The sequence below is a fragment of the Paenibacillus methanolicus genome (assembly GCF_008124765.1).
GTDB lineage: Bacteria > Bacillota > Bacilli > Paenibacillales > Paenibacillaceae > Paenibacillus_Z > Paenibacillus_Z methanolicus.
Genome location: NZ_VNHS01000001.1, coordinates 519,042 through 634,384, shown reverse-complemented (window position 1 = coordinate 634,384; position 115,343 = coordinate 519,042). Strand labels below are relative to the sequence as shown.

At 57.5% G+C, this 115,343-nt stretch carries 57 protein-coding genes (1 of these 57 only partly in view); 8 read left to right on the top strand and 49 right to left on the bottom strand.

Going from position 1 to position 115,343, the window contains the following annotated elements:
• Positions 1-152 precede the first annotated feature (152 nt).
• Positions 153-440, bottom strand: coding sequence for a hypothetical protein (locus BCM02_RS02205; RefSeq protein WP_148927407.1), 288 nt, complete (start codon positions 438-440; stop codon positions 153-155).
• Between the two features lie 423 nt (positions 441-863).
• Entirely contained in the window at positions 864-1,865 is a 1,002-nt protein-coding gene (locus BCM02_RS02200; protein WP_148927406.1) for a hydroxyacid dehydrogenase, read from the bottom strand.
• Between the two features lie 87 nt (positions 1,866-1,952).
• Here BCM02_RS02200 and BCM02_RS02195 point away from each other — a divergent pair, with 87 nt between their 5' ends.
• Positions 1,953-3,131, top strand: a complete 1,179-nt coding sequence (locus BCM02_RS02195) for a CdaR family transcriptional regulator (RefSeq protein ID WP_148927405.1) — start codon at positions 1,953-1,955, stop codon at positions 3,129-3,131.
• On the opposite strand, the gene BCM02_RS02190 is transcribed toward BCM02_RS02195, so the two are convergent.
• Positions 3,122-4,606, bottom strand: a complete 1,485-nt coding sequence (locus BCM02_RS02190; protein WP_148927404.1) for an aldehyde dehydrogenase family protein — start codon at positions 4,604-4,606, stop codon at positions 3,122-3,124. The genes BCM02_RS02195 and BCM02_RS02190 overlap by 10 nt on opposite strands.
• The gene (locus BCM02_RS02185; RefSeq protein WP_425466137.1) at positions 4,603-5,793 is read right to left on the bottom strand and encodes an LL-diaminopimelate aminotransferase; all 1,191 of its coding nucleotides are present in this window, start codon (positions 5,791-5,793) and stop codon (positions 4,603-4,605) included. Before BCM02_RS02185 ends, BCM02_RS02190 begins: the two co-directional genes overlap by 4 nt.
• A 215-nt stretch (positions 5,794-6,008) precedes the next feature.
• On the opposite strand from BCM02_RS02185, the gene alr reads away from it, so the two are divergent.
• Positions 6,009-7,175 (top strand): alanine racemase, encoded by a 1,167-nt coding sequence (alr, locus tag BCM02_RS02180; protein ID WP_148927403.1) that lies wholly within the window; start codon positions 6,009-6,011, stop codon positions 7,173-7,175.
• 111 nt (positions 7,176-7,286) lie between these two features.
• On the opposite strand, the gene BCM02_RS02175 is transcribed toward alr, so the two are convergent.
• From BCM02_RS02175 to hepB (BCM02_RS02135), 9 genes are all read right to left on the bottom strand, one after another.
• Positions 7,287-11,780 (bottom strand): DUF4962 domain-containing protein, encoded by a 4,494-nt coding sequence (locus tag BCM02_RS02175; protein WP_148927402.1) that lies wholly within the window; start codon positions 11,778-11,780, stop codon positions 7,287-7,289.
• 138 nt (positions 11,781-11,918) lie between these two features.
• The gene (locus BCM02_RS02170; RefSeq protein WP_187433972.1) at positions 11,919-17,657 is read right to left on the bottom strand and encodes a DUF4962 domain-containing protein; all 5,739 of its coding nucleotides are present in this window, start codon (positions 17,655-17,657) and stop codon (positions 11,919-11,921) included.
• A 367-nt stretch (positions 17,658-18,024) separates the two neighbouring features.
• The gene (locus tag BCM02_RS02165; protein WP_148927400.1) at positions 18,025-18,891 is read right to left on the bottom strand and encodes a carbohydrate ABC transporter permease; all 867 of its coding nucleotides are present in this window, start codon (positions 18,889-18,891) and stop codon (positions 18,025-18,027) included.
• A gap of 15 nt (positions 18,892-18,906) precedes the next feature.
• Complete coding sequence (locus BCM02_RS02160) at positions 18,907-19,815, bottom strand: ABC transporter permease (RefSeq protein WP_148927399.1); 909 nt, start codon at positions 19,813-19,815, stop codon at positions 18,907-18,909.
• Positions 19,816-19,893: 78 nt separating this feature from the next.
• Entirely contained in the window at positions 19,894-21,456 is a 1,563-nt protein-coding gene (locus BCM02_RS02155) for an extracellular solute-binding protein (protein WP_148927398.1), read from the bottom strand.
• 236 nt (positions 21,457-21,692) lie between these two features.
• Entirely contained in the window at positions 21,693-23,747 is a 2,055-nt protein-coding gene (locus BCM02_RS02150; protein WP_187433971.1) for a helix-turn-helix domain-containing protein, read from the bottom strand.
• A 276-nt stretch (positions 23,748-24,023) separates the two neighbouring features.
• Positions 24,024-25,049 carry a M14 family zinc carboxypeptidase gene (locus BCM02_RS02145; RefSeq protein WP_246183209.1) on the bottom strand — a complete coding sequence of 342 codons (1,026 nt, stop codon included), beginning with the start codon at positions 25,047-25,049 and terminating at the stop codon, positions 24,024-24,026.
• 263 nt (positions 25,050-25,312) lie between these two features.
• Positions 25,313-30,073 (bottom strand): heparin/heparin-sulfate lyase HepB, encoded by a 4,761-nt coding sequence (hepB, locus tag BCM02_RS02140; RefSeq protein WP_148927395.1) that lies wholly within the window; start codon positions 30,071-30,073, stop codon positions 25,313-25,315.
• Positions 30,074-30,314: 241 nt separating this feature from the next.
• Positions 30,315-35,450 carry a heparin/heparin-sulfate lyase HepB gene (gene hepB, locus BCM02_RS02135; protein ID WP_187433970.1) on the bottom strand — a complete coding sequence of 1,712 codons (5,136 nt, stop codon included), beginning with the start codon at positions 35,448-35,450 and terminating at the stop codon, positions 30,315-30,317.
• A gap of 355 nt (positions 35,451-35,805) precedes the next feature.
• Here hepB (BCM02_RS02135) and BCM02_RS02130 point away from each other — a divergent pair, with 355 nt between their 5' ends.
• Both BCM02_RS02130 and BCM02_RS02125 read left to right on the top strand, forming a co-directional pair.
• Complete coding sequence (locus BCM02_RS02130) at positions 35,806-36,687, top strand: hypothetical protein (RefSeq protein WP_148927393.1); 882 nt, start codon at positions 35,806-35,808, stop codon at positions 36,685-36,687.
• 30 nt (positions 36,688-36,717) lie between these two features.
• A complete protein-coding gene (locus tag BCM02_RS02125; protein WP_148927392.1) occupies positions 36,718-37,632 on the top strand; it encodes a GGDEF domain-containing protein in 915 nt (304 codons plus the stop codon).
• A gap of 214 nt (positions 37,633-37,846) precedes the next feature.
• On the opposite strand, the gene BCM02_RS02120 is transcribed toward BCM02_RS02125, so the two are convergent.
• The 10 genes from BCM02_RS02120 to BCM02_RS02075 all read right to left on the bottom strand — a co-directional run bounded on the left by BCM02_RS02120 (position 37,847) and on the right by BCM02_RS02075 (position 72,994).
• A complete protein-coding gene (locus tag BCM02_RS02120; protein WP_148927391.1) occupies positions 37,847-48,475 on the bottom strand; it encodes a non-ribosomal peptide synthetase in 10,629 nt (3,542 codons plus the stop codon).
• A gap of 51 nt (positions 48,476-48,526) precedes the next feature.
• A complete protein-coding gene (locus BCM02_RS02115) occupies positions 48,527-50,152 on the bottom strand; it encodes a type II CAAX endopeptidase family protein (protein ID WP_148927390.1) in 1,626 nt (541 codons plus the stop codon).
• Positions 50,149-51,483 (bottom strand): ACP S-malonyltransferase, encoded by a 1,335-nt coding sequence (fabD, locus tag BCM02_RS02110; RefSeq protein WP_187433969.1) that lies wholly within the window; start codon positions 51,481-51,483, stop codon positions 50,149-50,151. Before fabD ends, BCM02_RS02115 begins: the two co-directional genes overlap by 4 nt.
• Complete coding sequence (locus BCM02_RS02105) at positions 51,480-60,578, bottom strand: non-ribosomal peptide synthetase (RefSeq protein WP_148927388.1); 9,099 nt, start codon at positions 60,576-60,578, stop codon at positions 51,480-51,482. Before BCM02_RS02105 ends, fabD begins: the two co-directional genes overlap by 4 nt.
• Positions 60,579-60,623: 45 nt before the next feature.
• On the bottom strand, positions 60,624-61,361 hold the full coding sequence (locus BCM02_RS02100; RefSeq protein ID WP_148927387.1) for a thioesterase II family protein: 738 nt from the start codon (positions 61,359-61,361) through the stop codon (positions 60,624-60,626).
• Between the two features lie 344 nt (positions 61,362-61,705).
• Positions 61,706-65,158 carry a non-ribosomal peptide synthetase gene (locus BCM02_RS02095; protein WP_148927386.1) on the bottom strand — a complete coding sequence of 1,151 codons (3,453 nt, stop codon included), beginning with the start codon at positions 65,156-65,158 and terminating at the stop codon, positions 61,706-61,708.
• A gap of 50 nt (positions 65,159-65,208) precedes the next feature.
• Positions 65,209-66,276 (bottom strand): hypothetical protein, encoded by a 1,068-nt coding sequence (locus tag BCM02_RS02090; RefSeq protein ID WP_148927385.1) that lies wholly within the window; start codon positions 66,274-66,276, stop codon positions 65,209-65,211.
• A gap of 27 nt (positions 66,277-66,303) precedes the next feature.
• On the bottom strand, positions 66,304-70,182 hold the full coding sequence (locus tag BCM02_RS02085; RefSeq protein WP_148927384.1) for a non-ribosomal peptide synthetase: 3,879 nt from the start codon (positions 70,180-70,182) through the stop codon (positions 66,304-66,306).
• A 409-nt stretch (positions 70,183-70,591) separates the two neighbouring features.
• Positions 70,592-71,608: an ABC transporter substrate-binding protein gene (locus BCM02_RS02080; RefSeq protein ID WP_246183151.1), complete on the bottom strand. Its 1,017-nt coding sequence runs from the start codon at positions 71,606-71,608 to the stop codon at positions 70,592-70,594.
• Positions 71,609-71,647: 39 nt separating this feature from the next.
• Complete coding sequence (locus BCM02_RS02075) at positions 71,648-72,994, bottom strand: LLM class flavin-dependent oxidoreductase (RefSeq protein ID WP_148927383.1); 1,347 nt, start codon at positions 72,992-72,994, stop codon at positions 71,648-71,650.
• Positions 72,995-73,268: 274 nt separating this feature from the next.
• On the opposite strand from BCM02_RS02075, the gene BCM02_RS02070 reads away from it, so the two are divergent.
• Positions 73,269-73,517, top strand: a complete 249-nt coding sequence (locus BCM02_RS02070; RefSeq protein ID WP_246183150.1) for a DUF3231 family protein — start codon at positions 73,269-73,271, stop codon at positions 73,515-73,517.
• 199 nt (positions 73,518-73,716) lie between these two features.
• Positions 73,717-75,714 (top strand): methyl-accepting chemotaxis protein, encoded by a 1,998-nt coding sequence (locus BCM02_RS02065; protein ID WP_148927382.1) that lies wholly within the window; start codon positions 73,717-73,719, stop codon positions 75,712-75,714.
• Between the two features lie 146 nt (positions 75,715-75,860).
• Here the strand turns inward: BCM02_RS02065 and BCM02_RS02060 are convergent, their stop codons facing one another.
• From BCM02_RS02060 to BCM02_RS02015, 11 genes are all read right to left on the bottom strand, one after another.
• Positions 75,861-82,988 carry a DUF4962 domain-containing protein gene (locus BCM02_RS02060; RefSeq protein ID WP_187433968.1) on the bottom strand — a complete coding sequence of 2,376 codons (7,128 nt, stop codon included), beginning with the start codon at positions 82,986-82,988 and terminating at the stop codon, positions 75,861-75,863.
• Positions 82,989-83,363: 375 nt separating this feature from the next.
• Positions 83,364-83,693, bottom strand: coding sequence for a hypothetical protein (locus BCM02_RS02055; protein ID WP_148927380.1), 330 nt, complete (start codon positions 83,691-83,693; stop codon positions 83,364-83,366).
• Between the two features lie 487 nt (positions 83,694-84,180).
• A complete protein-coding gene (locus BCM02_RS02050) occupies positions 84,181-84,510 on the bottom strand; it encodes a luciferase domain-containing protein (protein ID WP_425466136.1) in 330 nt (109 codons plus the stop codon).
• 4 nt (positions 84,511-84,514) lie between these two features.
• Positions 84,515-85,903, bottom strand: coding sequence for an MFS transporter (locus BCM02_RS02045; protein WP_148927379.1), 1,389 nt, complete (start codon positions 85,901-85,903; stop codon positions 84,515-84,517).
• 63 nt (positions 85,904-85,966) lie between these two features.
• On the bottom strand, positions 85,967-86,548 hold the full coding sequence (locus BCM02_RS02040) for a TetR/AcrR family transcriptional regulator (protein ID WP_148927378.1): 582 nt from the start codon (positions 86,546-86,548) through the stop codon (positions 85,967-85,969).
• 168 nt (positions 86,549-86,716) lie between these two features.
• Complete coding sequence (locus BCM02_RS35110) at positions 86,717-86,884, bottom strand: hypothetical protein (RefSeq protein WP_187433967.1); 168 nt, start codon at positions 86,882-86,884, stop codon at positions 86,717-86,719.
• Between the two features lie 265 nt (positions 86,885-87,149).
• On the bottom strand, positions 87,150-88,304 hold the full coding sequence (locus BCM02_RS02035) for a phosphotransferase enzyme family protein (RefSeq protein WP_187433966.1): 1,155 nt from the start codon (positions 88,302-88,304) through the stop codon (positions 87,150-87,152).
• Between the two features lie 183 nt (positions 88,305-88,487).
• Positions 88,488-89,759, bottom strand: a complete 1,272-nt coding sequence (locus BCM02_RS02030) for an FAD-binding protein (protein ID WP_148927377.1) — start codon at positions 89,757-89,759, stop codon at positions 88,488-88,490.
• 204 nt (positions 89,760-89,963) lie between these two features.
• The gene (locus BCM02_RS02025; RefSeq protein ID WP_148927376.1) at positions 89,964-90,866 is read right to left on the bottom strand and encodes a carbohydrate ABC transporter permease; all 903 of its coding nucleotides are present in this window, start codon (positions 90,864-90,866) and stop codon (positions 89,964-89,966) included.
• 21 nt (positions 90,867-90,887) lie between these two features.
• Positions 90,888-91,745 carry an ABC transporter permease gene (locus BCM02_RS02020; protein ID WP_246183208.1) on the bottom strand — a complete coding sequence of 286 codons (858 nt, stop codon included), beginning with the start codon at positions 91,743-91,745 and terminating at the stop codon, positions 90,888-90,890.
• A gap of 213 nt (positions 91,746-91,958) precedes the next feature.
• Positions 91,959-93,605 carry a type 2 periplasmic-binding domain-containing protein gene (locus BCM02_RS02015; RefSeq protein ID WP_148927374.1) on the bottom strand — a complete coding sequence of 549 codons (1,647 nt, stop codon included), beginning with the start codon at positions 93,603-93,605 and terminating at the stop codon, positions 91,959-91,961.
• Positions 93,606-94,006: 401 nt separating this feature from the next.
• Here BCM02_RS02015 and BCM02_RS02010 point away from each other — a divergent pair, with 401 nt between their 5' ends.
• Entirely contained in the window at positions 94,007-95,515 is a 1,509-nt protein-coding gene (locus BCM02_RS02010) for a stalk domain-containing protein (RefSeq protein ID WP_148927373.1), read from the top strand.
• Between the two features lie 106 nt (positions 95,516-95,621).
• On the opposite strand, the gene BCM02_RS02005 is transcribed toward BCM02_RS02010, so the two are convergent.
• From BCM02_RS02005 to BCM02_RS01955, 11 genes are all read right to left on the bottom strand, one after another.
• Positions 95,622-96,995 (bottom strand): ABC transporter substrate-binding protein, encoded by a 1,374-nt coding sequence (locus BCM02_RS02005; RefSeq protein ID WP_148927372.1) that lies wholly within the window; start codon positions 96,993-96,995, stop codon positions 95,622-95,624.
• A 27-nt stretch (positions 96,996-97,022) separates the two neighbouring features.
• Positions 97,023-98,879, bottom strand: coding sequence for a sensor histidine kinase (locus BCM02_RS02000; protein WP_148927371.1), 1,857 nt, complete (start codon positions 98,877-98,879; stop codon positions 97,023-97,025).
• Between the two features lie 15 nt (positions 98,880-98,894).
• Positions 98,895-100,499 carry a response regulator transcription factor gene (locus tag BCM02_RS01995; protein WP_187433965.1) on the bottom strand — a complete coding sequence of 535 codons (1,605 nt, stop codon included), beginning with the start codon at positions 100,497-100,499 and terminating at the stop codon, positions 98,895-98,897.
• A gap of 220 nt (positions 100,500-100,719) precedes the next feature.
• Positions 100,720-102,351 carry a glycoside hydrolase family 13 protein gene (locus BCM02_RS01990; RefSeq protein WP_148927931.1) on the bottom strand — a complete coding sequence of 544 codons (1,632 nt, stop codon included), beginning with the start codon at positions 102,349-102,351 and terminating at the stop codon, positions 100,720-100,722.
• Positions 102,352-102,464: 113 nt separating this feature from the next.
• The gene (locus BCM02_RS01985; protein ID WP_148927369.1) at positions 102,465-104,984 is read right to left on the bottom strand and encodes a hypothetical protein; all 2,520 of its coding nucleotides are present in this window, start codon (positions 104,982-104,984) and stop codon (positions 102,465-102,467) included.
• Positions 104,985-105,144: 160 nt separating this feature from the next.
• Complete coding sequence (locus tag BCM02_RS01980) at positions 105,145-105,324, bottom strand: hypothetical protein (RefSeq protein WP_148927368.1); 180 nt, start codon at positions 105,322-105,324, stop codon at positions 105,145-105,147.
• Between the two features lie 158 nt (positions 105,325-105,482).
• Entirely contained in the window at positions 105,483-106,196 is a 714-nt protein-coding gene (locus tag BCM02_RS01975) for an SMI1/KNR4 family protein (protein ID WP_246183149.1), read from the bottom strand.
• Positions 106,197-106,394: 198 nt separating this feature from the next.
• Positions 106,395-106,766 (bottom strand): iron chaperone, encoded by a 372-nt coding sequence (locus BCM02_RS01970; RefSeq protein ID WP_148927366.1) that lies wholly within the window; start codon positions 106,764-106,766, stop codon positions 106,395-106,397.
• Between the two features lie 62 nt (positions 106,767-106,828).
• A complete protein-coding gene (locus BCM02_RS01965) occupies positions 106,829-109,084 on the bottom strand; it encodes an ATP-binding cassette domain-containing protein (protein ID WP_148927365.1) in 2,256 nt (751 codons plus the stop codon).
• Between the two features lie 269 nt (positions 109,085-109,353).
• On the bottom strand, positions 109,354-110,046 hold the full coding sequence (locus BCM02_RS01960; RefSeq protein ID WP_148927364.1) for an ankyrin repeat domain-containing protein: 693 nt from the start codon (positions 110,044-110,046) through the stop codon (positions 109,354-109,356).
• A gap of 197 nt (positions 110,047-110,243) precedes the next feature.
• Positions 110,244-110,765 carry a DinB family protein gene (locus tag BCM02_RS01955; RefSeq protein WP_148927363.1) on the bottom strand — a complete coding sequence of 174 codons (522 nt, stop codon included), beginning with the start codon at positions 110,763-110,765 and terminating at the stop codon, positions 110,244-110,246.
• Positions 110,766-110,974: 209 nt separating this feature from the next.
• Between BCM02_RS01955 and BCM02_RS01950 the strand changes: the two genes are divergently transcribed.
• Entirely contained in the window at positions 110,975-111,874 is a 900-nt protein-coding gene (locus tag BCM02_RS01950) for an aldo/keto reductase (protein ID WP_148927362.1), read from the top strand.
• Between the two features lie 108 nt (positions 111,875-111,982).
• On the opposite strand, the gene BCM02_RS01945 is transcribed toward BCM02_RS01950, so the two are convergent.
• The 4 genes from BCM02_RS01945 to BCM02_RS01930 all read right to left on the bottom strand — a co-directional run.
• Positions 111,983-112,216: a hypothetical protein gene (locus tag BCM02_RS01945; RefSeq protein ID WP_148927361.1), complete on the bottom strand. Its 234-nt coding sequence runs from the start codon at positions 112,214-112,216 to the stop codon at positions 111,983-111,985.
• 168 nt (positions 112,217-112,384) lie between these two features.
• Complete coding sequence (locus tag BCM02_RS01940; RefSeq protein ID WP_148927360.1) at positions 112,385-113,434, bottom strand: glycoside hydrolase family 88/105 protein; 1,050 nt, start codon at positions 113,432-113,434, stop codon at positions 112,385-112,387.
• Between the two features lie 9 nt (positions 113,435-113,443).
• Entirely contained in the window at positions 113,444-115,135 is a 1,692-nt protein-coding gene (locus BCM02_RS01935; protein ID WP_148927359.1) for a hypothetical protein, read from the bottom strand.
• Between the two features lie 31 nt (positions 115,136-115,166).
• On the bottom strand, positions 115,167-115,343 hold the 3' end of the coding sequence (locus BCM02_RS01930; RefSeq protein WP_148927358.1) for an extracellular solute-binding protein. Its footprint extends 1,461 nt past the window's final position; only the last 177 of its 1,638 coding nucleotides appear in the window; its start codon lies off the right edge, out of view; it ends in the stop codon at positions 115,167-115,169.

Below are 115,343 nucleotides of genomic sequence, written 5' to 3'. Positions count from 1 at the left end.
TCATACGGTTACAAAAGATGCGTTGTCCTTCGCAAACGGTTGATGTGACACCGATTGCTTCCTCAGCGCACATAAGTTTTGTCATTTTTCAGCAAAAAAAAGTTGACCATCTTCATCACTAGATGGTCAACTCGACTTCACTCCGCTATTCCCTACTTACCGCTATACTGCTTATTCGCCGCTTCAAGCATCGACGCCCAACTTGCAAAATCAGTTTCCCTGACCACATGCCGGTCAAAAAGCTCGTCATGGATGTTTCTAATCTCGTCGTGCGTCGTGGCTTGGAAGTTACCCTTCTCAAGGAATTCCGCAAAACTGTTAAATTTCGAATGCTTCTTCATAAACGATTCATTGAACAATTTGTCCAGCTCAATCACGTTCTCGTCTTCCTGAACCGTTTTTTGGCCTTGCAACTCCAACAATAGATCATCGAACGACATGGGTTTATGCTTTCTCAGAATACCACTCCTAATTCATTATTTTGGTTACCAACCTGCTTGCCTGCCTTGTGGAATCATGATGCTGGCAATGAGCCACGGATCAAAATCAGCGTCCTCGCCATCTACATAGGTATCATAGACATCAAGACGCATCTTACTCCTTAATCGGTAATCCTTATACCGGTTAACTATATCATAATCCGACTTGCCTATCCTGTTCAATTTGATTTCCGGCAAATTAGATGCGAATGGAAAGGACCGGACAACAAAAAAGCCGATCATTATGACCGGCTTCTGCCTAGCTCCTGAACGAACGACCTTCCCGCTGCGACCACCCGGTCTACGGTCGCGTCTGCGATGTCCACGGCCAAACCTCATCGATCGTCGGGCTCTGAGCCAATTCCTGGACGACATCGGATCCGGTCATGCCGGTTCCCCTTTCCAGCCGTTCAGCGCTTCCGGGTTGCCGATATACTCGGGCCGTTCTCCCTGCAGCACGCGAATCACGTTACGCGCCACCGTCGTCGAGGTTATCGCGTTGCATTCAACGGTTGTTCCCCCCACGTGAGGCGTGACGATTACATTCGGCAAAGACAGGAGCGGATGATCGCGGGCTGGCGGCTCCGGATCGAACACGTCCAGTCCCGCGCCGGCGATTCTTCCATCGCGCAAGGCCTCATATAGGTGCTCCTGTTGGACGACCGCGCCGCGAGCCGTGTTAATGAGGTACGCCGACGGCTTCATCAGCGCGAACAACCTTCGATCGATGGAATGTCGGGTCTGATCGTTCAGCGGAATATGCAGGGATATGAAATCGGACTGCGCGAAAATCTCCTCCAGACAGGTCGTCAGCACGACTCCCAGCTCGCGCGCGACACCGTGCTTGGCCGGTTCAATCTCCCGAACCCAAGCGGTCACGTCCATTTCGAAGCCGTGCTTTAACCGTTTGGCCGTTTCCTGCGCGATGTGACCGAAGCCGACCAAGCCGGCTTTTTTTCCTTTGAGCTCATAGGTCGGCATGCGGGTTCGGGACGAGTAGTCGCCTTTGCTCATTTCATCATGGAAGCGGATCACGTTCTTGCTCAGCGCCAGGATCAGCATCACGGCGTGCTCTGCGGTCGATACTTTGCTGACGGAAGGCGCATGGAGAACCGGAATTCCTTTGGCCGTCGCATACGCGACATCGATGTTATCGAGCCCTACGCCCGCGCCGGAGATCACTTTCAGGTTCGGTGCCGCGTCGATCACCTCGCGCGTAATCCGCGCCGGGGCTCTTAGCACGATCCCCTCCACATCCTTCGCCAGCAGGCAGAGATGCGGAATATCGTATTGATCGGTTCGCGTGACGTCAGCCCCTTCCCGAAGGGCGATTTCGCCTTGCTCGTGATACATCGATAGAACTTGCAACACTTTCGGTTTGCCCATTCTCGAAGCTCCTTTCCTCGACTGCCGCGATGGCAAACATGCTATAATGGGCTCCATACCCCCGTCAGGCGAAGGAGCGATACGTGCATGATTCTCGAGCATATTGCCCAAACGATCGTCGACAACACGAGCGACATTATCGGCTACCCCATCATCATCACGGACGAGAAAGGCAGCATCATCGGCTCGACGGACCGCAGCCGACTGGGCAGCCTCCATATTGCCACGATCGACGTCCTGCGCCGAAACCAGCCCGTCTCCTACGGAGAGGAGGATGTCAAAGGGCTGGACAACGTATTGCCCGGCATCGCGACGCCAATCGTCGTCAACGACAAGGTCATCGGCGTCCTCGGCATTGCCGGCATTCCGGATACCGTCCGCAAATACGTGCAGCTGGTGAAAAGCCATGTCGAATTGATGTTTCATGAATCGTTCAAAAAGGAAACGACGGTGCTCGAGTCCAAAGCGCTGGATACGCTCGTTCAATATTTGCTGTACGCCAACCGGCATGACGAAGCCGATCCGATGCTCGAATACGGCAAAATGCTCGGCTACCGGTTCGATCTGGATCGCATCTGCGTCATCATCGAGATGGATTTGCTTTCCCTGCATGTACCGGGACTGGACAAACATTCGCTGCCATATTTTCAACGAGAATTGATCGAGCAGGTGAAGCATCTATTCGTCGACCATCGGCAAGATATCTTCTCGCTGCTGAACCTCGAACGGTTTATCGTGCTCAAAGCCGTTCTCCCGCATGAGCGGGAAACGATCGTGCAGAAGCTGGAGAATCGGATGCATCGGCTCAATCATTTTACGCAGGAGAAGCATCAAGCCGGCGCGTCCGTTGCGATCGGGAACGTCAAGAACGGCGTGAACGGGATCAAGGAATCGTACGAGAATGCCGTCCGAACCTTACAAGCCGGCAAACGGAGCCAGCTTCCCGCCAAGTTCTATAACTACAACGATTGGGATCTGACATTAGAGCTATTAACGAAAGAACTAACCCCGTACATCATCGACAAACTCGCCGGCCAGCTGGGCGGGCTCCGGAATCACGGCAGCTACGAGACGTTGGCTTCTACGTTCCTGTCCTATTGCAAATGCAACATGAACGTGAGCGAGACGGCACGCACGTTATTCATTCACCGGAATACGCTGCTGTACCGGCTGGATAAAATCTCGGAGCTGACCGGCCTCGATCTCTCGACCTTCGAACATTGCCTGCTTCTGTATGTTGCCATCCACAATGGCCGTCATCCGTAATTGTCGATCTGGGCCCGCTGCAGCTTCCCGCTGTAATCCACGTAGATGGACTTCCATTCCGTATACACGTCGAGCGAGGCGACGCCGGAGTCCCGGTGCCCGTTGCCGGTTCCTTTGGTCCCGCCGAAGGGCAGATGAATTTCGGCGCCGCTCGTTCCGGCGTTCACATAGACGAGCCCCGTATCCAAATCCCGCATTGCCCGGTAGGCTTGGTTAACGTCGCGCGTATAGATGGCGCTGGACAGACCGAATTCCACTTGATTGTTGACCTCGATCGCCTCTTCCAGGCTTCGGACCGTTAGGATCGATGCGACCGGCCCGAAAATTTCTTCGCCCGCGATCCGCATATCCGGCGTAACGTCCGTAAGCAGCGTCGGCGTATAGAAATGCCCTTCCGCCAGACCGCTCTCCGTCGCGATCCGCCCGCCGCAAATCAACTTCGCCCCTTCCTCCAAGCCAAGCCGCACATAGCCGTCGATTCGCGTAAGCGAAGCGCGGTTAATGACCGGACCGACGTGAACGGACGGATCGAGCCCGCTGCCCAGCTTTAATTGCGCGATTCTCTCCAGCAGCCTGACTTCCAGCTCCTCCTTGATCGCTTCATGCGCGATGACGCGGCTGCATGCCGTGCAACGTTGGCCGCTGGTGCCGTACGCGCTCCACAAGATGCCGTCCACGGCCAGCTCGAGATCGGCATCGTCCATCACGATCACGGCGTTCTTGCCGCCCATCTCGAGCGACGTCCGCTTGAGCAGCGCGCCCGCCCGTTCATTGATCCGCTTGCCCACCTCGTTCGAGCCCGTGAAGGAAATCAAGTCGATGCCGGGATGCTCTAACATCGCGGCGCCGACGACGCTGCCGGATCCGTGGACGAGATTGACCAAGCCTTTCGTCAGCCCGGCCTCTTCATAGATCTTGACGAATTCGGCCGCAATCATCGGCGTCTCCGAAGCCGGCTTCCAGACGACGGCATTGCCGGCTACAAGGGCGGGCAGCGACTTCCATGACGCGATCGCGATCGGGAAGTTCCATGGGGTGATCAACCCGGCAACCCCTATCGGCACCCGGACGCTCATGGCGAATTTATCGCGAAGCTCGGACGGAACGGTATCGCCGAACAGCCGGCGCCCTTCCCCGGCCATGTAATACGCCATATCGATCGCTTCCTGGACTTCGCCTCTCGCTTCCGCTATGACTTTGCCCATCTCGCGCGTCAGAATTTGGGCCAGCTCTTCTTTTCGCTCCTTCAGCAATCGCGCCACGTTATAGAGAACGTCCGCCCGTTCGGGGGCCGGCACAAGCCGCCACGACTTCTGTGCTTCGGTGGCCGCTTGAACGGCAAGATCGACTTCCTCGGCCGTTGACTGGGTTACTTCCCCGAGCGTTTCTCCCGTCGCCGGATTGATAACGGGCACGAATTTCCCGGATGACGACGCCTTCCATTCGCCATGGATGTAATTCACGATCTGTTTCATTGGACTCCTCCATCGAGTTGCAATTTTTGTTTGATTCTGCTCATGGCGTCTTCCAGCCGCTCATTCGGCACCGACACGGATAGGCGAACGTACCCGTCTCCCTCCGGACCGAAGGCGCTCCCCGGCGTCAGGATGACGCCGGTCTGCTCCAGGACGCGCGAGACGAACTCGGCCGACGTATATCCGGTTGGAACGGGAGCCCAGATGAAGAAGCTGCCTCTAGGCAACTGCGCCTTGACCCCGATTGAGGCTAATCCGTCCAGCACGACGTTCATCCGTTCCCGATAAATCCGATTGTGTTCGGCGATGGAGCGTTGGTCGCCGTTCAACGCGAAGGCGGCCGCTTTCTGGATGGGCGTGAATTGGCCGGTATCCGTATTGTTCTTGATCGTGGCCAAGGCCTTTAAGATGTGCCGGTTGCCGACGACGTAGCCGATGCGCCAGCCCGTCATATTGTAGGTTTTGGATAACGACCCGAATTCGACCGCGATCTCCTTGGCTCCTTCGGCTTGCAGGATGCTGGGCGCTTGATACCCGTCGAAAGTTACCATGTTGTAAGCCGAATCGTGCGCGATCGGAATCTCATGCTTCCGCGCGTAGGATACGGCCCGCCCGAAGAAGTCGGGATCGACCGTCGCCGACGTCGGATTGCCGGGATAATTCAGGAACATCAACCGGGCGCGCTCCGCCGTGTCGCTCGGAATCGAATCGAACCTCGGCTCGAATCGATTGGCTTCCGTCAGCGGCATGCCATAGGCGCGCCCGCCCGCAATCGCCGTCGCGACCCGATACACCGGGTAGCTCGGATCGGGAATAAGCACCACGTCGCCGGGGTCGATTAAGGCCGGAATCAGATGAGCGATCCCTTCTTTCGATCCGATCAGCATAAGCACCTCGGTGTCCGGATCAAGATCAACGTCATACTGCCGCTTATAGAAACCCGCCACCGCCTGCCGGAATTCCGCGCATCCGATGAAGTTCGGGTATTTCATGTTGGCAGGGTTGCGCATCTCCTCGATCAGCTTCTCGACAATGTGCCGCGGGGTCGGGAGATCCGGGTCGCCGATGCCCAAATCGATGACATCGATGCCGGATCGGACCAGCTGCTCCTTCTTCGTGTTCAATTCCGCGAATACGTACGGAGGGATTTGCGCTACGCGGTTGGATTGATAAAGCACGTCCGTCATCACCTCTTTTCTTCCCTAAACGTACCTTTTTTGGACAACGGGAAACGATGGAAGAATTGCACAAAAATCGGCCGTTAATCGGGCCTAAATTCCGTATTCTTTTGACATTCCCTCGCGGACGCCAAGCGGTGTTAAACTATATCAAGGTACACGCTTACTACAATTGGAAGATTCGGAACCAGGCGTAATTGAAAGCCGGTTTAGGAGATGACTGTATGACGGCTTACCGTTACCGAGAGACCTGGGCGGAGATCTCGTTGGATGCAATCGATCATAACGTTCGCTTGTTCAAACAGAAGCTGAATCCAGCCGTGCGCCTCATGGCGGTCGTGAAAGCCGACGGATATGGGCATGGCGCCATTCAAGCGGCGATAACGGCGATCGAAGCCGGGGCCGATTATTTGGGCGTGGCGTTCGCGGACGAAGCGATTCAACTTCGACGCGCAGGCATACAGACTCCCGTCCTTATCCTGGGCTACACGCCACAGCATGCGATGGAAGCGGCGATTCGGCATCAGCTGACCATCACCGTCTCGACAAGCGATATGTTGGCGGACGTCGCAAGCCGCGCCGTGGCTCTCGGACTTCAAGCTCGCGTTCACCTGAAGGTCGACACGGGCATGTCCCGATTAGGTTTCACGCCGGAAGAAGTGCTGCCTGCGTGCCTCGCAAGCTTAAGCTCGCGAGTTGCGATCGAGGGCATCTTCACGCATTTCGCCGATGCGGACAACCCGGATCCGGCTTTTACGCACGAACAATTCGACGCGTTCGTCTCCTTGCTCCAACGGTTATCCGAGAGCGGCGTCCATATTCCGATCAAGCATTGCTCCAACAGCGCCGCGGCGATGAAGTTTCCCGACATGCATATGGACATGGCGCGAATCGGAATCGCGTTGTACGGCCTGACCCCTTTGGCGGGAGATGTTCATCCGGACTATCCGTTCCGGGAAGCGATGCAATTGAAAACCAACGTTGCCGTCGTGAAGTCCGTGCTTAGCAATACGCCCGTCAGCTACGGGCTTACCTATCGAACGGATAAGAATAGTCTGGTTGCGACCCTCCCGGTCGGGTATGCCGACGGATTGTCGCGCCAGCTGTCCAATAACGGATTCGCGCTGGTCCGCGGGCAGCGGGTCCCGATCATCGGCAGAGTTTGCATGGACCAAACGATGATCGACGTCACCTCCTTCCCCGACCTGAAGGCAGGAGAAACGGTCACGCTGTTCGGGATGTCGGCGGGTGAACGGATCTCGATCCACGAAGTCGCATTCCATATGGGGACGATCCCATATGAGGTCGTGTGCCTCATCGGCAAGCGGGTGCCGAGAGTATACGTACGCCATGGCGAGATCGTGGCCACGACGAATCCATTACTAGAATAAGCTGCGGAGTGCAAAAGAGCCGCGCCCTCTTCCCCCATGTAACCGGGAGTTGAAGGCGTGGCTCTTGGCGTCTGCTGTCAAACCATAAACCCGTTTATTCCCGCACTCGGATCAAGGCGCGGTTTGCAATTCGAGCATGCCTCCGGAGGCTCCGTCCAAGATGACCCAGGGAGATCCGCTCAACGTCTTCCTCCCCGACGCGGCCCCCTCTTTGTCGAAAATGAGTCCAGGCGGGGCGCTAATGATGGTATAGGTGCCAGCCGGAATGCTTGTTAATTGACCATAACTAGCCGTCCCGCCGGCATAGGTGCCATGAGCCGGCAAGGAGTGCTCCCCAATAATTTGTCCGTCTACTTTGACGGTTAGAGTCACGTTCTCGCTAGGTTTGGGCCCCGGCGCCGAAACGTTGCTCAACCAGAAATGGCGGCCCGATTCCGTGTTGATGGTCATCGCGTTTGCGCTTTTGCTCCAATGCACGCCTCGTTTGATCATGCCGTCCGTCTCATTCATGTCAACTGCCGTGTATGTCTCGTCAATGAGAGTCGTCGCGCTTGTGTTGATGGTAACCTGCAGCCGAGCGGCATCGCCGGAGATGGAGACTTCCGATGCGTTCAGCGCGACGGTCGCGGGAACATTCGCCGATGATTCAATCAGCGCGACCCCGTCCTTCTCGAGCCGGACGCCGTCCAAGAGCATGACGCTGTTCCCGCGCACGGCGGCGGCCATGCCGTCGAACTTGAAGTTGTCGTTCACCTTAACGAGGCCGCTTCCCGCCAAGCGGACATAGACCATGGTTCCATCCGCGAACGACAGACGCTGATAGTACGGCTGATTGTTCGCATCCAAGTGAGTCTGCGTCGTAATGACCCCCGGCGCCGGCGCGTCCCGATACGGCTGGTACGTGGAGATGATCGTCTGCGACGTCGCCGAAGGAAACGTAAACTTGGCGTGCTTCTGCAATGGTTTAGGCGTGGCAAAATTCGGCGTTATCGGCGTGCCCGAAGCGGTCTCGAAATTGACGGTGGTCGTCGCGTTCAGGATGGCCGGGTATTGAATCCGGGCCTTCATCTTCGCGTTATTCTTCTCGATCGTCGCCTCCTGCCCGTTTATCGTCAAATTCGAATCGGCATGAAGCAAGTATTCAAACGAGGCGCTGGACGCCGCTTTGGCATCGAGCTTGTCGATCATGACGAAGGCGTTCGGCTTGACGTAAATAATCCCTCTTCTGGCCAAGTCCAAGCCCGGCAGATTGGCATCCTGATTGTACGCCGCCGTCGCGTCGCCTACCGTCCCGTCGAACGCTCCGATCGACGCGAATCCGGCAATGCGTCCGGTCGCTTTGAGGTCGTCTGTCTTCTGTCCCATGCTGACGCCCGTGGCGCTCGACTTATAGGTAATCGCATTATGGGCCAATGTCGTCCGGTAATAATTATTGTGATACGGACTTGCATAGTCGTCGTAATAGCCGGCATCGATCGCCAGTTTCTCGCCGAACGCATTGATCGTGAAGCCGTTCTGATCGGCGTGGCTATGATTGTAGCTGCCGTATGGACTGGATTTGAAGGTCAACGATATTCGGTCGGGATCGTACAGGCTGGAGTGCATGGCGACCCACCCGACATCCTTCTGCCAGCGGGCCGGAGGCAGCGCGAACGGCGGCAGCTTGCCGACGGTAGTCGTGCCGTACGGGTAAGCGAACAGCCGGTATGGATCCACTTGAACCCGCGCCGCCGAGGCGTACCACTGGGCAATCGGATTGGCGTACATCTCCGCTTGGCGCCTCAGCAGACTGACGGTCTCGCCTTTCATCGGCTCTTCGGCGCTGTCCCCGAAATTGCCGGCGGGCGACCCGATCGGCCAGAAATACGGAACCATATTCTGTTCGTTAATCGAGAATGCCTTCTTATACAAGTCCACGCCGGTCGCGGCTTTCAAGACATCCGCCACCCGTTTGTCCGCCAAGTGCGAGACTCCCCAATACCCCGTACCTGAAGCCCAGCCTCCCTGCTCGCCTCCGATAGGCGGGTACATATTGATGCGGACGGGGACCGCCTTCCTGAACCATTCTTTCGCGGCATCGTGCATCGAGACGCCGTTGACGATGGCCGTCTCGTGCATCATCGCCGTCGCGATGATCGCCACGTAGCCGGCGGCCGTCCCCCCGTGGGAATTATAGGGACTCTTGTACAGGGACGAGTCATCCAGAATATCGCCGTAGAGCGTCTGGGTCCTCGTGTGGATGGCCGTAAGCAGCTCTTGTCTTTCGGCTGCCGTGAAGTTCCCCGTTGCGTTCAACCAGTCGTACGCGACGGCCGCGGCCAGTACGATTTCGCGGAACGAACGATCGTCATTCTGATAGCTCGTCGCCCCGTTCGGATCCCAGCCGATGATGTTCATCAGGCGCGTCTTCGTGAATTCGAGGTATTGCGGTTCGCCCGTAATCAAATACATCAACGAACCGGCTATAATCGTCGTGCTTTCCCCGGAGGTGGCATCCCACGTATCCGAAGTCGGATCGGAAGGGAGAGGATGATTATTATTCGGATTGGAATCGGTGTTTCTCGCGATCATGTCGTCTATTCTTGCTTTGACGAAATCGAATATCGGCATGCCTACGTTATCTTTTTTTGCTTTAAATGCTTGCAGCGTGCCCGGCGTGGTCAAGATTCGAGGGCGTGCGCTCGGCACGGCATGGATCATCGTTTCGATATCGGGCACCGTGAACGCGTGCGCGTTCGATTTGATGCTGAACTGCCGGACGTCGCTCCAAGCCGAGCCTTGCGTTGCATGGTAGCGCACGCGCCAGTAATACGCGGTGCCTGCGGTCAAGGTTCTCGGCAGGTTATATACATTGACGGGGATGTTCGCGTGTTCATAGATAATCGAGTCCTTGTCGAAGGAGGCGTTCGTTGCGATCTGGAGCTCGTATCGGTCGGCTCCGTCAACGTACGTCCAGGAGAAGTCCGGCGGATTTTGTTCGGCGGACGATTGATCTGCAGGTCTGAACGGCATCGTTTTATCCCCGGCAGCGGTGATCGGCCATCCGAACCGCAGCTCGGCCGAATCGAACACCGCGTCGGCAGAAGCGCCCTCGACGGACAGAACCACTCTCACCGTCTCGGCATAATTCGGCGGTTTCAAGGTTGCCTTCAACGTCTGCCATTGTGGAGCGGCATTCGCCTGCGCGGTAACCGAATTTTCGATGGGGTAACCTGCCGCATTCAAATATTGGAGCGTCAACGTCGCTTTCCCGCTCGTTACCTTGGTCTTTACCTCGGCGGTATAGGTGGCGCCAGAGTAACTGCCATTGATTGCGAGAAGCTTGTGTTTGACGGGAATACTGTGCAGCTGCACCGACGACTGCGCGATTCGGACCGCTTTGGTTCCATGGTCGATCGGATGCGGAGCGGTTACCCAGGCGGTGCCGCTCGCCGGCGTGCCGGAGACGCTCCAGCCTTCGGGCCATGTTCCCGTCCCCTCTTCGAAGCTGGGATTGTACAGCAGCCCGCTGCGCGTGACGGATACTTCGTCGACGTAAGCGGTCGTCTTCCATCCGTCCGAATTGTCGGTGTCTCGCCCGTATATCTCCAGGACGAGGGTCGACGCATCCGGATCCACCGGCGTGTGCGAGAACGCAATCGTCTGCCAGCCGGCGGCCGCGGTCCGAAATCCGTATGACTGCTCATATTGACCGCTGCCGTTAGAAGAGCGGGCCAGTACCATGACGTTCCCTTCCGCAACCTTCACTTTCGCCTTAATGTCGAACGTTTCGCCCGGCCGAATGGATATAGGCGGGGCTTTCAAGCCGACATCGCCGTAAGGTTCGCCGCCGCTGTTGTCGACGATCATCACGCTTCCGCTGCCTGCGCTTACGTTAGCTGGTACATAACTCATCGATACGGAAGAGGGCGCGACGTTGTTCAAGGGAACCCAGCCGATCGGGAAGCCGTTCGACGGCGTTGGAATAAGTTCGAAGCCGCCATTATGGACCAGATCGCCCGACAGCTTCAACGAGACTTCATCGATCGTAGCTTGCGTAGGCGCCGTCGTGGATCGCTCGTACACCAAGATGACTGCGGTCGCGCTGTGGCTTTCCGGAGGCGTAAACGTAATCGATACGGTCTGCCAGCCCGCATCCAGCGTGGAATCGGCTACATATAGCTGGGTACTTGGGTTGTGATCCGAGTCATAGGTTCGAACCATCATGCGAACTTGGCCTTGACTGACGTAGGCTCTTACTTCGGCCGTATACGTGTCGCCATATCGAATCGCGATCGGATCCGACTTCACGCCGACTTCGCAGCTTGATTGCGTTCCGCCATTGCAGCTTCCTGCCGTGTCGGTGATCTTTAAGGCTCTCCCTCCATGGGTAGTTTGGGATGTATCCACCGTCATGGAAGCTTGGGTTCCATTAATGGCGGTCCAGTTCGAAGGGAAACCGTTAGTTAGCGATTCGAAGCTGCCGTTCGCAACCATTTCCTCGCCTAGCGGATAATTGGCCGCTTGCGCGTCCCGCGTCGAGAAGTTTAAGGGCAGCAAGCCGAATCCAAGCGTCAGGCCGAGAAGCAGGACAACGATTTTGCGACTGAATACCGCATTACCCATCGTTAACCTCTTTCCGGGAGCGTCTCCCTGTTATTCTTCCATTCTGGGCCAGTTCTCGTTCCGGTATTCCTCATCACCTTGGCGACATAGCCCGCCTGATGTCAGGCGGGCTGCTTCTCTGCGCAAAGCTGCAAGGCCTCAGTTCACGGTTACGGTCATCTCTTGGCTTTCGGTGACGCCGGCTGCGTTGATCAGTTCGGCTTTATAGCGATACGTGCCTGCCGCCTTCCCCGTTATCGGCGTGCTCGCCGATTGGGCGTTGGGAGAGTTCGCGGTTAAGGACTGGGTGTCGATCAACGCCTCATTCTCGTACAGCTTGTAAGTCGTGCCGTTCGTGCCCCACCACATGTTCATCGTCACGGTGTAATCCCCGTTCGTATCCCAGTTATCGTGGGAGAGCTCCGGCTTGCCGGAAGTCGAGTCCTTGACGGTGACCGTGACCGGCGTGCAGGCGGTGGCCCCTCGCCCGTTCCGAAGCTCGCACGTATACACGTAGGTGCCGTTCGGCTTGCCCGATACGGTCGTCGCCGCGCTCTGCGCGGCAGGCGATCCGTCGGCAAGCCGCTTCGTATCGATGGCCGCGCCGTTCTCGTACAGTGTGTAACTCGTGCCGTTCTGGCCCCACCACAAGTTCATCGTGATCGTATAGTTGCCGTCATGAAGTCCATTCGCATGACCGCTGTTGCTGGACAGCACCGCTTCTCCAGGGACGGCGGCAGCGCTCGGCGCAAGCGCGTCCGTGGCGGCTTGCAAGCTCGCCGCAGCCGTATCCGTCTGATCTTGCGTAGCGGCGCCATCCTCATTCACCGTAGTCGCTTGCGCCAATGCCGATTGCAGCGCCGTCCATGATTCCGTCGTAAAGTCTTCCTCATGCAGCGCCTGTGCGGCGGCGATCTTGGCGGCAAGCGCCGTCTTGTCTGCTGGTTCGCTTCCTTCCGATTCGACCAATCCGACCCAGTCCAGATTCATCGGGCCGAGCACGTTCCACATCGTGACCGTAGCCGAGCCTTGTGCAAGGGATGTTCCGGTCTTGATTCGCAGCGCTTTCCAATATTGCGGCTCCGTCCCCCAGTTATACGTCTTCGGCGCTTCAGCCGTATACATATCTCCGCCGAGCTGGATGAGCCGCGTCGTCTGATCTTCGCCAGTCAGGTCCCATCCGGCCACGTACTTCACGACCAGATCGTATTGCCCGGATTGGGGCACATCGAGTTTCCATGTAATCGATTGGCCTTTCTGATTCCATGCCGCGACGCCGGTGCCGTTGGACAGGAACGGCCGACTCGTATACACGTCGAACTTCCCGCCGGCCGTGGATTCGAAGAACTCCGCCTCCTTGAAGGAAGCTAGGCCGTCCTTCACCGCATCGTAATCGTCCACCGCCTCCGTATCGGTACGTTCGCCCGAACCTGCCGTGCGCAACCGGAGCGTGCCGCCCGAACCTTCCATAATGATCATCGGCGAAGCGTCCAGGAACATCGAAGGTTTGGGCGTGCCGAACTTCTGGAATACGAGCCCTTCCGACGCTTCCAGAATTTCATACAACCCCGCCGGCACTTGAGGAAGCTGACCCCAAGCCGCTATTCCCCCATCATAGGAACCGTGCGCCTTCAATGTAACCGGCGTGCTGACGCCATCGAGCTCGACATTCAGCGTAATCGGCGGCTGCTGGGTTGGCGGACTCCCTCCGCGAAGATGGAAGCGGTGGTCGCCGCGCCCCGCCCGAACGGTTAGGAGCTGGCCGTTCTTCTCCACGTGAAGGCCGTTTTCGTTCAAGGCTTGCTGCACATCCCCTCCTAACGGAACCGGATTGTAATGCTGGTCATGGAGCACGGCATCGTTAGGCACGTACACCTGGACGTTCATGTTCGTCCCGCTTGAAACCGTGAGTTCCTTATCGTCGATGACGATCGTGGCCGGCACGTCGGACTGGAAGCGCGTGACGCCGTCCTTGACGAGCTTCGTCCCGCCGACCAGCATGAGGCTGTCGGCCTTCGACGTGACGGCGATCCCGTCGAATTCGAATCCGTCCGCCATCACCGTGCCGCCATCGGATAGACGCACATAAACATGAGTGCCGTCGGCAAAGAGCAAATGCTGATACGTGCCGTGGTTCGTCGATTCGACGATTCCCAGCGGCTGCGTGCCTGCGCGGTAAGGCTCGAACGTCGAGACGATCGTCGTCTCTTGCGTCTTGGGGAACGTGAACGTCGCGTGCCGCTGAAGCGGCTTGCTCGCCCAGCTGCCCGACGGCATTACGACTTCGCCTTGCGCCGTCAAATACTGATCGGTCGAGCTCGCTTCTTGGACCGCCGGATAATGGAACTTCACGTCCATGGCCGCGCCGTTCTGCGTAATCGAAGCGCCTTGCTTGTCGTCATCGAGCGCCAAATTCGACATCGCGTGAAGCCGGAATTCGAACTCGGAGCCGCCCGCGGCCTTCGCCTTCAAATTGTCGACGACGACGAACGCGTTCGGCTTGACGTAGATGATGCTGCGCTTCGCTTGCGCAAGGCCCGGATAATCGGCATTGTTATACGTGTTGTACGCTTGCGTCGCGTCTCCTACCGTGGCATCGAATGACTTGCCCGACACGAATCCGGTAATTCGTCCGGATGCCGTCATATCGAGAATTTTTTGGCCTTTATTGCCGTCGTAGGTGATCGCGTTATGCGCTAACGTCGTTCTCGTGAAGCCTTTGTCGTGATTGCTCATATAGCTGTCGTATTGTCCGGCGTCGATCGCCAATTGTTCGCCGTACGCGTTAATGACGAAGCTGTTCTGGTCCGCATGGCTGTGATTATAGCTGCCGTACGGGCTGGACTTGAAATATAGCGATACCCGCTCCGGATCATAGAGACTGGAGTGCATCGCCACCCAATCCGTGTCCTTCTGCCATTTGGCCGTCGGCATGTCGACCGGCGGTCTGCCTTCCAGCGTCGGATCGCCGTAGGCGAAGCCGAACAAGTAGGAGAGTTCGCGGCCGGAGCTGCCGGAATCGGCATACCATTTGGTCACCGGATTCTGATAGATTTGCGCTTCCCGCTGCGCGTGCGTGACGGTCGCCGGCATCATCGGGTCGTGTATGCCGTCTCCGAAGACGCCGTTCGGCTGACCGTTCGGCAGGAAATACGGACCGAAGGTCTGGGCATTGCGAGCGTACGCCTTGTCGTACATGTTGAGTCCCGAGGCGGCAAGGAGCACGTCGGCGAACAATTTGTCCGCGAGGTGAGATACCTGCCAGTAGTTGGTGCCGGAAGCCCATCCGCCCTCTTCGCCCGCGACCGGCGGGAAGATGTTGATCCGGGCCGGCACCGATTTCTCGAACCAATCTCTGGCCATAACGGATATCGGGACCCCGTTCACGACCGTATCGTCATGCAGCAGCGCGACGGCGATGGTTCCCACGTAGCCGGTCGCCGTCCACCCGTGTGAATTCCAAGGGTTCTTATACAGCGAGGAAGCGCCGAGGATGTCCTCCGCCAGCGTCTGCGTGCGCCTTGCGATCATCGATATAATGTCGGATTTATCCTCCTCGGCAATGAGCGGATAAATCCAGTCGTACGCGATCGCTCCCTTGTACGCGATTTCCCGGAAGGCCTGATCGACTTGCCTGTAATTGGTCGCGCCTTCGGGGTCCCAAGTCATGACATTGAGGAGCCGATTCTTTGCGAAATTCCCGTAGACTTCGTCTTCTGTTATGAGATAGACGAATGCGGCCTTCAGCATCATGTCGGTCTCTTTGCGGACGTATTGAGTGACCCCGCTCGTTGCCGCCACGAAAGCCGCATCCTGCAAATTATAATAATCCCGCGGATAATTCAGTTCCGGCTCTGCCGGCAGCCGAGCGGCCAAGTCGACGTCGTGCTTCGCTTGATCGAAGATCGGTTTCCCCAATCCGTCCTTGTACCCGCGGAAATCCTCCAACTCTTCCGCATTGGTCAATACCCGGGGGTGGGTCGACGATACGTTGGCGAACAGATCGTCCGGCTCCGGCACGAGGAAAGGAACCGCGTCCGGCGTCAATCGGAATTGGCGGCTGTCGCTCCAGTCCGACCAGCCGGCGGCAATATGGAACCGTACGCGCCAGACATACGAGTCGCCCGGATCCAGGGCGGTCGGCAAATTGTGCAGGTTGACCGTCAGATCGTTCTTGGCATATACGGGCATTGCGAAATTGCCGTCCGAAGCCGCCGCAATCTGGAATTCGTATTTATCGGCTCCGGCGATATAAGGCCAAGCGAAATCCGGCGCGTTCTGGCTCGAGACCGCCTGATGGGCGGGGCGGAAATGCATGTACGTGCCGGGAACGAGATTCGTCGGCCACTGCAGCGAGCCTTGCGGCTCCTCGGTCGCCGGTCCGTCGGACGAACGCAGCTCTGCCGAATCGAAGACGATCGTCGATTGATCCGCCTCGGACGACCAGAGCATCACGCGCGCGAGAGCCGTTCCGGCAGGAGCGGAACCTTCAGCGATCAGCTTCTGCCAACCTGCCGCGGCCGGCGCGCTCGCGTCAACCTGGCCCAGCAAGCCGAAATTCGCGTCATAATATTGCAGGGAAAGTCTGGCCGTGCCCGTCGCGATGTTCGCCTGTACGGCGGCCTTATACTGGCTCGCGCCTGAATGGGGGACCAGCTTGCTGCGAATTCCAAGCGATTGCTGATTGCTCGTATCCGTCAATCGAACCGCCTTGGCGCCGTGGATGTACGTATCGGTGACGGAAACGACGCTGCCCGCTTGCGATTGATAGACGCTCCAGTTCTCGGGCAGACCGGAAGCCGTCCGCTCGAAGCTTGCGTTGGCCAGCAGTTCGGTGCTTCGCATGCTCACCGCATCGACGTAAGCCGTGGTCGGCGCCGTCGCCGTGTTGTCGTAAACATAGATGACCGCATGACGGCTGTAAGCTTCCGAAGGCGTGAACGAGATGGATAGCGTCTGCCATCCGGACGTCGTCCCCAGCTCGACGGCCTTCTGTTCGAACTGTCCAGAGGAATTGAAAGCGCGGAATAACAGGAACACCTTGCCTTCCTCTACCTTCGCCTTCAGGTTGACCGTGTAGGTCTCGCCATAACGGATCGGAATTTCCGGCGTCTTGACGCCGACTTCCCGGTTGCCTCCGGTTCCGTCATCCCGAATTTTCAGGCTTCGGCTCTCCTCATATACCGTTGCCGTATTCAAGGAGAGATTGACGGCTTGACTCGCTATCGTAGGAATCCAGACGGCGGGCAGTCCGCCTTGTTCCTCTTCGAATCCGCCATTGGCGATCCATTCGACCGGCGGCTGCGATGCCGTATCTTCGCTTGTCATCGAGAGCGCATCCAAGTATGCCGTTGTCGGCGATTCGCCGCTTCGCTCGTACACGTACACGATGATGTGACGGCTATAATCGGAAAGCGGCGTAACGGTGACCGACAGCTCCTGCCATCCGGCCGCGGCGACGGCCGTTGCGTTCTTCTGCTGATAGCCGCCCGAGGCATTGAAGTAGCGCACTAACAGGTAGACGTTTCCTTGCGAGACGTTGGCTTTCAAAGTTACCTTATACGTCTCGCCGAACCGGATCGGAATCTCGCCCGACTTGACGCCGACTTCCCGGCTTCCGCCGACGCCGTCGTCGTGCAGTTTCAGGCTTCTGCTTCCTACGAACACGGTCGACGTATCGGACGTGATGTTAGGCGCCTGCGCGGCAACGGTCGGCACCCAGCCCGCGGGTAATCCGTTCTGCACCTCCTCGAATCCGCCATTCGGAATGAGTTCGGGCCCTAACGTCGCTTGCGCGGCATCGGCGGCGGCAGAAGGCGCTGCTTGAGCGAACAAGCTTGCGACCATGATGACAAGCAGCATAATGGACAATCGCTTTTTCACGGAAGAAAATTGCAATCCATTCACCTCTTTCTGGATTCTCGACCGAGACATTTCCTAAACCTGGCATGTTCCCTACTCTTCTCGACTATACGCTCTCCATTCTGTCCCGCTGATCCCTTGACCGACAATTGATTGCGCTTTCATAAACTTGATCGGATCGTACCGTCAACCGATCACCCCCTTCGCTTCCATGATAGAGAGCGTTCGACCGCACCGTAAATAACCGGAAATCGTGCGCTTTGCGACTTTTCCGAGTTACCTTGGAAAAAGACTAATTTCTCGGCTTGCGCCTATATAACAAAAAAAGCCCCGACCAGCGGAGCTTTCATTCAGCATTCGGCGTCTTGCCGGATATAGCATTCGGACTGCTGCCTCATCCCCATTACCCCTTGACCGAACCGATCAGAACGCCGTTCACGAAATGCTTCTGGATAAACGGATAGATCACGAGGATGGGAAGCGTACTGACTAGAATGACCGCGTATTTGAGCGATTCCAGCACGACGCCTTCTCCATCGGCGCCTGCCGCGTCAATAGCTTCGCCAACTTGACCCACCATCACGATGCTGCGGACGATCAGCTGAAGCGGATACAAGCTCTCGTCTCTTAAGTAGAGCAGCGCCGTGAAGAAGTTGTTCCAGATGGCGACCGCGTAGAACAAGCCGATCGTCATCAGAACCGCCTTCGATAACGGAAGGATGATGCTGAAGAACATCCGGTAATCGGACGCGCCGTCGATTTTGCTGGATTCCTCGACTTCTCTGGGTATCCCTTGAAAAAAGGTGCGCATGACGATCAAATACACGCTCGTAATCATATTCGGGATGACCATCGCCCATATCGAATTCATAAAGCCGTAGCTGCGTACAACGAGATAAGTCGGGATCATGCCGCCGCTAAAGAACATCGTGAACACGATCATCATCATGATCGTTTTGCCGAATACCAAATTGCTCCTCGACAAGGAATACGCCGCCATCGCGGTAGTCGCCAAGGAAATCGCAGTCCCCAGCACGACATATAGAATCGTATTCCGATAGCCGGTGAATAACCGATCGTCTTTGAACACCTCTTTGTACACCTCGAATTGCAGTCCCTTCGGCCAGAAGCTGACCTCGTTGCGGACGACGAACTCCGAAGCGCTCAGCGAGACGGCCGCCATATGAATGAAAGGAAACAGCGCGGAGAACGCGACGATTGCGAGAATGACGACGTTCACGATATTGAAGATGCTGATACGCTTAACCATTCCACGAGCTCCCCTTTACCATAGACTCGTATCGCCAAGCTTGCGACTGATGACATTGGCGGAATAGACGAATATCAGGCCGATAATGCCCATGAACAGGTCGATCGCCGTCGCGTAGCTGAAATTCGCCGACGTGATCCCCATCCGGTAGACGTAAGTCGAGATGATGTCCGCGGTTTCGTAAGTAGCCGCATTCGATAGCAGAAACACTTTATCGAAGCCGAGCTCCATGATCTTGCCGATCTGCAATATAAACAAGATCACGATCGCGGGCATAATGCCCGGAATGGAAACGTGCCACATCTGCCGCCAACGATTAGCCCCATCCATTCGGGCAGCCTCGTACAATTGCGGATCAATGGAGGTCAGCGCCGCCAAATAAAGAATCGAGCCCCAGCCGATTTCCTGCCACACTTCCGAGCTGACGTAGATCGTTCGGAACCAGTCGGCCTTCTGCAAGAAATTAATCGGCTCGAAGCCCATATCCTGAATGATCTGGTTCACGAACCCGGTGCTGGGCGACAAGATCATCACCAGAATGCCCGCCACGACGACGGGGGACAAAAAATGCGGCATATAGCTGACGGTTTGTACAAAACGTTTATAACGCTTCATTTTGAGCTCGTTCAGCAAGAGGGCCAATATAATCGGCGCGGGGAAACCGAATATGATTTTATATAAGCCGAGCAGAAACGTATTTCGGATGATGTTGAACGCATCCGGATTATCGAAGAACATTTTGTAATAACGGAGCCCGACCCATTCGCTCTTCCATATGCCCGAGAACAGGTTGTAATCCTTGAAGGATACGATAATGCCGAACATCGGCACGTAGCGGAACAGAATGTAGAAAATCAGCGCGGGCGCAAGCAGCACCAGGAACGCCCGGTCTCGCCTAATTTTGCGGAATATGGAAGTATTCATCGCGCATCCCCTTTCATCGAGCGTAGTGGAAAGGGGCCGTCGGTCGACTAGACGACGGCCCCTTCCGATGGTCATTCTTTATTTCTTCACGCGATCATCTGCGGTTTGGTACGTTTCCAAGATTTGCGGAAGTCCGTACTGATTAAGCGAGGATACGAACGCATCCCATTCCGCAAGCGGCGTTTCGCCCATGATGAATTTGCTGACGGAAGTCGAATAATGCTTGAACAGCTGATCCGTTTGAGTCACGATCGTAGCCGACTCTTCTTTCGTCAAGTTCGGGAGGGAAGGCGCGAGCGGATAGCTATACTTCTGCGATTCGATGTAAGGCTCCTTCTCGTCTTCCTTCACAAGCGCGATCCAGGCATCGAAGTCCAGCAATCCGTAGGCGCCATGCGTGCCGATGCCGACTTCCCGGCGAAGATCGTTCGCCTCCTTGAAGATCGGGAGGAACTTCTTCTTGCCGTTCTCGATCGTGTACGTTTCCCCTTCTCTCCCCCAGCTCTGAACTTCTTTGCCTTTCGGGGAGTACATATAGTCGAGGAAGCGCAGCACGGCGTCCAGATTTTTGGTATTCGACGATACGGCGAAGCCGAAATCTTCGGTCGCTTTCGGCAAGTACGCCTTGTCGCCCGCGCCAAGCGGCGGTGCCATGAACTTCAATTTGCCTTCCGTCAGCTGATTATTGATGATTTCGATCTGTCCGACGTACTGGACGCTGATGAACGATTTGTTCGTCGTCATGAACTGCGTCCACGATTTATAGTCCATCGACAGCCAGTCGGGCGGGAACAATCCGTCTGAATAGAGTTTGTTGAGCTGCGTGACCATCGTCTTGAAACTCGGATCGTTCGCGCCGTATCTGAACTTGCCCGTACTCGGATCTCTGAAATATTCGGGATAGATGCCGAACGACGGGCCGAACGTATTGAGCGTGCCGATGCCATGCCGGAATACGAACGGATAGCTGTCCGGGTACAGCTCCTTCAGCTTCTTGGATACCGTATACAGCTCATCCCACGTGGTAGGCGGCTTCAGGTCGTGCTTCTGGAAAATATCTTCGCGGTAGAACCAGACCAATTGGTTGCCGGCGCCGCCGCCCGAGTTGATCAGGTTGTAGATTTTGCCGTCGGGCTGGGTGACGCGAGTCAGAAATTCGGGATTACTATCCAAGAACGCCTTCACATTCGGCATTTTGTCCATATGCTGGGACAAATCGAGGAATGCGCCTTGCGGGCCGAATTTGGCGACCTCCCCCGGATAGACGTGCATGATGTCCGGCATTTCGCCGGATGCGACGGCCAGCGCCAACGATTCGGGAGAAGCGAACGTCTGTTGTTCAACCGTAATGTTCGTCTCTTCCTGCAGCCATTTCCACACGGCCCAGTCCGGCTTCGGCGGCCATCCGGTGGAGTATTCCGTAATGATGCTGATCTTGCTCGGAGCCGGCTTCTCCGGCGTGGCCGGCGTTGTCACCGCAGGCGTCGTAGAGCCTGTGTCGTTCGGCGTATTCGCAGGATCCGTCGTCGTGCCGTTACCGCCATTTCCGCCATTTCCGCCGCTGCATGCCGCGAGCAGGGTCGCAGCCAAAGCCAGGATGAACATTACGCTGGAATATCGTTTTCTCATGGTCGTGTTCATGTGATCCCCCTTTTCGATTCGTTGAAGAAGTGTTTGCGCTTTCAAACTGCCGATTCAGATTGTTCTGCCGGCCGATCGATCGCCCCCTTCGCCCTTATCATAGGGAGAATTCGATCGAATCGTAAATAACCGGAAATCATGGGATTTGCGACTTTTCTCAGCTATCTAAAAAAAAGACCAGTTTCGCGATATCGGCTTAGGTATTAGAAAAAAGCCCCGCAATACGGGGCTTCCGGTCAGGCGTCGGCGCTTTGCTTTCGGCGGAATTCGCTTGGCGTCACGCCCATATATTTCTTGAACATGCGGTTGAAGGAGGTAATGTTTCGATACCCGACGGCCTCCGCAACGTCATGAATTTTGAGCGTATTGTCGCCCAGCAGGGTCGTGGCTTTCATGATCCGGGTTTCATTAATATAGTCCACGAAGTTCATCCCGGATTTCTCCTTGAAGTAGGCGGACAAATAACCGCTGCTCAAATTCAAGTGTTCGGCCAGCATGTCGAGATAAATTTCCTCCGACAAATGCCGATTGACGTAGTCGACGACGGCGGACGTGATCGGATCGCGCAGCTGCTTCCTGCTACGGAATCCCTCCGCCGCTTGGGCGGTCCAATCAATCAGCAGCCGTTCGAGATCAGCGGCCGTTACGCACTGCTGCATCTTCTTGTCCGCCTGGTGAAAGATCTCCTGCAGCCGGCCGGGCGCGATCACGATCGGGGACGCCTCGTTCTTGATCTTGCCGATCACGTTCCTGCCGAACTCCAGCCATGCCGCTGCCGTGAGCTCTTTCCCTTGCCGCTTGGCAAATACCTTTCGAATCAGATTCGTCAGCTGCGGTTCGTTCCCCTCGCGCAGATTGACCTGAAACTCCCTCCATTGATCGAGATCCATATCGATCGCGATCGATCCTTCCGCGGGTTCCGTTAACAATTGGGTACGATCCGACATGACGCGCCCGCCGATCAAGTCCGTCACCTCTTGGAAGGCGGCGGCGATCCGATCGGAATGCTCGTAAGCATGGGATACGGCGATCGTCACGTTGCCGAACGCTTTGTCCTGCTCGAATACCTTCTCGAACCGGGCAAGCTGATCGATGATCACTTCCCTTCGATCCGTATGAACGAGACTGATAATCTGGTTCGCCTCGATCGCGAACGTCATGGAATCGGGGAACGCTTTGCCGAGCCGTTCCTCCATGTACACCCTCATATAGCTCAGCCACGTCTGAAAGGAACCGCGCGCCGCGTCTTCCTCCCTCCTGCTCATGACATGGAACAAGACGAGTACGAACGGCTTATCCGCCAAAGCGTAGGGACGCATATCGGAGTGACTGCGAATCGCCTTCAACTCCTGTAGAATCGACAGCTGCTTGTCGGTCTTGTTCTTGTCTTGAATTTGATGCCGGATAATATTGAATTCGCGGATGGAAGATCGGAAGCCTCCTCCGGCGGACTCTCCCCGGATCGAACCGATGACCTTCTGTATCGGTCGGTTGATGCCGGCCGCAAACATCCAAGAGATGATAATCGCCGCGGCGATCGAAACCGCGGTCGCGCCGATCAGCGTCTTGTTCAAGCGGCTTTGCGAAGCAATCCGTTCGACGGGAACGCGTTTCACATAGGTGAATCCGCTATACTTGCCCGCCACCTGGAAAAAGTAGGTGCCATTCGACTTATACTCGGAACTGGCGTCCATGCGCAGTTCGGCCGGATTGATCGGCGGCTCTTGTCCCGCGCTCTGGAACAACGTTTGACCGCGTTCGTCCCGGATCATAAAATCCCCGCTCGCCGTTTGGTGAAAGGTTTCGTGCATTTTGTCCGCGTCCAGATAGACGATCATGAGCATATCGCTGTTTTCCCTTGCTTTGAATACGACGGGTATGAGGTGCTCGTAGATGGTTTGATTCGAGAACATCCGATTGCGAAATACGGCGGCAGGCATGACGCGGAAATTGTAGTTCTGTTCGAATTGGCCGCGCCAGAAGTCGAGTCCGTAGGCTTCATTCTCGTAGAACACGTTAAACATCGCCTGCGGCGTGGTGCTCGTTCCTTTCTCCAACACGAAATCGCCGCGCGACGGGAACAAGGCGATGTTGTGGATGAACAAGGACGTGTTCGACGCATACGAGCTCAGCTCCAGCTGAAGATCGGGAAATTCGCGATAGTTCGGCGCGCTGCTAAGCGCCTGTACGTTCTCGCTGTAAAAAAACATGAGCATCTGCCGCTTGATCAAATCGAAATGCTTCTCATAGCTGTCCATCGTATGGTTGAGCATGAGGGTATTGTATTTCACGATCTCATTCCGGACGTTCTGTTTGGATACGGAGAAGGAATACAGGGTGAGGGCGCCCATGAGTACAATAATGCACAAAAATCCCGCGAGGAGGCGCAGAAATAAAGAGGAGGATCGTTCTTTGAAAGAAAGGTTCGGAAGACTCATGCGCATAGTTTGTCCGCCTTTTCCCATGATAGTTCCATTAAAACAATATGTCCAAGTTCTGTAAAGATGTATGGCAGAATTAAAATAGTCCGTCAAAGTAACGGACTATTGCTGCATGCCATATTTACGCTATTCGCGCGCGTTCTCGTCTTCCAAATAAAATCGAAACATCTGCTCGAACAGCGCTATATGACTATCGAGGATGTCGTCCGGCGACAGTTTCGTGCCCGGCCCGTCGATGCCCATATTGGATTCGAACGTCATGCTCATGCCGCCGCACGCATGATGAATCGCCGAGGACAGATTGATCGACTTCACCGGGTACTTCCCCTGATCGTCGACAACCTGGTCGACCTCCGAGAACGGCAGTCCGAGCTTGGCATAGGCTTGACCCAGTCGATGGTTGAACGCTTGCTGCTTCTGCATGATGTATTTCGGCAGATAGAAGATCTGGACGAAATGAATCGGGGTGTCGGCTCCTCCGTGCAAATTGATCGAGAAATCGACGGCTTCTTGGTCCGCCAGCTCCAGCAGCGCGCTCGTCTCCCGCGCCATCGGCGCGAAGAAATTATCATGCATGATATTGACGCCGTCGTCGTTAAAGTAGCTGCCCAGAAAGCCGGACGCCTTCTTGATTGGATGCACCGCCTTGCAGTCCGGCCACTTGCACAGCGTGCCGTCCTTCCACGAGCCCTGCATATAATACACGAACTCGTCGTACGGCACATCGATCAGCGAATCGATCGGCAGCCGCGCCCGTCCGTCCGGATTCATGCAAGGCACGAGCAGCAGCCGGAAGCGGTGCGCATTCTCGTACAGATAATCGTGCCTTCTTCCCCGGTAGTCCGTTCCCGTTTCGATGATCCGGATCAAGTTCGTCATCGCGGCAATCCCTTCCAGCTCGCCGCCGTGAATGCCGCCGACGAGCAGCAGAACCGGCTTCGAATCTTTCGTCTTGCGCGCGTAATGCTCCGGATTGCCCGCGCCGCATGCGGAGCCGTAGTTCGCCTTTCGGCCGAAATCCTCTTTATCCCCGTATTCGACGACGTGAATGTCTCTTCCGCCTGCCGATTTGGCCAGCAGCCGAACCTTACCCTTCGCGACGCCGGACAGACACGCCTCGATATCGGTCAGCCTGCTTTTCCAAAAATCCATATACGTCACCGCGGTCAACCTCCCTTATCTGGCTGTCTACATCTTATGCGCGCATGGACGAGATGAAAATCAACGATTTTGCATATCCTGCACGATCTTTTCGTTTCCTTAAAAAACGCCCATGTTCTAAAAAATCGACCAGAACCTAATCTCGGCGACGTTACCTGGCGGTGTTGCTAGGAATGGAGCGGCTGCCGCCCGGGCAAACCGCTCCATGATGGGAGAGCGAGATGAGAAAATTCGTCTGATCTTGCTTCTAGCCGCTATTGTTTCTCCAGCACGACGTCGTCGAAATACACTTTGCTGGTCTGCGTATCGCCGGTTAATACCCGGACGCCGACGTACGCGGTATCAGCAGGAGCTTGACCGGTTACGACCACGTCATTCCACTGACCGGCAATGGTCGAAACAGACTTGCGAATTTCCCCGCCCTCGACGGTCTGATTGGCGCTGTTGTAGAAAACCAGAACAAGTTCGCCAAAGGTACCCGACTCCAGATAGGATTTGGCCGAGGCACGGTAATATTCACCTGGCGATGCAGCGATGCGCCGGGAGCTTACGCCGTATCTGCCGTGGGGATCGCCGGTCGTCTTCGTATCGTGGAGCAGGATGCTGCTGCTTCCCGAATACTGTTGATCCCCGGACTTCACGGCGGCATTCGCTTCGACATACTGCGTCCAGCCGTAGAGATCGCTATCCGTGCTCTCGAATCCCGGGTTGGTAAGTGTAGCCCGCTCAAGCGACGCATCGTCGAAATACACGCTGCCGGTCTGCGAATCGCCGCTAATCAGCCGTATGCCGACATATTTCGTTCCGGCGGGAGCTTTACCGGTTACGGTCACGTCATTCCACCGCCCCCCGATTTTCGGAACGGACGCCGGAATTTCATCCAGCGTCTGGTTGACGCCTTTATAGAAGACGAGCACAAGCGTGCCTGCTCCGGACTCCCAATACGATTTGACCGAGGCGCGGTACACTTCTCCTTCCGATGCGGGCACGATTTGGGAATTCACGCCATATATGCCGTGCGGATCCCCGGTGCTCTTCGTATCATGGAGCCACACGCTTTGGTTGCCCGACTGAGCCTGAACCATGGACGCTTCGGCTGCATTCGCTTCGACATACTGCGTCCAACCGTCCAGTCCGCTCTCGAATCCCGGATTGGCTATCGGAGTCGGGACATTCAGCATGCGCGTCAGCGTATACGTTCCCGGCGCGCCGGTGAAAGATAGCACACCGCCTTCTTCGCTAACCGTTCCATAGCTCTCAACGCCGTTGCGGGATATTTTCCATGAGCCGGCTTGCAAATCCGCCACTACGTATTCCATATTCGTCATGCTACCGGTGGTCGTCACGTTCACGGTTCCGGACAGACGCTTCCCCGACTTGCTGAACAGCACCGCGCGATTGGTTAGCTGCACGCCTACCATGCCCGAAGCGGCCGGCTGCGTCCCTACCGTGACGGAGGCTTCCAGCTGCTGTGCCTGTAGAGGCACCCCGTTACCGTCCATCACTTGAAGCACATTCAGGAATACGTCTTCCTTCTGGTTCACGCCGGGCGACACTTGGATTCGCCATGCGCCCTGTTCTTCGGACGAGTTCGCATATTTAGGCGCGCTCGTATAGTTCGTGCCGAATACGTCGAACTCATGGCCGGGCCCTCCCACCGCGACGATTTCCTCGTTGTTCGGCAGATTGGCAGGCAGCAAGGTTTGGTTGACGAGCTTGCCGGTATCGCCTCGATCCGTCCGCCGAATCGTCGTCGTATTGGTCGAATGATCGACGACTGGCGCTTCGATGCTGTGCAGGAGCCAATATTTCTCGAAGCTCGGATCCGCCGCGACGACACGGTCGAAGACGATCATGGCTGCCGGATTGGTGCCGTTCTTCAGATTCAGAAACATCATCGACCGTTGATGCTGCTCGACCTTGGCGGTGTACGCGGGCGATAAGTCCCCTTTGATATACGTGTAGTTCGGCGTGATCGGATCGGGGCCGACGGCGCGTCCCTGCACTTCCGCGAACTTGTAGTTGCCGCCGAACATGTCTTGCAGCGTTTGAGCATCGGTGCCGGCTCGTTTCGGGCCGGTATCGCGCCAGCGCTGTCCGCCGTCGTTGCCCTCCTGGCGTTCGTTCGGATCGTAGACGAGCATCGCATTATGCGCGATCGTTCGTTTATGGTAGTTCACATCGTGCGAGCTTCCGTAATCTCCCCCGGATCCTTCGTACAGACCGGAGTCGATGGCAAGCCCGCCCTTGTAATAGAGCTGGAAGCTGCCGAAATCCAGATGCTCGTGATTGCCGAATCGGCGGTTGCCGATCTTCATCTCGGCGATGACCGTGGAGGAATTATGGTTGATGCCCTTAATATCGTCCCATCCGGTTCGCGCGATCATGGACGCCTCCGGATCGTTGAAGTAGTGACTGAGCGGGAGATCGTTCGGCGATTTCTTCGCAAGGTTATCCTTCAGGAATAAAATTTCGTAAATGGGCTGTTTGCCGGGTACGTAGGTTTCGAAGAACTCGTGGTTGATATAGGGATCGTCGAATAACGCGGAAGCCAGCATGTAGGTGGTCTGGTCCTTCCATACGGTGTTAAGCGGATTATACACCGAATTATACATGTCGCCGTCCCGCAGCCGCTGACCGTCGGGCCGGCGCGAATAGATCGACTTGAGCAGCACGCCGCTTTGGTTCGCATTGAACGGATTGTTCAAGCCCATCTTCGTGAACAGCATCGTCATCCACAGCTCGTTATTGTAGCGGGCTCCCGTATAGGACTCGCCTTGGTGGTGCGATTCCGATTCGTAGAAGTAGTTGCGTACCGGGATGACCTTATTGAAAATCATCGGGACGACGCGATTGTAGAGGTCGGGGTACTCGTCATAGACGGCGATGGCCGCGCCGAGCAAGTAGCGGAACAATTGGCCTTCCGCCCCGTGGCCCGTTCCGAGCGATTCGTCGTTGAATACTTTGGGGCTCAGCGGATCCGAAATGTATCGCATCTCCATGTCCTCGGCGAATTGAATAATGGCGTTATAGAGCTGACCCTTTTGATCTGCGTCCAACAAGCCATGGCACCAATCGTACACCAGCGCCATCGTCTCCAGCAATGATCCGGTCTGAGCGTTATTGTTCGTTGCGGGATACCGGGCCGAGCTCGCGATATGGAGCGCCATCGCGACGGCCTTCTCGCCATTTGCATGCGCCTGGTCCGGATCGAGCAGGTAGGCGAATGCGTTCGCATTGGCCTGGTTCAGCACGGAGTCGATCACATTGCCGCTGTTAGCCGGAACGGCAGGCAGCGTCCCCATATCGGATGATCCCATGCCGAGGTCGATAAGCTTCCAATTCGTATTATCCTGGGATACCTCGATATCGAACAAATAGACGCGTTCCGTGTCTTTGTAGAAGATGATATCAAGCGAATGGATGTTCTTGATGGTCTGTAGATCGAGCTTAAAGGTCCCCACATGATCCGTAATGGTCCCTCTAATATCCGTATTGCAGGAATACGTACTCAAAATATTATCGACGGCATTCCCCGGAGCAGTGTCGGCGCAGTTGCTGCTGTTGGTCGCCGTGACGGTAGATGTGATCGGTTCGCGTACTCCGCTTGCTCCATTCATGAAAACGTCGATTTCGGAGATGGATATGCCCTTTTGTTTCGCGTTCGTCATGCCAATATTGCCGCGTCCGACGAGACGGATGTAGCGGGCTTGCTCGACGGCGGGGAAGGTAAAGGTCCGGACTTGGTTGGCTGATAACGACAGTTCGCTGCGCGCCGTGTAGCCTGGATGATCCAGCTGGTTGTCGAACGTTTCAAAGCTTTTTTCGAAAAACGCCGACGACCGCTTGGCATTGATCGTCGGAATGTCAACTCCTTGCACGAACAGCCGCGGATGATCTGTGGGCGGCTTCGGCACGTTACCCGCATCGAATGCCGGAGGCGCGATCGGAAGCTGTACATTCGCATCGGTCACCGATTCGTCATACACGTACACCGGCTCGCGCGTCGTCACGTATCCGGGCTTCTCCACCTTGACGAAATAGCGATCGGATGGCGCCACGGCGGGGAACGAGTAGCTTCCCTTGACATCAGTCGTCGCGTTGGCTGCCAGCTGGTCCGTCGCCTCATGATCGACCTCCAGGAATAGTCCGACCGTAGCTCCTGCTATCGGCTGACCGTTGGTTAGGCCCGTTACCGTACCTGAAATCGCTCGCACCGGGTAGCCGGGGTCCTCCGCCAGCGCGAAGTTCACCGTCGAATCTTCGCCCTCGACCACTTGAACGGTTGCGGATTGGCTAACGTAGCCATTGCGGCTCGCGCGGACGATATAGGAGCCGGATTGCAGGATCGCAAGTTTGAACGCGCCGTCTTTGTCCGCGTAGGCAGAAGACAGATAGCTCATGTCCGAAGCGCGATACAGACTCAGTTTGGCCCATCCTAGCGGATCGTTCGTAGACTGCAGCGTCACATGACCGCCGACGACGTTCGACTTCTCCAGCGCCGCATCGTCGAAATATACGTTGCCGGTCTGTGAACCGCCGCTCACGAGCAGAATGCCGACATACACCGTATCGGGGGGCGCTTGGTACGTAACGGTCACGTTATTCCATTGGTTAGCGTCGCCCGTGATATCCTTGCGTTCTTCATGAATGGTTTTATTAATGCTGTTGTAGAAGGCAAGAATAAGCGCGCCGGCTGCGCCCGGCCCCAAGTACGATGCAACCGAGGCCCGATAAATATTTCCTGGCGAGGCGGCCACGCGTTTAGAGCTTCTGCCGTAAACTCCGGATGAAAGATTGTCTTCGAGCTGCAAGCTTTTGCTTTCCGAGTGAGCCATAGTAGAAGATTTCGCGATATCGACGGTACCATACTGCGACCAATCCGTCAGACCGGATTCAAATCCGGGATTCGCTAACGCCACGGGAACCGCCGCTTCCGCCGCTGGCAGGTTGGCTTGCGGCAACAAGCCCGCTAGGAGCAGGAGCACCAACAACCATTTGATCGATTTGCTCATTCTTGTCCTCCTCTTCGATTGGCATTCGATTGAAGCAGAACAGAGCCGAACCTCCTTTCCGATTAATGAAGCGCACGCGCTTCGCCAATATTATCCTGCTGCCCCATCCGGAATCATAGAGGAGCGCGATGACATGCATACCGGACTTTTTTTACTCCCGCCTGCCCAGCGATATCCGGAGCCGACTCGCGCTTACGCCCGAAAGCCGTCACGCGGTACATTCGCGCGACGGCTTCAAGATTCACTTCACGGTAACCGTAATTTCTTCGCTTTCGGTCGTACCGGAAGCGTTGATCAGTTCGGCTTTGTATCGATACGCGCCTGCCGCCTTACCCGAGATCGCGGTGCTTGCCGATAGCGCGCCGGGAGAATTGGCGGTTAAGGACTGCGTGTCGATCAATACGTCATTCTCGTACAGCTTGTAGGCGGTGCCGTTCGTGCCCCACCACAGGTTCATCGTAACGGCGTACTCCCCGTTCTGATCCCAGTTATCGTGTGAAAGCACCGGCTTGCCGGGATTCGCATCCTTGACGACGACCGTCACGGGATCGCACGCGGTCGCGCCTCGCGCATTCCGCAGCTCGCACGTGTACACATATGTGCCGTTCAGCTTGCCCGTCACGGTCGTTTGCACGCTCTGCGCGTTCGGCGACCCGTCCGACAGCCGCTTCGTATCGATGGCCGTGCCGTTCTCGTACAGCGTGTAGCTCGTGCCGTTCTGGCCCCACCATAGGTTCATCGTAACCGTATAGTTGCCATCATGCAGGCCGCTCGAATGCCCGCTGTTGGTGGACAGCACCCCTTTTCCAGGTACCTTAGCGGCTCGCGGCACAAGCGCGTCTAGCGCGGCTTGCAAGCTTGCGGCAGCTGTGTCTACCTGATCCTGCGTTGCGGCGGCGTTATCGTTCACCGCTATCGCTTGCGTCAATGCCGTTCGCAGATCCGACCAAGATGCCGCCGTGTAGTCTTCTTCATAGAGAGACTGGGCGGAAGCGATGATGTCCGCGAGCGGCGTCAATGTACCTGAGGCGATCGTAAACGTGACCGATTGGCTGGATGTGTTGCCGGCCAGGTCGAACCCGGTTACCGTGACCGTATGCGGGCCGAAAGGCAGCGTGCGAAGCGGGATCACGTCCGTCGGCTGAAGCGGCTCGCCGTCGAGCGTAAGCGCCGTCTTGGACGAGTCGACGCCAGAGCCGTTATTCTCGTCTAGGACGGTGAACTGCACCTGCAGGCTATCCGTAGCGGCATACGTCTGATTCGCGGGAGCGGTTATAGCGACGACCGGAGCCGAAGCATCTACTTTGAACGAGACGGACTTGGCCGTCTCCCTATTGGCAGCACGGTCCGTTGAACGATAGTGCAAGGTGTAGTCGCCGCTTGAATCGAATGTCAGCGGAGTTGAATACGGCTGCCACTGGATGCCGCCGTCCAAGCTGTATTCCGTTCCGCCAATGCCGGAAGCGTTGTCGACCGCGCTCAGGCGGATGCCGACCGGCTGCGCGTACCAGCCCGATGGACCGGCCGGCTGCTCCGGCGTCAGCGACGCGGAAGTGACGGGCGCTTCGTTATCGACGGGTTGGTCGGACGTGAGCGTATACGTCGTTCCGGCAGGACCGGTGAAGGTCAGCACATTGCCTTCTTCGGTGACGCTGCCGTACTGAACGCCGCCGTCATGCTCGATTTTCCAGATGCCCGGTTTCAGGTCGGTTACGGCATATTCGATTGCATCCGTTCCCTCGTCGATCTCGAACGTGACGGTTCCGGACAAGCGCTTGCCCGTCTTGCTGAACAGGACCGCGCGATCGGCCAACTGCACGCCGACCATGGCAGAGGCGTCCAGCTTCTGAACCGGCAGAGGTTGACCATTGCCATCCATCACTTGCAGCACATTCAGGAACAAATCTTCCTTCTCGGAAGCGCGAGGCGACAGTTGGATACGCCATGCACCCTGTTCTTCGGACGAGTTCTCGTTCTTCGGCGTGCTTGGGTAGTTGGTGCCAAACACGTCGAACTCTTTGCCAGGTCCCCCTACCGGTACAATATCCGCATTGTCGGGCAACGGCAGCAAGGTTTGGTTGACGAGCTTGCCGGTATCGCCTCTGTCCGTTCGCCGAATCGTCGTCGTTTTGGTCGCTTGGTCGATGACCGGCTCTTCGATGCTGTGCAGGAGCCAATATTTCTTGAAGCTCGGATCCGATGCGACGACGCGGTCGAAGACGATCATGGCCGCAGGGTTAGCGCTGTCCTTCAAGTTCAAAAACACCATCGACCGTTGATACTGCTCCACCTTAGCAGAGTAAGCCGGCGATAAGTCGCCCTTAATATACGTATAATTCGGCGTGATCGGGTCGGGACCGAAGGCGTGCCCCTGCACTTCCCCGAATTTATAATTGCTGCCGAAAACGTCTTGCAGCGTCTGCGCGTCGAACCCTGCACGCCCTGGACCGGTGTCGCGCCAGCGCTGCCCGCCGTCGTTGCCGGTGGGCCGCTCGTTCGGATCATAGACGAGCATCGCATTATGCGCGATCGTTCGTTTATGGTAATTATAATCATGCAAGCTGCCGTAAGCTCCGCCGGATCCCTCGTACACACCGGAATCGATGGCTAGCCCGCCCTTGTAATAGAGCTGGAAGCTGCCGAAGTCCAGATGCTCGTGGTTGCCGAAGCGGCGGTTGCCGATCTTCATCTCGGCGATGACCGTGGCGGATTGATGGGTAACGTCCGAGACGTCGTCCCAACCGGTGCGCGCGATCATCGATGCCTCCGGATCGTTAAAGTAGTGACTAAGCGGCAGCTCGCTCGGCGGACTGGCCTGCGAAGCGAGATTATCGTCCAGGAATAAGATTTCGTAGATCGGCAGCTTGCCGGGCACGTAGTTTTCGACGAAGTCGTTCGTGATGTACGGATCGTCGTATAACGCGGAAGCCAGCATGTAGGTCGTCTGGTCCGACCACACGGTATCCAGCGGATTATAGACGGAATTGTACATGTCGCCGTCCCGCAGCCGCTGCCCGTCGGGCCGGCGCGAATAGATCGACTTGAGCAGCACGCCGCTTTGATTCGCGTTGAACGGATTATTCAAGCCCATCTTCGTATATAGCATCGACATCCAAAGTTCGTTGTTGTATCGTGCCCCCGTATAAGACTCGCCTTGATGGTGCGAATCCGAACCGTAGAAGTAGTCGCGCACCGGTACGACCGTGTTGAAGATGACCGGCGCGACGCGATTATAGATGTCCGGGTACTCGTCATAGACGGCGATGGCCGCGCCCAGCAAGTACCGGAACAATTGCCCTTCCGCGCCATGGCCGGTTCCGAGCGATTCGTCGCCGAATAGACGCGTGCCCGACGGGTAGTATCGCATCTCCATGTCGTATGCGAATCGAAGAATGGCATCTTTGAACTGCTTCTGTTGATCTTCCGTCAATAGCTTGTGGCACCAATCGTAGATCAACGCCATCGTCTCCAGCAAGGAGCCGGTTTGCGCGTTGTTGTTCGTTGCGGGATATTGAGCCGAGCTCGCGATATTAAGCGCCATCGCGATAGCCTTCTCGCCCTTATCACGAGATTGCTCCGGATCGAGCAGGTAGGCGAAAGCGTTCGCATTCGCCTGGAGCAGCACGGAGCCGATGACGTTGCTGCTTCCGGCCGGAACGGTCGGCAATTTCCCTAGATCCGACGAACCCATGCCAAGGTCGACGGATTTCCAAGTCTTGTTATCCTGAGACGCCTGAATATCGAATAAATAAACGCGAGTCGTATCCAAGTAGAAGATCATGTCAAGCGAATGGACGTCCATCACGGAGCCTAGGTCGAGCGTAAGGGTCCCGCCGATGGCCAAATTGCAGTAATACGTATTCACGTCCTTGTCGACGGCATACCCTGGCGGATATCCGTCGCAATGACCGCTGCTGGTTGCCGTGACGGCCGACGTAACCGGCTCGCGGACACCGCTCGGGCCGTTCTTGTAGACGTTGACTTCCCGGATCGACAAGGCGTTCGAGCCGGTGTTGCCGAGTCCGACGAGTCGGATGTAGCGCGCTGGCTCGACGGCGGGGAAGGTGAAGGTCTGGGATTGGTTCTCCGTCACCACCATCGAGCTGCGCGCCGAGTAGCCCGAAGAATCCCGCTGCTTGTCGAGCTGCTCGAAGAGCGGCTGGAAGAATGGCAAGGAACGCTTCTCCCGGATCATTCGAACGTCCTCGCCGCGAACGAACAGACGCGGATGACCTGCTGGAGGCTTCGGTACGGTTGCCGCGTCGTAGACGGCAGGCGCGGTCGGGAGCTGCACATTGGCGTCCGTCGCCTCATCGTCGTACACGTACACCGGTTCGCGCGTCGTTACATAGCCTGACTTCGTCACTTTAACGAAATAGCGATCGGATGGCGCCGCCGCCGGGAAGGAATAGTTTCCATCTGCGTCGGTCGTGACGCTAGCCGTCAATTGGGAAGCCGCTTCGTGGTCGACTTCAAGGAAGAGACCGACCTGAGCCCCTGCGACCGGTTGCCCGTTCGCAAGCTCCGTCACCGTCCCCGATATCGATCTCCGGGGATAGGCAGCGTCTGTCGACAACGCGAAGTTCACGATCGTACTCGCGCCGTCCGCCACTTGTACGGCGGCCGACTGCGTTACATAGCCATTCCGGCTCGCGCGGACGACATAGTCGCCAGGCTGGATGTTCGATAGCGTGAACGCACCGTCCTTATCCGCATATACGGAAGTCCGAATAGCGGTAAAGTTCGTATCTTCGGCGTCATATAGATTCAGCTTTACCCCCGGTAGAGGCGCGCCGGTATCCTGCAGGCTCACCTTGCCCGACAACGTCGGCAGCCTCTCCAGCTTTGCTTCGTCGAAATAGGTTTTTCCGGTCTGGCTCAACCCGCTGATTAGCCGTATGCCGACATGGGTGGTACCGGCCGGAGCGGGCTTGCCGGTAACGGTGACCTCGTTCCATTTGCCGGAACCGCCGGTTACGGGCTTCCCGGCTTCGTCTAACGTCCCGCTCGGGCCGTAATAGACCAGAATAAGCGTCCCGGCGGCGCTGCCCTCCAGGAACGCGTTGGCCGAGGCGCGATACACTTGCCCGGGAGAAGCGGGCAGGCGTTGGGAGTTCGCGCCGAAATAACCGTTATTACGAGTGTCGTCCAGCAATAGGCTCTTGCTTCCTTTATTAGCGCGAGTATCCGACACGGACGCGGGATTTGCCGATACGTATTGCGACCACCCCGTTAAATCGCCGCTTTCAAACCCGGAGTTGACGAGCTGTATCTCGACGGCCGCTTGCGCTGCCGGCGCGTTTCCAAACTGAAATATAGATGCCGCGAGCACAAAAAACGCCAGCGCGCCTTTGACCCATTTGCTCCGTTTGCTCAACTTTGACACCCTCCTGTACGATTGGGATTCGTTTAAAGCAGGATGCTCCCCCCCTTTCCCGACAGATGCATGCAAGGTTTCTCAACTATTATCTATCTGCCGTCTCCCAAAACATAGGGGGGTAATTTGACATGCATATCGGACTTTTTTTACTTTTATTGAACCACCATTCGAGCGGGCCATCTCCAGAAGTAAAGGTTATTCCCCATGCAGCTCGCTCAGCCGCCTGGAGAATAACCTTTTTTACGTTCGTCGTTAACTTTTCCGTTGTGCCTCAACAACCGCGGCATTTTTTCCCAACTTTATGGGCAACCTTTGAAGTAAACCATCCTTATAGGAGCGGAGGAAAACGCGCATGCCAAACGCGATGCCGTATTGGATGTTGAGCGGAATCGTTCTGATTATTCTGCTTGGCGTGTGGCGGCATACCCGCCAGAAGGCGCTATTCCCGCAGCTGCTCATCTTCTCCGGACAAATTTACTTTTTTGAATACGTCATCATGGTCCTCTTCAACAGCTATGAATATCGGCCGCACTTCGTTAGCGCTCCAGCCTATCAGGATAGCGTGATGGGGGCTGTCGTTTCGAATTTGTTGTCCGTTCCGATCATGGGAGCCGTTGTCGTGATCTATCGTCTCCGTTTGAGATGGATCCTCCTGATTGCGCTCGGATTCGCCATTATTGAACGGATTTTCGTATATTTGGACGTGTACGAGCAGCACTGGTGGAACGAGGGATATACGTTCGTCAGCCTACTGGTTTTCTTCGAGCTCGCGAAGCGCTGGGTGGACAACATGAAGAAGGGCTCTCGTCTCGTCGTCTACGTATCGCTGCTAACTTTTTCATTTAGTTTGGCGGCTACGATGATGTTCCTATTATCGCTGGCAGGCGTGCGCTTGTTCCATGCGGGCGTATTCGCGGATCCTTATCGGGACGACGTGCTTGTCGCCACGGCCGATGCGTTCGCTAAAGCGCTGCTCATGACCATTCTGCTCATCGTGACCGAGAAGCCTTCGTGGCGGTACGGTTCGATCGTGCTCTTAACGGGTCTCCAGCTGCTGCTGCTATCTACAGGAACCCTGCGCGTATATATCTCGCTGCCGCTATACGTTGCTATCTATATCGGGTGCTGCGCGACCGTAATTGCCATCGCATCCGTCTTTTACAAGAGCCTGAAGAGAGATGCGTGCGGATGGAACGACGAAACACGGTTAAAGGCGGTGGTCAATTCACGGTGATAAAATGGGGTATGAATAGTTGAGGTGACAATGATGATTACAAACGGTGGCAACCGCATTCAACCCGACGTTTTCAGGCGTATGATCGAAACCATGCGTCACGGGGTTATTTTGACTGACGAAAATCGAAGATTCATCTATGTGAACGCCGCATTCACGGCAATCACGGGTTATACGCTTGATGAGTTGTCGGGCCAGACGCCGAGCATCCTTCGTTCCGGCCAACATGACGAATCCTTCTATCGTCAACTGTGGCATGAAGTTCATACGAAGGGTTATTGGCAGGGAGAAATATGGAACCGACGGAAAAACGGCGAGCTCTTGGCTGAATGGCAAAATATTTACGCTTTACTGGACGAGAACGGGGCTGTGCAGCACTACGCAGCGATTTTCACCGATATCTCGGAGAATAAGCGGTTGGAATCATCGTTGAAACAAGACGTCTACATCGATAGTCTCACCGGTGTCTATAACCGCAGGTATTTCAATGAACGAATCGAGCAGAAAATGAACGAATTCGCGCGCAGAAACCAGTCCATCGCCTTAATGATGGTCGATATCGATTATTTCAAACGATACAACGATCGCTACGGTCATATCCAAGGCGACAAATGTCTCATTCAAGTAGCATCCGCCCTAGCGGCCTGTCTTCGAAAAGGAGAGCGACTTGCTCGATTCGGCGGCGAAGAGTTTGTACTATTCCTGCCTGGACTAGACGAACAAGGCTTGCTGGCCGCGACAAACCGTTTTTTGAACAGCGCTCGGCAGCTGGAACTCCCCCACGAAGATTCTCCGATACTGGATACGGTCACGGTGAGCGTAGGGGCTGCATTAATGACGCCTGATCAATCTTTATCCGTGACGGCTCTTCTAGAGCGAGCTGATCAAGCGCTATATCGGGCGAAAGAAGAAGGTAGAAATCGTGCCATCACGGTAATCGCGTGAACGAATACCATCTTCTGCCGAAGGGATTCAACGCACCCTAATCTTTTTCTTTTTCAGAAGGCATTTGTCCGTCTGTCGGAATCCGACTTATCGCGGATGCGCGCTTGCCGCGGAACTCGTAATCGTCGCTGCTAAAAGGCCGCCGTTGCGCGATGTTGACCGTTACAAAACAAAAAAAGCCGCAAGGATGCGACTTTTTAGCCAATTCCTACGATTAGAACGAAAAATCCTCCGCAAACAACCCTGCCACATCTACGTCTTCTTTGGCAGCCATCGGAGCGGGCGCGAGCTTCGCAACGACCGGAACTACGCTCGGAAGAGTTCCCGTCAGCGCTCCAAGAGTTGCCTGCGGTTCTGCCGCTGCATGCTCCAGCATCTCCAAGACGTTCTCGGCCATACGGGCGATCATCTCCTCCGGAAACAATCGGCTGCGGTACTCGAAGACAAGATCCAGTCCGCCGCCGCGTTCCGCCGCTTCCAGCACCAAATCCAGCTTCGCCCCGGTGAAGCGATAATCCAGCGTTTCCCATGACAAATCGCCGCTTCGCGCCGGAGGGATGTCCATATTTTGCATCACGAACATCGTGTCGAATAACGGATGGCGAGTCGGGTCCGGGCGAATCCGTCCCCGATCATCCAGCAGCTCGATCATCTCTTCCGTCGTCAGTCCCGCATGATCGAACGCCTGAAGCATGCTCTCTTTCACTTCGGATAACCAGTCGGCGAAAGCGAGCGCCGGACGCGGACGGTTGCGAATGGCCAACGTCTGAAGCAGCAGGCCGGCCGTTCTGGCCAAATCCGGATGCGAACGCCCGGCCGTCGGTACGCCGGTGACGACATCTCCCGTTGCGCACCAATGTCCGAGAAGCGCTTGGTAGGCGGCGAACAACGCCATGGATAGCGTTGCGCCCGCATCTTGCGCCAAGCGTATCAATGCTTCGTAACGCTCGCCGGTTAGGGTAAAGCGATGCCGACCGACTTCGGCTCTAGTGGACGGATCGGCCAGCGCCTCGCGTCCCTTCGGCGTCGGCCAGGCAAGCGCCGGAACGGCTTCCTCGAACCGGTTCAACCAATAGGCTCGCTTGCGCTCCCGCTCCTCGGCCGTCAATGAGCGAGCAAGCCATTCACTGTAGTCGGTTATTTGCGCCCGAACAGGCGGCAGTACGCGATCTTCATACAGGCTGATCAGCTCCGACAGCAGCAGCGCGATCGACGTCCCGTCCGATACGGCGTGATGAATGTCGAACAGGAGCAAATGCCTGTCCTCCCCGCGAGGAACGACGCACACTCGGAATAACGGACCATTGGCGGTATCGAACGGCTTCAGCCAACGCAGCGCGGCATCGGCTTCGTTCTCGCTCGTATCGCTGCCGAAAAAGTCCGCAGGCGCGATCATTTCTAAAGGCGTATCGATTCGCTCATGGACGACTTGCGAGATCACGCCTTCGGCTTGCGCGAACGTGAGACGAAGCGCCTCATGCCGTTCGATCAGCTTGCCAAGCGCCGCGCTCAGCTTGTCCGTGTCGAGCCTGCCCCTTAGCTCGAGCGCAGTCGGGATATGGTAGAGCAGCGATTCAGGCGAGCGATTATCATCCAGCAGCATCTGGACCTGCGCCGATGTAGCCGGATAATACGGCTTTGGTTCGGCGCGCGGAATCGACGCGGGCGCGGCCTCCATACTGCCCGCTTGCATGTAGGCGGAGAGTTCGCGAACGGTCGGGTGCTGGAATACGGCCTTCAACGGCAGCCGAATGCCGAATTGGCTCTGGATCGCCGCAGTTAGCGCGGCCGCCTTCAGCGAATGGCCGCCGAGCTCGAAGAAGTTGTCTTCGGCGCCGACCCGCTCGCGATCGAGCAACGCTGCCCACAGTACAGCCAGCTTCGCTTCCTTCTTCGTTCGCGGCGCCACATATGCCGTTCCCGGCGACGGTTCGAGCTCCGGCTCCGGCAGCGACTTCCGGTCCGCTTTGCCGCTCGCCGTTAGCGGCATCGCTTCAAGCTGCACGAATGCTTCGGGGATCATGTACGACGGCAGTCGCTCTCCGCAATGCTTGCGCAGCTCGCTCGCGGAGCACGCACGATCCGCGACCGCGTAGCCGACCAATCGCTGCCCGCCGCGTCCATCGTCCCGCACCGTTACGACCGCTTCCGATATCGCTTCGTGCAGCAGCAACGTCCGTTCGATCTCTCCCAGCTCGATCCGGTAGCCTCTGATTTTCACCTGGTCGTCGATCCGGCCCAAATATTGCAGCTGACCGTCCGTCATCCAACGCGCCAAATCGCCCGTCCGGTATATGACTTCACCCGGCGCGTAAGGATGCGGCACGAATTTCTCCGCCGTCAGACCCGGGCGGTTCACATAACCCGCCGCCACCTGCACCCCCGCGATGCACAGCTCGCCCGGCACGCCGATCGGCTGCGCAAGTCCCCCTTCTCCGATGACATACAGCGACGTATTGTCGATCGGGCGGCCGATCGGCACGAAGTCCAGCTCGCTCTCCGCCTCGCATTCATGCACGGTGACATCGACCGTCGCTTCCGTCGGGCCATATAGGTTGATGAGTTTGGCGTCCGTGAGACCGAGCGAACGGAACAGCGCATAGAAGCGATCGACATGCGACCGATGGAGCGCCTCCCCGCTCGCGAACACGCGCTTCAGCGTTCCCAGACGCTCTCGCAGCTCCGCAGGCGGCTCATGCTGCATCGCTTCAAGGAACGCCGCCAGCATCGACGGCACGAAGTGCATCGTCGTGATGCCGTGCTTCGCGATCGCTTCCGCGATTGCCGCGGGATCCTTCTCCGCGTCCGGCGGCAGGAACGCGACGCTAGCGCCCGCCTGCATCCACCAGAACAGCTCCCAGACCGAGACGTCGAAGCTGTATGGCGTCTTTTGCAAGATGACGTCTCCCGCTCCGAGCGGATACGCCCGCTGCATCCAATTCAATCGATTCACGACCGACCGATGGCGAATCATGACGCCTTTGGGCCGTCCCGTCGAGCCGGAGGTGTAGAGGATGTACGCCAGTCCTTCCGGTTTCGCTAAACCAGCTTCCACGGACGATGGCGTCAAGCTCGCGGCTTCCCGCAGACGCGCATCATCAAGATCGATTCGCTGCGCGTCCGGTGCCGCTTGCTCCGCCAGAGGCAGCCATTCCCGCTGCGCGCAGACGACGCACAGACCGTAATCTTCCGCCATGTAACGCAGCCGATCCGCGGGGAACGACGGCGGCAGCGGCACGTAAGCCCCGCCCGCCATTAGGATGCCGAGCATTCCGGCGAGCATCGCCGACGAGCGCTCGGCCATCAAGCCGACAGGCTCCTCAGGCGACAAGCCGCCTTCCAGCAGCGCCAGCGCGACTTGCTTCGCTCTTGCATCCAGTTCTCGATAGGTCAGCGACTCGCCGTCGTCGAATACCGCCGCGATCCGATCCGGCGTTCGCTCCGCTTGAACGCGGTATATATCCGGCACCGTCAGCTCATCCGGGAATGGCGCTTGCGTGGCGTTGAACTTCTCGACGACGACCTCGCGCTCCTCATCGGTCATCAGGTCGATATCCGCCAGCTTCGCGCCCGGGTCGCGAACGACGCCGTTCATAATCGTCAGGAATGCGTCCGCCCAATGCCGCATCGTTTCCGTAAGGAAAATGCCGGTAGCATACTGAACCGTCAACGTCAGCCCATCCTCTTCCTCGATCGCCGATAAGCCAATGTCGAACTGGGACACGCCGAAATCGAAAGGAACCGGTTCGACGCGCATCGCTGCCGCCGACAAATCGCCGTGCGCCATGTTCAGCATCGAGAACATCGCGTCGTACAACGGGCTGCGGCTCGTATCCCGAGCCATTCCTAGCCGGTCCACCAGCTCCTCGAACGGCGCATCCTGCCGGTCGAGCGCCTGGAGCACCTCTTCCTTCACCGACGCGAGCAGCTGTCCGAACGTCTGCCCAGGTTCGACCGTTAACCGCATCGGCAGCGGATTGACGAACACGCCGACCATCCGCTCCGTCTCGGGAAGCGACCGGCCCGCGACCGGCGTTCCGATCACAAGCTCGGTCTGACGGGACAATCGCATGAGCCAAGCGGCGTATGCCGCAAGCAGCACCATGAACGGGGTTGCGCCGGCCTGCTGCGCCAACCGCGCGATTGCGTGTGCCTGTTCCTTGCCCAGCTTGATGACAAGCTGGGCCCCTTGCTGGCTTCTGACAGCGGGCCGCGTACGGTCGACAGGCAGCTCCAACTTCGGGATGGATCCTTCGAATCGCCGCAGCCAGCCGTCGAGCGCCTCCTCATAGCCGCCGGACCCCTGCACCTCCCGCTGCCAAGCCGCATAATCCTTGTAGTGCAGCTTCAGAGGCGGCAGTTCCCGTCCCGCATATAGCGCCATGAAATCGTCCAACAGCACATTAACCGACACGCCGTCCGCCACGATATGATGAATGTCGAACACGAGCGTCTGCTCGCGATCCGACGCCGAGAACAGCCCTGCGCGGAACAACGGCCCGCGGTCCAGGTCGAACGGCCGTACGAAAGCGCGAATCGCTTCTCGTAACGGCTCATCGCCGGACGTCTCCCGTTCCTCGATATCGACAACGGCCTCCGAATAAATAAGTTGATGCGGCTCGCCGTTCCGCATGGCAAAACAAGTCCGGAGCGCCTCGTGGCGTTCCGCTAACTGCCTGAACGCCATGCGCAGCCGGCTCCGATCGAGCGCCCCGTCAAGACGCAGCACGGTCGGTATGTTATACGCCGTGCTGGCCGGATCGAATTGCTGCAAGAAGTACATCCGCCGCTGGGCCGACGATACGACGTACGACTCGGCTTCGGGAGCTGTCCGGATCTTAGCGGCCTCGCCGGAGCTTGCCGACGTCTCGCGCGAATTCGCCACCAGCTCGGCCATCTGCTTCAACCGCGCATGCTCGAATAGATCCATCATGGACAGCCGAACGCCGAATGTCCGGACGACGCGCGAGACGAGCGATGCGGCCTGCAATGAATTGCCTCCGCAATCGAAGAAATGGTCATTGCGGCTATACGGTCCGCCGTTCAGCAGCTTCGCCCACAGTTCGGCGAGTCCGGCTTCCGTTTCGTTGACGGGAGGCTCGTAAGGAAGCTTCGCGTGACCGCCGGCATTCGAAGCCTCCAAACTAGGAATGGACGCGATAGCGGCAGCATCGGCGTAGCGCAGCGGCAGCGCGTACGCTCGATGCAGCAGCAGCGCCTCATACTCGTACGGCACGACCCAATCGTAAGGCTGTTCGCTGAACGGGTTATCCTCATCCGCATTGATAGCTGCGCGAACAGCTTCGTCTAACGTAGATTCGGGCGCAGCCGAACGCTTCGCCGCTGCAAGCGCCGTTCCCTGCCGCTGACCGCCGTTCGCAGCCGCCGTTTCGCTATATGCCTCGTCCGCGCCAAGCCGCACGCCTTCGGAGAACTCGATATGCGCCGGCACGTCAGGTACATCGGACAGCAAAATATAGCATGACGCGGCAAATCCGTCCGCCGAACTCAAGTTTTCGATAGCATCCTCACCGTTCATCGGTGCTCCGAATGACTTCCATCCTGCTTCCGTTAGAAACCGCTCGAACGGTATATTTTTGGCGGTTGGCCTGAATGCGGCGCGAAGTTCGGTACACCCGTTCTCAATCGCGATCCGCTTCAGCCCTGCGGATACCGCTTGCTCCACCCCGCGTCCCAATACGCGGCAGCTGAGCAGAAACTGGCGCAGCACGAGCGCTTCCCCTTGTATATCCGCAGCCACTAAGCCGATCCGTCCATACTCGCCATAACGGTCAGCCGCCTCGACCATCCATACGCGCGAACTGTCTGTCTGCAAGTAGCCGCGAATATCCGCTTCCGTTCGCCGGATGCCGTTCAGATTGAACTGGTTCGTTCGCGCCGTCAGCTGCGCCGCCCGCTCCATCTCTTCCGTTTCAATCGGACGCATGCCGACTTTCAGCTCCAGACTTTGCAAGTACTTCTCCAACGTCTCGCCGGCGTTCGCCGCCGACCGGCGCTTACGCTCGGCATCGTAACCTGTCGCCCGCATCCGGTCTTCCTCCGTGACGCGCAGTCGGTCCCACGCCCACACATGCTCCAGGAACGCCGGGATTTCGCGCTCTTCCGGCAGCTTAAGCGTCAGCACCTCCGGGCATGCGGACATCATAGCCAGACATTCCGCCGCGTTGTCGTCGACGAACAGGAAGCTGTCTAGACCCAGGTTCAGCTCCTCCGCCAGCTCGCGAATGTTAGCCGATTTTGGCTGCCAGTTGACCCGCCACGCCGCAAAATGTTCTTTGCGAAGCACCATATCCGGATGCTGATCGAAAGCCTCCCACAAATCAGCTTCGTTGTTCTTGCTGCACAGCGCCAGCAAATGTCCCTCGCTCCGCTTCCGCAGCAGAAGCCGCTGGAAGGCGGCGAACGGCGGGGATACCGCGAGTCCCGACGCGCCGTCCTCCCCGATCACGCCGCGCCATAACGTATGGTCGGCGTCGACGACGATGACCTTGAACGGATGGCCATGCCACCCGACCAGCGCGCGGGCAACCTCCGTTCCGATCGCGGCAAAGTACGAATCCGTATACGGAATCCTTCCCTCCTCGAACGCCACCGGGTCTTCGATGTCGCGCACCCGGTAGCGGACGGCCGAATTCGCCATATCCAACAGGCGAACGTCGGGCGAGGCCGCCGCGAGCGTTAGCACCCGGCCGTACCACGCTTGAGCCGCCTCCTGCTCCATGCCGCGCAGCGGGCCGTTCCGATCGAAAGGCATGATAGCCACGAGCTGCGGCCCTTGGTCCAACCGATTGCCAAGCAGCGTAAACAACCGCTCGAAATCGTCTTCCAGAAGCGTCAGTCCCTCCTCCGGCTCAATTCCGGCCGCGAGCCAGTCTTCCGGGCGAACAAGCACGACGGTCGCGCCGCCGGCTGGCCGCTGCTCCGTATTCGCATCTGCCAGCAGCTGCTGGAAAATCTGGTTATACGGCGCGAACGTCACCTCCGGCGCATAACCAAACGAGGAGAGCCAATGCTGCAGCGGCTTGGCAATCGGCTCCGCCGTGAACGTCGACGCCACGCGAACGGCCAGTCGGCGCATCGGATCGGCAGCCGTCTCGTCGTTGAACTGCCGCCTGCTCTCCAGCTCGGCCGCTTCCTCCGATTCGAACAGCTCGATGCGGTTCAGCGGCGTATCGGCCGCTGTCGGCGCGAGCGAAGCTAGGTGGCAATAATGCCCCGCCATCCGTGCAACGGTCTCCTCCCTGAACAATGTCGAGTCGTATTCGATTACGCCGCGCAGCGTACCGTCGGCGCCGGGGAACAGATCCAGCTTGACATCCAAGGCGGACGAATGCCGTTCAAGCGGATATTCGGAGAACGTCAGCCCTCCGGCCTCGAACCGCTCGCTACCGGCTGCATGATTGTGATACACGAGCATCGCGTCGTACAACGGATTGCGCGACCGATTCGCTCCCGCGTCCACAGCCGCCGCCATTTCGTCGTACGGGAATTCGCCATGGGCATAAGCTTCGGCCGTTTTCCTCCCGACTTCTTCCATAAGCTCGGCCAACGTCATCTCTTCGCGCGCGCGGATGCGCACCGGTAGGAAGTTAATAAACAAGCCGATCGTACGCCGGAATTCCGCCTGCTCCCTTCCGTTGACGAGCGAGCCTATGATCAGATCGTCCTGCCCGGTATACCGGTTCAGCAATAGCGCATAGAGCGAGAACAGCACCGTATGCAGCGATGCCTGCCGCCGTTTGGCCAATTCGCGCAGCGACTCCGCCGTTTCCGCCTCCATCGTAAAACGATACGTCTTTCCTTGCCCCGTTCTCGTCTTCGGACGCGGGCGATCGAGCGGCAGCCGAAGCTGCGGAAGCGTACCCGCGAGCGCTTCCTCCAGCCAATAGGCGCGCTGTCTCAGCATGGAGGAAGAATCCGCTTGTTCCCGCTGCCAGTTGACATAGTCCCGGTAATCCGCCGCTGCAGAAGGAAGCGCACGGCCGCTATACAAGACGGTCAACTCTTGCAGAAGCAAGGCAAGTGAAGCGCCGTCCGCGATAAGATGATGCGTATCCAGCAGCATCAGATGCCGTTCCGGAGACGCCGTCGCAATGCCAACGCGGAACAGCGGGAGCCGGGACACGTCGAACGGCCGGATGAAAGCCGCCGCGCAGTCGGCCCAATCGGCTTCGGCTGCCGACTGAGTCTGCTCCACATCCACGACCGGATGCGGATGCACCAACTGCACCGGCTCGCCTTCGTCCGACCATCCGAACGTGGTGCGCAAGCTCTCATGCCGAGTAGCTAAGCGGATAAAGGCGGCGCGCAGCCGCTCCGCGTCCATCGGGCCGTCAATGACATAAGCGAGCGGCATATGAAAGCGAAGATCGGCATCCGATTGCTGGCTCGCCAGAAATAGGCGCAGTTGAGATCGCGATAACGGATGCTCGATTCCGGCAGCCACGCTCGCGCTTTCCGACGCGCTGCCCGCATTCGACTCAGCTGTCGTCTCCTCCGCTTCAGCGTCGTTTATAGCCGCGCTCGACGCGGCCGAAGCCAACCGATTGCTTTCATCAAGATGTGCGGACAGCGTTTCGATCGTCGGATAGCCAAGCAGTTCGGCGACCTGAATTTGACGGCCTAGCCGACCGGATAACCGCTCGGCGATTTGCAGCGCCAGGATCGAGTCTCCGCCCAGCTCGTAATAATGGTCGCGAACGCCGATCTCGGCAAAGCCCAGCACGCGTGCCCATGCGTCGGCGACAAGGCGTTCGGTAGCCGAGTAATTGACGGAAGAACGGCCGGTCAAACGTACGGGAGCCCGCTCCGGTTCGCCCGCTGCGGAGGGGGCCGAATGGTCAGATGCATAATCGGCGTCCGCCCAATCCAGCGGCAAGAGGTAGTCGCCATCCCCTGCCGACTCCTCCACCCAGCAGCGCGTCCGTTCGAACGGATACGCCGGAAGATGGACGCGTCGGCAATCCGATTCCCGGTACAACGGCTCCCAATCCCAGCTTACGCCAGACGCATAAGCCCGGCAGAGCTGCTCGGACGTAAGCGCCATCATGTCTTCCTCCGTATAAGCCGCCGCTTCCGCGCCATCCGGCCGTCCGATCCATACGCCGGGCGCCATGCTTCTGCATGCGAACTCGCCTTCGCCGGACGCCTGCGCGGCGGCTAGCGCCTCGGCAAGCGAGCGGAGCTTATCCGCCAGTTCGCCTATGGAATCGGCGGCGATCGCGGCGCGATAGTCATAATGCCCTCTGCCCGTATTCGCGGTGTAGCACAAGTCGCGCAGCCGAATACGACCCGGATCTTCTTCCTCTAACAAGCGAACATAGCGTTCCGCCAGACGCCGTAAAGCCGCCTCGCTCTTCGCTGACAGCGTCAGCACCCGAAGCGAGTCTCCACCCGCGCCTTCCGGCTCCTCTACTAGCGAATGCTCGGCTGCCGGCGCTTCTTCCAGTACCGCATGCACGTTCGTCCCGCTCATCCCGAACGAGCTGATTCCCGCCCGGCGCGGCTGACCGTCCTGCCGATGCCATTCGCGCGGCAAGTCGTTGACGTACACCGGCGAATCGGCGAACGGAATCGCTTGATTCGGTTCGCGAAAATGCAGCATCGGAGGAAGCGTGCCGCGATGAAGCGACAATGCGGTTTTGATGAGACCGATAATTCCCGCCGCCGTATCCAGATGGCCGAAATTCGTCTTGACGGAGCCGACCGCGCAGAACTGCCTGCGATCCGTGTACCGGCGGAAAGCTTGCGTCATGCCGGCAATTTCGATCGGGTCGCCCAGCCGCGTGCCGGTGCCGTGCGCTTCGATATACCCGACCGTCTCGGGGTCGATGGCCGCGTCTTGCCAAGCCCGCGCGATGACTTCCTCTTGCGCGAGCACGTTCGGCGCCGTAATGCCGACCGAGGCGCCGTCCTGGTTCGCCGCGCTGCCTTTGATAACCGCGTAGATCGCATCCCGATCTCGCAGCGCCCGTCCGAGCGGCTTGAGCAGCACCGCTCCCGCGCCTTCCCCGCCGCCGGTGCCGTCCGACGACTCGTCGAACGTCCGCGCGCGGAAATCGATTGATTCAATACCGATCCGAATACCCATATCGACCGGAAGCAAGTACGTTTTGACGCCGCCGACCAACGCCATCTCGCACTCTCCGCCGCGCAGCGCCTGCAACGCAAGATGGAGCGCGAGCAGCGAAGATGAGCAGGCGGTATCGACCGTCATGGCCGGCCCTTTAAGATCGAGCAAGTAGGACAGTCTTCCCGCCACGATCGACGACAGGTTGCCGGGAATCGCCGTCGACAGCGCAGCCGGATCCCGCTCGGCGATCAACCGCTTGTAATCGTGGAACGCATCTCCGTTATAGCCGACATAGACGCCGGTTCGGCTGCCTTGCAGTCTCCGACCGCCGTACCCCGCATCCTCGATCGCGCTCCAGGCCGTCTCCAGCCACAGGCGTTGATTCGGGCTCATGAGCGCCGCTTCTTTGGGCGAGATCCGGAAGAAACGGTGATCGAACCGATCGATTTCGTCCAAATAAGCCCCATCGTAGTACGATACTTTGCCCTTGGGCAGCTTCGTGCCGGCGAGCATCGACGCTGCATCGCCCCGGCGCGAATCGGGGAACGGCCCGACGGCGTCGTAAGCGGACATCAGCCGCTCCCAGAATTGTCGGACATCCTCCGCGCCAGGCAGATGGGCCGCCATCCCGATAATGGCGATGTCGCGGCCGGAGTCTTCCTCCATTACGCCCGAAGGCTCCGCATTTACGGACGCCTCCTCCGGCTCGAACGGCACATCATCCTCTTCCCACCACGCTGTTTGCTGCAATCGGAACCCTCCTCGTCCTCTCGATCCATCTAGTCGCTTCCGTGTGTACGGCTAGGCGCCGATGCCGACTTTCCGCCGCTCCTGCCGCCGGGTTACGGAAGCCGGACGGCTCATTCGCCATAGCGCGTACATCAGGCCGAGAACGCCTGCCGAACTTAACGCCATAATGACATATCGTACGCCGCCGTCCGGCAGTCCGCCGCTATTCCAAATGATGTAGTAGGACGCGAACAGCACGTACTCGTTCACGATCGTGAGCCAAATCGAGCGGTGCCAGACGTACAGGAGACCGAAAATAACCGCGCCGGCCGTGCCGTACAGCATGAGCGGAATATCGCCCGAGAAGAACAGAATGCCATACAGGATACCGGTCACCGCCATCGCCGCCGGCAGCGGTACCGCACGGCGCAGCTCGTTAAAGATCAGCGCGCGGAAGAGCACTTCCTTGTACAGCGAGTTGATGACGAAAAAGCTGAAGAACACCCATGGCTCTTGCCTGAGGAAGAAGCCGACGATGCCGTCGAAGCCCGGCGCGGCTTTCGCGACCTGCGGAATGGTGAACAAGCTCATAATCCACAGCCCCATGCACACCGCGAGCAGCATGCTGAGCGCTTGGGCGGATAGCGTCGTCTTTTTGAATTCGGCGATCGCAATGAGGTCCTTCTTATAAAATCGCTTCAGGACCACATAGTAAAGCGGCATGGCCAGCAGGGCGTTCGCGAACAGACCGATTATTCCGTGATTGCCAAGCGCGGGATATTTCGGCAGCACCGCTTGCTCCCAAATCACGACGAGCGTCTGCAGCAGCGCATAATATATCCCCACGTATACCGCGAGATTGCCGACCATGACCGCGTACGGTTTGACGAAGGCGCCTCCTTTCCACATGTAAAGAAGCGTCCCGACGATGAGCAGCAGGCCGGTAAAGCCCGACACTTCCAGCACGAAGGTCGGGAGTTTGGCCATGCCGTCTACCAATCCGACCCGATCCGCGATCATGATGAGACAGTTGATGATTGCGCCGATACCGATCGTCGACCACAACGACCGCATCCGGTAGTACACGAGGCAATAGAGAATGCTGAGGAAGAACGCCGTGACCGAGACCCAGATATTCGGTTGGAAATACCCGTAGATGACCGAACTCAGCAGCGTGGATACCCATACGGGCATGTTGGATTTCAAGGCATTGAACACGATGCCCCGGAACAGCAGCTCCTCGAAGCAAACGGCCAGGAAGCCGACGCCCGCCAACACATAAAGGAAATGGTCGGCCTGGCCAAACGTGTGGACATAGTTCTCGAAATCCTGCGTATTGTTGCGAATGAAATGCAGATTCATTAAAGACAGATACAGCATCGTTCCCCCGAGCCCGATGATCGCCACTTGCAGCCACTGACTCGCGTTCAAGGCGGTAAATCGCGCGTTCCGGATAATGCCGGGTCGCTTACCGCCGGTAATCGCCGTATGCACGCGGGAAATGATCAGAAACACGATAAACACGATCCCCATCACGAAGCTTAGAAAGACCGGAATATTACGATGCATAAACTCCCGATAGGGCGTGAAAGATTGAATGATCAGCGTTTCGTGCAAAGTATAGATCGCGAAGAAAGCAACCAGATAAACCGCCGCGTTGAGCAGCGATCGGCCAATCGCCAACCATTTCGTCGTCATTGCGCAACGTCTCCTTCAGCTTGTCGTTCAGGCACCTCGAACAGGTGCGACGTTCTCGTTTCCTCCAGCAGACGGGACAGTCGCAATCCGCGCTCCTCGGGATTCGTTCCTTTCGTATCGAACTGGCTGAGCAACATAGCCCAGCCTTGACGAAGCTGCGCTTCGGTCGGCATGCTGCCCGTTCGCCGCAGCTCCTGCGCCAGCGCTTCCACTTCGCGGTAAGGCTCAAGTACGCCGATGCGATAGGCGTCCAGATCCGTGCAGCCGTTCCGGGTGGCGGCCGCGATGCCGAGGCAGCGCGGCAGGAACATCGCCATGCCGTCATGGCGAGAAGCGGAGGTAGCCGATTCGGTACTTTCCGCGGCGGTTGCCGAGCGCTGCTCACTGCCAGTCAAGGCTGGCGCGGCGGGAGTCCGGTCCGGCTCGTCGTCGCTGGACCAGACCTGGATGTCCGGCGCGAAAGACCGCAACAAGCCGGTCAAGACCCGGCCGGGACCGATCTCCGCCGCTTGCCGGACGCCGAGCGATCGAATCGCTTCCATGCATGCGACCCATCGAACCGGCTCCGTCAACTGAGAGGCCAGCAGCCGGATACAGCTTGCTCTCCCGCCGTCATGCGGCTGTCCGGTTACGTTGGAGAGTACCGGCCACTTGGGCGCGTGAAACGTACAGTTCTCCAATCGATCCCGGAAGCGCATCGCCGCTTCCTCCATCAAAGGGCTATGAAAAGCGGCGCTAACCGGAAGCGGAAGAAAACGAGTTGAACGATGCTGCTCCGCCACAATCCGTTGCAGACGCAGCAGCGCTTCCGGATGGCCCGATACCACGTTCTGCGTAAGCGAGTTGATGCCCGCGATAACCACGATCGAATGCGTCTCGTTCGCCTTGTTAAGCGCTTCTAGGAGCTGCTCGTCGGATATGCCTACGACGGCGGCCATTCCGCCCGGCCGTTCGCGGGAAGCCGCTTGCATCAGTTCGCCGCGCCGGCGAACGAGCTGGAGCGCATCCGCGAAGCCGAGCGCGCCGCTGCAGGCGAGCGCCGACAATTCGCCAAGACTGTGGCCCGCTCCGATCGCCGGCTCAGGACCACCTTGCTCGATCCAGGCCCGATAGGCGGCGACGCTGCAAGTCAGAATGGCGGGCTGGGCGTTGTCCGTTTGCGTAAGCAGAGCTAAATCGCCTTCTTCGCAAAGACGCAGCACGTCCCATCCGAGCGCGTCGCCCGCTTCCTCGAATGTTCGCATGGCGGCGCGGGAACGTGCGGACACCGCTTTGCCCATGCCTACATATTGCGAGCCCTGCCCGGGAAACAGCAGCGCGAGTCGATTCATTTCGGTTCCTCCCTTAGTTGGACCGCGTCCGTCCGAGCCGCAGCCGACACGCTGCCGACACGCGAATCCTGCGCCATGCGGCGGCACCACGTCGGAAACGACTGCAGCATTTCCTTCAGCTTCTCGGCGCGGATTTTGCCCGCGTTGTACTCGAGTTCGATCGCCCATGCGCTGCTTCCGGTTTCGACGGCGATCGTCAAATCCGGGCGTTCCCTCCACTCTCGCGGCAGCTCCCCGAACAACCCAATTCGATAGAAAGGGAGCAGCCCGGCAGCATTGGTGATCGGTTGAGCCGGGTTGGGTTCTTCCGATTCGGCCTCCGGCAGCATGCGAAGGTATTCGATCAGCCCGGAGAACCCGTTCATCGCATTCAAATCGATTTCCGCCACGCGAATGCCCCTGCCCAGACCTGCGACCGGCAGATCAAATCGCGGCTGGCGGAACATTCTGGCAATCAGAATGACCCACAGGCCAAGCGCCGCCATGGCAGGCTCGATCCGTTCTCCTTCGGCGAGTAGGCGCAATTCTCGCACGGTCGTTTCATGAAGCGTCAGGCGCAAGTACGATCGCGATTGCGGCTGCCCGGCGGCGGGTCGAAGCGCATCCGGCGTTAGGAGCGGAACGAGCGCTTGGCGCGAAGCCGTTCGAGTCGACTGGTCGAGATGAGCGGCCAGCTTGGCAATGGTCGGATAAGCGAACAAATCCGTGACGCTGACGGCCTCGCGAACGTTTTCCGCCAGCCGCTTGTGCAATTGCACCAACAGCAGCGAATGGCCGCCGAGCTCGAAGAAGTTGTCTTCGACGCCGACCCGCTCGCGCATCAACAGCTCCCCCCACAGCGCGGCCAGCTTCGCTTCCGTCTCCGTTCGCGGCGCGGCATACGCCGTTCCTGGCGGCAGTTCGCGCTCCGGCTCCGGCAGCGACTTCCGGTCCGCTTTGCCACTCGCGGTCAATGGCATCGCTTCAAGCTGCACGAATGCTTCCGGGATCATGTACGACGGCAGCCGATCACCGCAATGCCTCCGCAGCTCGTTCGCCGAGCATTCTCGATCCGCTATCACGTAACCGACTAGCCGATTACCGCCGCGGCCATCGTCTCGTGCCGTTACGATCGCTTCCGAGATCGACGCATGCAGCAGCAGCGTCCGTTCGATTTCCCCCGGCTCGATCCGGTAGCCCCGAATCTTCACCTGGTCGTCGATCCGTCCCAAATACTGCAGTTGACCGTCTGACATCCATCTGGCCAAATCGCCCGTCCGATACATGACTTCGCCCGGCGCGTAAGGATGCGGCACGAATTTCTCCGCCGTCAGATCCGGGCGGTTCACATAACCCGCCGCCACCTGCACCCCCGCGATGCACAGCTCGCCCGGAACGCCGATCGGCTGCGCCAGTCCCCCTTCTCCGATAACATACAGCGACGTATTGTCGATCGGGCGGCCGATCGGCACGAAGTCCAGCTCGCTCTCCGCCTCGCATTCATGCGCCGTGACGTCAACCGTCGCCTCTGTTGGGCCATAGAGGTTGATGAGCTCCGTATCCGCAAGACCGAGCGAACGCGTCAGCGCATAGAACCGTTCCACATGCGTCCGATGAAGCGCCTCCCCGCTCGTGAACACGCGCTTCAACGTTCCAAGACCTGCCCGCAGCTCCTCATGCGGCGCATGCTGCATCGCTTCCAGGAACGCCGCCAGCATGGACGGCACGAAGTGCATCGTCGTGACGCCGTGCGTTCGGATCGCGTCCGCCATCGCCCTCGGGTCCTTCTCCGCATCCGGCGGCAGGAACGCGACGCTCGCGCCCGCCAGCATCCACCAGAACAGCTCCCAGACCGAGACGTCGAAGCTGTACGGCGTTTTTTGCAGGATGACGTCATCCGAGCCAAGCGGGTACGCGCGCTGCATCCAATTCAGCCGGTTCATCACCGACCGATGCCGAATCATGACCCCTTTGGGCCGTCCCGTCGAGCCCGACGTGTACAGGATGTACGCCAGTCCTTCCGGCTTCGCCAAGCCTGCGCCTATCGCTCCCGACATGCCGTCTGCTTCTCGTAAGCGCGCATCGTCCAGATCGATACGCCGCGCGTTCGGAGCCGCTTGCTCCGCTGCAGACAACCAAGCCACTTGCGTACAGACGACGCGAAGACCGCAATCTTCCGCCATGTAGCGCAGCCGATCCGCCGGGAAAGACGGCGGCAGCGGCACGTAAGCTCCGCCAGCCCTTAAGATGCCGAGCATGCCGGCGAGCATCGCCGACGATCGTTCGGCCATCAAGCCCACGGGCTCATCCGGCGACAGGCCGCCGTTCAGCAGCGTCCGCGCGATCTGATTCGCCCTTGCGTCCAACTCGCGGTACGACAGCGACTCCCCGTCGCCGAACACTGCCGCCGTTCGCCCCGGTGTCCGCTCCGCTTGGAGGCGGAACATCTCCGGCAGCGTCCGGTCGTCCGGGAATGGCGCTTGCGTCGCGTTGAACTGCTCCACGACGATTCTGCGCTCCGTCTCGGACATCAGGTCGATGTCCGCCAGCTTCACATTCGGATCTCGCAGCGCCGTCGCCGCCAAACGGATGAAGTGATCGGCCATCCGCTCGATCGTCTCCCGCCGGAACAGAGATGTACGATATTCGAATCGGCAGATCAGCTCGTCGCCGCGCTCCGTCACGTCCAGCATCAGATCGAATTTGGAAGTCTTACTGCGAATATAGCAAGGCTCGAATACCGTCTTGCCGCTCGCAACCGCCGGAATGCCGGTATTTTGCATCACGAACATGACGTCGAACAACGGATTTCGACCGACATCCCGGCTCGCTCCAAGCTTCTCTACCAACAGCTCGAACGGATAACGGTCATGTTCCAGCGCGCCGAGTACGCAATCTTTCGTTTGGGCTGCCAAGTCATTGAAGGTGAAGTCTCCAACTGGCTGGCTGCGAATGACGACGGTGTTAACGAACATGCCGATCACTTCCGCCAAGTCGGGATGCGGCCTGCCCGCCACGGGACTGCCGATCCAGATGTCCGACTGCCTCGTATACCGGTGCAGCAGGGCCGAGAACATCGCGAGCAGCGTCATGTACAGCGTCGTCCCCGAACGGGTCCCGAAATCAGCCAACGCGCGGGTCATGGAAGTATTCAACGCCACCGTCACTTCGTCGCCCGCGTAATCCATCCGTCGCGGCCTCGGGAGATCGCTCGGCCATTGCAGCGCGGGGATGGCCCCGGATAACTTGTCCAGCCAGTAACGCTCCTGCGCTTGGCACGCTTCGGATTGCAGCCACCGCGCTTGCCAGTCCGCATAGTCCGGATATTGGACCGGAAGTTCTGCGACGGGCGCTCCTTCATAATGCGCGATGAACTGTCGTCCCAGCACAGCCATCGAGACGCCGTCCGTTACGAGATGGTGCGCGTCCACCAGCAGCAAGTGGTCGGTGGATGCATCCGACGATGTCGCTTCGGCGCTAACGTTCGAGCGTCGAAGCAGCTTCACGCGCACTAATGGCGGCTCCTGCAGTCGGAATGGCCGAATTAACGCTTGCAGGCAAGCTTCCGGCTCCAATGCGGCAACTTCCTCGTATTCGACCTCCATGACCGAATCCGGCGCAATCCGCTGCACAGGCCGTCCATCCTCCCATTCGAACGAGGCGCGCAGCGCATCATGCCTCCGGAAGATCGCCCTCATTGCGGCCAGCAGGCGCTCCCGTTCGAGCGGACCTCTAATCCGCAGCGCGAAGGACAGATGATACGCCGTAGCGTTCTCGTCCATCGATTGCAAAATAAACAGGCGGTTCTGCGCGGAAGCCAGCGGGTAGCTTTGCTTCGGCGGCGCCTTCGGAATCGGCATATAACCGTTAGCCAAGCCATCCGCGCTCCGCGCCTCAAGCCGCTGCGCCAATTCGCGCACCGTAGGAAGTTCGAATAGATCGCGTAATGCAAACAGGTGTCCGAACTCGCGAAGAATCACGGCGACAAGCGATGCCCCTGTCAGCGAATGGCCGCCCAGTTCGAAGAAATTGTCCTCGATGCCGACCTTCTCGCGGCCAAGCGACTCCGCCCACAGTATAGCCAGCTTCCTTTCCGTTTCCGTTCGCGGCGCCGCATACGCCGTTCCCGCTGATAGTTCGCGCTCCGGTTCCGGCAACGCCTTCCGGTCCGCTTTGCCGCTTGTCGTCAATGGCATGGCCTCCAGCTGCACGAATGCTTCGGGGATCATGTACGAGAGCAATCGATCTCCGCAGTGTTTCCGCAGCTCGCTCGGCGCGCATGCCCGATCCGCGACCACGTAGCCGACCAGGCGCTGCCCGCCGCTTCCATCGTCTCGCGCCGATACGACCGCTTCCGATACCGCTTTATGCAGCAGCAGCGTCCGTTCGATTTCCCCCAGCTCGATCCGGTAGCCCCGAATTTTCACCTGATCGTCGATCCGGCCCAAATACTGCAGCTGACCGTCTGCCATCCATCTGGCCAAATCGCCCGTCCGGTACATGACTTCGCCCGGCGCGTAGGGATGCGGCACGAATTTCTCCGCCGTCAGATCCGGGCGGTTCACATAGCCCGTCGCCAATTGCGCCCCCGCGATGCACAGCTCGCCCGGTACGCCGATCGGCTGCGCCAGTCCCCCTTCTCCGATGACATACAACGACGTGTTGTCGATCGGGCGGCCGATCGGCACGAAGTCCAGCTCGCTCTCCGCCTCGCATTCATGGACCGTAACGTCCACCGTCGCTTCCGTCGGGCCGTATAGATTGATCAGCTTCGCGTCCGCAAGGCCAAGCGAATACATCAGCGCATAGAATCGTTCCACATGCGTCCGGTGCAGCGCCTCTCCGCTCGCGAACACGCGCTTCAGCGTTCCCAGTCGCTCTCGCAGCTCTTCAATCGACGCATGCTGGGACGCTTCCAAGAACGACGCCAGCATCGACGGCACGAAGTGCATCGTCGTGACGCCGTGCGTTCGGATCGCTTCCGTAATCGCAGCCGGATCTTTCTCCGCATCCGGCGGCAAGAATGCCGCGCCCGCGCCAGCCAGCATCCACCAGAACAGCTCCCAGACCGACACGTCGAAGCTGTACGGCGTTTTTTGCAGGATGACGTCATCCGAGCCAAGGGGATATGCCCGCTGCATCCAGTTCAGCCGGTTCAACACCGACCGATGGCGGATCATGACGCCCTTAGGCCGTCCCGTCGAGCCCGACGTGTACAGGATGTACGCCAGTCCTTCCGGCTTCGCCAAGTCCGTGTCTATCGCTCCCGACATGCCGTCTGCTTCTCGTAAGCGCGCATCGTCCAGATCGATACGCCGCGCGTTCGGAGCCGCTTGCTTCGCAGTTGACAGCCGCTCCCGCTGGGCACAGACGACGCGAAGACCGCAATCTTCCGCCATGTAGCGCAGCCGATCCGCCGGGAAGGACGGCGGTAGCGGCACGTAAGCCCCTCCTGCCCGCAGGATGCCAAGCATCCCGGCGAGCATCGCCGACGAGCGCTCGGTCATTAAGCCAACAGGCTCCTCCGGCGAAAGGCCGCCCTCCAGCAGCGCTTGCGCAACCCGGTTCGCCCTTGCATCCAGCTCGCGATACGTCAACGACTCCCCATCGCCGAACACCGCCGCGATCCGCTCCGGCGTCCGATCCGCCTGCTGACGAAACATGTCCGGCAGCGTCAGCACGTCCGGGAACGGCGCTTGAGTCGCGTTGAACCGTTCCACCACGACCTCGCGTTCCGCTTCGGACATCAGGTCGATGTCCGCCAGCTTCGCGCCCGGTTCCCGCAGCGTCGTCGCCGCCAGACGGATGAAATGATCGGCCAAGCGCTCGATCGTCTCCGGGCGGAACAACCGCTCGTTGTACTCCCATATGCAGCTAAGCGCGCCCGACGGCTCCGGGAATACGTCCAGCTTGAGATCAAGCTTCGCCGTTCCGGTCTCTACGCGGAGCTGAGCAAAACGGCAGCCTCCCGCTTCGAATCGGACGGCCGCCGTCTCCGCCTGATTATGGTACACGAGCATCGTATCGAACAGCGGGTTGCGCGAGCGTTCCGTCCGCTCTCCCGACAGCTCGATCAACCGCTCGTACGGCACTTCCGCATGGCTTAGCGCATCCCACAGCTTGTCCTGCGCAAGTCGGCGCAGCTCGCCGAAGCTAAGGCTCCCGTCCGCCGCCAGCCGGATCGGAACGAAATTGTTGAACATGCCGACCATCGCTGACGTATCGGGATGGGTTCGGCCCGCTACGAGCAAGCCGATCGACAGCTCCGGCTGACGGGCGTACCGGCTTACCGTAACGGCGTGCAAACTCAACAGCAGCGATGCCATCGTCGCCGAATCCTGACGCGCTTGGCGCTCCCAACTCCGCACCGTATCGGCGGGTACCTCCTTCCGCACCATGCCGCCTCGATACGTGCGGCGGGCTGGTCTGGACGCCGCATCCGGCCATTGCAGCGCAGGATAGGCCGTCTTCAGCTGCTCCATCCAGAACGACTCGGACTCCGGCTTCCAATGTGGAGACGCTTCCCGCTCCCATACCGCATAATCGATATACGATCGGACCGGATTCGGTGACGACGCCCCGCCGAGCAAAGCGGCGAACTCTTTCATCAACACATTCATGCCGATACCGTCAGCCGCAATATGGTGCACGTTCAGCAGCAGCAGATGGCGATACGCTCCGTCCGTCCACATGGCTGCCCGAAACATAGGCGGACAAGACAGATCGAACGGAGCCAGCGAATCGCCGAGCGCGGCGTCCTCCGGCTTGCCCGGATCAGGGAAGTCTGCCGCAGCGCATTCATATACCTTCAAGTCGGCGGCAACCTCGCCCGGATGATGAATCTGCTGGACAAGTTCTCCTTGCTCCCAATGGAAGGAAGCGCGCAGCATATCGTGCCGATCGATTAGCGCCTGAAGCGCCTCTCTCAGAAGTTCCGCCTCCATCGGCCCTTCGACCGCCAGCGCAACCGGAATATGATAAGCGCAGCCGATGTCCTCCGCCTGTTCCGCCAGCGCCATCCGCCGCTGCGCGATCGTCGTCGGATAACGGCCATCGGCGCGAATCGGCGCAGGCGGCAAGCTGAGCGGCTCCGATGACGGTTGGCTTCCTTCACGATGAATCCGTTCCAGCAGCAGCCGCGGCGTCGGGCAATCGTACAGGTCGCGGAACGACAGCTCCACCCCCCATTCCATGCGAATGCCGGCCAGCGCCTGCGCGGCCTTTAATGAATTCCCTCCCGATTCTTGAAAATGATCGTCCGCTCCGATATAGCCCAGCCCGAGCGTGTCGCTCCATATTGCGGCTAGACGGCGCAAATCCGGATGCTCGCTGCTGGCGACCGAAGCGGACGGTGCGGCAATCGATGCAGCCGCCTCGGTCTCGGATCGCAGCGACTCCAGCTCGCTTAGCGCCTCGTCCCATTCCCCCGCGTTCAGCCGCTCGACCAGCTTATAGCGCTGGATTTTGCCGCTCGTCGTACGGGGCAGTTGGCGAACCGGCACGACGCGCCCGATATCGAGTCCGGTCTCGCGGTTCAATCGGCGGCGCAGCCGCTCTGCCGTGGCGGCGAACTTCTCCGGCTTGCCGCGATGCTGCACGAAGAGCACGATTTCCTCTTCGCCCGCAGCCGGGCTGCGCACGCCGCAGGCGGCGACTTTGCCGTATCCGACCCCGTCGGCCGCTTCGGCCCGCTGCTCCAGATCGTGCGGATAAACGTTGCGTCCGCGAACGAAGATGATGTCCTTGCGGCGGCCGGTCACGACCAGTCTGCCGCCCGACATGTAACCGATATCGCCCGTACGCAGCCAGCCGTCCGGCGCGAGCGCCCGCTCGGTCGATTGCGGATCGTTGTAATAGCCTCCGGCGACATTTGCCCCGCGAATGAAAATATGGCCGATCCGCCCTTCCGGCAATGGCGCTTCCGATTCGTCCGCGATCCGAACTTCGCAGTCCCGCACCGGGCTGCCGACATCGACGAATGACACCGCGCGGTCTTCTCCCGCTTCCGCCAAGCGAACCTCCCCGCCGATTCGAAGCGCTTCCGGATCCAGGCGGACGGAAGTCAGCCGTTCCCCGGCAGGCGGGAACGTGACGGCCAATGTCGCTTCGGCCATTCCGTATACGGGGAACATGGCACCGGAAGCTAGGCCATGCGGCGCCATCTCCGCCAAAAATTTCTCGGCCCATTCGGCGGATATCGGCTCCGCGCCGTTGAATATGAGCCGAACGCAGCTTAAATCCCAACCTTCCGCATGTTTGGATTTATAAGAGGCGAGAAAATGCCGGTAACCGAAATTCGGCGAGGCGAGCGACGTAATCCGGTGCTCATGCGCCTTGGAAAGCCATAACATCGGGTCCAGCATGAACTGCGAGGGCCGCATGATATACTGATCCATGCCCGCATACATCGGAGACAGGTGAAAGCCGATTAACCCCATATCATGCGTGAGGGGCATCCAGCTAAGAGAAGAATCGCGTTCGGTCGTTCCCGAGCAGGCGACAATCGCCGCCATATTCGAGAGCAGGTTCGCATGGGTAAGCACGACGCCTTTGGGATCGCCCGTAGAGCCGGACGAGAATTGAATGAAGGCGATCGCCCCCGAATCGGGCCGGCAAGGCAGATCGGCTTCGTCAATCGGCTCGGAAGCTAATCTTCTTGCCGATCCCTCATCAATCGCCGCTTCCGCCATATCCTCTCCCTTGTTCAGAAGCTCTTCGGGAGCCAGACTACGCCCGGCTCCCCATGGATCTCCTTCGCTTGCCGTAAAATCGGGATCCGACAGCAGCCAAGGCCGGTTCAACCGCCTCCATACCTGCCGAAGCTTGGCAAGATGCTCCTCGCTGCCGCCTGCGGCGAGCGGGACAGGCACCATGCCGGCGACCAAGCAGCCCCAAAAAGCGATAAGGAACGACTGCGGGTCTTCCAGCCGAATGACGACTTCGTCCTGCATTCGGCAGCCCTTCGACCGCAAGCGGGATGCCGCGCGCAGACTGCGGGCGTACAGCTCGCGATACGTCATGCGGATTTCGGATTTTTTATGTATGAACACGATGCTTTTGCCCGTGCCGGCTCCGTAAGCCAGCACGTCCGTCAAATTGCGGAACGGCTTCATCATACAACTCCTCCCAAGCGGATTCGCGCCGGTATAACGGCTTCCGTGCTAGCCGCGCGAATCCTGAACGCGGCTCATCTCCAACCATTCCGCTTGCTGCAATTCACGGCGAAGCAGAGCCGGCAGCGCCGTCGCTCCCTCGCCCTGCTGCCAGTAGAAGTGACCGCCCGGCATGCGCACGATCACGCAGTTCTTCGTCGTATGCCGCCGCCAGCCTGCCATTTCCGCATCCGTCCATTTCTCTTCCGCGCCGGCCAATACCGCGAATGCCCACGGCAGCGGCTCGCGCTCCACGTAACGGTAAGCGGCTACTAGCCGAAAATCCGCTCGCAATATCGGCATAAACACCTTTCGGAGCCCTTCGCTTGCGAACAATTCAGGCGAAGTCGCGCCCATCCCCAATATGCGGCTCTCGAACGCATCGTCCGGAAGCTCGTGAATCGGTTCTTCCGGCGGGGCGAGATCCGGCGCGGGCCTGCCGGAGAAGAAGATCGCGGCAGGCCGCGGCAGCCCCCGGTCCCGAATCAAGCGGAGCGCTTCGAACAGGATCATCGCGCCCATCGAATGGCCGAATACGGCGTACGGCTCGCCGCCGCTCTCCTGAACCAGCCGCGCCGCGATGTCCTCGGCCGCTTCCGCCATGTCCTCGTAGAAAGGTTCGCCCGCCCGAACGCCGCGCCCGGCCAGTTCGAGCGGCACGCAGCCGAAGTCGGGACCGAGCGTCCTTCTCCATTTCATATAAATGACCGCCGAAGCTCCCGCATACGGCAAGCAGATCAGCTTCATGCGATTCTCCCCATTTCCCGCTTGATCAAGGCTGTCAGGTTAAGAAGGGCTCCGTCCTTTGACCCGACTTTTTGTTGCTCCCTCCTCCCACCTCCTCCGCCGAGGAGGCTCCAAAGGGCTTTGCCCTCTGGACTCCCGTTTTCGTGATGGCTCACTTGTTCGCGGTGGGCGGATTGGCTTGAGCGGGGCACGCTTTTGTCCTGTCGGACAAAGCTTCAGTAGGTTTTGAAGTCCGTCCTATGACTTAAGCCTGTCAACTATTGGCCTTTGTTGGCTTCATCGGACGTTTTTCCTTAACCTGACCGCATTTTCCGCTTTGATGACACTCGCCGAACCGTACGGAGCTAGCTTGCCGTTACGGCAGCGGCGCCTGCCGCCTTCGTCGTGTATGGACTTAATTCTCGAATCGTATAGCATTTCAAGAAATCTTCGGGCGCAATGAGGAGTCCCCGCTGCTCCATCTCGATCTCGAGCTTGATCGCGAGCAGCGAGTGGCCGCCCAGTTCGAAGAAGTTATCGTTCACGCCAACGATCTCGATTTCCAGCAGCGCCTGCCAGATCTCCACAAGCTCGGCTTCAATTTCATTCGCCGGCGGCTCGTATTCGGCGTCCGAGCGGACAACCGTCAGCGGATTCGGCAGCGCGGAGATGTCCACCTTCCCGTTCGACGTGACCGGGATCGTATCCAACCGGATGAAATAGGACGGAATCATGTAGCTCGGCAAATCCTGGCTCAAGTAGTCGTGAAGCGCGCGATACGAATGCTCCTCTTCAGCGGCATAATAGGCGCACAATGCCCGCTGACCTGTGCCGTCCGGGCAGTCAATAACGACGCATTGGCCAATGTCGGGATGCCGAAGCAGCCTCGTCTGAATTTCACCGAGTTCGACGCGAAAACCGCGGATTTTCACCTGGCGGTCGACGCGGCCGAGAAACTCGATATTGCCGTCCGCCATCCATTTGGCCATATCCCCCGTACGGTACATGCGCGCGCCGTCCGCCCGATCGAACGGATCGGCCATGAACCGTTCTCTTGTCAGAGCGTCGTCGTGATAGCCGCTAGCCAAACACGCTCCGCCGATATACAATTCGCCGCGAGCTCCGATTGGACAAGGCTGCCGCTCCCGGTCCAAAATGTAATACTTGGCGTTGCGGATCGGCTTCCCGTATGGGATGCTAGACCATTGCGGATCGATCGCTTTCGCCTCGTAATAATTCGACCAAATACAAGCTTCGGTAGCGCCGCCCAGCGCCGCGACCCGGCTGCCCGGGAATAAGCGCTCCAGCTGCTCCGGCAGCGTCAGCGGAATCCAGTCGCCGCTTAACAGGAACCGTCGTACCGGAGCCATCGGACCTTCGTGCTTCTCGAAGAAAGGAAGACTCTGCGCAAGCGCCGCCGGCGCGGAATCCCATATCGTAATGCCACGGTCCGCCATCCTTCGCGGCCACGTCTCCGGTCTGCGAATCTCCTCTTCGGATACGATGTCGATCGTTCCGCCGGCCGCCAGCGTGCCGAATACGTCGTATACGGACAAGTCGAAGCAGAGCGACGTGATAAAGAACAGCCGGTCTTCGGGAACGACGCCGAAAGAACCGTTCACCCAGTCGATCGTGTTAACGACCGGACGATGGGACGCGACGACGCCTTTGGGCGTACCCGTAGACCCCGAGGTGAAGATGATATACGCCGTTCCCGACGGGTCTGCCGCTTCCGGCAACTCCGCGGCGTCTTCCTGCTCCACGTGGCGATTCGTATAGTAGACCACGCCTTCTTGACGCCAGTCCGTTGTTGAATCGCAACTCGCATCTGCGGCACGGCCGGATTCGGACGCCGCAGACTTCGTCAGCACGACGTCATACCGGAAGCGGAGCTCGTTCTTGAACCCTTCCGTCCGTTTGCGGACGTCCGCCCGCAAACCGGTGAGCCGATCGGCGAATCCGGCGAAAAATCGTTCATGCACGTATAGATGCTGATCCAATCCGACGCGGGTATTGTAGTACGCGCCATGGCCGCGCTTGAACCCTTCCAGCGAAGCCCGGAACTCCTCCTTCGCCGATTCGTCCGGCACGTCCGCCACGATGACGGCCCCGCCCGGACGAACGATCCGAGCCGCTTCGCGAAGCACGCGCTCTAGATATATGTAATCGGGGAAGAACTGAATGGCGCTCGGCAGCAGCACGACGTCATACGAATCGTCCGCCATTCCCGCGATCTCATCGGCGAAGCCGGTCAATAGCCGGATTCGCCCGGCATCCCGCCCTTCTGTCACTATTCGCCTCGCGTTCCCGTCCTGCGTCTTCGAAGACGGATCAAGCCCCGTATACACGGCGAATCGGCCCGCCAGCTCGAACATAATGAGGCCGGAGCCGCAGCCGATCTCGAGCGCCGTCTTGCCTTCGCCGGCGAACGGAGCCGCCAATCCCGCGACCCGATCCCGGTATTCGTCGACTTCCGCCTCGGTTAGGAACAGGCCGGTATACGAGCTGATGAAGCCGCCGGCCGACACGCGGTCATGAGCATTCGCCGCCAACTCGTCGAACATCCGGACAACCGATTCCTGCTCCGGATGGGAGATGCCCGGCGCGTCTCCTTCATCGTCCAGCAGTACGACCTGGCGAAGCGTCGAGATCATCCACGGCAATTCCGCCAAGGGAGCGAACACGTCGCGCTGGGTGACGATGCAAGCTGCTTGGACCTGCTCCAGAACCGTCTGCACCCGGCGCTTCGGCCATGAGGCCTCGATCGGCACGTAGGCTCCGCCCGCCTTCAAGATCCCGAGCGCGCCGACGAGCATATCGAACGAGCGCCTGCACAGCAGCGCGACGCGCGTCTCCGGGCCAATTCCCGCCCCTTGAAGCAGCCGCGCCAGCCGGTTGGACCGCTCGTCCAGTTCGCGATACGTGATCGTATCGTCGCCGAACATCGCGGCGACGGCGTATGGGGAAGCAGACGCTTGTTCCGCAAACAAACGATGCAGCGTCCGGTCGCCGGGGAAAGGCGCGGCCGTATCATTGAACGTCCGCAGCACTTCATCCCGCTCGGAGTCCTCCAGGAGTTGAATCGAAGAGAGCGGAACGTCAAGATTGCCGAGCAAGCGGTCCAGAGCTAGCCGCACGCGGGCCGCAACCGATTGCGCGAAAGCGTCGGAATAGCGCCTCGGGTTAAAGCGGACCTCCAGCGCCCACTCCTCTTCCCGGTGCGCGAACCAGAACGCGAAGTCCGCCTTCGTCCGATCGAGGATTCCCTTTGCATGGATGCGCTCGCAGCCAACCGCGATCGGAATCGGGAAGCTGTCCGCCTCCTCCAGGCTGCTCCAGCCCCGATCCGCCGCAAGCTGCGCGAACGGATAGTTCTGATGATCCAGGATGGCGGCCAAACGGTTCTTAAGCGCATTCAGATTGTCGCGTCCCGTGCGTTCCGGATCCGGCGCGAACGGGATGGGGAGCAAGCGGTTGACCGCTTGCCCGTCGCCTTGCGCCTGCCCGTCGAAGACGGGGGTTACGAGGAGCACCTCCTGCGCGCAAGCGTACAATCTGGCGACCAGTTGAACGCCGCTTAGCAATACGAGGAAGGCCGCTAGATCCGATCCCCTCGCAATCGCGTTGATTTTGCCGGATAACTCGGTTCCGAACGCCGTTCGCCATTCCTCTATAAGCGGCTGCGCCTGATCGCCTAGACGACGATCCTCGGGTAGGCGCGTCAGCTCCCGATCTCCTTCGAGCAGTTCGGACCAGAACCGCCTCTCGTTATCCCATTTTCCGCTTGCCAACAGTTTCCGAATTTCCAGCGCATCCATCTCGATTCCCCCTTGTGAGCTGTTGCAGAATGACGACGCGCGCGTTCTATTCAAACTTGCTCCACGCGTCTGGCGTTCTCTTCGTCGGCGCGAAGCGAACGCCGGTATTCTTCCAGCATCCGCTCGATCACCAGCGCTTCCGCCGATTTCAAGGCCTTCAATCCGTCGATCAACTGGGCCATGTATCGGTCGTCGGCGCTCACCATATGCTTGAATTTCAAATTGCGAACGAGCATCGCCGTTTGTTCGACGGCGCGGTATTCGGCGGCCGCCTCGCCGGAAAACGCGAAGTAGCCCTGCTGCTCCATGTACGCCAGGCGGCGATTCATCATTTTTTTGTGTTCCCAGAGCACGTAGAACGGACGGTGATCCAGGAATGATTCGCCGGCCAGCTGACGTTCGGATTCGCGAATGATCCAGTCGAACGTCTCGATCCCCCACGTAGGCGGCAGATCGCTGGTTTCTTCGAACGCGATCATTCTTCGATTCGAGGGCTTGGCGTACAGGTAGTCTTCCAACTGCTCCATCACCCAAGGCAATTGAAACGGATAACGAGATTTAACGAATTCATTCAGCTGGTACAGGAACACGTAGTCCGTATAAAAAAACGGCTTCGAGCCGACGCCTTGATACGCCTTCTCCATCTCGTCGTAGCCGACCAGCGTCTGGCCGTAGCTCTGATTCGTCAAATAGGCGGAAACGTGAAACTTGCGGCTGTCGTCGTCGAAACCGTTGATCATCAAGCCGTGCGCATTGGAGCGATTCTGGTAGGCGACCGTTCCTGGAATATCGTAATCGTCTACGAACGCGATCACATAGAAGCCGTCTTGAATGCTTCGGCGAGCAAATTCGGTAAAGCTCGGGGACCATCGATTGACAACATCCCGGGTCAGGCGCGGAGCGCCGCTTAGCGGCGGCACCTGATGGATTTCGGGATTTTGCGTATAATAGTCGACCATCGAACCTTCGCTCCAGTGCCTGACATACAATTGGATATAGTTGCTGTACACCCATCTCAGCGCGTCCTTGTCCGTGTACAAGATGGATAGAAAATAAGACAAGTGCGCGTATGAAATGAGATCAGGCGTGGCAATCGGTAAAATTTGGCGAGCAGACATCCTCTGTTCCTCCCCGATTCGAATGGACTAGAATTGAAAATCGAGCGTATGTCCGGAAGCCGAGATCGTCCGGTACGACTGAGTCAGATCCACATCGGCGAGCAGAATATTCGGATCTGCCGCCAGCGCGACGAGCAGCTTCCGGTAATCCTCCGCAAGACGTTCGACCGTCGATTGCCGGAACAAAGCTTTCGCGTACGTAACCCATAGCATCATGCCGTCCGCCTGCTCCCAAGCCTGGAACACGAGATCGAACCGGGACCACTTCTCCTCCAGCACATGCGGGCGCCACTCCGTCTGCCCTCCCCGGGAGAGCTGTGGCTCGAGATTTTGCAGCACGAACATCGTGTCGAACAGCGGATTCCGCGCTTTATCGTGCGCCTTCAACGTTCGGACAAGACGCTCGAACGAGTAGTCCGCATGCGCGTAATCCTCCGTCACTTCGTCCTTGACGCCCCGCGCGAACCGCTCGAACGTCAATCGCCCGTCTACGCGGCAGCGATGGGCCAACGTATGAACGAACATGCCGACCATGTCCCGCGTCTGCGGAACATCTCTGCCCGCATGCAGCGAACCGACGATCGCTTCCTCCGAGCCCGACACCTTCGACAGGAGAACGCCGTAAGCTGCCAACATCGTCAAGTGAACGGTAGTTCCGCATCGTCGCGCCAGCTCGCGCACCGCTTCCGCCGTATCGCGGTCCCATGGGATGGACAGCGTTCCGCCTTCGTAATCGCGCATCTCGGTTCGCGGATAATCGATCGGCAAGTCCGGCGTTGCCGCGTAATGCTTGAACCGGCGCATCCAATACGCTTCGTGCGTCGGAGACGCCTCCCTCCGATGCAGCCATTCGCAATAATCCTTGTACTGCAGCTTCAGCGGAACCGGCTCGCGTCCGGACAGATAGGCGTTCAAGTCGTCCAGCAGCAGACCAAGCGACACGCCGTCCGCAATAATATGGTGGAGCTGGAGAAGCAGCAGACCGCGGCCGTCCGCGTATTCCGCAAGCGCAGCCCGAAGCAGCGGCGGCTTGGCCAGCGCGAACGGTTCCTCGAACCGTTCGGTCAGCTCGGTCGGCAGCTCCGTAGACGCCTGAATCCGTTCCAGCCGGAACGTCACGGACGAATGTACGGTCTGTATCGGCTCGGACCCTTCCCAGCCGAACGACGTTCGCAGCGTCTCATGGCGCTCGATCAACCGGACGAATGCCGCTTCCAGACGTTCGAATGACGGCGCGGGAGATAGCCAGAAGGCGAACGGCATCACGTACAGCGTAGTGCCGGGCTTCGCGTGCTCTATAGCGAACACCCGAGTCTGAGCGGGCGACAACCGATAGCCCGTCCGCGCTTGAGCCGGCACGATCGCCTCCGAGCCTTCCGTTAACCGAAGCTCATCGATTCGCGCCGCCATGTCCATCAGCTTGGCATACCGGAAAATTTGCTCTAGCGGCAAATTCACTTGGAATGTCTCGTAGATGCGGCCGGACATCTTCGCGGCTCGCATGGAATGTCCGCCGATGACGAAGAAGTCGTCTTCTCGTCCGACCGCCTGAACGCCAAGAAGCGAGCTCCAAATGGCGGCCAACCGACGTTCGGTGTCGCTCCGCGGCGCGACGTCTTGGTACGCCGTCTCCCCGTCCAGTCGTATCGGGATCGCGGACAGCGCCGCGATATCCGGTTTGCCGTTCGGCGTAAGCGGAATGCGCGGCAATTCCACCCAATAGGTTGGCATCATGAAGACCGGCAATCGGCTGCCTACTTGCTCCTTGAGCGTCTCGGCATCCATCCGGCGATCCGAATGAACCGAATAGAACGCGCAAAGAACGGATTCCCCGCCTGCATCGCGCCGTTCGATGACAACGGCCTCCTTGATTCCGGCTTGGGAGACAAGCGCATGCCGCACTTCCTCCGTTTCGATCCGGTATCCGCGTATTTTCACTTGCCGGTCGAGGCGTCCCAAGTATACGAGTTGACCGTCCGGCGTCCATCGAGCCAGATCCCCCGTACGGTATGCCCTCGTGCCATCCAATGGAAGACGGACGAAACGCTCGGCCGTCATCTCCGGTTTGTTCCAATAGCCGCGAGCCAAGCCGGCGCCCGACACGACGAGCTCGCCTGCCGCCCCTGCGGGGAGCGGCTGCAGCTGCTCGTTAACGATCAGCACGCAAGTGTTCGGCAGCGGCCGGCCGATCGGCACGAGCGCCGAAGAAGGCAGCGGTTCGCCGTCTCCGTCCCAGGCCGTCGCGCAGACCGTCGTCTCGGTCGGTCCGTAAGCATTCACGTAAGCTACTCTGCCGCGCCAAAGATCAAGCAGCTCCTTGCCCGATTCGGAGCCCGCCGTCACGAGAAGCCGAAGCGACGGCATCCGCTCCGGGCTTAGATGGATGGCGTAGGTCGGCGGAAGCGTGGCCACCGTCACTTCCTTCTCAGCCATCCAGCGCTCGAACCGCCCGAGATCGCCTGCAATTTCCGGCGTGGCAATATGCAATTCGCTCCCAGTGAGCAGTGCCATCGCCATCTCCCAGATCGAAGCGTCGAAGGAAGCGCTGGCAAACTGCAAGACGCGATCGTCGGCGCCGACGCCGAGCCCGTTCTCGAAATATCCAAGCAAATTGCCGACGCCGCGATGCTCGACCATCACGCCCTTCGGCGTACCGGACGAGCCGGACGTATACAGGATGTAGGCCAAATCGTCCGCTGCCGCGGTCGGCAACGAGCCGAACGAGTCGTCCTCGTTCGGCGAAACGCCGGCAGACATGTCGATGACGATGCCTTCGAATTGGCGAACCGTCTCGCGCTCGATGCCGCCGGAGACGATCATCGCGGATGCCTGGCTATCGGACAGCATGTACGCGATTCGCTGTGCTGGATATGCAGGATCGACCGGTACATAGACAGCGCCGGATTTGAGAACAGCCATGAATGCGACAGGCCAATCCGCAGACCGGTTCAACATGACTACGATGCGATCGCCAGAGACGATGCCCGCTCGCTGCAGTCGCCTTGCCCATTCATCCGATCGTCGGCTCAGCTCCAGATAGGTCAACCGTTCCGCTCCGACCGCAACGGCAATCCGATCCCTCGCCCTCTCAGCGGTACGCTCGAACAAGCCATGGATCGTCATATCCCGCTCATAAGGCGCGCGCGTATCGTTCCATTCGCGCTGCCGTGCGATTTCCTCGCCGGATCGCAGCTCCAGAGCGGTCAGATCGGCATCGGGTTGTTCGGATGCTTGTTCCAGCAAGACGATGAAACTGTCCGCCACTGCTTGCATCAACTTTGTTCCGTATAGGCCCTCGTCATAGTGCAGCGTAAGCTTAGCTTCGCCCTCCGCGCTCTGCTCGATATGTAAATGCGCTTTCCTCTCGTTCGTCTCCGCGAACGACGTTACGAATTCCCTCCCATGTATTGGTTCATATGAAAAAGCGAATTGCTCCAATTCTTTGCGTATCGTGTGCAATGCCGGATCATCCGGCCTATCGTCTTCTCCTTTCGAATCTCGGTATGTATCCCGTAATGACTCGCGCCATTCGCCAAGCGCCGTTTTGAAGCTCTTGCCTCTCTCGGGTTTATTGATTAGAACCGGCACGTCCCGACCCCCGGCATCTGCGCCGATTCTTGGCAGCATCACCGCGAATGCGCGCTCCGTTCGGGAATACGCGCCAAGCGTTGCGGCCCATATCGCAAAATAGATAATCATGCGCAAATCGTCGCGGCCGCGGTCATATCGACTCCATTTGTCCGTTATCGTCGCTGGAATTCGCGCCTCCAGCATGGTCTTCCGGATGACCGCTCCGATCCCATCGGGCTGTAAAGGGGGTTCATGCGTCCATTCCGCCAACACCTTGTTCCAAAATCCCGTCTTATCGTGCTTTGGGAACCGCTCTTCCACCGTGTTGGACGACACCTATCACCATCTCCCCGCTATCCTCAATTAAAAAGTTAATACCTTGCAACTCATACTTTATTGACTAATAGAGTAATATAAAACCATATAAATTGGATGCGTTTTCATACTGATATTATAGATGTTTGCCCGTTCGTTTGCTCGGTTCGACAGAACCGCCTATTAAACAAAACACGCGTCGCTATTCGTTATTAAAAATCTCATTCCAGATTCTAGCATTGAGGATAAATCCGTTCAATGGTCTGTATTTACCTAAATTTTCCGGTTGTTGGCTAACTCGACATCACTCGACAAAAAAACGAACGGTCCAGTATCGGACCGTTCGTTTTAAGCATTTGTATGAAGCATCAATACGTTTCCCGCCTCGCTTCAAGGCGCGGTTCTTCACGACAATGCTACAGGTTTACATTTATTTGGCGTACGGGTTGAATTCATTCGTGTACAGATTTTCCGACTTCACTTGCCCTTCTTTCAATTCTCCGCTAGCTACCAGCCAATCGATCCACTTCTGATGCTCATCCGGCGCGATTACGCCGCCTTCCGTCGCGATGCCCGTGCTTTTCCAATACTTCAGATTGACGGTCGCGTTCTTCCCGTCACGCTTCTCCACGATGCTCTCGAAGCGCTTGATCACTTCTTCACGCGGCGTCGTCCGTTCCCATTCGATCGCTTTGGCGACCCCTTCGACGAACTGCTTCACGGTGTTCGGGTTGTTCTGGATATAATCCTCCGTGAAGAAGTAGTCGCCTGCCGTGAACTCCTTTTGATACACGTCGATATCCTTGAAGATCTCGACGATGCCGCCGTTCTCCAAGGCGCGGTCCCTGGCAATTCCGCTTAGCAGAACGACATCCGTCTGATTGTTGCGAAGCACCTGTTCCGCGTTCGCGGAAGGGACGGTCACCAGCGTCACCTGAGCGATTTCTTCATCGGACAATCCACCCTCGCGCAAATAATCCTTCGTCACGAACTCCAGATGCGCGCCGAATGTATTCACGCCCACTTTCTTGCCGATAAAATCTTTGGCTGTCCGCAGCGGACTGCCCTCTAGCACGTAAGCGCCGATATACGTATGCTTGTCGCTGCCGTATGAACCGATAACGGATTTTATCTTGACGCCCTGCGAGATCGCTTTAATGATCGCTCCGTTGAACGCGGAACCAAAGTCGGTCTGCTTCGTGGCCGTAAGTTGAATCATTTCCGGACCGCCGGTCGTGGTGCCGATCGACTCCAGCTTCACATCTCCGAGATAACCGAGGTCCGCGGCCAATTCCGGGAACGACACGCTCCCTGGCGCTGAATTATACTGAAGCACCTTGTCTTCTTCCCCTGTCGCCTTACTTTCTGATGCGCAGCCTGCCAGAAGCGCTCCCAATATCCCAACCGACACGATCAGCGCCTTCGTTCTCATCCATGATTTACGCATATAAGTTCTCCTGCCTTCAAGAAATGGTGTTGTTGCGGATTACAGATTAGCCGATTGCGCTTGCTTGCGATCTGGATGGGCGGGCAGGGACAGTCCTAGGTTGCCGCGCAGCGTATCGCTCTCGTATTCCGTGCGGAACAGTCCCCGGCGCTGCAATTCCGGAATGACGAGTTCGACGACGTCCCGCAGTCCTTCCGGGAACGTCGGAGGCATAATATTGAAGCCGTCCGCCCCCTCATTCAAGAACCATTCCTCGAGCTGATCCGCAATCTGCGCCGGCGTGCCGACGATCTCGCGGTGTCCGCGCGCTCCCGCGATTTGTTCGTAAACTTCGCGGATTGTTCTCAATCCCTCGCGTTCGGCCAACGCCCGGATCAAGTTCGAGCGAATCTGCGGGTTCGTCTTGTCTTCCGCCTCCGCGAACGCCGGCAGCGGCGCATCGACGTCATAACCCTTAAGGTCTGCGCCGATAAAGTTGGATAGGTATTCCAAGCCGACCTCGGGCAGAATGTAACTGTTCAGCTCCTTACGTTTGGCGATCGCTTCGGCTTCCGTCTTCGCCACGGTGATGAAGACGCCCGGCATTATTTTCAGATCATCCGGCTTGCGGCCGTACTTCGCGAGGCGACCCTTCACGTCCCGATAGAAGGTCTGGGCTTCCTCCAACGTCTGCCACGCGGTGAAGATGACCTCCGCCGTCTTCGCCGCCAGCTCCTTCCCCGACTCCGAAGATCCGGCTTGCACGATGACGGGATGTCCTTGCGGCGTCGCCGGCGTATCCAACAAGCCCTGTACCTTGAACCATTCCCCTTCGTGATCCAAAGGGTGAAGCTTCTCAACGTCCAGAATCTTGCCCTTCTCTTTATCGAGAACGAGCGACTCTCGTTCGACCGATAACCAGAGCTTCTTGACGATGTCGACGAACTCTTCGGCGCGTTCATAGCGACGCGCATGCTCCAGGTGCTTCGGCTTGCCGAACAGCAGCGACTCTTTGTCGTTGGCGGAGGTCACGACGTTCCATGCCGCCCGGCCGCCCGACAGATGATCGATCGCCGCGAACTTACGGGCGACTTGGTAAGGCTCGTTGTACGTCGTCGTCAATGTCGCGGTCAGACCGATATGGCGCGTGACGGAGGCGAGCGCCGCTAGGATGATCAGCGGATCCAGCTTGACGGCCGAAGCCGACTGATTGCCGGAAGCCCGCAGCCCAAGCACGTCGGCGAAGAAGATCATATCGAATTTACCCCGCTCCGCGAGCTGCGCGAGTTCTTGCAAATAAGCCAGATCCAAAGTACGGTCGGCCGCTGTCAGCGGGTGCCTCCAGCTGGCCACGTGATGCCCCGGCAGATTGAAGAATGCGCCAAGCTTCATTTGTTTGTTTCCCATCGTTACCACTCCCAGTTCCCTGTTTTTTTTGATACATGAAAAAAGCTCAGCGGACAAATAACGTCGTAACGTGATTTGTCCGCTGAGCTTCCGAGTGATCGGTCAGCCAATGGCTCATATCCAACTATACCAATGGGAATATACTATCATCCCAAATGGAAATGTCAATACCCGGCAAGGACGGCGTGGACGTTACAGGGGCTGTTCGAATAGCCAAGAATAAACAAACGAGATGTTACGGAACATAATCAGATCATGATTGGGAGAAAGGAGCTTGCGGACGTCGTTCACAAAGCTGATCGAAAAAATCCCGTTGCTTCATGCAGACCAGAGCGACACGGATCAGAAGTTAACCGAGGCAGAGCAAGGGAAACTATGGGCGACATATATCGGCAATACAATGTCCATTTGCGTGCTGAGTTACATGGCGCGACATGCGAAGGACCGAGAAATCAAGGAAATCGTGAACCATGCGCTGGGGCTTACCCGTCAATTCGTGACCTTCACCAAGGATACTGATTGAGCACGGTTGGCTGGAACAGCCGCCCCAAGCCCCGGACCGGGAGGCTCTAACCAAGTCGTAAACCGCTTAAGCGCTGCCAATAAACGTAGGCCTGCTACCGGTCCTCTCCCCATTGGATGAAATTGCTACACAACAATATGTTCAATAGTGACGATATCCTATTAGAGACACATTTAAATCTAGTAGGAGTTGATATAGGTTGAAGAAAACCCTTAAGAGCCTTCGCTTTCGGCTGACGATGATGATTCTTGTACTCACGTTGGTCCCGCTCGTCATGCTTGCCGCCATCCAGATGAATCAATTCAAGAGTCAGCTTACGACAAGCATCAAAGATCAAGAGATTGGCATTGCGAAGAGTAATGCCGAAGCGACGGACCTCTGGCTCCAAACGAAAATCGCCGCTATTCAAAAAGTGATCGAAGGCGTCCCTAACTTCAGCAGTCTGGATGCGCTTGGGAAAAACACGGCCGTGCAGCCGATCGTGAAGACCGACCCGGAGATCGTGATGACGATTGTCTCCGACGCGGACGGGAATATTCCGGCCGAGGATGGCACCGTAACGGATATTTCGGATCGGGAATATTTTAAAATCGCGAAAGAAACCAAAAAACCTACCGTGAGCGACCTGCTGATGATCCGCAGCATCGAACAGCTCGGGGTTACCATCGCCGTTCCCTTCTTCGACGCACAAAATCAGTTTCAAGGCATCGTCATCGATGTCGTATCGGCGGAATCGTTGAAGAGCAACTATGAGAAGATCAAAGTCGGCGAAACCGGATATGGCAATCTTCTCTCTAGTAAAGGCGTGTTCATGCATCACCCGGATGCGGATAAGGTGAACAAAACCTACCAAGAAGCGGTCAGTGAATCCGCTATCTCGGCATATGATACGGTCTATTCGAAGGATTCGGGCGCAGAATCATACACGAACGAGGATGGAGTAGCGAAGATCGCGGCCTTCGCCACGGTCGCTACCACCGGCTGGAAGGTCATGGTGACGGTGCCGGAAAGCGAAGTATTCGCCGACCTGCAATCGAGCCTTAATCAGACCGCTTTGCTGATCGTGATCACCATTCTGATCATCGTCGCGATTTCCGTCTTTGCGGCCGGCTATATTTCGGTGCCGATCAAGCGGCTATCTGAATATTTGAATGTCATGGCCGCTGCAGACTTTACGCATGCGCTGCCGGCCTTGCTGCTCAAGCGTACCGATGAGATCGGACATCTGGCCCAAGCGGTCGAGCAAATGTCGGCATCCATCCGTCAGGTTCTCGGACAGGTGGTTAACGAAACGACGAACGTGAAGAGCAATATCGGACATTCCTCGGCGAGCATGAGCGCCTTGGCTGCCCAAGTCGAGGACGTATCGGCCACAACCGAACAAATGTCCGCAGGGATGCAAGAAACGGCCGCAATGGCGCATGATATGAATGCGACGTCTTCCGAGATCAAGGATGCCGTGACCTCCATCGCGGTGAAAGCGCATGACGGTTCGTCGATGGCCGACGAAATCGCCGTTCGTGCTCAGCATCTGAAAGAATCCGCGGTTGTTTCGCGTCAATCCGCCCAGGATATCCGCGGCGTCATCGAATGTGAATCAAGAGCAGCGATGGAACAAGCGAAAGCCGTCGAGCAAATCCATGTCCTGACGGACTCCATCCTGCAGATCACGGGCCAAACCAACCTGCTCGCCCTGAACGCCGCCATTGAGGCAGCGCGCGCCGGCGAAGCCGGCAAAGGGTTCGCGGTCGTGGCCGGCGAGATTCGCAAGCTCGCGGAGAATTCGGCGAAAACCGCCGGCGAGATTCAGAACGTAGCCACGCTGGTCATGAGCTCCGTTCAAGCCCTGACCAAGAGCTCCGAAAAAGCACTATCGTTCATTGACGATACGGTCATCCATGACTACAACGCGATGGTGGCCAACGGCGAACAGTATTACAAAGACGCGGGATCGGTGCAAGCGCTTGTCACGGACTTTAGCGCGACGGCCGAGCAGCTGCTCGCTTCGATTCAAAATGTGGCGCAGTCCATACAAGAAGTGACCGCTTCCAATAACGAGAACGCGTCCGGCACGCAAAATATTGCGGAGAAGACATCCGACATGCGGATACAATCCGAACAGCTGGCTGCCATGATGCTTCGGACGGAAGAAACCGCGGCGCAGCTGCTGTCAGCCGTCGCGAAATTCAAAATCTAAATCAGCATGAAGAGGCCGGCGCTTTCGGCCTCTTTTTCTTTTGGCCTCAAATAACAATGGCCAACACAGCAATTCCTTGCTGCGTTGGCCATTATTTTGGATGAACCTTGATTTATAGCTTTAGATCCGCCGAGGAGATGGAATCCCTAGACAGTGAACTCGATTAACGGCGAATTCGCCGTATTTTGCGTTTTTTGCCGGACGTTGCCCGCGAACGTCATGGAGAACGTGTTCGACCCGGCCAGCAATTCCTTTCTGGCGATGCCGCCGTTCGTAACCCCGAGCGTCTGCCAGCCATTCGCGGCATAATAGGCGGCTTCCCCGCCGTCCACCGGTAGGCCCTGAGCATCTCGCAGCTGCGCCGTTACGCTCACGGTCTGGAAGACGACGACCGGATTGACTAAGGTATCTTGCGACTTCTGCGAGATCGTGCCGGCATAAGTCATGGCATACGTGTAAGTGCCGGGCAGCAATTCCTTGGCCGCTTCGCCGCCGCTCGTGACGCCGAACGTCCGCCAAGTATCCGAGTAGAAGGACGCTTCACCTCCGTCTAGCGGATTGCCCGAGCTATCCTTCAGCTGCACGTTGACCTTCACCGTCTGGAAAGCAACGACGGCGTCGGCGGATACATCCTGCTCCTTCTGCACGTTCTTGCCTTCATATTTCATCGCGAACGAATAGGCGGCGGGCAGCAGCTCCTTGACGACTTCTCCTCCGCTGACCGGGCCGAAGGTGCGCCAATTGTCGGAGTAGAAAGAGACCTCTCCCCCGTCGAGCGGACTTCCCGAACTGTCTTTCAATTGAACCTTGACCTGGACGGTCTGGAAGGCGACGACAGGCTGGCTGCCCGTATTAACGGTTCGTTGAATGGTTTTCCCTTCGTACGTGATGGCGAAGGTATACGATCCGTCCGTCAGCGGCTTGTTTGCCGCTCCCGACGCATCCGTCGTTCCGAAGCTCTTCCAGCCTGCGGCGTAGTAGCTGACGACGGCGCCTGCCAACGGGTTGCCGCCGCTGTCCGTTAATGTCACCTTGACGGTCGTCGCGCTGATCGCGAATCCCGTAGTTGGCGCGGTCTCGATGTTGCCCGCTTTATCCGCGGTTCTGTACCGCACGCTGTAAGTTCCTTTACGGTCGAACACGACCGGCGCCGCGTACGCTTGCCAGGTGGTGCCGCCGTCTAGACTATATTCGGTTCTATCCACTCCGGCGCCTCCGGCGTCGCTTGCGCCCAGCGTGAGCGTGACAGGTCCCGCGTACGCGCCGTTCGGCCCGTCAGGCTGCTCAGGCGACAAGCTTGCGCTCGTGACCGGCGCCGTCTTGTCGATGTTGCCGACCGTGTAGGCGGCTTCGTTGGACACTTGCCCCCCGGCGCTTGTTGACCTCGCGAAAATCGTATTGTTCGAGGCGAAGACGACGGGTACCGTATAAGGCGTCCATGCGCCGTTTGCGCCGAGTTTATACTCTTTCGTCGCGGCCTCAGCCGGGAAGCGTACGGTCACGACGACGTTGCCGTTGGTCGGCGCGGTATTGTCGGCCGCGAACGTCGCCTCGGCCGGAGCCGCCTGTGCAGCAGGTTTGAACAAGGCGACGTAATCGATCAGATTTTGGCTTTTGAACCTGCTCGCGCTGAAGCGGACCGTATTAATCGATGACGCGGTAGAGTTGTAAAGGAACTTGATGCCGTTCACTCTATAGATGCCATTCGCCGCGTCGAGCGTACCTGGTGCGTCGACGGCGCCCGAATATGACTTGAACGCGTCCGCCTGAATGGACAGATCGTACGTTTTCGCGGTCGTGTCCAGATCGATGCGAAGCGTGATCCATTGGTCTTTCGGCAGCTTGAATACCGGGCTTGCAGTCGGGATTTTGTAATCCTTGAAGGTTCCGGTTCCGGCGTCCAGATTCCAGTAACCGAAGTTGCCGTCCGAGAAGACCGTGAAACGGACAATGTCGCTGTTCGCGCCGCGGATCTTCAGCTCGTGCGCGCCGAGCAGCTTGTTCATGAACCGGGTCTCGAACGTCACCTTCCCGCTCAGCGCGTCGTTCGTCCGGAAGGCGACCGGGCTTTCCGTATAGTCCGAGGTTGACGGCTCGTAATTGTCCGTCATCTCGAGCGCTTGGCCGCCTTCCGCCAAGGCAACCACGTTAATCGTGGTCCCGTTAGGCGTTTGCGGCGTCCACCCGCCTCCGGCCGCCATCGTCCCGAGCGGCAAATTATCGAACGAATCGTAATATTCGCCCGTGCTGCCTGCCGTTGGCAGCGTGACCGTCACGGAAGGACCGTTATCCGTCTCTTGTCCAGGCGCGCCGGTCGCCTGGATCCGGAACGTATAGGTTCCTCCAGGTTGCAGACCGGTCGCGTCATATTGACGGGCATCGCCGGACACCGTCGCGACCTTCGCGAACGGCTGTGTTCCCTGCTTGCGATAAATCGAATACGAGGCTGCGCTGCCGGAGCTGACGGCTGCTTGATCCCATTCCAGCCGCGCCGCGGTCTGGAACAGGTGGACCGGCCGGACGGCAGCCGCGGATCCCCAAGCCGGCAAACCGGTTGTGTCTTTGTACATCGCGACGTAATCGATCAGGTTTTGGCTTTTGAACCGGCTCGCGTTGAACCGGACCGTATCGATCGATGACGCGGTGGAATTGTACAGGAACTTAATGCCATTCACTTTATAGATGCCGTTCGCTTTGTCTAGCGTGCCGGGTGCATCGGCGATACCCGGATAAGTCTTGAACGCTTCGGCCTGCATGGACAGATCGTAGGTCTTCGTTGCCGTGTCCATGTCGATGCGAAGCGTGATCCACTGGTCTTTCGGCAGCTTGAAGAGCGTACTTGCGCTCGGGATTTTGTAATCCTTGAAATTTCCGGTGCCAGCGTCCAGATTCCAGTAGCCAAAGCTGCCGTCCGAGAAGACCGTGAAACGGGCGATGTCGCTGTTCGCGCCGCGAATCTTCAGCTCATGAACGCCGAGCAGCTTATTCATGAACCGGGTCTCGAACGTCACCTTCCCGCTCAGCGCGGCGTTCGTCCGAATAGCGATCGGGCTTTCCGTATAATCCGAGGTTGACGGCTCATAATTGTCCGTCATTTCCAACGCTTGGCCGCCGTCCGCCAGGGGAACCACGTTTATCGTCGTCCCGTTAGGCGTTTGCGGCGTCCATCCGCCCCCGGCCGCCATTGTCCCTAGCGGCAACCCGTCGAACGAATCGTAATATTCGCCCGTGCTTCCTGCCGCGGGCAGCGTGACCGTCAAGGAAGGACCGTCCGTCGTTTCATTGTTTTCTCCATCCGTTGCCTCGATCCGGAATTCATACGTCCCGCCCAGCGTCAGACCGGTCGCGTCATAGGCGTGTACATGGCCATCTACCGTCGCGATTTTCGCGAAGGAGGACTCGGACGGTCCCTTCCGATAAATGGCGTAGGAAGCGATGCTGCCGGATGCTTCCATCGCCGGATCCCAGTTCAGCCTGGCCGCGGATGCGAACAGATGAACCGCGCGAACAGCGGCCGTACCGCTCCATTCCGGCGGCGTCGTATCGCTTAGGATAAGCGGTTCGCTGCCGAGCGATGGGTTGCCGCTCGTATCGACGGCCGCGACGGTAATCGAATAGTCTGTATCTGCCGTCAATCCCTGGATGGTCGCGTTCGTCGTCCCATTCGGCACGATCGACTTCTGCGCGCCGTTGACGTAGATCGCGTACTCCTTCACTGCGACGTTATCCGTCGAAGCCGTCCAGCTGATCGTCGCCGTCGTATCCGTGCGGGAGACCAGCTGCACGTTGCCGGGCACGCTCGGCCGCTCCTCGTCGGCCTTTGTCTCGATCAAGCCGATCCAGTCGAGGTTCATCGCGCCTTGCGCATTCCACATGGTAATGTCGACGGGTCCAGCAGGCAGCTGCTGATCCGATTTGACCCGAAGGCCCTTCCAAGCTTCCGGCGTTCTGCCCCAATCCGGCTTGCCGTCGGCCCCATTCGTTACCGGCGCTTCGATATAGTAGTACTTGTCGCCGATCATGGCCAGCCGCCCGGTCATCGTCCCTACGGGCTCGAAGCCTGCGACGTACTTCAGGACCAGATCATATTTGCCGGCTTTCGGCACGTTCAGCGTCCACTTCGCCCACTGACCCGTGCTCTTCCAATCGCCGAGACCCGTTCCTCCCGAAAGGAACGGACGGGTCATATACTTGCTGAAGGTACCGCCGCCGGAAGTTGAGAACGATTCCGCTTCCTTCCACAATAGGTTAAGCGTGGATCGCTTGTTCTCGGGATCGTTCCATACCAGCGCCTCGGCCGTGCCGCCGGTTTCGATGCGTCTGAGTTTCAGTTGGCTGATCGCCCCCCGTACGATGACGGTCGCGTTGGCCTCTAGATAGACGGTGTCCGGTCGCCCATGCTTCTCGAATACGAAGCCTGGCGGCGCCTCTTCAACTTCGTATAACCCGGCTTCATTGTTCAATTTCCCCCAGCCGACCGGCACGCCTTCCGTATCGCTATGCGCTTTAAGCGTTACCGATCCCGCTGCTCCGCCGATATTCGTCTGCATGGTCAGGTTAAGCAGTGCTTGCGGCATCGCAGCATTGTTCAGCTTGAAGGCATGCTGCCCTTTCTCGACATGCATAATCAGCATGTCGCCAACTGTTTCCCACTGTACCCCGCGCGCATTCACGCCATCCGCGACCGTGCCGCCGCGCGGGAAGTCCGTACCGTTATCGCCGTCTCTCAGCCTTTCGATGCCTGGCGCTTTGACGGCCACCCGGGATTGCGATTGACCCGAGACGGTCACACGTTCGCCGCTATACGCAATCGTGGACGGCTGATCGCTTTCGATCAACGTAATGCCATTCTTCGCGACTTTCGTTCCGTCGACGAGCAGCACCGAATCTCCCTTTAGCGCAACGGCCGAACCATTGAAGCGGATCGTTCCCGCATCGATCTCCCCGCTCGTCGTCGTAAGCCGCACATAAACAATGGTGCCGTCCGCGAAAGCAAGCGTTAAGTAATCCCCGTGGTTTTCCGATACGATGTTCGACGCGGAGGAATCGCCCTTGTAGGCCTCCATCGTGGCAACGTATGTCGCGGCACTGGTCTTCGGCGTAATGAACGCGGCATGGACCTGCTGCTCCGCGGCGAATTTGCTGAGTTCTTTAGGCTTCACTTCGTTCCCGGCAATCGCTAGATATTGCTCTTCTTTCTCCGTGCGCAGATTACCCGGGGAGTGAAACTTGACCTTCAGAGCAGCCTCCCCTTTCACGATCGTGGCACCAGCGTTATCCGTGTCGATATCAAGTTCGTCTTCTGCATGCAGCCGCCATTCGAACTCGTTGCCTTGCGGATTCGCGGACTTCAATCTGTCGATCACGACGAATACGTTCGGACGCAAGTAAATGACGTCGCGGTCCGCCTTCTCCAGCGCGCTTTTGTACGCGGTCTTTGCATCTGCGCTTACCGCATCGAATAACGGCGTGGTGATGAAGCTCTTCACCTTGCCGTCGGCCTCGATGTCGCGCGTCGCCTGACCGGTCTTCCCGTCATACGTGATGGCGTTCGATGAGAAGGTCTGGATCGTATATTGCAGATTATGAGGGCTGTTATAGTCGTCGTAGTAGCCGGTCTCCACGGCGAGCGATTCGCCGAAGGCGTTGACGATGAAGCTGTTCTGATCGGCGTGGCTGTGATTGTAGCTGCCGAACGGACTCGATTTGAAAAACATGGACACGCGGTCGGGATCGTACAGACTGGAATGCATGGCGACCAGCCCGACGTCCTGGAACCAGCGAGCATTCGGCAGATCGACCGGCGGACGGGCTTCCAGCTCGTCGTCCCCGTAGAAGTAGTTGTTCGGGCTCGCGTCCGGACCGGTGCCGATCGCTTCGGCCGACCACTTGAGACGCGGGTCTCCGTTCTCCTGCGCCAACCGGTTCAGGATGGAGACGCTTGGTTTGCCGGGTAAGTATTCACTATCGTCACCGAAGATCCCTTTCGGGATGCCATGGGGAAAGGCGTATAGCGGATACATGCCTTCGTTCCGCGAATAAGCCTTGTCATAGAGATTCAGACCGGTGGAGGATAGCAGCACGTCCATGAACTCTTGGCCGATGGACGCGGACCATTGCCAATAACCGGTTCCTTGCGCCCAACCGCCGTCCTCTCCGCCCCACGGCGGAAGAATATTGATATAAGAAGGCACGACTTCGCGGTACCATCCTTCCGCTTCCTCGATATCGCCGAGCATGGCGGTCGCGATGATGCCGATATAGCCGAATGCCGACCAGCCGTGGGAATCGTAAGGATTTTCTTTGATTTTGTGATTGCCGGAAATCAGCTTCGACACCATCGTTTCCGTGCGCGTCTTGACCATGTTCTCGACGGTCGCCCGTTCTGCGGCGGACAGATCGTCGTACAACCAGTCGTACGCGATCGCCGCGTACATCGCGAGGGAACGATGGACTTGGTCCTGCATGTCATAGCCGGTCGACCCGGCCGGGTCCCAGGCGGCGATGCCAAGGAGCCGCTTCTTCGCTTCGGCAAGATAGACCGGTTCGTCCGCGATCAGATAGACGAACGCGGCGTCGAGCAGCCGTTCTCTGGCTTGAACGGCCGCGTTCGTCATAGCGGTAACCTGAGCATCGTTATCGGGATCGTTCACGATCGGTTCCGCAGGCGCCGGATTCGTACCGAGCAAATGACTGTCCACCAAAGCCTTCTTCGCCGCGAAAATTTCCCGACCGCTCGTCTGGGCCAAGCCGCGGAACGCTTCCAAGGTGTTCGCGGTCGTCCAGATCCGCGGATGACTCGCGGGGACTTCGCCGATCAATTCGTCAATCGGGGGCACGACGAAAGGAACGTTCTGCTCCTCGATCCGGAACTTCCTCACGTCGCTCCATACCGACCAGCCCTCGACAGGCTTATGGAACTTAACTTTCCAATACCAGGTACCGCTGTCGAACTCTCGAGGGAAATTATAGAAATTATCCGTAAGGTCCGACTTCTCGTGCACGGGGCTTGCGACCGCTTGGTCGCGGCTGACCTGCAGATGATAACCGTCCGCGCCGGGTACTGCCGGCCATCTGAAGTCCGGCGGATTCTGCGTCGTCGTCAATCCGTCCGGAGCGAACGGCATGCGTAAACCGCTTAGCACCGAGACCGGCCACGCGGGCGCGGGGTCTGCGGCTTGCGCGTTTCTTGCCGCCCCTACATCAATCAGACCCACCACCATTGCCACCAACAGCCAGATCGCCATTCGTCTTGACTTCGTCCTACTCCTCACCGTACCATCCCCTTCTTCGTTCGAATGATAGTCGTGCCGGATACAAACACGCGATTGGAGAAAACGGTCGCGATTCGCGATTCGCGTTCCCTTCCTCGCTGTCTCCAGCGTAACCCGCTCTCCCGAGCGCCGCATATCGACGAAAACGATTGAACGTTCAACTTTTTCGCTCTTTTCCAAAAAAAAGCCCAACTTCGGGAAAAGCGATCAGTTGCGAAGCTTAAGCGTAATGATCAGAAGGTTTGTTAGGCGCGCGAGCGTTATCGTGAAAACAAAAAAAGCCGCATATATGCGACTTTTAAGGATATATCTTCTTGTCATCAGTCAGTTGCGAATTATTATGAACATCCTTTGGCTTTCGAGCATAACGGTTCTCTATAGTATTGGCGAATGCGAAGTATGACGTTCATGCGTATAATCGACAAGCGCTTCCTTGGCCCGCTGGACATCATCTTTATGGACCTGCAGATTCATGGCCGAATATTGACCTGACGTAGCGGCGGCAAATCCGGATACCGGCTGACCGTCCTGCTCGCGGATACGAGAACGAATGCCCTTACCCTGCAAATAGGCGTGTTTATTCTGTAACTCCCCCGCCTGATTTCCCGGCGCGGTCAGAACTGTTGTCCAGCGGCTGGTGCGGAATAGTATGGCGACCACAATGACGAACACAGAGACACCAACGATAATCAGAATTGCATTCATCGTCACTCACCTCTTCGTTCTAGGGAGAATCCCCTGTTTCCCTTACCATAACCATCGCCGTTAAGCCGTGAAACAACTGATCAAGCTCTTCAGCTTGGAATTTTTCATTCCGGCGTGTCCTTATCTCGATCGCGCTCAGATTCTTTAAGGCTCAATAGCAGCAGATTAGTCCTCCACATTCGCGACCGGGCGCGCCCGGCCTGCGCTTGCCTTCTCTACCTTGACGGGAAAGCAGCATCCTGCTCGCAGACTAAATTCCCATGACGGTATCGTATGCCGCTATCATATAGTAGACGATCAACGATCCGCACACGATCAAATGCGATAAGTTCAAAATCAAAAGAAATCTGAAGTTGGTTGGCTCCATTTTTTGACTAAACTGAATGACGATTAAGAGGGTTGCGATGATAGACAGGAAGAAACTCGCAAACGAACTAAAGATTAATACGCCAATCAAGTAATATCTATATTTTACCACCTTCTTTCATTACGCCATCGTGAATTTATCGTAAAGCAAGTCATTTTTGTATCGAAGCAGCTCGAGCGCGTGGGCAACGTCCGTCTCCGTGCGCAAATGAACCGAAACCCAATTCGAATTCGGCAGCACGTGGTGCGGCACCGCCTTGCCGAGCTCGACCGCTTCGTCGCGCGCGGCCTTAGGCAGCGTGAAATCGACGAGCGTGACGCCATGGATATGTCCGATTTCCTTCCCATGCATGACGAACTCCGTCCCGCCGAACCGATGCGGCCGAAGCAGCACGCCGGGCCAAGTACGAACCGTTGCGATCAGTGCCCCTCCATCTTTACTCGCCACCATGCCTTCACCTCCCCTCGACCGTTGATGCAGATTTGGTCTTCTGGTCCGGACGGAACCGCATCCGGTAATACGCGAGCAATCCGGCATGGACGAGGATGAAACTTGCAAATAAAAGAACGTACATGCGGGCATTCGTGCCCGCGGCGAGCGGAATCCACCCGGGCGCATCCAACTCGAGCAGCAAGCCGTAGAGGCTAGCGGCCATCGCGGAGGCGATGCCGTTCGTCATCTGAACCAACCCCATGCCGACGCCGGCCTGATCGTTCGACAGCGTCTTGGATAGCGAGCTTGCGACGGCGACTTGGATGAACGTCTGGCCGACGTTGCCGAAGACGAGGAACAACGTCAGCGTCCACGCGGGCGCCGCCCCGGAGAATGCGGCGAGCAGCGCGAAACAGAGCATCAGCAATCCGGATGCGAGGGTGTACAAGCTGGCGTCCCCCCTCCGGTCCGCTAGCTTGCCGCCGCTGCGGCTCAGCGCGGACGAAGCGACGGCAGCGGGTACGAGCGCGAAGCCGATCCATTCGGATTCGAGCCCGTAGACGTCCGCGAGCAGTACAGGCGGCAGCAGCGCCATGCCGCTCGCGACGCAGGCAATCAACGCCGCGATGCACAATCCGCCGGCGTACTTGCGATTCCGAAGCAGCGCCGGCTGCACGAAAGGTTCGGACGCGGTCGCAAGACGCCATGCGAGCATGCCTAGCATCAATGCCGCCGCTGCGAACAACTGCCACGACATATAGGTGGCCCCTAGCAGGGCGAACGCGATCGTCGCGGCGAGCAGCGCGCCTCCGAGCCTATCGAGCTTCCCGGGATTCGGGTCAGGCACGTCGTTCACGTATTTGCGGAAGAACGGCACCAACGCAAGCACGAAGATCGGCGGGACGAACAACCAGCGCCAATCCAAGGCGGAGAGCATCAGCGCGGCCACGACGGGACCGAGCGCGGTGCCGAGCGCCAAGCCGGCGGCGGTCATGCTCATCGCGACGCCGCGCCGCTCCCGGGGGAAGTAACGGATCGGAATGAGCATCGCCGCAGCCGGGACGACCGAGGCGCCGGCCGCCTGCAGGAGACGGCCGGCCAACGCTTGCCAGAACGCCGAAGACGCGAAGCCGACCAGCGAACCGACGGCAAAGACGAGCAGCCCGAACGTGATCAAATTTTTCAACCGGTATCGGTTCGCCAGTTTGCCGTACACGACGCTTCCGATCGCATAGACGAGAAGATAGCCGGAGGAAAGCCAACTCGCTTGGGCAAGGTCGATCCGAAATTCCGCTCTCAGTTCCGGAAGCACGATATTGAACGTCAGCATGCTCATCGCGCTGAACACGGCGGTGAACAGCATGACGCGCATGATGAGCCGTCCGGCAAGTTCTTTGGCTGAAATCTGCATCAGAGCAACATCCTTCCCTCTCATTGTATGCAAGTACTTACTTACATCATGGGCAAGAAAAAACTAGGGTGTTAACGCCCTAGCGAAAAGTTCGACGCTCCGCTCGATAAACGCGTCGAGCGTCACGTCCGAATTCGACGATTCTACCAACTTGCTGCTGTAGGCCCCCAAATTCATCCACATGAACGACATCGCAGTAATTTCCGGGTCATTCGGGGCGATTATCCCTTGTTCAAGCAGCGCCGAGAAATAATTCATCAGCAGCTTCTTCAGTTGGACCGGATGCTGCGACGCTTGATCACGCACCTCCTCCGGCAGCCGGCTGCCGCCTTTATGCGCGATATCGAGCAACTTCCGGTTCCGGTTCATGATCGCATGATACGTTCGCCCGACCAAGAGCAGATCCCTCCGCACGTCTCCCGACATCCGCTCGAACAGCTTCGTCATTTCGCCGGCGTAATGGTACCGTTCGAACGCGGCGAGGAGCAGCGCCTGTTTGCTGCCGAAATGCCGGAACAGCGTTACTTCGCTGACGCCGGCCGCCGCGGCGATCTCCTTCGTCGTCGTCCCGTCGTAGCCTTGTTCCGCGATCAGGTCGATTGCCGCCTTTAGTATTTTGTCTCCGGTGCTCGCGGTTTGGTTCACGAATCGTTCCTGCCTCTCAATTGTGTAAGTACTTACTTACATCCAATTATTCACAACTCGAGTCGCGCTGTCAACCCGCACAACCGCCCATATTTCCTGCCAACCGATGCGAAAACAAAAATAGCCGCAGTTTCGCGACTATTTTGGCTTGGATACGCTTATGTCGTACTAAACGATTGCTTCCTCGAGCGGTCCTTGCTCCTCCAAGGCCATTGCGACCATCGCCCGCCATTCCTCCGCCGACGCGTCCCGCGCGATCATCCATGCGCTGCCGCTGCCGTACGCGCCAGTCGCATATAGTCCGCCCTCCGGACGCTCCGCGATGGCATCCGGCACGAAGTTCGGTTCCCGCCAGCCGAGCAGGTCGGCATACAGCGAGCGGCCGGTTCCATGGGATTAGCGCTATCGCTATTGTTGCGATCGGAATGGTTTTGATTTGTTCTCCACCGCGGCATAACGCCTTTCCCTCCTCCACTTCGTGCATTGTTATTCGTGGAGTATTATGTCCAATAGCTCCAAAATTAACTAAACGCGGCGTCGTTCGCACGGATTGGGGCAAACAAAAAGATCCGCTAAAAAGCGGATCTCCAAATATACGCATTTAAAGACGGCGTATCTCATACTCGAAAGGTTCGTCACTCGCGTAGATGTCATGGAAGAACCCCATATACGGGATATCGTCTTCCAAGCACTTTATCAAATAAGATAACGCCTCGTCGCACGCCGGCTCTTCGCCGTTGCGCCACATGCACTCGAACGTATCCACGATATTTTCCATGAGCGTAACGTTGATGAATAAAGGCAGTTTATCCAACGTGGACTGCTCGACCTCGGTCTCGGACCTGTATCCCGCGATGGCGGTGTTGAAATAATCGTCCATGAAACTTCTGCGCTTGACCGCGTCCGGTTCGGACGCAACCCAGCCCAGTCCGCTTCTCCACAGATCTGCCAGGTCATACAGGTACCAGCCGAAACAGGAATTATCGAAATCATACAGCGTGATTCGGCCGGAATCGTAGTCGACATGATAATTGCCGTCGTTGAAATCGAAATGGATCATCCCGTAAGCGTCATGGCCGCTGTCCAAACCCGCTAAGGCGGCTATCAGTTCTGTCAGTTTCGCCTTGAGTCGCGCTAAGGAGTTCGGTATCAGGTCATCGAGATAGGCAGCGTTGTATATGCCCAAGAAATGACGCCGGCGATGGACGGGCGTATAGCCTTTCGACAGCCGGTGCAGGTTCCCCAGTACTTTCCCGCAGTTATAATAATATTCGGTTATCGGCACGCCTTCCCGATACCGATAGCGATTGTCCGCCAGCTTTATTCCTTTGGCCCGTTCGAACAGGCAGATCCGATAGACGCGTTCGTGATGCGCGATCTCTTCCAGCAGATTGCCGTTCTTGGAGCGGATCACATTCGGGACAGGACCGCCATGTTCATGTAAATACCGGATATATTCGACCTCGCCTAGCGCTTCTTCCCGGGTTCTGTCCGGTAAGAAGGCGATTCGGAGCATCTTCGCCTCGGTACCCGCTTTCTCGCAGGTATACACGACATTCCGCCCGCCGCGATGCGCTTGTACCGGCCTCATGTCATAGCCTTCCAGTTCATACAGCTCGGATACGATGGGAAGCAAATTTGCTTCCGCGATTTCAACTACCTCTTGATTCGTGATTAGATCTCCTCCTTGAATCACTCGCAACTGAACGCTGAAACCCCGCTCGCACAGGTGAACCGCCTCTTCAACGGCACCCATAATTTAACATACTCAATCGTGCACTCACCATGGAAAAATTAACTATAACGAAACGTTCCGTCACGCCGGTATGAAATCACATCCACCGACAAAAAAGAAAAAGCCGCATCTTCACTGCGACTTTTAGGCATGTATATGGTTGTCACGAAACCCAGTTACTTGCATAGATCATTAAGCTGGAATTCACTGCTGCACGATGTAAGTATCCAGGTAGGCGTTCCGGAATTTCCCTTCTGGATCATATCGCTCCAGCAGCTGCCGGAAATCCGCCAGACGCTCATAGCGGGCTTGCACCCGCTCGGGCTCCATCGTGAACAGCTTCGCCCAATGCGGACGCGCGCCGAACGGCGCCAGCTCCCGTTCGATCAGCGGCAGCGCCTCGCGCACGCCCTCCCAATCCGGCTTCCACGTAAAGTGCAGGCCAACGCTGTCCTGCTTGTAGCACGGGCTCATCCAGAATTCGTCCGCGGCGATCGTGCGCACTTCGGAGATGAAGAGCAGCGGCGCGATTCGCTCGCGGATCCCGTCCAGCGCGCGCAGCGCCTCGAGCGCATGCTGCCTCGGCACGAAATATTCACTCTGCAGCTCATGACCGGCGCTCGGCGTAAAGTCCATGCGGAAGTGCGGCAAGCGCTCGTACCATGGCCCCGGCGTGCCCAACTGCTCGCTGCAGTTGACGGCGGACTGGCCGGGGACCGGATGACGCTTGACCGGAGCCGGCTGCGCGCCGAAGAATTCGGTCGATTCCGCCCACGCCGCTTCTACTCCTTCGCCCGCGACTTTCCGCTTCACCCAGACTTGATTAAACGCGGGGCTCGTCCAATCCGTGAACAGACTTACGCTGTAGGCCGCCGAGAATAGGTCGTCGATCCGTCCATCCAGTGCCGACAGCGGCAGCTCGTCATAAACGGTCTGGCTAATCTGAAACGCGGGCACCACGTCCAGCGTCAGCATCGTTACGATCCCGAGTCCGCCGATCCCGACGACCGCCCCTTCGAAATCGCGATCCTTCCCGCGCTCAAGTACCGCTATCTCGCCGTCCGCCTTCACCAACTCGATAGCGCGAACGGCTACCGCCAGTCCCCCGTTCCGGTCGCCCGATCCATGGGTAGCCGTCGCGACGGCGCCTGCCACGCTAATGTGCGGGAGCGACGCCAAATTATGCAGCGCATAGCCTTGTTCGTCCAGGTAGCGGCACAGATCCCCGTATCGAATGCCGCCTTCGACGGTAACCGTCCGCTGCGCCCGGTCGAGCTCGATGACCCGGTTGAGCTTGCGGAGCGAAATCTGGCTGCCGCCGGTGTCGGCGATTCCGTTGAAGGAGTGGCGCGAGCCGAGCGCGCGAATGCGGCTGCAACGAACGGCCATGTCGCGGACCTCTTCCAGACTTTCGGGTTCAAGCAGCTCCGCCGAGCCGTAGCGGTAGTTCCCGGCCCAATTGTACTTGTCTTCCATCAGCATTGCACTCCTTAGGCTTATTGGATGAAGCTATCATTTCGGCATATATGAATATATTAACTAATTACTGATCTTATTAACAAGACATTAATCGCGTAATGAATAGCGGCGTCCAAAAAAGAGCGCGATCTTCTCGAGGTTCTTCTCGAGTCGATTGCGCTCTTTAGACGAAACGGGAGCCGAGGCCGCGATCGTTTGCGTTCATCCTTTCACGGAACCGATCAATACGCCTTTTTCGAAATACTTCTGAATAAACGGGTAGACGATGAGAATCGGCAGCGTCGATACGATGATAACGCCGTATTTGATCTGATCCGCATAACGCTGCGCGTACCCGCCGGAAGCGCCGCCGGAACCCGCTCCGCTCGAGAAAACCTGGTTCGAGAGCAGAATGTCCCTCAGCACGATTTGCAGCGGCTGCAGCTTATTATCCCGCACGTACACCAGCGCCGTGAAGAAGTCGTTCCAATGCGCGACCAAATAATACAAGCCGACGACGGAGATGACCGCCTTCGACAACGGCAGCACCACGCTCCAGAAGAATCGGAAGTGGCTGCACCCGTCCATGGATGCCGCCTCGTACAGCTCCTTCGGGATCGAGTTGTCGAAGAACGTGCGCGTGATGATGAGGTTGAACACGTTGACGCAGAACGGGAAGATGAACACCCACATCGTGTTCGTCATCCCGAGTCCTTTGATCAGCAGATACGTCGGAATTAAGCCGCCGTTGAAGAACATCGTGATGACGAAGGCGAACATAATGAATCTTCTCGCCCTGAACTCGGGACGCGACAGCGCATACGCGGCCGGCAGCGTGAACAGCAGGTTCACGAAGGTGCCCAGGAACGTATAGAGGATCGTATTACCATATCCCGTCCAGATCCGGGAATCGTTCAGAATTTCCTTGTAGCCGAACATGCTGAACCCTTTCGGGAACAGCGTCACCTTCCCCGTCGCGACCAAGGTGGAATCGCTGACCGAAGCGATAATGACGAAATAGAGCGGATAAGCCACGATTAAGAATGCGAACAAACATAAAATGACGATGACGGCGTCGAACAAGATATCATTCGTCGGCCGGCGCTTCGCGCGGATTGCGTCCATTTCTTGCACCTCCCGGGACCGCTACCATAAGCTCGTATTGGATACTCTCTTCGAGATCGCGTTCGTCGCGAAGAGGAAGATAAAGTTGATGACCGTGTTGAACAGCCCGATCGCGGACGAGTAGCTGATCTGATTCGAGATGATCCCGATTTTGTACACATAGGTGGCAATGACCTCGGATACCGGTAAGTTCAACGTATTTTGCATGAGGAAAATTTTCTCGAAGCCGGTACCGAGCACGTTGCCCATCGTCAATATGAACAAGATGATGATGGTGGGCACGAGCGCGGGCAGATCGATATGCTTGATCGTTTGCCAACGGCTCGCCCCGTCGATCTTGGAAGAATCGTACAGCTGCGGGTCGACGCTGGACAAGGCGGCGAGATAGATAATGCTGTTCCAGCCGCAGTGCTGCCAAATATCGGAGATGACATAGACGGGCACGAACGTGCTCACGTCGGCCAGCAGATTGATATCTCCGAAACCCATCGACGCCATGAGATAGCCGACGATGCCCGTGTTTGGCGACAGGAGCACGTTGAGCAGGCCGACCATGACGACGATGGAGATGAAATGCGGCAGGTAGACCGTCGTCTGCAGCACCTTCTTCGCCCGCTTCCAGCGCAGCTGATTCAGAATGAGCGCCAGAATAATCGGAGCGGGGAAACCGATCAGGATGGTGGCCAAGCTGATCGTGACCGTGTTTTTCATGATGTCGACGAACAGATAGCTGTCGATAAATTGCTTGAAGTAGTACAAGCCGCGCCATTCCCCGCCGGTCAGCCCGTTGGCGAAATCGTAATCGCGGAATGCCAGCTGAATCCCGTACATGGGCACGTAGTTGAACAACGCGATGACGATGATGGCCGGCAGTACCATCACCCACAGCTGATAGTCTCGCCTGAACGCGTTGAATACCGTCTGCTTGGGCGCGAGCCTCGGCTCGGGCGCATTGGGCGCGAGCCCTAGCTCGGGAGGCTTGCCGGTTCCCTGAGCGGTACGGATGGACATTCGATCACTCCCTTATGAAGGAGGGATGCCCTCTCCGCGGCGAAGCGGATTCAAGCCTCCCTCATCCCTCGTCTTGTTCGCTTATTTCTTGGCTTTATAGTCTTCGTAGTACTTCTGCATGATCTCGAGATTTTGCGGGAGTCCGGTCTTGGTCGCGTTCTTCACATAGCCGTCCCACTCTTTGTCGATGCCGCCTTTCGTCACCCATTGCGAGAATTTGGCCATGGCCAGGTTCATTAGATTCGTATTGTTCAAGCTCATCATGCTGTTATCCGCGGCGCTGTACTTGATGAACATGCTCGGGAGCACGTCGTTCTCTTTGTCAATGGCATCGATCGTTGGCATGAGGGGCTCGGTCTGCTTGCCGACCGACTGCATATCCGTGCCGAGCGTCAACTTCAGGCTGTCCGCGATATACATCGGCCCGTTATCCGCCCAGGTAGTGGTCCATTTCCACGTGCCTGGATCCATGGCGGCGTCCGTCGGCGGCTGTACGGCGTAGCTGCCGTCTCCGTTGTCTTTGATATTCGTCCCCAGCGACCCGAACAACACCTGCATGCTGACCTTCGGATCATACAGTTCGTTGATGAAGCGCATCGCGGCTGCCTTGTCCTTCGTCTTGGCGGACATCGTAACCATGTTTACGCCATAATTGAGCGTATCGTAGTCATAGTCCCATGACACTTGAGCGGTCGAGTTCGCGGACGACGCAAGCGGCGCCATCGACGCATACTGAGGCGCGAGCGTATTGCCGAACCGGTCCGTCACCTCCCACCCCCACGTGAAGCCGACCTTCGCCTTGTCGCCTGTGCCTCGGGCCACCGATTGGAACTTCGTATAATCCTGCGTGAATACTTCCTTGCTGATCAACCCGGCCGCGAAGCATTTGTTCAAGAAGGCGACCAAATTCTTATAGCGCTCGTCGACGAAGAAGTTCTTCACTTGGCCGTCCTCGAGGAAGTAGCCTTGCCCGCTTCCGTTCGTGAGCGTGATGCCTTCGCTGCCGAGCAGCACCGTCGGATGGAAGAAGCCGAAGCCTCCCGTGCCGACCGGGGCGAAATCCATCGGGATTTCGTCGTTCGCGTCGCCGTCGCCGTTCGCGTCTTTCTCCTTGAAGGCGAGCAGCACGTCGTACAGTTCATCCCAATTCGTCGGCATGGCGAGACCGAGATCGTCGAGCCACTTCTGATTAATGAACTGTCTGGAAGCCGTGGCCGGCCAGAAACGCTGATACTTCGGCAAGCCGTAGATTTTGCCGTCCGTCTGGGAGGAGATCACCTTGGTCTCCGGCTTGTCGTTGAACATCGCCTGCACGTTCGGACCATCGCTTGCGACCAACTCGCTCATATCCTGGAACAGACCCGGGAATTGCGCGAAATCCGCGTCCGTGATCGCGTTCGGACCGATGATCAGATCCGGCACGTCGCCGCCGGCGAGCAGCGCGCCCTTCTTCTGATCCCAATCCGCGCTAATTTCCTGCCACTGGATATCGACGCCCGCACGCTCCTCCGCCTGCTGCAGCCATTCCATCTTCGCCAGCTCCTGCGTCAGCGGATGTTTCGTAATGAGGCCGGTTAATTTGACGACTTTGCCGGTCGATGAATTGCCGTTCGTCGGCGCGTTCGTGCTCGCGCCGCCTTCGGGCGCATTCGCGTTGTTGCCGCTGCAGCCGGACAAGGCGGCTGCGGAGAGACTGGCGGCTAGAGCCAATGACAATACTTTTTTCATGGCGTTAATCCCCTTTTTCTCGAATATGGCGTTCGGTTACGGTTGACCCCCTCATAATAGCAAGCGCTTTCAAGAGCCGGCAATTCGGAAAATGATTGGATTTGAGGGAATATGATTGGATGAAAAAGGGGTGCGACCTCCAAGAACCTTTCGATCTCCCCCGCCCCTTCCCCCCTCGGCCGAAATGTCGTCAGGAAGCATTCCAAAGAAAAACCGCGTTCTGCATTGGCGGTTAGGCAGTCAGCGAGAATGCTGTTTGACGTTGCGGAACGTCTACCTGCAAAAGTAAATACTTGATTCTCGTTGTCATATGAAAATACCGCAAAGTATAATTATACTGAGCTGTTATACGATAACGGCTGCATGAAAGAGATGAAATAGACGCAGGAGGCTGGATTCGCGTGCGCAAAACGATGATCTCCCTATTAATGGTCGCGAACTTATTCCTTTGCGCCGCGTCCGTCGGCTCGGCGGAATCGGCGAAATACCCGATTTATGTGGATGGCGCGCGAATCGCGTCGGCAGGCTACAACCACGAGGGTTCCATTCTCGTGCCCTTCAGAAGCCTGCTGTCAACTTTCGGGTTCGCGGTCCAATACGACGCGCAAAAGAAAACGATCAACGCCACAACCGACGGCAGGACCATTCGTATGACTAACGGCAGTAAACAGGCCTACGTGAACGGTAAAGCGATGACAATGCCGGTGGCGCCGATCGCGCTGCAAGGCACGACTTACATACCGCTGCGTTTCGTAAGCGAAACAATGGACTATCGGGTCGACTTTGAAGCAACCGCTCAGACGATCCGGATCGAACGTCCTTCGAGGTCGGCCCATGTGCCGAATGACGAAACGCCAACCGAACGTATAGCGACTTTATCTTCCGCCTCGGTGGTGACTGTAATTGCCGGCGACAGAGAAGGGAACGGCATCGTCGTCGGAGAACGATTGGTTCTCACTACGCATTCGCTCGTCGAGAGCCGGTTATCCGGCAAGATCGTGCTCGCTGACGGAAGCGAGCGCGTCATCGAAGGCGTCGCGGCGTTCGCGCCCGCCTCGAACCTCGTCCTCTTGCGCGTAAGCGAGGGAACGGCGCTCCCGAACGACCTGCAAATCGGCGATCCCTCGACGATGCGAATCGGTGCATCGGTTGTCGCGATCAGCCGTACCGGCGATTATTATGCAGAGAAAGGCATTGTCGACAGCTTATCATCCCGGAAGGATATCGACTATATCGGTTATCAGATCACGACGAAACCTGTAGAGGGGGGCGCATTGTTTAACGCGAACGGCCAGCTGGTCGGCATTATCGCTCCCGCCAAGGAACTGGGCATAACGAGTCCATATACGGCCATCTCCATCGCCGAAGCCGCCGAGCTGCTCGAGTCCGTTGCTGGCAAAGCTCCCGAAGCGATCTCGATGTCGCCGTTAGACTCGATCGCGGCCAAAAAGCAAACGGCACAAGGCGAGATGATGACCAATCAAGAAGCCGCAGCGTTTACCTTATGGTTTTTGGAACGTGGTGTGAGATCAATCCCGATTTCTTTATCGAACGCTTTCAGTGGGCTGGCTATTGGCCGGTGGACCGCCGAACATCAAGATAACGGTGGAATCTTGATTCGATGCCAAATGCCGCCTAACGCGTACTTGAATTATGTAACGAACTTTTCGCAAATTAAGCCTCACGTTGAACGTTGGGCCAAACAATACCTGGGCCAGAATCATATGAATAATTTCCCGAATCACGATCTATCGTTCGTTATTGAGTTGAACGAGGAGATTCCGAAATTACCGGATACGCTCTCGCCTGAGGTAACCGCGACCGGACTAGAGCCCGGGAAACCGGCACCGCCTCACAGTCTGATCGAGGTCACATTCACGAACGGGATTGAAATTAGCGTACGGCCTTAATCGCAATATAACAAAGGCGCTGGCGTCAACAGTGATTTTCCCCATGATGCCAGCGCCTTTGTTACGTTTCGAGCTTGATCCTCCTGTTTTCCCCTTTTCATCCTCCTCACGGATAAGTCCCTTGAAACGCGGCGTCGATCTCGTCAGCCACATCGGCGAACGCCTGCTTCACGTTCTTCTTCCCAAGAAATACCTGGTCAAGCGCGGGAATGAGGATGGCATTGATGCGCTCGATGTTCTTCAAATAATAGTCGTACGAGTTGACGCCGTTCGCAAGCGTCTGCCGCATGACGGCATCCTCGTACCCGTCCGGATGGCCGGGCTTCTCGTCCGCCCATCGCGTAATGAGCTCGGGCTTCGTGTAGTAGTCTTTCAAGATCGGCATCCACAGTCCGCTCGCATGCATGTCGATCGCATGCTCGGCATCGATGAGCCACTTGAAGAACAGCCATGCTTCGAGCGGATGCTCCGTCGTCGCGGACATGACGATCGGCTCGCCGAACTGAACGGTCGTGCTCTTCTTGAGCTTGGGCAGTACGCCGACGCCGTAGTTGACGTTCGCGGCGCCGAGGTCCAGCTGAATCCACTGGCCGTCCAGATCCATCGCGATCTTCTTGCTTTGCAGGGCGAGCATCGGCTGGGGCAAATTCTTCTCCTGCAGCGGAGACGGCGCCACATGATGCACATAAATCAGGTCCGCCAGCTTTTGCACCGCTTCGATCACCGCCGGGTCCTGCAGGTTCATTCGGCTTCCGTCTGCTGAGATGATGCTCGTCTCGTTGGACGACACGAACAAATGCCACATCCACGTATTGAAGCGGACGCCGAATTGCTCGATGTGATGCGGATCGAACAACGGGTCGAGCGCGTTTCGTCCGTTGCGGTCGATCGTCAGTTTCTTCGCCGTCTGCACGAATTCGTCCCAGTCCCAAGCCTCCTCGGCCTTGACGGGCGGCGGCGACAGCCCGGCTTCCTCGAACAGGTCGGCATTGTAATAGAGCGCGAATGCTTCCTCCGTCACCTTCACGCCGGCCACCTTCCCTTGATCCCACGACATAATCGCGTTCGGAATCAACGAACTTTCGTTAATATCGGGATCGGTGGCGAGAAATTCATTCAAGTTGTACAGCTTGCCCTGCTCCGCCCATTGAAGCGCCGTATGTTTGTACAGCATGAACACGTCCGGCGCTCGGTTGCTGGCGTACATCGTCGTCAGCTTCGTCACGTAATCGCCCGGCGCATACATGTACTCCACCGTAATCCACGGATACTTGTCCATGAACTTGCGAATCATCGATTCCTGCGCCTTGCGCTCGTTCGCCGAGCCCCAAGAGGCATAGGTTAATGTCACCGGTTCCTGACTACCCCCTTTGATCGCATAGCCGATCTCCGCCGCGGGCAAACTCTCGGCCGGACGGCAGCCGGCCGCCGTCAACGCGGCAAGTCCGAGTACAAGAAGCAAGGCCAATCGCTTCCTCATGGTCTGGTCGCCTCCTCTAGCCTCTCCTTATGAGACGCGTGTCGCTGCATTCGGGTCGGGCTGCCGTCCAAGCCGAATGACAATTGTCGTCCCCTCCTCCCGGCTAGACTGAATCTCGAGGCCATATTGGGGTCCGTACAGCAGCTTAATCCGCTTCTCGACGTTCGCCATGCCGGTCGAGCGGATCTCGCCGGATTTGAGTTTATCGATTCGTTCTTTCGTAATGCCGCAGCCGTTGTCTTCGACGGAGAAACGGAGACCGTCCGGCTCATTCCGCCCTTTGATCACGATGACGCCGCCGGATTCCGTCTCCGCCAGGCCGTGAATGATCGCGTTCTCGACGAAGGGCTGCAGGAACAGCTTCGGTACCTCGATGGCCAGCAGCGCTTCATCGACTTCGATGCGCGTCTCGATCATATTCTCGAAGCGGCTCGACATGATGTAGATGTACTTGTTCAGCCAGTCCAGATCGGTCGCTAGCGGCCAAGTCTCGTTCTTGTCGCGCGTCGAAGTCTGCAGCATCTCGGCCAGATTCAGCATAATCCGGCTCATCTCCTGCTGATTGTTCTCCACGGCTATCCAATACAGCGTCGTTAACGTGTTGTACAGAAAATGCGGGTTCAGCTGCAGATTCAGCGCCATTAGCTCGGATTCTTTCTCCCGCAGCCTGGAGGCGTAATTCTCTTCGATCAACGCGTGAATTTGTCCGTTCATCTGGTTGAACATGCGGATTAGCTCGCCGAGCTCGTCGCGGCCATGTTCGGGAATTCGGACGCGGAAATTGCCGAGTTCCATCATTTTGATCGCTTTCTTGATGCGGATGATCGGCTTCGTAATGTAGATCGATAGCAAATACGCTAGCAGCACGGAGACGAGCAGCATCGCGGCCAGGAACAGGATCGAATACGAACGCAGCTTATCCAAATCCGCAAGCGCGTCCGCCACCGGAATTTCGATATAAGACATCCAGCCGGTACTCTCCATCTGATGGAAGGCAATGAGCCGTTCTCGGCCGTCGACGACGTGTTGGAAGCTGCCTTGCCTCATCTCGAACGCTTCCGCAAGCCAAGCGGGAGCCTGACGGGTGCCTGTCAGCTTCGCATCCGAGGCGATGACGACCGAGCCGTGCACATCCACGACCCCGTATGTCAAATGCCGCAGCTTGCTCTTATGCACATAGTCGGCGAACAGCTTCTCCACGTAATCCGTTCGGAAGCTCAGCATCAGGACCGGTCTCTGCTGATTCGCCGGCAGCGAATGGAAGACGCCCTGCTCGTCGATATACGTCAAATTCAGCTCCTTCACGCCGGACATCAACTTCTCGTATTCGTAGGGAAAACCCGACATCTCGCGTTCGCCGAACGTATCCGCGAACGAATAGGTCGGCATCCAGACGAGATCGCCTTGATTCATGAGCGACGCGCGGAATAAGTCCGATTGGAAGAAACCTTCCGGAGGCACGTACATCCGCGCGGCATTGCCATACGTATATTCGGGCGTCAGGATGAACGAGGAATAGATATCCGCGTCGCCGCCGAAATATTGGAACAGGATCGAAGTAATGCGGCGATCCGCCTTCAACTGGGATTCGTTGTCGTGCTTATCGACGTTCGCGATGACTTCGTACAGCTCGTTATCGATCGGCAGTACCTCGCTCTTGGATTGAATATCGCGCAGCTTCTCGTCGAGCAGCTGATTGTTGTTCAGCACGATGTTGCCCAGACTTTCCTGCATGTTCCGCAGCATGTTGCCCGCGCTGATCCGGTAATAGGCGAAGCCGAGAATCAAAATGATGAACGTAACCAGCAGGCAATAGGATACGATGAGTTTAAGACGGAATTTCGCATTCGCTGCGAGATCGGACAGTTTATGGAGTATGCGCATGATGAGCCTCGGCGGTTATGACGTGAACGTCCGGCGGAATTCGTCCGGCGAGTGGAGGAACGTTTTTTTGAACACTTTATTGAAATACTTGCCATCTTTATAACCGACCGCCTTCGCGATGTCGGCGACCTTCTGATCGGACTGCAGCAATAAGCTTCGCGCGCGCTGCATGCGCGACTTTACGAGGAAATCCGTGAAAGAGACGCCAAAATGGTTCTTGAACAAAATGCTGAAATACGAGGCATTGTAATAAAATCGCTGCGCCACCGCATCAAGACCGATGTCCTCGTGCAGATGCTCTTCCATATACTCCTTGCACTTGTTCATGATCCATTCGCTCCGGGCGCCTTTGTCCCTCTTCATCTGAAGCACGAGATCCGACAGCAGGCGAACCGCGACGGCCTTCGTCTCGCGCACCGTGGGAGAGGCTACGATCTCTTGGTCGATCCTCTCCGACAACAGCCGGTAATCCGCATCGTCAATCACCAGCTCCACGCGCTTCAGACAGGTCAGCAGCTGTTGAATGACGGCGCACTTGTAACGAAAAGGGGGCAGATAACCAGCCGCCAGCCGTTCCATCATGCCCGTTAGCGTTAACGACGCCAGCTCGGCGCTCCCGTCTGTAACCGCTTCCTCCAGCGCTTGCGAATCTTTGGCCGCGACTGCCGCCGCGGCCGCCTTCGATAGCTGCGCCTCCAGCGCCTCGTTCGTCAACCATGTGCCTTCGGGATAATAGTACAAATAATGCGCCGCCTGCTGCGCCTGCACCCAGCAATCTCGTATGTCCGTTCCCAAGCAGGATCCTGAACGCGCCACTCCGGCTCCGATGACGCGGTTATACAGCTGACCAAGCTGAGTAAGCGCGGCGCGGAGCTTCTCCTGCCCTTCCCCCTCGGCACCGGCGGACTTCCATTCGGCGATGACGACCATGCGGTCTTTCTCGTGCTCCGGCGATAAGACGATAATATCGGCTAATCCCCCCAACGTCTGCGATATCGCCCGCTTCAGCATCTGTCTCCACTCTTGATCGGCGGTCGACGAAGATGAAGATCCGGTCTCCACGATCATCACCGCTCCCGGACCCGTCGCCTTGAACGCCGCTTGAACCTCCTGCAATTCCGCCGGCTGCAGCTCCTCGGTCATCCACCTGTACAGCAGCTGCTCCATATAGACCGTCTTCGACTGCGCCAGCTGCCGGGACAGGCTGTCCGCCGCCGTCTGTTCCATGATTTCCTGCCGAATCTGATGCTCCAGCTGCGCTAGCACGGGTTCGAGATGATCGGGACTGACGGGCTTGACCAAATAATCCTTCGCGCCCAGCCGAACGGCTTGCCGGGCATAACCGAACTCGTGGTATACGCTTACAAAAACGACTTTGGGCAACTTGGTGCCGTCTTGATGAAGATGCTCCAGAAACTCGATTCCGTTGACGAGCGGCATCTGAATATCGGTAAAGACAATATCGAGCGGCTTGCGATGGGCAAGTTCCAGCGCTTCCTTGCCGTTCTTCGCTTCATGGACGCGATATTCCGGACGCAGCGACCTGACCATGGCGGCCAGCCCGCGGCGCTGCTTCGGCTCGTCATCCACGATCAAGATTTCAATCGAATCGGTATGCACGCGCATGCCCCCTAGTTTATGGATCGACATCTACCCTCTCTCTGTATTGTAAAAGGATCGGCTTGCGCATGGAATGCAGGAACTGGGGATTTTCATTAGAAATAGGGAAGATCATTGGAATCTTCGACTTAACGCTGCCGATAGTCAACCGAAAGAGGCGTCCCGTCGTCGCCTGTACGACAAACGGGACGCCTCTCCTCTTCCTGCGCGCTACAAATAACTAGTTGCCGGCCTTCAATCGATACATTCTGGCTTCGTAGGGGCGAAGCGTATGCTGCGGCAGCTCATCGTAATAATTGGCGATCAATAACTCCTTCTCGCCGGACAGCGAATCCGGGAGCGTGAACGGCACCTGCTCGCCATAGAAATTGCATAGGACGATAATCTTCTCGCCATCCAGCGAGCGGGTATAAGCAAAGAGGCTCGGGTCCTCCGGGAATAACAGCTCATAGTCGCCGTAGATAATGACCTCGTGCGCTTTGCGCAGCTGGATCAGTTTCCGATAATGATGGAAAATCGAGTTGGGATCGAGAAGAGCCGACTCGGCGTTGATGGTCGCGTAGTTCGGATTGACGCGAATCCACGGCGTGCCCGTCGTAAATCCCGCATCCGTCGCCCTGTCCCACTGCATCGGCGTGCGGGCGTTGTCGCGGCCTTTGGCATAGATCGAGGCCATAATCTCGTCCTGCGGGTAGCCTTGGTCCGTCCGCTCCTTATGCAGATTGAGCAATTCGATATCCCGGTAGTCCTCGATCGGATATTGCGCATTGGTCATCCCGATCTCCTCGCCTTGATACACATACGGGGTGCCCTGCATGCCATGCAGCAAGGTGGCCAGCATCTTGGCGGATTGTACCCGGTATTCGCCGTCATTGCCCCAACGGGAGACGATGCGCGGCAAATCGTGATTGTTCCAGAACAGGCTGTTCCAAGCCTCGCCCTTCAGCTCCGTCTGCCATTTGGACAGCACGGCCTTCAGCTTCATGAAGTCCAGCGGCGCCAAATCCCACTTGCTCTTGCCCGGCTGCTCGTCCAGGCCGATATGCTCGAACTGAAATACCATCGAGAATTCGGAGCCGTCCGGATTGCTGAACAGCTTCGCGATCTCCGGCGTGGCGCCCCACGTCTCGCCGACGGTAAGCAGGTCCGCCCGTTGAAAGGTTAGCCGGCTAAGCTCCCGGATATAGTCGTGCAGCTTCGGGCCGTTCCCGGTAATAAGCCGATCCGGCTCCTTGGCGATCAGATCGATGACGTCCAGACGGAAGCCGCCGACGCCGCGGTCGATCCACCAATTGATCATGCGGTAGATCTCTTCCCGGACTTTCGGATTCGCCCAGTTGAGATCCGGCTGCTTCACGGAGAACAGATGCAAGTAATATTGGCCAAGCTCCGGCACGTACTCCCAAGCCGATCCGCCGAAGATGCTGCCCAGCTCGTTCGGCGGCGTGCCCGGAACGCCGTCGCGCCATACATAATAATCGTAATACGGATTGTCCTTCCCCTTCTTCGCTTCGACGAACCACGGATGTTCGTCCGAAGTATGATTCAGGACCAGATCCATAATAATTTTGATATTGTGCTTGGCCGCCTCTCGAACCAGCGCGTCCATATCGTCCAGCGAACCGAACATCGGATCGATATCCTGATAATCCGAGATATCGTAGCCGTTGTCATCCTGCGGGGATTTGCACACCGGGGACAGCCAGATCGCGCCGATCCCGAGCTTCTCCAGATAATCGAGCCGGTTCAGTATGCCGGTCAGATCGCCGATGCCGTCGCCGTTGCTGTCTTGGAAACTGCGCGGGTAAATTTGGTACACGACCGTTTCTTTCCACCACTTCTTGTTCTCCATCATCCAAATCTCCTTGTTTCTCTCTCGTTGTCATCAGCTTCTTACAGGGTTGTTACTTGCATTACTATACAGGGTTCGCCGCCGACTTGCACATTTGCGCATGCTCCAACTCTCTAGTAAGGGAGTTTGACGATATGGCTCTGATCAATCGTGAAATTCGGGGGTCCGTTCTCCAGAACGGTGTCATTGTAATCAAACGGCGCCGGCCCGCCGAGGGAATGAATGCTCTGATCGTAACGAGCGGTTTGGGTAAAGGCATTCTGATTAGTAGACAGCAAATGGAGGTCTGCTAAGTGCTTGGCCATTTCGGCGGCGCGTTTCTTCGCCATCTGGAGCAGCAGCGCCTTCGCTTGATCGATATCGATTTGCGTGTTGTCCGTATATACTTTCTCGATATAGAGCACGTTCTCCCCTTGATCGTTCACGAGCAGCTTGAACAGGGCTCGGCCGACGATGCGGTTGTCCACGTCGCGTTGCTTTTTCTTCGGATCGACCTTCTTGATGACTAACGCCCGGTTCTTCCCGTCGATTAGGTAACTGAGAAGACATTGGTTCTGACTGCCGTTGTACACATTCTGACAGGTCGTAATATCGGTGCCGAGCAGTAGCATATCCGACGGCGCATCCGTATCCTGCACGTGCCAAGTCGTTCCATCCGACTCTACCGTCATCGAATCGCCGAGACTCCACTCCTCGAGAATTTCCGGCAGTTGCAGCACTTGGGCCAAGTGTCCCCATAAAGCTTGTTGAACCTCATCATCATCTTCCTGGCCTAATTCTCCATAACGGAATTGACGGTATATTGTATTATCCTCATCCTCCATTAAGGTTAAGACGAACGCTCGGAATCCGTTCTTGGCCTGCACACGTTGATCCGGATCTTCGATTTGATCCAGTGTCGCCGCGTACACGAGAAGATCCTGAACGCTTCGGAATTTATTCAGCAGCCTCGCCATGCCGGACTCGGTCATCTCGTCTTCCTCTAGTCCTAATACGGCCCCCATTTCATCGTCCAGGATGCTTTTCATCTTCGTCATGTCATCGCACGCATGCAAACTCATGCCCTTCCCGAGGTCAAGCAGCAGCTTCATCGTGCCGAAGAGTTCAATGACTTGATTTTTAGCAAGCGCTTTCGAATCTTGGAAGATTTTCTGGAGAACCTCTGCTTTGCTCTCTTTGGTCAGCTGATTCGTGTTCTTGAGCACCGCGACCGCGCTCAGCAGCCGGTTGTTAATCGGGGCGTTCTTGAGCAGCTTTCTCGTCTCTCCGTTCCCAAGGAAGTCGGTGATATTGACGTCGGTCAGATAACCCGGATAGACATCGGATAATAGAATCCGGATTGGGCGCGTGGGCACCGTCGATTCCTCGATATCGCCCGTCAGCTCTTTTTTATCCTGTTCGCTCAATATTCCATCCTGATCATAGGAGTCCTCGTCCGAGTAGGAATCATCCGTTACTTCAGTTTCCCGTTTGGGCAGCAGGTGTCCGAGCGAATCGTATAGTTCGTTGCGCAAAGTCGGATTACGGAGTTCGACGATCGTGGTCAGCGCCTTTTTGACCAACTTTATATCCTCGGGAGTCGCGCTCGTCGTATTGAGAAATCGACCCAGTTGTTTCATGGCATTGGCAATCTCTCCGGCATTGCCGCTTTTACTCATAATCGCAAGCAGCTGCCGGATCTCCTCGTTCTGGATGGCCTCGCCAACTTTCGCCCGGTCGAGCGAATCGTCTTTGAAGTACGCTTGCGGCGGCACGATCAGCGACAATTCCGGAAACTTCAGCGCCAATAGCTCAAGCCTTTGCTCCTTCTCCGGCCCTTCGCCAAGCAGCTCCTCCAGATGTCGGTCGGCAGCCTCATCGTCCAGAGCCCGGAAAGAGCTTGAACGCAAAACGACGGCATACAGGTCGGATAAACAATCAAAGTCGTGAACGATCCGTTCAAAATGCCGCAAGTACTGGAGCGCCCTAAGGTCAATCATCTCATAGATACGCTCGAATATCCCCAGTTGTTGATTCATGTCAAAGTTCGGCATGTAACCAAGCGTATCTTGGAGTACCTGATGATCCAACGAGAACCTCGACGTAAAAACAAGCTGCTCGAACAACGCCTTCGGATCCTGTTCTTCTTGCCGTGCTTCCTCCTCGACGAGCGCGTCGTACACATTCGCCTTCACATAGGCATACAAGCTTTCGCGATTGTTCAAGTATTGGGCGAAGTTGCCGGTCAGAAACCCGTCGACGCGATCTCTGCTCATCTTCTGCCGTTTCGCCCGCGTGAGGACATCGCCTGCCGCATTCTCCCAATTCGTAAAGAGATTCAGCATCTGCCGCAGCTGTTCCTCTGGGGGCGGATCGGCTTTTTCGAGGACATAAATGTCCTCTGCCTTGAGCCGCTGAATGGGCTTGTCCTTATTGCTTGCGGCAGTTGGCTGCGCTAGCATTCGCTGCACGGCTTGATTGCCTGCCGTTCGCTGCATGGTCAGCAGTTGGGCCGGCGTGAGCGCGGCTGTTCGCGGCGCGATGCCCAGCGGGCTGCCGGCAGCGGAGCCGATCATGGGAGAAGGCTGAGGTTTCAGCGCGTCGCTTAGGGTTGGCTGAGACTGCGCCTTTGAGGAAGGAGACATCATGGACATCCGTTTCACCGCCTTTAATCGTTAACGCCACCAATACTTCCCATATTGTACAAGAAACCTTAGCCATCGTAAATTTGATTCTAGGCCGCACAGATGAAAGCGCGCATAAAAAAAATCCGCATGTTTCGCGGATTTTCATGTCGATCGAGAGGTAATTGCGTTACGCGCGCTGGTCTGTTTTGGGGTGTATGCTCGTAAGCGCGAAAACATCCTTATCTAGGCCCATCTTCTCGGCCTTCTTCTTCTTGATCACCATCGCCTGCTGCAAGCTGGTAGCACGAAATTCGATCGCGGTGCCGGATGGATCCTCGAATGCATAGTAGAGCTTTTTGTCCGCCATATACGTTATGCCTCCGTTCTTAGACTCGAATGATCGGACCGGCCCTGTTATTGCCAGTCGTTAACCCAAAATATTATGTCCATGCCTTACGTTTGTAATCATGAAGGAAAGATTCGCAAGCGTCGAAGGTCGCGAATCGTGCCGTGCCGGGGCGCGATCTATGGTCTAGCAATAAATTCTTCCCAACTGATGGGGCGCTTCTCATAATCCGCGCCGATGCGCAGCAGTTGATCCTCTACTTTGACTGCGCCCTCTTCGATGCCTTTATATACAGGGAGCGGCAATTGCGCTAAATAAGCTTTTGCTTGCGCAAAATCGCAAGAGAACCTTTTCCTAATAAACGCCAACGTCTTTACCTTATCGGCGCCGGGACCTGTCAGCAGCACGTTGAAGTAAGCATAGTCGTCAAGTTCCTCGTCCTCTCCGTCCTCCTCGTCGCTTCTCGGAAGCAAGACGCTTTGAAGAAACGCATTCAGATGATCGTATGCAACCGAAAAATCCCAACTCCCCGCTCCATGCCTGGCCGTATAGATGACGGTATCTCCTCTGGATAGATCCATGCAATACGGATCGCCTTCATCCGAAGCGATAACCAAATAATCGATCGGCCAATCCGCGATGGTTTCGTCCGTTACGTGATTATAATTATAGCCGGATTGGCCCGGAAGCAGATCCTTCGCTCCGTAAATAGTGAGACTCATATATTGATCGGTGCTCCAAGCAACCGATACGGGGACATAACGCTTCAAGAAGTAGAGATATTCCTCTGGAAGACGCCACTCACCGGACACGCTAAGGATGTCCTGCTCCTCTGCTTCCGATAACAGATGCATCGGATACTTCGCGTAATAAGCGGGATTTCGATCCGCCATCTCGGCTATTGCTTCCTGCATCCGAGCAAGAATAGCATCTATCGACTCAAACCTGTTCATAACCGGCATCCCCGCTTCAAATGGAATAGTTGCACGTTATGCGCTGAACGCAGGCGATCGAGTTGGGCACCTCAAAAAAATCCGCTCTCGGGAGCGGATTCGTGTGTAATCATATGCTGCCGACTTGATATCCTGGCGTTACTTCCGCCAGAACGTCGTACAGCCTGCCTTATCTTCGATATTAAACGCGATCATTCTCTCCAGCAAATCGAAGTCGACCTCGCTCCCCCACGGGATCCGCACCAGCTCCTTGGTATGATCATAGCCCGCTTGAACGATATCCGCCGAGAAACGCTGGATGCCGGCCTTCTCCGGCGCGACGGCCAGATGCGGCTTGGCGACGCTAAAGCCGATGATAAACGTGTCGTGATCGGTGAACATCGGCTGGTTCCAGGCGACTTTCGTCTGCAAAATCGGGAATTGCCGATGCACCCAGTTCAACACTTCTTCCGTGCGCGCCCGATGAATCGGGTGATCGATTTTCGAGATAAAATCCGCAAAATCTTCCATGGCAAGTCGTCCTCCTTTCAACAAGGCTGCCGGTTCGGCCGACAGCCTAGTCCGCGCGCGGGTTACGTCAAGTACTTGCCCGTGATCGACTGCTCCGCATGAATAATCTGGGCGGGGACCCCTTCGAATACGACTTGGCCGCCTTTGCTGCCGCCGTCCGGTCCCATATCGATGATCCAATCCGCCTGGCTGATGACCTCCAGATTGTGCTCGATGACGATGACCGTATTGCCGGCATCGACGAGACGATTCATGATCTCGAGCAGATGGCCGATATCGGACATGTGCAGGCCGGTCGTGGGCTCGTCCATCACGTAGATGCTGCCCTTCTTGTGCAGCTCGCTCGCCAGCTTGATTCGCTGGCATTCGCCGCCCGACAACGTGCTGAGCGGTTGTCCGAGCGTTACATAATTCAAGCCGACGTCGCTCATCGCCTGGAGCTTGCGCACGACCTCTTTGAGCTCGAAGAATTCCAGCGCCTGCTCCACCGTCATCTCCAGCACGTCGGCGATCGACTTGCCGCCGAGCTTGTACGCGAGCACTTCTTCCTTGAACCGTCGGCCTCCGCATACTTCGCACGGCAGCTTCACGCTGTCAAGGAAGGCAAGGTCCGTGTACACGACGCCCAATCCTTGGCAGTTCTCGCAGGCGCCTTTGGAATTGAAGCTGAATAAGCCTTGGTTCACCTTGTTCGCGGACGCGAACGCCTTGCGCACGTCGTCCATAATGCCCGTATAGGTCGCGGGGTTCGAGCGCGTGGAGACGCCTACCGCCGATTGGTCGATGACGATCGCATCCGGATGGCTGCCGAGAAACACTTCGTTTATCAGCGTGCTCTTGCCCGAGCCGGCGACGCCCGTCACGACGGTCAGCACGCCTGTAGGGACATCGACGCTCACGTTCCGCAGATTGTGCAGATTCGCCTCTTGGATGGACAGCTTGCCGGAAGGCTGGCGGCAATCGTCCTTCAGCCGGAGCGGACGTTTCATATGGGTGCCGGTCAACGTATCCGACTCCAGCAGACCCGGGTAGCTTCCTTCATAGACGATGGTTCCGCCGCGGCTGCCCGCGTGCGGCCCGACGTCGACGATATGGTCCGCCACCTTGATCACGTCGGGATCGTGCTCGACGACGATGACGGTATTGCCTTTGTCGCGCAGCTTCTGCAGCAGCTCGTTCAACCGGTGCACGTCGCGGGGGTGCAAGCCGACGCTCGGTTCATCGAATATGTACGTCACGTCCACCAGACTGCCGCTTAGATGCTTCACCATCTTGACGCGCTGCGATTCGCCGCCGGACAGCGTGTCCGTCTCGCGGTCGAGCGTCAAGTAGTCGAGTCCGATGTCGACCAGATGCTGCAACCGCTCCGTCAGCGACTTGACGATCGGCGCGGCTACGGGGTCGTCGATCTCCCGTACGACGCGGATGAGCTGGCCGACCTCCATCGAGGAGAGCTCCGCGATGTTGCGTCCGTTGATCTTGCAGCTAAGCGTAGCCTGACTAAGTCTCGCGCCGCGGCAGCTCGAGCACGGACCTTCCGTAATATAAGGCGCGACCGCCTTCTGCGTGCGCTCGGACTTCGTCTTGACGTCCTGCTTGATGTATTTGTTGGTGAATTTCTCGAGGGCGCCTTCCACCGTAATATTCATGGCCTTGCCGGCGAAATCCATTTGCACTTTCCTCGCCTTGCCGTACAGCAGCTTGTCCAGTTCCTCTTCCGAATAATCGCTCAGCTTCTTGTCGAGATCGTATTCGCCCGATTGCACGACCATGTTGAACTCCCAGCCGCCGACCGAATAGTCCGGCAGCATGATCGCGCCTTCGTTCAGCGATTTAGACATGTCCACCGCCTTGCTCATGTCGACCCCAAGCTTCCGACCGATCCCGTTGCACTCGGGACACATGCCCTGCGGATCGTTGAACGAGAACATGTTCACGCCTCCGACGTTGGGCTGTCCGACCCGGGAGTAGAGCAAGCGGAGAATCGGCGCGATATCGGTAATCGTGCCCATGGTGGAATGCGAGCCGCCGCCCAGCCGCTTCTGATCGACGATGACCGCCATGCTCAGATTCTCGATCGCGTCCGTATCCGGCTGCGGGACGCGCGGCAGGAACGTGCGCACGAACATGCTGAAATTCTCGTTGAGCAGCCGCGTGGATTCCGCGGCGATCGTATCGAATACGATCGAGGATTTGCCGGAGCCGGATACGCCGGTGAAAATCGTGATTTTCCGCTTCGGAATCCGCAAGGATACGTTCTTGAGATTGTTCTCCCGCGCCCCCGCAATGACGATGTATTCCTGGTTCGATTCGTTCATGTCAAACCTCCATCCGAATATGTAGGTTGAATTATCTGATTAGATGCCTTTCGGTGCGGATTAGATCATAAGACGCCGGTCGGTATCGTGTCAACTTCATTTTCATTCCCCGCAGGACGCGATCCAATCGTTGATCGTGTCAACTTTTGCTACTATGCCCATTCGGCTCCTTGACTACGTATCGCGTCATAAGATCGATCGCATACGGCGAATGGCGCCGCAAGCCGGTAAGCTTGCAACGCCATTCCATATTTCAGCATGATGAACCGTTATTTCGCCCCTGCTTCAAGCAAGAGCCGCTCGATTTCATGAAACCCTTTATCCCTTGCGTGCTGTAGAGGCGAAACCCGATCATGGTCGGGGATATTCACGTCGGCGCCGTGCTCAATAAGCAATTTGACCGTCTGCTGCTGCTTCAAGCCGCCGTCGTTCAAAATAATCGCTTCCATTAACGCCGTCCACCCCAAGTTGTTCACATGGTTGACATCGACGTTCGTGTTCGCGAGCAATTCTTGAACGACGTCGATATAGCCATGTTCGGAAGCCGGAATTAACGCGGTTCCGCCGAATCGGTTCGTAATCGCCGGATCGGCGCCCGCCGCAATAGTGAGCTTCACAATCTCGAGATACCCCTCCGCGCCGGCATACAAGAACGGCGAATTGCGAATCTCATCCTGGATGTTGATGTCCGCGCCGGCGTCAATGAGCGCGCGTACCGTTGCCGGATCGTTGTTGTAGGTCGCGATCATCGCCGGGGTTCTTCCCTTGCCGTCCTGCGCATTCACGTCGGCGCCTTCTTGCGCCAATTTCATGACGGCTTCCGCATCTTGACGGCCCGCGGCTTGGAGCAGTAACTCGTTCATGTTCTTGCCCTCCGTTTCGTTACCATCGATCGTTCTCGCGCTTGCGCAACCTTGAAGGATGAACAGACACCCTATGCATACGATCAGCCATTGTCGCATCGTCCTCATTCTCCTCTAGTTACTGGCTAAATATAGGATAGCGGAGAAGGCTAAACGATTCGCGATGAATCGATAAACGAAATCGAAACGGAATATAAACATTTCCGAAAGCGTTCATCTCTTCGGCTTATGCGATTGCGCCGCACGCTTCCGCGTTATGGATCTGCAGCTAGACTGTAACACCTTTCCCGGTCTGATTAAAGTGAATTGTTCGATTCCTTATCTTGATACCAATACAGCGCATAGTCGTTCATGGCCGAAGCATGGCCGAGCTGGCGAAGCATCGTGGAGAGATTGCCTCGGTGGTAAGTACCGTGATTGACCACATGCAGCACGATTTCCGACAATCGCGTGCGACGAGAACCTGCGTACGGATTATCGAGATCAATCGTCAGCTCGAGATCGGAATGGCTTTGCAGCAGCGCTGCAAATGGTACGGATAATTGATCGAAGGCTAGAATGTAATCCTCCACGGCATCCAGAATACGCCCGTTCAGCGGCATGCAGGCTTGCACCGCTTCCGGCATGCTCGTGCCGGATACAACCTGGTACCATGTCGTATCTACCGCAAGCATATGGCTCAGGCCGTGGGCAATGGTCGGGAACGAGGTGTTAACGTCTTGACTCAACACGGCGGGCGGAAGGGCTTGGATTCGCTCCAGTATCGTTTGGTTGGCCCAGTTGTGATAGTTGTACATCTCGATCGCATAGTTAGTCATCGTGTTACGTCTCCTTTGAACTTAGCGTAGTGGTGTTCGTGAATCTATAAACAGTATAAATAAAGAAATATGACAACAGTCCGTCATACTTCTTCATAAAGTTCGGCGCGCGATGGAGCGAAAGAAAACCGTTGATCGATATGCGAACATGCACTATGATAGTCCCGAGAATCGTTACCGCTTCCAAAATGAGAGAGGAGCATGCAAAGATGGAACAAACCACGCTTGGCAGAACCGGTCTTCGCGTGACGCAGCTCGGCTACGGCGCGATGGAAATCCGCGGTCCCCGCGTATGGAACGGCCGGCCGGTGCCGGATGAGGATTCGGCGCGCATCTTGAACACGGTGCTGGACGCCGGCATCAATTTCATCGACACCTCCTACGACTACGGAAGAAGCGAAGAGCTGATCGGGAAGTATATCAGCCACCGTCGTCATGAATTTATTCTCGCGACCAAATGCGGATGCACGCTCGTCGACCATGGCGACCACGACGAGACGCCTCATGTGTGGACGCGCGATAACGTGCTGCACAATATCGAGACGAGCCTGCGCCGGATGAATACCGACTACGTCGATCTGCTTCAGCTTCACGGTCCGACCGTCCGACAAGCTGAAGAAGGCGGACTGATCGACGCATTGAAGGAGATTCAGGCGTCGGGCAAGGCGCGTTGGATCGGCATCTCTTCCTACGAGCCGAATTTGTCCGGCTTCATCGACTGGGAAGCCTTCGACACGTTCCAAATCCCCTACTCCGCGTTGGAACGGGAGCATGAACCGTGGATCGCCAAGGCCAGCGAACGCGGAGCGGGCGTCATCATTCGCGGCGGCGTCGGACAAGGCGAGCCCGGCCATGGACGGGGAGCGGCCGACCGCTGGGCGGTCTGGGAACGCGCCAACCTGGACGAACTGATGGACGAAGGCGAGACCCGGACCGGCTTTATGCTGCGCTACACGCTGACGAATCCGCACATGGACACGACGATCGTCGGCACGATCAATCCGACGCATCTGGCGGATAATCTAAGATTCGCCGCGAAAGGCAAGCTGCCGGCGGATGTCTATGCAGAGATTCAGAAGCGGCTTGATGCCGCCGTAGCAACTACTTAACCTATACGTACGCGTTGAGACCATACAGAAGAAGCAGCGCCCGCTCCCCTGACGAGAGCGAGCGCTGCTTTTTTATATTTGCGGGTTATTCATTGCTGGCCTGCCGCTTCATCCATTAGAGAGCAGCTTGGCCGTCGTGTGCACGGCGTTCCTCTGGATGGCGGCATGCTCTAACGAGGCAATCCCGCCGTCCACCGCTTGAATCTGCGACCAGAACGCTTCCAGCGTCGGTCCGGGGAGCGAAGCCGCCAATCCCGCGCTGAAGTCCGCGGTCGCCGAATCCCATCGGCCGCTCGCCAGCTGCAGGACAAACCGCGCGCCCCTCGCTTCATAAGACTGCATAGCCGGTACTAAGCCTTCCCGCTCCGTCCAGGACGATTGAATGCCGAGCGCTTCGTTGAATGCCGTTATAGGGACGATTAGGCGTCCTTGGCTGTCAATGCCAATCGCTTGATCCAGTTCGAGAAGATGGGATAATGTTCACCGGGAGGAAAAAGAAGTCATTTATTCTTAGCCTGAATCAGAACCCAACTCGCTGCATAACGCCATCAGGGTAAGCCCTTGCGCGAAATAGGAGAACGTATACGGGATCGCATGATAATCCCGACTATCCGCCATGACGCAAGTACCGCCGGAACCATGGTTGACGAGGCCGTCCTCGTCAATGCTCGCGGCCAGCCGATTGATCGCTTTGACGGCATAAGAACGATCGCTCGGGTCAACCCAACCGCCCTGGACGCCTTTGTTCATCGCATAGGCAAAAGCCGCCGTAGCGGACATCTCCGGATACGTCTGCCAATCATCCATCACCGTGTGCCAAGCGCCCGACTCGTGCTGCGCGCGTTTGACCCCTTCAAGATGGCCGACGATGTTCTGCCTCAACGTCTCGTAGTTAGCCAAATTCGACACGAGCGGCAGAACGTCGGCCCCGGCCGCCGCGAACCAACCGTTCCCCCTCCCCCACAAGACGCCCTTGCGCGCGCGTTCCTTGCCGTAATAACCATGATGGATCAGTCCGCTGCGGTCATCGGCCAAATAACGATAATGAAGAATGAATTGACGGGCTGCTTCCTTCACGTACGCTTGACGCTGACGCAAGACGCCCCAACGCGCGAGGAAGATCCCGCCCATGAATAGCGTATCGGCCCAGATTTCCTGCGGGTACGCGTTCTCGGTGCAGGAATGCTCGAAGGCGCCTTCGTCCGCGCGCGGCGCCTCTGCGAGGCACCAATCGGCGAATTCGTCGCAGATTGCGGCATAGCGCGTCTCGCCGGTCAGCTCCCATAGCTTGATAACGGCTAACAACGGGGCGGTCGTATTGATGCTCTTGCCTATGACGCCGGCATCCAGATGGGCGTCTACCCACCTTCGAATGAAAGCAATCACGCCGTCATCTTGCAGCGCCTCATAGGTCTGGACCAGTCCGTAAAGCGCTACGCCCTGCCCCCATTGCCATTCGCGCAATCGGCTTGTCGTCCAGTTCTGTTCGAGGTTGCGTTCGTCCGCATTCATCGTATACGCCGCTACCTTTCGCAACAGTTCTACCGTCTTCGCGTTCATCGGGCGATCTCACTCCTTGGTCGTCAGTTCCGAACAGCGTATCGTGAATCGACGGTTCAACGGAGTCATATAGTTGCAGATAAGATGCTGCGCGTTCGGGGACAGATGGTCGTTGCGCAGCGTGATGAAGTCGTGCTCGCAAGCTCCCGCAACGATCTCCATGCAATCCCGAGCTTGTCGGATTCGAGCCGCGTTCCCATTAAGCAGGTGAGCATTAGGCATGACGGCTGTCATATCCCCCGACAACTCCGCCATCCGGTCGCTTGCCACGATGAGCTGCGCGAACAAATGGGGCACGGCGTCGACGCGCAAATCCACGTGCACCTCGCGAGCGCCCCATTCAACCCCGATCACGACGGGCAGCGCCGTGATGTGCGTCTTCTCGCGCTGTTCATTCGGCATGTCGAAGAACGCGCCGCCCGCCGATGCCGCAAGGCTATGATCCAGCGGTCCACGATAAGAACCTTCGAGTTGCAGACTTAATTCGTAACGGGATTCGTCGATTCGCTTCAGGTCGGAGAACGGGACGCCCGCGATGCCGAACCAGCCGAGCGACAGCTTGATGCCCACGATGCGGGCGCTTCCGTATTGCACGTAGAGAAAGTTCTCTTGTCCGCTCATCAACGTCACGCTTAATTTCCCGTTCCGATGCCGCACGATCGGCGCGCCGGAATGGACGGCTTGGCGTATAGGAGGAATTGTTCCCGATACCCGGGCGCGCGCGCCTTCATTGAGCAGAACGGTGTATCGATCCGGCAGATCCTTCAGAGAAGACGCACTTCTCCCGCGCTTCATCTCGTCGGGGAAGACAAGTTCGTATAGCACGGATTTCCCTTTGCCGTCCCTATTGGCCGCGGCCAGATTCGCAAGCGCGCCGAACTGCGGGTTGCCATCCTTGGCGGCCATCAACCGGCAGATGACTTCGTAATCCTCGTTCAGCATCATAATCTCTCCGAGGTCCTGACGACTGGAATATTCCGTGACGACCGCGCCTCCCGGATGCAGCATATAACGCATCATGGACAGGTTTTGCCGTATCGACGCATAAGCCTCTTCATATTGAAACACTCTGCCCGCGTGGTAGAGGAATAGATTGCAGATCGGGTTATAGATGGCGTTGCTTCGTTCGGTCCACTCGCCGGCAGCGTTCATATCGAAGCCTTCTCCGATGTAGTCGAACGCCCGCTTCTTCAACGCCTCGTCGCCGAAGATCTCATACAAGAGCGCGAGCGCTCCGCATAGGACCCAGCGGTGATTCGGCGTATGGATGCCGCCGGTTAACAGACAAGGCAGCGTATGTTCCATAAACTGCCGCATTCCTTGAATAACGCCTTCTAGTTCAGGTATGCGCGACTTCACGGCAGCCTGGTAGCAGAGCGCGACGGAATGAACGGCGAAAGCCGTATCCGGCGGCGAGTCGATGTTGCACGCGATGAGCGAGATGCAGCCGCTCGGAAGCTGTATACGACGCAAATAATCGATCTGCTCCTGAATGCGGCGGAGCAGTTCCGCATCGCGGCGGAAGCTGGAATTCGGATGGGCAACCAACGGGATCGAGACGTGAATGAAATTAGCGATATCGAACATGACGGCGGGATTGAAACTTCCGAACCCATAACTCGCCTCATCGGTGTATCTGACTTTCTCCAGCCGCGCCCATTCCGCCTCCAGCGCCGCGATTGCCGGGTCTGTATTTTCCATGAAGAATCAATCCCCCCTTCTAGCCTTGGCGTTATTCGAAATTCGCTTTGTTCTTCTCGTACCATTCCATCGCCTTCTTGTTCACTTCCTCGCCGCCAAGCCGATTCCATTCCTTGAGCAGCTCCGCCGCTCCCCATTCCGGGGTATGCTTCGAGCCGCCAATGACGACGGAGGCGATGATTTCGTCCCGCTTCTTCATGAATTGCGC

Excerpts from the sequence above, each read along its gene's own strand:
- BCM02_RS02095 (WP_148927386.1), bottom strand. The coding sequence starts at position 65,158 with ATGGATGCGCTGGAAATTCGGAAACTGTTGGCAAGCGGAAAATGGGAT.
- BCM02_RS02050 (WP_425466136.1), bottom strand. The coding sequence starts at position 84,510 with ATGGTGGCGAGTAAAGATGGAGGGGCACTGATCGCAACGGTTCGTACT.
- BCM02_RS01965 (WP_148927365.1), bottom strand. The coding sequence starts at position 109,084 with ATGAACGAATCGAACCAGGAATACATCGTCATTGCGGGGGCGCGGGAG.
- BCM02_RS01950 (WP_148927362.1), top strand. The coding sequence starts at position 110,975 with ATGGAACAAACCACGCTTGGCAGAACCGGTCTTCGCGTGACGCAGCTC.
- BCM02_RS01980 (WP_148927368.1), bottom strand. The coding sequence starts at position 105,324 with ATGGCGGACAAAAAGCTCTACTATGCATTCGAGGATCCATCCGGCACC.
- BCM02_RS01935 (WP_148927359.1), bottom strand. The coding sequence starts at position 115,135 with ATGGAAAATACAGACCCGGCAATCGCGGCGCTGGAGGCGGAATGGGCG.
- BCM02_RS02160 (WP_148927399.1), bottom strand. The coding sequence starts at position 19,815 with ATGAATACTTCCATATTCCGCAAAATTAGGCGAGACCGGGCGTTCCTG.
- BCM02_RS02145 (WP_246183209.1), bottom strand. The coding sequence starts at position 25,049 with ATGGATTTTTGGAAAAGCAGGCTGACCGATATCGAGGCGTGTCTGTCC.
- BCM02_RS02025 (WP_148927376.1), bottom strand. The coding sequence starts at position 90,866 with ATGGACGCAATCCGCGCGAAGCGCCGGCCGACGAATGATATCTTGTTC.
- BCM02_RS02020 (WP_246183208.1), bottom strand. The coding sequence starts at position 91,745 with ATGGTACTGCCGGCCATCATCGTCATCGCGTTGTTCAACTACGTGCCC.
- BCM02_RS01990 (WP_148927931.1), bottom strand. The coding sequence starts at position 102,351 with ATGGAGAACAAGAAGTGGTGGAAAGAAACGGTCGTGTACCAAATTTAC.
- BCM02_RS02075 (WP_148927383.1), bottom strand. The coding sequence starts at position 72,994 with ATGGGAAACAAACAAATGAAGCTTGGCGCATTCTTCAATCTGCCGGGG.
- BCM02_RS01960 (WP_148927364.1), bottom strand. The coding sequence starts at position 110,046 with ATGCGACAATGGCTGATCGTATGCATAGGGTGTCTGTTCATCCTTCAA.
- BCM02_RS02015 (WP_148927374.1), bottom strand. The coding sequence starts at position 93,605 with ATGAAAAAAGTATTGTCATTGGCTCTAGCCGCCAGTCTCTCCGCAGCC.
- BCM02_RS02005 (WP_148927372.1), bottom strand. The coding sequence starts at position 96,995 with ATGAGGAAGCGATTGGCCTTGCTTCTTGTACTCGGACTTGCCGCGTTG.
- BCM02_RS02090 (WP_148927385.1), bottom strand. The coding sequence starts at position 66,276 with ATGTCTGCTCGCCAAATTTTACCGATTGCCACGCCTGATCTCATTTCA.
- BCM02_RS01970 (WP_148927366.1), bottom strand. The coding sequence starts at position 106,766 with ATGGAAGATTTTGCGGATTTTATCTCGAAAATCGATCACCCGATTCAT.
- BCM02_RS02185 (WP_425466137.1), bottom strand. The coding sequence starts at position 5,793 with ATGACGGACGTGCTTTATCAATCCAACCGCGTAGCGCAAATCCCTCCG.
- BCM02_RS02080 (WP_246183151.1), bottom strand. The coding sequence starts at position 71,608 with ATGCGTAAATCATGGATGAGAACGAAGGCGCTGATCGTGTCGGTTGGG.
- BCM02_RS02045 (WP_148927379.1), bottom strand. The coding sequence starts at position 85,903 with ATGCAGATTTCAGCCAAAGAACTTGCCGGACGGCTCATCATGCGCGTC.
- BCM02_RS01975 (WP_246183149.1), bottom strand. The coding sequence starts at position 106,196 with ATGGCGGATCGAAATCCCGCTTATTACGCGAAGTATCCGATGCATCTG.
- fabD (WP_187433969.1), bottom strand. The coding sequence starts at position 51,483 with ATGAATCGACTCGCGCTGCTGTTTCCCGGGCAGGGCTCGCAATATGTA.
- BCM02_RS01945 (WP_148927361.1), bottom strand. The coding sequence starts at position 112,216 with ATGCAGTCTTATGAAGCGAGGGGCGCGCGGTTTGTCCTGCAGCTGGCG.
- BCM02_RS02205 (WP_148927407.1), bottom strand. The coding sequence starts at position 440 with ATGTCGTTCGATGATCTATTGTTGGAGTTGCAAGGCCAAAAAACGGTT.
- BCM02_RS01985 (WP_148927369.1), bottom strand. The coding sequence starts at position 104,984 with ATGTCCATGATGTCTCCTTCCTCAAAGGCGCAGTCTCAGCCAACCCTA.
- BCM02_RS02200 (WP_148927406.1), bottom strand. The coding sequence starts at position 1,865 with ATGGGCAAACCGAAAGTGTTGCAAGTTCTATCGATGTATCACGAGCAA.
- BCM02_RS02030 (WP_148927377.1), bottom strand. The coding sequence starts at position 89,759 with ATGGAAGACAAGTACAATTGGGCCGGGAACTACCGCTACGGCTCGGCG.
- BCM02_RS02175 (WP_148927402.1), bottom strand. The coding sequence starts at position 11,780 with ATGGGTAATGCGGTATTCAGTCGCAAAATCGTTGTCCTGCTTCTCGGC.
- BCM02_RS02130 (WP_148927393.1), top strand. The coding sequence starts at position 35,806 with ATGCCAAACGCGATGCCGTATTGGATGTTGAGCGGAATCGTTCTGATT.
- BCM02_RS02105 (WP_148927388.1), bottom strand. The coding sequence starts at position 60,578 with ATGATGAAGCCGTTCCGCAATTTGACGGACGTGCTGGCTTACGGAGCC.
- BCM02_RS02055 (WP_148927380.1), bottom strand. The coding sequence starts at position 83,693 with ATGAATGCAATTCTGATTATCGTTGGTGTCTCTGTGTTCGTCATTGTG.
- BCM02_RS02035 (WP_187433966.1), bottom strand. The coding sequence starts at position 88,304 with ATGGGTGCCGTTGAAGAGGCGGTTCACCTGTGCGAGCGGGGTTTCAGC.
- hepB (WP_148927395.1), bottom strand. The coding sequence starts at position 30,073 with ATGAGCAAATCGATCAAATGGTTGTTGGTGCTCCTGCTCCTAGCGGGC.
- BCM02_RS02000 (WP_148927371.1), bottom strand. The coding sequence starts at position 98,879 with ATGCGCATACTCCATAAACTGTCCGATCTCGCAGCGAATGCGAAATTC.
- BCM02_RS02165 (WP_148927400.1), bottom strand. The coding sequence starts at position 18,891 with ATGGTTAAGCGTATCAGCATCTTCAATATCGTGAACGTCGTCATTCTC.
- BCM02_RS01955 (WP_148927363.1), bottom strand. The coding sequence starts at position 110,765 with ATGACTAACTATGCGATCGAGATGTACAACTATCACAACTGGGCCAAC.
- alr (WP_148927403.1), top strand. The coding sequence starts at position 6,009 with ATGACGGCTTACCGTTACCGAGAGACCTGGGCGGAGATCTCGTTGGAT.
- BCM02_RS01940 (WP_148927360.1), bottom strand. The coding sequence starts at position 113,434 with ATGAACGCGAAGACGGTAGAACTGTTGCGAAAGGTAGCGGCGTATACG.
- BCM02_RS02155 (WP_148927398.1), bottom strand. The coding sequence starts at position 21,456 with ATGAACACGACCATGAGAAAACGATATTCCAGCGTAATGTTCATCCTG.
- BCM02_RS02195 (WP_148927405.1), top strand. The coding sequence starts at position 1,953 with ATGATTCTCGAGCATATTGCCCAAACGATCGTCGACAACACGAGCGAC.
- BCM02_RS02190 (WP_148927404.1), bottom strand. The coding sequence starts at position 4,606 with ATGAAACAGATCGTGAATTACATCCATGGCGAATGGAAGGCGTCGTCA.
- BCM02_RS02115 (WP_148927390.1), bottom strand. The coding sequence starts at position 50,152 with ATGACGACGAAATGGTTGGCGATTGGCCGATCGCTGCTCAACGCGGCG.
- BCM02_RS02125 (WP_148927392.1), top strand. The coding sequence starts at position 36,718 with ATGATGATTACAAACGGTGGCAACCGCATTCAACCCGACGTTTTCAGG.
- BCM02_RS02100 (WP_148927387.1), bottom strand. The coding sequence starts at position 61,361 with ATGAAGCTGATCTGCTTGCCGTATGCGGGAGCTTCGGCGGTCATTTAT.